Source organism: Microvirga aerophila (genome assembly GCF_003332305.1).
GTDB classification, from domain to species: domain Bacteria; phylum Pseudomonadota; class Alphaproteobacteria; order Rhizobiales; family Beijerinckiaceae; genus Microvirga; species Microvirga aerophila.
The window spans coordinates 54,738-146,051 of the sequence record NZ_QOIO01000009.1 but is presented as its reverse complement, the minus strand read 5'-3'; the positions used below and the strand labels follow the sequence as shown (position 1 = coordinate 146,051).

At 63.4% G+C, this 91,314-nt stretch carries 88 protein-coding genes, 1 pseudogene and 1 riboswitch; of the genes and pseudogenes, 46 read left to right on the top strand and 43 right to left on the bottom strand.

Going from position 1 to position 91,314, the window contains the following annotated elements; translation table 11 throughout:
* Positions 1 to 95: 95 nt before the first annotated feature.
* Positions 96 to 599 (top strand): 6-pyruvoyl trahydropterin synthase family protein, encoded by a 504-nt coding sequence (locus DRB19_RS07190; RefSeq protein WP_245439308.1) that lies wholly within the window; start codon positions 96 to 98, stop codon positions 597 to 599.
* A 331-nt stretch (positions 600 to 930) separates the two neighbouring features.
* Here the strand turns inward: DRB19_RS07190 and DRB19_RS07180 are convergent.
* Positions 931 to 1,649 (bottom strand): annotated as a pseudogene (locus DRB19_RS07180) (Crp/Fnr family transcriptional regulator).
* A 159-nt stretch (positions 1,650 to 1,808) separates the two neighbouring features.
* Here DRB19_RS07180 and DRB19_RS31840 point away from each other — a divergent pair.
* On the top strand, positions 1,809 to 2,402 hold the full coding sequence (locus DRB19_RS31840; protein ID WP_114185345.1) for a response regulator: 594 nt from the start codon (positions 1,809 to 1,811) through the stop codon (positions 2,400 to 2,402).
* On the opposite strand, the gene DRB19_RS07170 is transcribed toward DRB19_RS31840, so the two are convergent.
* Genes DRB19_RS07170 through DRB19_RS07160 form a run of 3 tightly spaced genes read right to left on the bottom strand, consistent with a single transcriptional unit; the run spans position 2,320 to position 3,406 of the window.
* Positions 2,320 to 2,649, bottom strand: a complete 330-nt coding sequence (locus tag DRB19_RS07170) for a hypothetical protein (protein WP_114185344.1) — start codon at positions 2,647 to 2,649, stop codon at positions 2,320 to 2,322. The two genes, DRB19_RS31840 and DRB19_RS07170, sit on opposite strands and share 83 nt — an antisense overlap.
* 11 nt (positions 2,650 to 2,660) lie before the next feature.
* Complete coding sequence (locus DRB19_RS07165; RefSeq protein WP_114185343.1) at positions 2,661 to 3,203, bottom strand: sigma-70 family RNA polymerase sigma factor; 543 nt, start codon at positions 3,201 to 3,203, stop codon at positions 2,661 to 2,663.
* Positions 3,200 to 3,406: a NepR family anti-sigma factor gene (locus tag DRB19_RS07160; protein WP_114185342.1), complete on the bottom strand. Its 207-nt coding sequence runs from the start codon at positions 3,404 to 3,406 to the stop codon at positions 3,200 to 3,202. The genes DRB19_RS07165 and DRB19_RS07160 overlap by 4 nt, the downstream gene beginning before the upstream one ends.
* Before the next feature lie 502 nt (positions 3,407 to 3,908).
* On the opposite strand from DRB19_RS07160, the gene DRB19_RS07155 reads away from it, so the two are divergent.
* From DRB19_RS07155 to DRB19_RS07150, 3 genes are all read left to right on the top strand, one after another.
* Complete coding sequence (locus tag DRB19_RS07155; protein WP_245439311.1) at positions 3,909 to 5,084, top strand: PAS domain-containing protein; 1,176 nt, start codon at positions 3,909 to 3,911, stop codon at positions 5,082 to 5,084.
* 210 nt (positions 5,085 to 5,294) lie between these two features.
* Positions 5,295 to 5,720: a hypothetical protein gene (locus tag DRB19_RS31665; protein ID WP_308494264.1), complete on the top strand. Its 426-nt coding sequence runs from the start codon at positions 5,295 to 5,297 to the stop codon at positions 5,718 to 5,720.
* Positions 5,641 to 6,990: a methyl-accepting chemotaxis protein gene (locus tag DRB19_RS07150; protein WP_308494265.1), complete on the top strand. Its 1,350-nt coding sequence runs from the start codon at positions 5,641 to 5,643 to the stop codon at positions 6,988 to 6,990. Before DRB19_RS31665 ends, DRB19_RS07150 begins: the two co-directional genes overlap by 80 nt.
* Before the next feature lie 59 nt (positions 6,991 to 7,049).
* On the opposite strand, the gene DRB19_RS07145 is transcribed toward DRB19_RS07150, so the two are convergent.
* A complete protein-coding gene (locus DRB19_RS07145) occupies positions 7,050 to 7,571 on the bottom strand; it encodes a flavin reductase family protein (RefSeq protein WP_114185340.1) in 522 nt (173 codons plus the stop codon).
* Positions 7,572 to 7,581: 10 nt separating this feature from the next.
* Positions 7,582 to 8,787 (bottom strand): acyl-CoA dehydrogenase family protein, encoded by a 1,206-nt coding sequence (locus DRB19_RS07140; protein WP_245439307.1) that lies wholly within the window; start codon positions 8,785 to 8,787, stop codon positions 7,582 to 7,584.
* Between the two features lie 237 nt (positions 8,788 to 9,024).
* On the opposite strand from DRB19_RS07140, the gene DRB19_RS07135 reads away from it, so the two are divergent.
* From DRB19_RS07135 to DRB19_RS07120, 4 genes are all read left to right on the top strand, one after another.
* The gene (locus DRB19_RS07135) at positions 9,025 to 9,237 is read left to right on the top strand and encodes an alkylphosphonate utilization protein (protein WP_114185339.1); all 213 of its coding nucleotides are present in this window, start codon (positions 9,025 to 9,027) and stop codon (positions 9,235 to 9,237) included.
* Between the two features lie 158 nt (positions 9,238 to 9,395).
* Positions 9,396 to 10,100: a ComEA family DNA-binding protein gene (locus DRB19_RS07130; protein WP_114185338.1), complete on the top strand. Its 705-nt coding sequence runs from the start codon at positions 9,396 to 9,398 to the stop codon at positions 10,098 to 10,100.
* Between the two features lie 122 nt (positions 10,101 to 10,222).
* Complete coding sequence (locus DRB19_RS07125) at positions 10,223 to 10,507, top strand: hypothetical protein (RefSeq protein ID WP_114185337.1); 285 nt, start codon at positions 10,223 to 10,225, stop codon at positions 10,505 to 10,507.
* A gap of 235 nt (positions 10,508 to 10,742) precedes the next feature.
* Positions 10,743 to 11,672, top strand: a complete 930-nt coding sequence (locus tag DRB19_RS07120) for a DMT family transporter (RefSeq protein WP_308494266.1) — start codon at positions 10,743 to 10,745, stop codon at positions 11,670 to 11,672.
* Positions 11,673 to 11,682: 10 nt separating this feature from the next.
* Here the strand turns inward: DRB19_RS07120 and DRB19_RS07115 are convergent, their stop codons facing one another.
* Positions 11,683 to 12,573 (bottom strand): LysR substrate-binding domain-containing protein, encoded by an 891-nt coding sequence (locus tag DRB19_RS07115; protein WP_114185335.1) that lies wholly within the window; start codon positions 12,571 to 12,573, stop codon positions 11,683 to 11,685.
* A 232-nt stretch (positions 12,574 to 12,805) separates the two neighbouring features.
* Here DRB19_RS07115 and DRB19_RS07110 point away from each other — a divergent pair, with 232 nt between their 5' ends.
* Entirely contained in the window at positions 12,806 to 13,132 is a 327-nt protein-coding gene (locus DRB19_RS07110) for a DUF1127 domain-containing protein (protein WP_210207447.1), read from the top strand.
* A 42-nt stretch (positions 13,133 to 13,174) separates the two neighbouring features.
* Here DRB19_RS07110 and DRB19_RS07105 read toward each other — a convergent pair whose 3' ends face one another.
* Genes DRB19_RS07105 through DRB19_RS07095 form a run of 3 tightly spaced genes read right to left on the bottom strand, consistent with a single transcriptional unit; the run spans position 13,175 to position 17,186 of the window.
* Positions 13,175 to 13,918, bottom strand: coding sequence for a DUF937 domain-containing protein (locus DRB19_RS07105; RefSeq protein WP_114185334.1), 744 nt, complete (start codon positions 13,916 to 13,918; stop codon positions 13,175 to 13,177).
* A gap of 37 nt (positions 13,919 to 13,955) precedes the next feature.
* The gene (locus DRB19_RS07100; RefSeq protein WP_245439306.1) at positions 13,956 to 15,308 is read right to left on the bottom strand and encodes an MATE family efflux transporter; all 1,353 of its coding nucleotides are present in this window, start codon (positions 15,306 to 15,308) and stop codon (positions 13,956 to 13,958) included.
* Positions 15,309 to 15,332: 24 nt separating this feature from the next.
* The gene (locus DRB19_RS07095) at positions 15,333 to 17,186 is read right to left on the bottom strand and encodes a monovalent cation:proton antiporter-2 (CPA2) family protein (RefSeq protein ID WP_114185333.1); all 1,854 of its coding nucleotides are present in this window, start codon (positions 17,184 to 17,186) and stop codon (positions 15,333 to 15,335) included.
* Between the two features lie 144 nt (positions 17,187 to 17,330).
* Between DRB19_RS07095 and ispH the strand changes: the two genes are divergently transcribed.
* From ispH to rnhA, 3 genes are read left to right on the top strand one after another with little or no spacing between them, the layout of a single operon-like run.
* Positions 17,331 to 18,290, top strand: coding sequence for a 4-hydroxy-3-methylbut-2-enyl diphosphate reductase (gene ispH / locus DRB19_RS07090; protein ID WP_114185332.1), 960 nt, complete (start codon positions 17,331 to 17,333; stop codon positions 18,288 to 18,290).
* 3 nt (positions 18,291 to 18,293) lie between these two features.
* Positions 18,294 to 19,259, top strand: coding sequence for a homoserine kinase (locus DRB19_RS07085; protein ID WP_114185331.1), 966 nt, complete (start codon positions 18,294 to 18,296; stop codon positions 19,257 to 19,259).
* Positions 19,256 to 19,744, top strand: coding sequence for a ribonuclease HI (gene rnhA / locus DRB19_RS07080; protein ID WP_114185330.1), 489 nt, complete (start codon positions 19,256 to 19,258; stop codon positions 19,742 to 19,744). The genes DRB19_RS07085 and rnhA overlap by 4 nt, the downstream gene beginning before the upstream one ends.
* A gap of 27 nt (positions 19,745 to 19,771) precedes the next feature.
* Here rnhA and DRB19_RS07075 read toward each other — a convergent pair whose 3' ends face one another.
* Both DRB19_RS07075 and DRB19_RS07070 read right to left on the bottom strand, forming a co-directional pair.
* Entirely contained in the window at positions 19,772 to 20,254 is a 483-nt protein-coding gene (locus DRB19_RS07075) for a peroxiredoxin (protein ID WP_114185329.1), read from the bottom strand.
* 42 nt (positions 20,255 to 20,296) lie between these two features.
* The gene (locus tag DRB19_RS07070; RefSeq protein WP_162815613.1) at positions 20,297 to 21,124 is read right to left on the bottom strand and encodes a protein-disulfide reductase DsbD domain-containing protein; all 828 of its coding nucleotides are present in this window, start codon (positions 21,122 to 21,124) and stop codon (positions 20,297 to 20,299) included.
* 106 nt (positions 21,125 to 21,230) lie between these two features.
* On the opposite strand from DRB19_RS07070, the gene DRB19_RS07065 reads away from it, so the two are divergent.
* The gene (locus DRB19_RS07065) at positions 21,231 to 21,842 is read left to right on the top strand and encodes a YqgE/AlgH family protein (protein WP_114185327.1); all 612 of its coding nucleotides are present in this window, start codon (positions 21,231 to 21,233) and stop codon (positions 21,840 to 21,842) included.
* A 3-nt stretch (positions 21,843 to 21,845) separates the two neighbouring features.
* Here the strand turns inward: DRB19_RS07065 and DRB19_RS07060 are convergent, their stop codons facing one another.
* The 3 genes from DRB19_RS07060 to thrC all read right to left on the bottom strand — a co-directional run bounded on the left by DRB19_RS07060 (position 21,846) and on the right by thrC (position 27,626).
* A complete protein-coding gene (locus DRB19_RS07060) occupies positions 21,846 to 24,680 on the bottom strand; it encodes an EAL domain-containing protein (RefSeq protein ID WP_114185360.1) in 2,835 nt (944 codons plus the stop codon).
* Between the two features lie 250 nt (positions 24,681 to 24,930).
* A complete protein-coding gene (locus DRB19_RS07055) occupies positions 24,931 to 26,214 on the bottom strand; it encodes a M16 family metallopeptidase (RefSeq protein ID WP_114185326.1) in 1,284 nt (427 codons plus the stop codon).
* Positions 26,211 to 27,626, bottom strand: a complete 1,416-nt coding sequence (thrC, locus tag DRB19_RS07050; protein WP_114185325.1) for a threonine synthase — start codon at positions 27,624 to 27,626, stop codon at positions 26,211 to 26,213. Before thrC ends, DRB19_RS07055 begins: the two co-directional genes overlap by 4 nt.
* An 88-nt stretch (positions 27,627 to 27,714) precedes the next feature.
* Here thrC and DRB19_RS07045 point away from each other — a divergent pair, with 88 nt between their 5' ends.
* Positions 27,715 to 28,071 carry a hypothetical protein gene (locus tag DRB19_RS07045; protein ID WP_114185324.1) on the top strand — a complete coding sequence of 119 codons (357 nt, stop codon included), beginning with the start codon at positions 27,715 to 27,717 and terminating at the stop codon, positions 28,069 to 28,071.
* Here the strand turns inward: DRB19_RS07045 and DRB19_RS07040 are convergent.
* From DRB19_RS07040 to coxB, 8 genes are all read right to left on the bottom strand, one after another.
* A complete protein-coding gene (locus DRB19_RS07040; RefSeq protein ID WP_114185323.1) occupies positions 28,059 to 28,820 on the bottom strand; it encodes an SURF1 family protein in 762 nt (253 codons plus the stop codon). The genes DRB19_RS07045 and DRB19_RS07040 overlap by 13 nt on opposite strands.
* A complete protein-coding gene (locus DRB19_RS07035; protein WP_114185322.1) occupies positions 28,820 to 29,188 on the bottom strand; it encodes a DUF983 domain-containing protein in 369 nt (122 codons plus the stop codon). The genes DRB19_RS07040 and DRB19_RS07035 overlap by 1 nt, the downstream gene beginning before the upstream one ends.
* 120 nt (positions 29,189 to 29,308) lie before the next feature.
* Positions 29,309 to 30,169, bottom strand: coding sequence for a cytochrome c oxidase subunit 3 (locus tag DRB19_RS07030; RefSeq protein ID WP_114185321.1), 861 nt, complete (start codon positions 30,167 to 30,169; stop codon positions 29,309 to 29,311).
* 67 nt (positions 30,170 to 30,236) lie between these two features.
* The gene (locus DRB19_RS07025) at positions 30,237 to 30,830 is read right to left on the bottom strand and encodes a cytochrome c oxidase assembly protein (RefSeq protein WP_114185320.1); all 594 of its coding nucleotides are present in this window, start codon (positions 30,828 to 30,830) and stop codon (positions 30,237 to 30,239) included.
* A gap of 9 nt (positions 30,831 to 30,839) precedes the next feature.
* Positions 30,840 to 30,995, bottom strand: coding sequence for a hypothetical protein (locus tag DRB19_RS30580; RefSeq protein ID WP_170148910.1), 156 nt, complete (start codon positions 30,993 to 30,995; stop codon positions 30,840 to 30,842).
* 8 nt (positions 30,996 to 31,003) lie between these two features.
* Complete coding sequence (locus DRB19_RS07020; RefSeq protein WP_114185319.1) at positions 31,004 to 31,960, bottom strand: heme o synthase; 957 nt, start codon at positions 31,958 to 31,960, stop codon at positions 31,004 to 31,006.
* Positions 31,961 to 32,087: 127 nt separating this feature from the next.
* Positions 32,088 to 33,707 carry a cytochrome c oxidase subunit I gene (gene ctaD, locus DRB19_RS07015; RefSeq protein WP_114185318.1) on the bottom strand — a complete coding sequence of 540 codons (1,620 nt, stop codon included), beginning with the start codon at positions 33,705 to 33,707 and terminating at the stop codon, positions 32,088 to 32,090.
* 30 nt (positions 33,708 to 33,737) lie between these two features.
* Entirely contained in the window at positions 33,738 to 34,595 is an 858-nt protein-coding gene (gene coxB / locus DRB19_RS07010; RefSeq protein WP_114185317.1) for a cytochrome c oxidase subunit II, read from the bottom strand.
* Between the two features lie 317 nt (positions 34,596 to 34,912).
* Between coxB and DRB19_RS07005 the strand changes: the two genes are divergently transcribed.
* A complete protein-coding gene (locus tag DRB19_RS07005) occupies positions 34,913 to 35,425 on the top strand; it encodes an invasion associated locus B family protein (protein WP_114185316.1) in 513 nt (170 codons plus the stop codon).
* Positions 35,426 to 35,454: 29 nt separating this feature from the next.
* Positions 35,455 to 36,036: a hypothetical protein gene (locus DRB19_RS07000; protein ID WP_147021684.1), complete on the top strand. Its 582-nt coding sequence runs from the start codon at positions 35,455 to 35,457 to the stop codon at positions 36,034 to 36,036.
* Positions 36,037 to 36,102: 66 nt separating this feature from the next.
* Here DRB19_RS07000 and DRB19_RS06995 read toward each other — a convergent pair whose 3' ends face one another.
* Positions 36,103 to 37,410, bottom strand: coding sequence for a hemolysin family protein (locus DRB19_RS06995; protein ID WP_114185314.1), 1,308 nt, complete (start codon positions 37,408 to 37,410; stop codon positions 36,103 to 36,105).
* Between the two features lie 169 nt (positions 37,411 to 37,579).
* Positions 37,580 to 37,670: riboswitch (glycine riboswitch) on the top strand.
* 167 nt (positions 37,671 to 37,837) lie between these two features.
* Here DRB19_RS06995 and gcvT point away from each other — a divergent pair.
* The 6 genes from gcvT to DRB19_RS06965 all read left to right on the top strand — a co-directional run bounded on the left by gcvT (position 37,838) and on the right by DRB19_RS06965 (position 45,320).
* Entirely contained in the window at positions 37,838 to 38,986 is a 1,149-nt protein-coding gene (gcvT, locus tag DRB19_RS06990) for a glycine cleavage system aminomethyltransferase GcvT (protein WP_114185313.1), read from the top strand.
* A gap of 17 nt (positions 38,987 to 39,003) precedes the next feature.
* Complete coding sequence (gene gcvH, locus DRB19_RS06985) at positions 39,004 to 39,375, top strand: glycine cleavage system protein GcvH (RefSeq protein ID WP_114185312.1); 372 nt, start codon at positions 39,004 to 39,006, stop codon at positions 39,373 to 39,375.
* 13 nt (positions 39,376 to 39,388) lie between these two features.
* Positions 39,389 to 39,862 (top strand): OsmC family protein, encoded by a 474-nt coding sequence (locus DRB19_RS06980; RefSeq protein ID WP_114185311.1) that lies wholly within the window; start codon positions 39,389 to 39,391, stop codon positions 39,860 to 39,862.
* A gap of 19 nt (positions 39,863 to 39,881) precedes the next feature.
* The gene (gcvPA, locus tag DRB19_RS06975; protein WP_114185310.1) at positions 39,882 to 41,222 is read left to right on the top strand and encodes an aminomethyl-transferring glycine dehydrogenase subunit GcvPA; all 1,341 of its coding nucleotides are present in this window, start codon (positions 39,882 to 39,884) and stop codon (positions 41,220 to 41,222) included.
* Positions 41,222 to 42,868 carry an aminomethyl-transferring glycine dehydrogenase subunit GcvPB gene (gene gcvPB / locus DRB19_RS06970; RefSeq protein ID WP_373867342.1) on the top strand — a complete coding sequence of 549 codons (1,647 nt, stop codon included), beginning with the start codon at positions 41,222 to 41,224 and terminating at the stop codon, positions 42,866 to 42,868. Before gcvPA ends, gcvPB begins: the two co-directional genes overlap by 1 nt.
* 388 nt (positions 42,869 to 43,256) lie before the next feature.
* On the top strand, positions 43,257 to 45,320 hold the full coding sequence (locus DRB19_RS06965; protein ID WP_114185309.1) for an acyltransferase family protein: 2,064 nt from the start codon (positions 43,257 to 43,259) through the stop codon (positions 45,318 to 45,320).
* Positions 45,321 to 45,332: 12 nt separating this feature from the next.
* On the opposite strand, the gene DRB19_RS06960 is transcribed toward DRB19_RS06965, so the two are convergent.
* The 9 genes from DRB19_RS06960 to DRB19_RS06915 form a co-directional block, all read right to left on the bottom strand.
* Complete coding sequence (locus DRB19_RS06960; RefSeq protein WP_114185308.1) at positions 45,333 to 45,983, bottom strand: HAD family hydrolase; 651 nt, start codon at positions 45,981 to 45,983, stop codon at positions 45,333 to 45,335.
* A gap of 63 nt (positions 45,984 to 46,046) precedes the next feature.
* Positions 46,047 to 46,532: a F0F1 ATP synthase subunit B family protein gene (locus DRB19_RS06955; RefSeq protein ID WP_114185307.1), complete on the bottom strand. Its 486-nt coding sequence runs from the start codon at positions 46,530 to 46,532 to the stop codon at positions 46,047 to 46,049.
* Between the two features lie 13 nt (positions 46,533 to 46,545).
* Complete coding sequence (locus DRB19_RS06950) at positions 46,546 to 47,094, bottom strand: F0F1 ATP synthase subunit B family protein (RefSeq protein ID WP_114185306.1); 549 nt, start codon at positions 47,092 to 47,094, stop codon at positions 46,546 to 46,548.
* 213 nt (positions 47,095 to 47,307) lie between these two features.
* Positions 47,308 to 47,532, bottom strand: a complete 225-nt coding sequence (locus tag DRB19_RS06940; protein ID WP_009764739.1) for a F0F1 ATP synthase subunit C — start codon at positions 47,530 to 47,532, stop codon at positions 47,308 to 47,310.
* Positions 47,533 to 47,588: 56 nt separating this feature from the next.
* Positions 47,589 to 48,317 carry a F0F1 ATP synthase subunit A gene (locus tag DRB19_RS06935; RefSeq protein ID WP_114185304.1) on the bottom strand — a complete coding sequence of 243 codons (729 nt, stop codon included), beginning with the start codon at positions 48,315 to 48,317 and terminating at the stop codon, positions 47,589 to 47,591.
* A 56-nt stretch (positions 48,318 to 48,373) separates the two neighbouring features.
* Positions 48,374 to 48,745 carry an AtpZ/AtpI family protein gene (locus DRB19_RS06930; protein WP_114185303.1) on the bottom strand — a complete coding sequence of 124 codons (372 nt, stop codon included), beginning with the start codon at positions 48,743 to 48,745 and terminating at the stop codon, positions 48,374 to 48,376.
* A gap of 209 nt (positions 48,746 to 48,954) precedes the next feature.
* On the bottom strand, positions 48,955 to 52,413 hold the full coding sequence (locus DRB19_RS06925; protein ID WP_114185302.1) for a chromosome segregation SMC family protein: 3,459 nt from the start codon (positions 52,411 to 52,413) through the stop codon (positions 48,955 to 48,957).
* 45 nt (positions 52,414 to 52,458) lie between these two features.
* Positions 52,459 to 53,097: a DsbA family protein gene (locus DRB19_RS06920; protein WP_114185301.1), complete on the bottom strand. Its 639-nt coding sequence runs from the start codon at positions 53,095 to 53,097 to the stop codon at positions 52,459 to 52,461.
* A gap of 73 nt (positions 53,098 to 53,170) precedes the next feature.
* The gene (locus DRB19_RS06915) at positions 53,171 to 53,674 is read right to left on the bottom strand and encodes a DUF721 domain-containing protein (protein ID WP_114185300.1); all 504 of its coding nucleotides are present in this window, start codon (positions 53,672 to 53,674) and stop codon (positions 53,171 to 53,173) included.
* A 57-nt stretch (positions 53,675 to 53,731) separates the two neighbouring features.
* On the opposite strand from DRB19_RS06915, the gene mutY reads away from it, so the two are divergent.
* Positions 53,732 to 54,838: an A/G-specific adenine glycosylase gene (gene mutY, locus DRB19_RS06910; protein ID WP_114185358.1), complete on the top strand. Its 1,107-nt coding sequence runs from the start codon at positions 53,732 to 53,734 to the stop codon at positions 54,836 to 54,838.
* Positions 54,839 to 54,845: 7 nt separating this feature from the next.
* Here mutY and DRB19_RS06905 read toward each other — a convergent pair whose 3' ends face one another.
* The 4 genes from DRB19_RS06905 to DRB19_RS06890 form a co-directional block, all read right to left on the bottom strand.
* Positions 54,846 to 55,742 carry a LysR family transcriptional regulator gene (locus DRB19_RS06905; RefSeq protein WP_114185299.1) on the bottom strand — a complete coding sequence of 299 codons (897 nt, stop codon included), beginning with the start codon at positions 55,740 to 55,742 and terminating at the stop codon, positions 54,846 to 54,848.
* Between the two features lie 375 nt (positions 55,743 to 56,117).
* A complete protein-coding gene (locus DRB19_RS06900; protein ID WP_114185298.1) occupies positions 56,118 to 57,308 on the bottom strand; it encodes a site-specific DNA-methyltransferase in 1,191 nt (396 codons plus the stop codon).
* A gap of 159 nt (positions 57,309 to 57,467) precedes the next feature.
* Positions 57,468 to 58,109, bottom strand: a complete 642-nt coding sequence (locus DRB19_RS06895; protein ID WP_114185297.1) for a ribonuclease HII — start codon at positions 58,107 to 58,109, stop codon at positions 57,468 to 57,470.
* Positions 58,110 to 58,238: 129 nt separating this feature from the next.
* On the bottom strand, positions 58,239 to 59,324 hold the full coding sequence (locus tag DRB19_RS06890) for a PA0069 family radical SAM protein (protein WP_245439310.1): 1,086 nt from the start codon (positions 59,322 to 59,324) through the stop codon (positions 58,239 to 58,241).
* A gap of 231 nt (positions 59,325 to 59,555) precedes the next feature.
* On the opposite strand from DRB19_RS06890, the gene DRB19_RS06885 reads away from it, so the two are divergent.
* Together DRB19_RS06885 and DRB19_RS06880 are read left to right on the top strand one after the other, a co-directional pair.
* Positions 59,556 to 60,059, top strand: coding sequence for a hypothetical protein (locus DRB19_RS06885; RefSeq protein ID WP_114185295.1), 504 nt, complete (start codon positions 59,556 to 59,558; stop codon positions 60,057 to 60,059).
* A gap of 9 nt (positions 60,060 to 60,068) precedes the next feature.
* The gene (locus DRB19_RS06880) at positions 60,069 to 60,830 is read left to right on the top strand and encodes a hypothetical protein (RefSeq protein WP_114185294.1); all 762 of its coding nucleotides are present in this window, start codon (positions 60,069 to 60,071) and stop codon (positions 60,828 to 60,830) included.
* Between the two features lie 9 nt (positions 60,831 to 60,839).
* Here DRB19_RS06880 and moaB read toward each other — a convergent pair whose 3' ends face one another.
* Positions 60,840 to 61,406 carry a molybdenum cofactor biosynthesis protein B gene (moaB, locus tag DRB19_RS06875; protein WP_114185293.1) on the bottom strand — a complete coding sequence of 189 codons (567 nt, stop codon included), beginning with the start codon at positions 61,404 to 61,406 and terminating at the stop codon, positions 60,840 to 60,842.
* A 74-nt stretch (positions 61,407 to 61,480) separates the two neighbouring features.
* Here moaB and DRB19_RS06870 point away from each other — a divergent pair, with 74 nt between their 5' ends.
* Positions 61,481 to 61,849: a hypothetical protein gene (locus DRB19_RS06870; protein WP_147021685.1), complete on the top strand. Its 369-nt coding sequence runs from the start codon at positions 61,481 to 61,483 to the stop codon at positions 61,847 to 61,849.
* A gap of 10 nt (positions 61,850 to 61,859) precedes the next feature.
* Here DRB19_RS06870 and ypfJ read toward each other — a convergent pair whose 3' ends face one another.
* Both ypfJ and DRB19_RS06860 read right to left on the bottom strand, forming a co-directional pair.
* The gene (gene ypfJ / locus DRB19_RS06865) at positions 61,860 to 62,726 is read right to left on the bottom strand and encodes a KPN_02809 family neutral zinc metallopeptidase (RefSeq protein WP_114185291.1); all 867 of its coding nucleotides are present in this window, start codon (positions 62,724 to 62,726) and stop codon (positions 61,860 to 61,862) included.
* 81 nt (positions 62,727 to 62,807) lie between these two features.
* Positions 62,808 to 63,629, bottom strand: coding sequence for a uracil-DNA glycosylase (locus DRB19_RS06860; protein ID WP_114185290.1), 822 nt, complete (start codon positions 63,627 to 63,629; stop codon positions 62,808 to 62,810).
* A gap of 190 nt (positions 63,630 to 63,819) precedes the next feature.
* Between DRB19_RS06860 and DRB19_RS06855 the strand changes: the two genes are divergently transcribed.
* The 4 genes from DRB19_RS06855 to DRB19_RS06835 all read left to right on the top strand — a co-directional run bounded on the left by DRB19_RS06855 (position 63,820) and on the right by DRB19_RS06835 (position 70,672).
* Entirely contained in the window at positions 63,820 to 65,484 is a 1,665-nt protein-coding gene (locus tag DRB19_RS06855) for an electron transfer flavoprotein-ubiquinone oxidoreductase (RefSeq protein WP_114185357.1), read from the top strand.
* 279 nt (positions 65,485 to 65,763) lie between these two features.
* Entirely contained in the window at positions 65,764 to 67,491 is a 1,728-nt protein-coding gene (locus tag DRB19_RS06850) for a tetratricopeptide repeat protein (protein ID WP_114185356.1), read from the top strand.
* A 162-nt stretch (positions 67,492 to 67,653) separates the two neighbouring features.
* Positions 67,654 to 68,523, top strand: a complete 870-nt coding sequence (locus DRB19_RS06840) for a 4-(cytidine 5'-diphospho)-2-C-methyl-D-erythritol kinase (protein ID WP_114185288.1) — start codon at positions 67,654 to 67,656, stop codon at positions 68,521 to 68,523.
* 196 nt (positions 68,524 to 68,719) lie between these two features.
* Entirely contained in the window at positions 68,720 to 70,672 is a 1,953-nt protein-coding gene (locus DRB19_RS06835) for a glycoside hydrolase family 113 (protein ID WP_114185287.1), read from the top strand.
* Between the two features lie 16 nt (positions 70,673 to 70,688).
* On the opposite strand, the gene DRB19_RS06830 is transcribed toward DRB19_RS06835, so the two are convergent.
* Positions 70,689 to 71,708 (bottom strand): polyprenyl synthetase family protein, encoded by a 1,020-nt coding sequence (locus DRB19_RS06830; RefSeq protein WP_114185286.1) that lies wholly within the window; start codon positions 71,706 to 71,708, stop codon positions 70,689 to 70,691.
* Between the two features lie 114 nt (positions 71,709 to 71,822).
* On the opposite strand from DRB19_RS06830, the gene DRB19_RS06825 reads away from it, so the two are divergent.
* Both DRB19_RS06825 and DRB19_RS06820 read left to right on the top strand, forming a co-directional pair.
* A complete protein-coding gene (locus DRB19_RS06825) occupies positions 71,823 to 72,047 on the top strand; it encodes a putative signal transducing protein (RefSeq protein ID WP_114185355.1) in 225 nt (74 codons plus the stop codon).
* A complete protein-coding gene (locus DRB19_RS06820; protein ID WP_114185285.1) occupies positions 72,040 to 72,780 on the top strand; it encodes a tRNA1(Val) (adenine(37)-N6)-methyltransferase in 741 nt (246 codons plus the stop codon). The genes DRB19_RS06825 and DRB19_RS06820 overlap by 8 nt, the downstream gene beginning before the upstream one ends.
* A gap of 65 nt (positions 72,781 to 72,845) precedes the next feature.
* On the opposite strand, the gene DRB19_RS06815 is transcribed toward DRB19_RS06820, so the two are convergent.
* Positions 72,846 to 73,190: a hypothetical protein gene (locus DRB19_RS06815; RefSeq protein WP_114185284.1), complete on the bottom strand. Its 345-nt coding sequence runs from the start codon at positions 73,188 to 73,190 to the stop codon at positions 72,846 to 72,848.
* Between the two features lie 161 nt (positions 73,191 to 73,351).
* On the opposite strand from DRB19_RS06815, the gene DRB19_RS06810 reads away from it, so the two are divergent.
* From DRB19_RS06810 to DRB19_RS06780, 7 genes are all read left to right on the top strand, one after another.
* Entirely contained in the window at positions 73,352 to 74,233 is an 882-nt protein-coding gene (locus DRB19_RS06810) for a S49 family peptidase (protein ID WP_114185283.1), read from the top strand.
* A gap of 126 nt (positions 74,234 to 74,359) precedes the next feature.
* Positions 74,360 to 75,301, top strand: a complete 942-nt coding sequence (locus DRB19_RS06805) for a glycine--tRNA ligase subunit alpha (protein WP_114185282.1) — start codon at positions 74,360 to 74,362, stop codon at positions 75,299 to 75,301.
* Between the two features lie 45 nt (positions 75,302 to 75,346).
* Complete coding sequence (glyS, locus tag DRB19_RS06800) at positions 75,347 to 77,602, top strand: glycine--tRNA ligase subunit beta (protein ID WP_114185281.1); 2,256 nt, start codon at positions 75,347 to 75,349, stop codon at positions 77,600 to 77,602.
* Positions 77,603 to 77,696: 94 nt separating this feature from the next.
* Positions 77,697 to 78,344, top strand: coding sequence for a L,D-transpeptidase (locus DRB19_RS06795; RefSeq protein ID WP_114185280.1), 648 nt, complete (start codon positions 77,697 to 77,699; stop codon positions 78,342 to 78,344).
* Positions 78,345 to 78,632: 288 nt separating this feature from the next.
* Positions 78,633 to 81,311 carry a pyruvate, phosphate dikinase gene (gene ppdK, locus DRB19_RS06790; protein WP_114185279.1) on the top strand — a complete coding sequence of 893 codons (2,679 nt, stop codon included), beginning with the start codon at positions 78,633 to 78,635 and terminating at the stop codon, positions 81,309 to 81,311.
* 7 nt (positions 81,312 to 81,318) lie between these two features.
* Positions 81,319 to 81,588, top strand: a complete 270-nt coding sequence (locus tag DRB19_RS06785; RefSeq protein WP_114185278.1) for a hypothetical protein — start codon at positions 81,319 to 81,321, stop codon at positions 81,586 to 81,588.
* 19 nt (positions 81,589 to 81,607) lie between these two features.
* A complete protein-coding gene (locus DRB19_RS06780; RefSeq protein WP_114185277.1) occupies positions 81,608 to 81,955 on the top strand; it encodes a GFA family protein in 348 nt (115 codons plus the stop codon).
* A gap of 213 nt (positions 81,956 to 82,168) precedes the next feature.
* Here the strand turns inward: DRB19_RS06780 and DRB19_RS06775 are convergent, their stop codons facing one another.
* Entirely contained in the window at positions 82,169 to 82,570 is a 402-nt protein-coding gene (locus tag DRB19_RS06775; protein WP_114185276.1) for a hypothetical protein, read from the bottom strand.
* Positions 82,571 to 82,718: 148 nt separating this feature from the next.
* On the opposite strand from DRB19_RS06775, the gene DRB19_RS06770 reads away from it, so the two are divergent.
* The 6 genes from DRB19_RS06770 to DRB19_RS06745 all read left to right on the top strand — a co-directional run bounded on the left by DRB19_RS06770 (position 82,719) and on the right by DRB19_RS06745 (position 90,804).
* Positions 82,719 to 83,522 carry a helix-turn-helix domain-containing protein gene (locus tag DRB19_RS06770; protein ID WP_114185354.1) on the top strand — a complete coding sequence of 268 codons (804 nt, stop codon included), beginning with the start codon at positions 82,719 to 82,721 and terminating at the stop codon, positions 83,520 to 83,522.
* 150 nt (positions 83,523 to 83,672) lie between these two features.
* Positions 83,673 to 84,515: a universal stress protein gene (locus tag DRB19_RS06765; RefSeq protein WP_114185275.1), complete on the top strand. Its 843-nt coding sequence runs from the start codon at positions 83,673 to 83,675 to the stop codon at positions 84,513 to 84,515.
* 135 nt (positions 84,516 to 84,650) lie between these two features.
* The gene (locus DRB19_RS06760) at positions 84,651 to 85,880 is read left to right on the top strand and encodes a cell wall hydrolase (protein ID WP_245439305.1); all 1,230 of its coding nucleotides are present in this window, start codon (positions 84,651 to 84,653) and stop codon (positions 85,878 to 85,880) included.
* A 92-nt stretch (positions 85,881 to 85,972) separates the two neighbouring features.
* Positions 85,973 to 87,382: a M10 family metallopeptidase gene (locus DRB19_RS06755; RefSeq protein WP_114185273.1), complete on the top strand. Its 1,410-nt coding sequence runs from the start codon at positions 85,973 to 85,975 to the stop codon at positions 87,380 to 87,382.
* A 132-nt stretch (positions 87,383 to 87,514) separates the two neighbouring features.
* Positions 87,515 to 89,686, top strand: coding sequence for a calcium-binding protein (locus DRB19_RS31050; protein ID WP_114185272.1), 2,172 nt, complete (start codon positions 87,515 to 87,517; stop codon positions 89,684 to 89,686).
* 95 nt (positions 89,687 to 89,781) lie between these two features.
* The gene (locus DRB19_RS06745; protein ID WP_114185271.1) at positions 89,782 to 90,804 is read left to right on the top strand and encodes a cadherin domain-containing protein; all 1,023 of its coding nucleotides are present in this window, start codon (positions 89,782 to 89,784) and stop codon (positions 90,802 to 90,804) included.
* Positions 90,805 to 91,314: the final 510 nt, after the last annotated feature.

The following is a 91,314-nucleotide window of genomic DNA, read 5'->3' as shown; positions in this document are numbered from 1 at the left end:
GCGCCGCCTACAAGAGCGAGTTCCTCCAGGAATGCCTCGCCCTCGACCGCGCCAACAACGAATAATCAATACCGGACCTACGGTGGAGAATATCAATGAACCTGCCCGTCGCCATGCCCGGCATCTCGCCTGACACCATTCCCCAGGCCCGCGAGATCTTCCGGTCGACGAAGTATTACGATCACAACGAGGGCTTGTCCTGCTGCTTCAGGCAATGGCGGGCAACGCATTCGCATTGCCGGCTGATCCATGGTTATGCCCTTGCGTTCAAGTTCGTGTTCGCCACTTTCGAACTTGACGAACGCAACTGGTGCTTCGATTTTGGAGGCCTCAAGCCGGTGAAGGCCTGGCTCAAGGACCTCTTCGATCACACCATGCTGGTGGCGCAGGATGATCCGGAGCTAGCGCGTTTCGAAGCTCTTCATCGCGATGGACTGGTCAATCTTCGCGTGCTTCCGGCGGTTGGATGCGAGGCGACGGCCAAACACGTTTTCGGTCATGTGGCAGCCTTCGTTCATGAGGAAACGAAAGGACGGGTCTGGCTCGAGAGCGTCGAGGTGAAGGAGCACGGAGGAAACTCCGCTATCTATTCCCGCTGACGCGAAGCGTAACATCAGCCCGCTCGCCCGAGGGTCAGGAGCGGGCTGTCTTCTCCTGCGTGACCCTTTCGTACACCCAGCTTTGCGCCTCCTCGATGCGGGCGAAGATCGGCGGCGTGGTTGTCAGGATGGCGCTGCAGGGGCCAAAGCCCGCTTCGAGAAACCAGCCCCCCTTCGGTGCCTTCTTCGCCGACCTCTGCGGCCGAAACGACTGTGAACACAGCGACCAAGTGATCATCGGCCATGACAAGCTGCCCCACACGGCTGCCTCCATCCGTCATGACGGAAATGGGCTGAAACGTAATTGTCGGACCCAATCCCATGCCATTCTCTAACGTGATTCCCGGTTGAGGTAGAGGTAGGTCGGATCGAAGTCAGCCTCCTTGCGAAGTTCGGCCCAGTCCAGGATCGTCACCACATCTCCCGTCCAGGTAATCATTCCCTTGCTGCGCAGTTCCTGCACCACGCGATTGACGTGGACGGACGAAAGACCAAGCGTATCACCCAATTCGACCTGCGTAATTGGCAGCCGAAACCGTTGCCCGTCCGTCTGCCCCACGGACTCCAGGCGCAGGAACAGCTCGCACAGGAGGTGCGCGAAGTGCCCCAGGGCCGACCGGCGCCCCATGGCCACGAGCCATTCCCGTTGGATGGCGCCGTCGATGAGGGTGCTGAGCCACAGCATCCGGGTGAGGTGAGGCTGTCCCTCGCTGATCCGCTGAAGGGCCTCGTGCGGGACGACGGCGATCCGGCAGGGGGTAAGGGCCGCTACCCCATGATCCATCTGCTTCAGGAGAAAGCTGTTCAGGTCGACGAATCGCCAGTCACGTGAATGGCTGTGATCTGCCTTCGGCCGTTGGACAGGATTTTGTAGCGGGCCGCAAAGCCCTCGAGGAGCAGATTGCTCTCGGCCGGGCGCGTTCCTTCCCGGACGATGTCCTCGTCGGCGTCCACATGACGAACCCTCGCAATCGCCGTTTCGAGCGCCTGCTTCTCTTCCACTGTGAGCTGGTCGCGATGCGCGAGCTTCAGGATGAGTGGGTTGGTCATGTCTTGGATTCCGAAATGGCGCATTCTGCCATCCAGGATGGATGCTTGGCCGGATCGAGGCTTCTGGCCGCGCTCCGTCGGGTCGGCAATAAACTGTGTTAATTCTGTCAGGGCATTTGGAGCGGAGCTGCCGGCAGCCTCTATCCCGACGCCAAGGGAATGCAGCATCAAAAAATGGAAGCCTTCGGGGGAATCCCTAACATATGTAAATTCACCCATCGGAAAAACGTGGAACGTTTGTTCTCGTCAGCTGTGTTGAGTCTGAGGGCCGGCATCATCCTGCAGAGTGGTCGGTTCGCCCGAGCACCTCCTGTTCCGAGTGAACCCATGTCCGATCCGTCACGCCCATACGACTTGCGAACGGTGCTTGTCGCGGAAGACGATGCGATCATCGGCTTCGATATCACGGACGCTCTCGAGGCCGCTGGTTATGCGATTTTAGGGCCTGCGGGCAGCTGTTCCGACGCCTTTGCCTGGCTGGAAAACAGCCCCCCCGACATTGCGATCCTCGATGCGATGCTGCAGGATGGCCCCTGCACGGAACTTGCCCGGGAATTACAGAATAGAGCGATTCCGTTCATCATTTATTCCGGGCGGAGCCATAAGGAATTCGCGGCGGAGTTCGAGTGCACAAAGTGGCTCGAAAAGCCAAGCGCTCATGAGGATTTGATCACGGCTCTCGATCAGCTTTTGGCCCGTCACCGCGATGCTGCTCCGGCGTTTCCTCTCTCGACAGTCGCCGCCATTCGCTGAGGGCCAGTTCACAGAGCCGGTCGGCGTCCCTCTCGCCAGTTTTCGCCGCGGCGATGATCTGCCGTGCGACCTCGCGACGAAGCACATGGGCCGGAGCATTGATGCTGTCCGGCATCTCCCCTAGCCGGTCCAGGGCGCGGTCGTAGGCTGCGCTCAGGATGAGCACCGTATCCGGCTCGAAATATGACTGGAAGGCGATCTCGTTATCGGCCATCGGCTTGGTCAGGACGTTGCTCGCGGAATACATGGCAGGCTGCTTCATTCAGTGCCGAGAGCCGCTCTGGTGACCCGGTCGGAGCCGATGTCCTCGGCCTTCTCGATGCCGAGGATCTCCGCCAGGCGGCTGCGGGCTCTGTTGATCCGGCTCTTGATGGTGCCGAGTTGAGCTCCGCAGATATGCGCGGCTTCCTCGTAGCTAAAGCCTTCCGCCGCAACGAGAAGAAGCGCTTCACGCTGCTCGAAGGGAAGTTTCGCGAGGGCAACCTGCAGGTCCTGGATGTCGAGATGGCCGTGCTGTTCCGGAAGGCTGCTCAATCGGCTTGCCATTGCGCCATCCGGGTCTTCGACTTCGCGACGGCTCTTGCGGTAATGGGTGTGAAACTGATTGCGCAGGATGGTGAAAAGCCAGGCCTGGATGCTCGTGCCCGGTTGAAAGCGATGAAGATTGCTCAGACCGCGCGTCAGGGCTTCCTGCACGAGGTCGTCGGCTTGATCGATATTGCCCGTCAACGAGATCGCGAAGGCGCGCAGGTGCGGCACCGACCGAAGCATCTCGTCCTTCAACTCAGGGGTCAGGGTCATGAAGCCTTATCCTGATCCTGGGTGTCGAGCTGCTTGAGCAATTGCACGAGGCGATCCGGCAAAGGCTCCGCCTTTAGGCTTTCATACATGGCGCGCAGGCCCTGACCAATCGCATCCTTGATTTCGGGAGCGACCTTCGGGTCAGAAGCCTGAGGGCTGGTCTGGATGTCTTGCGGCAGACCATGCCGATCATCGTTCATCATCTGGTCCGGCACTGGCGACGCAACCTTCGACTGAATGAGGTGGGATGGTGGGGTGGCATCCTCCGACCCGAGTGGGGCGGCCTACCCATGGCCAGACCATAGCCTTGGGCGCAAGGAGCACATTCACCTATGTTATTGTCAAGTGGGCTGGCCCGCCGCCCGGCTTTTCGGGAGATGCCCCCGCTAGACGCTCCAGCGCTTGGGCAAGTTCATGTAAAGTAATGCGGACATACTATGTCGACATCGACGTCAGGTTGGGGCCTCAAATGTGTCGAACCCTCACGAGGGCGATTTTGTGTAGTGAAGTGATAATCGACAAGCTTAGCCTTTATGAGGATGTGCCCTAGAGCTTGTTTGCATCCCAGGTTTACGTTGTCTGCAACGGTCTCAACACATTGCAACTTGACCGGCTTGATCGAGACTATATGGAGGTGACGTTAGGGAAGTGGCCCGGCTCATTCCCAAAATGAATTTTTGCTTGGTCATTGGCGGCATTGAAGTGATGGAGACGCATGCGATTGCCCCCGAAGAGGTGAGGGCGACACTGCACAGGATCCTGCTGGAGGCTCCATTCCAGCGATCTCCGCAATTGAGGGCGTTCCTCGGCTATATCGTCGAAACAAGCCTGGCGGGCCGGGGCAGCCTGCTGAAGTCCTACTCGATCGCCACGGAAGCGCTTGGCCGGCCAGAGGATTTCGACCCGGCCACGGATGCGATCGTCCGCGTGAAAGCCAAGCGCCTTCGTGAGGCATTGACCAGGATCTACGCCCAGCCGAATTGCAACCTGCCTGTCCGGATCGACATCCCGGTCGGACGATATGAACCAACTTTCAGGCGCTTCCAGGCCGACGCCGGCAACTCCTGCGGGCCCGATAGGGCGTTCGGAACCATCCCAAGTCTCGAAAGGCTTCAGATTGGATCGCGGCAGGCCAAGGAACTCATTCGAAGCGAGGAACGCTACCGCGCTTTGGTGCAGGCAAGCGCCGCGGTGGAGTGGCGGGCGGATGCTGATGGTCGCGTGACGAACAGCACCGGATGGACCGAGCGGACGGGCCAGGATGCTGCGGAGCTGAGAAGCAATGGATGGCTTCAGGTTGTCCATCCCGATGACCGGGAGAGGGCAGGGCAGCTCTGGGAGGAGGGGTGCAATAGCGGCGACAAGGTGGAAGCTGCCTTCCGGGTCCTGCATCGGGATGGAAACTATCGCTGGATGCTGGCGAGAGGCATCCCCATCGAGCAAGATGATGGCTCGGTCAGGGAATGGATCGGCACCGTCACGGATGTCGACGATCACATGCGGGCCATGGAGGCGCTGCGGGCAAGCGAGGAGCAGTTGCGGCGGGTGATGGAGGCGGCTCGCCTCGTCGCCTGGGAACTCGATCCGGCAACAATGCTCGTGACGCAGTCGGGCGCTTTCCAGTCGCTGTTCGAAACCGGTTCGGGAGGTTTGGCTCACTTCGTGTCCCTGATCCATGAGGACGACCAGGCGCGGGTCGTCGCGGCGCTCGACGCTGCGCTCGAACGCGACGAACCATTCGAGGAGGTCTTCCGAGTCGTGCGGCCCGATGGCAGCCTGATCTGCGTGTCCGCCCGTGGAGGGATGATGCGTGCGAAGTCGCCGCAGGAAGACCGCTTCATCGGCGTTGCGTACGAACTCTCTGCACGGAACGCGGCGTAGTCGCCATCAGGCGGGATCGAGGGTTCGATCATGCGGCGACAGGCGCCGGATGACTGCCGACCGGCGCTTTTAACAGTTAGATATGAGGGGTAGGGCGTCGCGCGTTAAGCTTGCCTTCACCCTGACCTCGCAGGGTCGGTAAGCCTGAAGTTACGTCGCGTCAGGGGGCGCGCGCTTCCCGCGGCGATGCGGGCAGGCCACTGAAAGACAATGCGCGTTCTCAATAATCTCAAGCTCTCGATGAAGCTGGCGATCCCGGTCACGGTTTTCCTCGCCATTACAGCCGGCCTGATCGTTCTGGCAAAGACGGGTCTCGACAGGATGGCGGTCGATACACAGGAACTCGTCGACGTCGATGCCGCCCGCCTGACCGCCATCCTGCAGATCAATGCCGAGGTGAACGAGGCCAGCATCCAGGAGAAGAACCTCATCCTTTTCAGTGCTAGCGAGCCGGAGCGGCTCAAGAGCGCCGAGGCCGTGTATCAGCAATACAAGAAGCTCGCGATGCAGCATATCGATGAGCTTATTGCCCTGTCGGATACGCCCGCGCCGTGCCATGAACGAAGAGATCAAGTCGAACGTCGGCAGCTATTTCACCCTCATGGACAAGAGCGTCGCCTTCAGCATGAAGGATGACGACTTCAACGCCCTCAACATCTCCAACGGAGAAGGGCGAGACGTCCGCAGAAAGACGCGCGACATTCTCGCGGAGCGGATCGAGGCCAATCGCAACGCGCTCGAGGCTGCCAAGGCAGACGCCGCGGCGCTGGCATCATCCACTTCCATGACGCTGATCCTTTCCTCGGTTGTCGCATTGGCAATGGCCGTTGCTTTGATCGGCGCCATCGCGATCTATGGCATCACGCGTCCTCTCGGCGCCATGACGGGCGCCATGGGGCGGCTCGCAAGCGGAGACCTTGCCGTGAGCGTCACGGGCGCCGACCGCAAGGATGAAATTGGCCAGCTGGCTCGCGCTCTCCAGGTCTTCAAGGACAATGCCATCGAGGCGCGCCGCCTTGCGGCCGAGCAGGAAGCCGAGAATGACGCAAAGATGCGCCGCGCGCAGATGCTCGATCAGCTCACGAGGCAGTTCGAGTCCAATGTGTCGATCCTGACGCAGGGTCTGTCCTCCTCGGCCACTGAGATGGAGGCCACCGCGCAGTCCATGACGAGCATTGCCGATCAGACGACCGGCCAGTCGGTCAACGTCGCATCGGCCGCGGAGCAGACCTCCGCCAACGTGCAGACCGTGGCGGCCGCCACCGAGGAGCTCTCTATCTCCATCCGCGAGATCGCGTCTCAGGTGCAGCAATCGTCACAGATCGCCGAGCGCGCCGTAGACGACGCCCGGCGCACCAACATGATCGTTCAGCAACTCAGCACCACGGCGGAGCGGATCGGCAACGTCATTGCACTGATCAACAACATCGCGTCCCAGACCAACCTGTTGGCGCTCAACGCCACCATCGAGGCGGCGCGGGCGGGCGAGGCCGGCAAGGGCTTTGCGGTCGTGGCCACCGAGGTCAAGGAACTGGCCAACCAAACCTCCAAGGCCACCGATGAGATTGGTTCGCAGATCGGCGAAGTGCAGCAGGCCACCCGCCAGGCTGTCGACGCGATCCAGGAGATCACCAGGACCATCGGCGAGATGTCTCATATCTCGGTCGGCATCGCGGCCGCCATGGAGGAGCAGGGCGCGGCGACTGCCGAGATCGCCCGCAACGTCCAGGAAGCTGCCCGCGGCACCGAGCAGGTGACCGGCAATATCGGAGACGTGAAGCGCGGGGCTGGCGAGACGGGCGCGGCTGCGTCCCAGGTGCTCAGCGCGGCGCGCGAACTAGCCCGGCATTCCAACAGCCTGGGCCACGAGGTCGACAGCTTCCTGTCCGGCGTCAAGGCCGCCTGACCTCAGGGCCATTCATGATGACGGGAGAGCGCGGTCCGCCGCGCTCTCCCGAATTTGTTTCAGATCTCGGCCCGCTCCTGGATATCCACGTAGCGCCCGCGTGCGAAGACCAGTGGCGGCCGGTCCGTGTGCTCATAGGCCAGGACTGCTCCAAGAAAGATCACGTGGTCGCCGCCATAGTAGCGAAATTCGTTGCGGCACGTGAAGCTCGCGGCCGCGCCCTCGATCAGCGGCACGCCGCCAATGCCGTCTCGAACGGCCACGCCCTCGAACTTGTCTGGCGCCGAACGGGAGAATTTCTGGGACAGATGCGTCTGGTCCGCCGCCAGGATGTTGATGGAGAAATGCGGCGATTCCTGAAAGGCCGGGAGGCTTGGGGCAAAAAGCGAAAGGCTCCACAGCACGAGCGGCGGCGACAGGGAGACGGAGCTGAACGAATTGGCCGTCAGGCCGGCCAGTTCACCATTGGGTCGTCGCGTGGTGATGACCGTCACGCCGGTCACGAAGGTGCCAAGCGCGCGGCGGAAATCCTTCGGGTCGATGTCCGGGTGATGATGGCCCGTGGTTTCTGGGTGGCTCATGTCCGGAATCCTAGAGAGTGGGATTGTCGGCCGGCTGGCCGAGGGCGACCCGCCCGTAAGCCGTCGCCGCCACATCCGTATTGAAGGTGATGTGTGCCCGTGCCGCGTGCATGTCCCGGAAGGCGCGCTGCAACGGATGGTGCAGGTAGACGGCGCCGCCCCCGCCCGCTTCGTACAGAAGATCGACAGCGCGCGAGCACAGTTCGGCCGAGAAGGCGCCATCCCGGCGGTACCGCACCTTTGACAGCATGTCCGGCACCCGATGCGCTTCCGCCAGACGCTGGACCTCGGCGCAATTGGCGCTCATCACCAGCCGGGCCGCATCCGCCAGCGCCGAGGCTTCGGCGATGCGTCTCTGCACAGCAGGGAAATCGCTGAGCGGCACCGCCGTATAGGTGGCGATCCGCCGGCCTGCATTGGCCATGAATGTCTCCACCGTGGCCTGCGCCAGCCCGAGGACCGTGCCGCTGAGCACATATGGAAAGGTCGCGAAAACCGGGATCCGATAAAGCGCTCCGGGATTGACCCGGCTGCCGGGTGTCGCACCGCCCTTGATGTCGTCGACGGCGATCGACCGGTGCTCGGGCACGAAGGCATTCTCTACCTGGACGTCATGGCTCCCGGTTGCCTCGAGACCGCCGGCCTGCCAGGTGTCGATGATCCGGTAATCGTCCCTGGGCAGCAGGAAGATGCGGTACTCGGCCGGGTCCTCCTCGATCTCGCCACCCACGATCGCACCCAGCATCGTCCAGCCGCAAAGCTCGATCCCACTGCAGAACGGCCACCGGCCGGACAGCACATAGCCGCCCTCGACCGCGTGAGCGCGCCCCGCCGGAAAGATGAACGACGCGCTGACCAGGGCATCCGGGCTCTCACCCCAGATGTCGTCCTGCGCCTCGGGCGGGAACATGGCAAGCATCCAGTGATGGCTCGCCAGATTGGTGAGGGTCCAGGCGCTTGAGGCGCATCCGTGGGCCAGCACGGCTCCAAGCTCTACGAGTAGCCCATAATCACCTTCACCGCCGCCCACGCGAGCGGGTTGGAGCGCCCGGAAAAGCCCCGCCTCGTGAAACTCCCGGATGGTTTCGTCCGGTACGCGCCGCAGGCTGGCTGCCTCGTCGACCCGCTCCTTCAGGCGCGGCACGAGCTCTTGCGCGCGACGCAACAAGGCTTCCCTCGTTTCCGACGCGCGTTTGGTTTCCGTGACCTCAAGCAAGCCAAACTCCTGTCCGTTCCCTCGGGAAGACGCCAGCCTGCCAGGGTGCGCCCCGGCGGTCCCGGCTACTGAAACGACCCTAGCAACGGCGCTTAACCTGGGGAAATGATGTAATCTACTTGCAGCTATTAGGATCCATATTCCTGATGACAGGGCCTCGATGGTCCTGACCTGGCGTTGACGCAGACCTGAAAGTCTCTAGGCCTAGCCCATTCCAACTGACATGAAGGTATTCCCATGGACGTCAGAGACAGCAATGGATCCCTCCTTGTGGAAGGCGACGCCGTCACCCTCATCAAGGACCTGAAGGTTAAAGGGACGTCCGTTGTGTTGAAACGGGGGACCCTGATCAAGAACATCCACCTCACGGACAACGAAGACGAAGTTGAGTGCCGGGTCGAGAAGGTGAAGGGGCTGGTGCTCAGGACGGAGTTCCTGAAGAAAGCCTGAGCACAGGGTGTCGGCGAGGCTGCCGCTGATGCAGGTCGCTAGCGACATGGGAGGAGAATAGCCGCTTGGGAAGCGCATGGCCGCGGCTTTGCCATGTCTGCGCCACATCCCGGTTCTAACCAGAACCCTTGATTTCTCGATCTTTCGGCGAGTTTTCGATGCGAATTGGCGATCTCTCCCGGGCTCGCGCTCCCGTCGAGCCACGTGGCAGGGCCTCCTTCCTGGCCCTTTCCCTCACTCTGGCGACAAGTGTGCTTCTTGTCGGTTGGCTGGCCTTGCCCTCTTCCAATCAGCCCGCCGCGGAAACGAATATCGCGGCTGCTTCCGGTCAGGATTCAACGGCCAGCCGCGTGCAGCCAGACGACACCCCTCGGCCTGCCCCTGCGCCAAGTCCGGCTGTTCCTCCCCTGCGGGTGGCCGATGCGGGCTCCGACGTATCCTATGGCGGACCACCCGCATCCGGCACGCCGGCCAAGACCGACGCTGCGAGCATCGCCGTTCAGAGCGCTTCGATCGGCAATCCCATCACACCCCAACTTCAGGTGGTCGAAGTGCCTGCGCCCGCACAGGAGCAGGTGGAAGCCAGCCCATCGGCTCCCGAGGTTGAAGAGCCCACGGAGGTGGCGTCCGTGACCGGAGCGACCACCGGGACGAACCCTACGGCTGATACTCGGAAGGCAGTTGGTCTCGTCGATCTCAATACGGCTTCCGTTGACGCTCTCAACACCTTGCGTGGCGGCGGCCGCATTGGCCGGTCCATCGTGCGCGGACGTCCCTATGCGTCGGTCGAGGACCTTGTGAAGAAACGGATTTTGAGCCGGTCCGTCTACGCGCGGGTGAAGGATCAGGTCGCAGCCCGCTGAGCGTTTTAAGCTGGCGCGAGCGCTTGGCTCTGGTCGCGGAAACGTGAGAGCGGCCGTCACAAATCGGCCAAGTCTCAGAGGTAATATCGTGTCGAATTTCGATGTGTGTCGAGGATGTCGTTATGAATCGACATGTCTTCAGTTCGCCTGTCGTAGTCACAATCGAAGCTTCGCCTGGACGCAAGCGTCAGTACCCTGTCCGAGACCTCTATAAGGCCATGGCGGCGATGCGATGGTTCGGCCTCAAGGCATTCATCGACCTTCGCGCCACCAGACCCGGAATTTGGCTCGTCGCAGCCGCCGCCTTGGCGAGGGCGAATGAGCACCCGGATCCAGAGACCATCGAGCACGCCCGGCACATGTTCGAGGCCCTTGCCCGGGCCGCAGGAATCCTTGCCGGAGCCTAGAGCATCGGACGAGAAGTCGGATCCGATGAGGTCTGCATCTCAGCCATCCTGGAGCCATGCCGAAGCCGCCGGTGGCGCGTCCACTTAACGGTCCGATGCTCTAGGGAGAGCAGCCTTTCAGGTCTTTGCCCGAGAGGTCTCATCAGCAACTCAAGGGTGATTGATGATATTTCATCATTTGTCCTGATGGCTTGTCGGGCTTAAGACATCGACCTTCACGGAAGGTCTCTCAATCATGTCCCAAACCGCCGTCCTGCCTGGCTCCGCTCCGGCCCGGATCGATGGAGCCACCGCTGGCCTCTATGCCGCCACGGTCTTCCTGTGGGGCGTGAGCTGGATCGGCATGAAGGCCCAGATTGGCATCGTGGCGCCGGAAATGTCCGTCCTGTGGCGCTTCGTTCTTGCCTGTGCGGTGATGTGGGGCTGGGTTCTGATGACTGGCAAGCCGGTGCGCTTCCCGCGCGCCGACCACCTTCGCTTCGCGGTGCTGGGCTGCTGCCTGTTCTCGTTCAACTTCCTCTGCTTCTACTACGGCGCGATCCCGATCCCGTCCGGCCTGCTCTCCGTGGTGTTCTCCCTCGCGTCCATCTTCAACTTGGTGCTCGGCTTCGTGCTGTTCCGGCAGACGGTGGAGCCGCGGGTCGCGCTCGGTGGCGCGATCGGGTTCGCGGGCATCGGCCTCTTGTTCTGGCCGGAAATCGCCGGTGCGGGCTTCAATGCGGCAGCCTTGTGGGGCTTGGGATTGTGCGTGGTCGGCACCCTGTTCTTCTGCTCGGGCAACATGATGTCGACCGTGGTGCAGCGTCGGGGCGTGCCGCTGCTCTCCGCCAATGCTTGGGGCATGACCTACGGCACGCTGGTGCTTTTGGCGCTCAACGTCGTGCGCGGCAACGCGTTCATCATCGAGCCCACATTCAAGTATGTCGGCGCGCTGTTCTATCTCGCGATCGGCGCGTCCGTTCTGGCCTTTGCGTCCTACCTGACCTTGCTGCGGCGGCTCGGCGCGGCGAGGGCCGGCTATGCGACGGTGCTGTTTCCCATCGTGGCGCTCGCGGTCTCCACCCTGCTCGAAGGCTATGCGTGGACACCGCTTGCCGTCATGGGCGTGGTGCTGGCGCTGACGGGCAACGTGCTGGTGCTGCGTCGCCCGGCGGCAAAGCCGTAAGGCATCAGAGCTATTCCGCTGCGACCGGCATCACGGTGCGGGTCGCGCCCAAATTGTCCAGCGACTGCTTGATGTGGAAGCCCAGCGCATCGGCCAGCGGGTTCTCTTCGCCCCGGGCGCGGATCAGGCCGATCTTGCAGGAGGGCAGGGCCGGAAAGCCGTCGGAGGGACCGAGGATGCGCATGCCCGGACGCACCGCGCTCTCCGGCAGCACCGAGACTGCAAGTCCCGCCAGGACAGCCGCGCCGACAGCGGTGGAATGCCAGCTTACATAAGCGATGCGAAAACCGCGATTGGCGCTCTCCAGCGCCTCTGTGGCCGAGTGGCGCCAGACGCAGTTGGGTCGTCCCATGGCGAGCGGAATAGGGGCTTCCTCATGGACGCCGTGGCGCGCGGACGTGACCCACAACAACTGCTCGATGCGCACGATCTCGGATGGGCCGCGCCGGTCCACATGGGTGATGATCGCGAGGTCGAGATCGCCATGCTGCACCCGCTCGATCAGGTTGTGCGTGGGCTCGCACATCACCGTCACTTCGGCCTTAGGGTTGGAGCGCGAGAAGCGGGCGAGGATCTCCGGTAGGTACCGGTCGGCGTAATCGTCAGGCAATCCTAAGCGCACGCGGCCGATGAGCTCGTTGTCGTTGAAGGAGGCCATGCACTCGGTGTTCAACCGCACGATCCGGCGGGCGTAATCGAGAAGACGCTCGCCTTCGTCTGTCAGTTTAGAGAGCCGCCCGTCGCGCTCGAAGATAGGCCGTCCAACCCGGTCCTCCAGCCGCTTCATCTGCATGGACACGGCGCTCTGGGTCTTGTGAACGATTTCCGCCGCGCGGGTGAACGATCCCGTATCGGCAATCGCCACGAAGGTCCTGAGCTGATCGATATCGAGAAGATGCATGGCGTCTCGTCTCCCATTATCAATTCCACTGATGTTATATATCTCAAACTATCGTTTCAAGTGATGAATTGTATAAGCTAAGGTCTAAATATCAGAACGGAGATTATCCCTACTGATGTCAACGACTTAGCTTTCCGGAGTCCCTTGGGCCTCTGGAATCCCTGGAGCGCCTTTGAGCGGCGGCTGCCGTTCCGGTGCATGGAGTATGACTTTCTAGCGCGAGGAGACTGCAATGACCCTGTCCTTCACTTCCATCATGACCCTTCCTGAGACAGTCTCCGTCAAGGGAGTGGCGCGCGCTCTGATCAATCTGCTCCGGGCCCTGAAACACCGTCGCGAGATCATTCAACTTGCCGATTTCGACGATCATATGCTCAAGGACATCGGCCTGACGCGGAGCGACGTGGAGGGGGCCCTCGCAGAGCCGCTCGTCCATAATCCGTCTCTGGTGTTGGTTCGATGCGCGGAGCGACATAGCCGAGCCGAGAAGCTCGTCCCTCCGGTTCTCAAGGCACGACCCGTGGTTCCCCTGGTGACACGGGAACGATCCTGGGCGTAAGGCGAGGATCTGGCTTTCAGAAGCGGCGCGTCGATCGGCGCGCTAGCGCTTCGTTTCGTCGTCTTTCGTGCCGCCTTCCAAGATGGACTGGAGGGACGCGAGGTATTGCATCTGCATGTCGTGTCCTTTCTCCATCATCTCCGCCCATGGCGGCGGCGAGGGAGGCGGCTGCTGGGGCGGTGCGGCCGGCGGCGGAGAAAATTGCAGGAAGCTTGCCATAACGTCCTCGAAGGGATGGCCCGCCGGCTTCTTCTCCGGCGCTGCGGCTTGCGTCCAGATCGCCCATAGTTCCCCCCACGGGTCGCCGCTGCGCTCGCTGGCCTGCGGTGGTGCGGCGGGCGCTGGAGTGGCCTGGAAGCTGCGGCCCTGCGCGGCCATCCATTGGTACATGCCACCCGCGAGAATGCCCGTGAGCACCGGCAGGACCTGCCGCATGGTTTCCACGCTCACTCCTGCATAATCGGCCGCCTGGTGAGCGACCCGACGGGTCACCTCATCCGACCCGAAGAGCTGATCGAGCAGCTGTCGGCCCTGTTGTTGAGCCTGCGACGAAAAACTCTGCCCGGCCGCCTGCCAGAAGCTCTGGTAGGCCTGATTCATCATGGATTGGACGAAACGGTTGGGGTCGCCAGGATCGGCCGCGCGCTGGAGGCCCATGGCGAAGGCAGGCAAAAAGGCCGCCATGGCCTTTTGCGCCTGATCGGGCGACATCCCGTATTGCCGCGACACGGCATCGAAGCCGCCGCTCGTCTGGGCCTGCCGCATCAGATCGAACCAGTTGAACATGACGGCCTCCTCAACGCGGCAACTCGTTTCGCGTTGCTTACAAATGAGCCGTAGCTTGCCTCTCCAACCGCCTGATTGTCCAGAACGCAGTGATGACGGCCGCAATTCCGAACGCAACGGATCCCGCGCCAATTCCGATCAAAGCTCCCTTGGGGCCGCCGATCTCGGCGCCGTAATAGGCGAATGGGATCATGCCGAGCGTCGCCCGTCCCCAGTTGAAGAACGTGGACAGGAGAGGAAAGCCGAGATTGTTGAAGGAGGCGTTCGACACGAAGACGAGGCCGATGAAGAACCAGATGAAGCCGCTGAGCTGGCAAAAGAACTGGACAAGCTCGGCCGTGAGATCCTGTGCGTGAAAAACCTGGGTCAGCGGAACGCGCACGAGGTACAGGATCAGCCAGACGCAGCCCACGTAAACGATCGTGAAGGTGAGGGAGTCCTTGAGGGTCTGCCTCATGCGATCATAGCGCTGCGCACCCCAGTTCTGCCCCAGCACCGGGCCGATGGCTCCCGCCAGGGCGAAGAGACCTCCGAAGGCCACAGGCGTCACCCGGTCGATGATGGCCGATGCGGCGATCGCCTGATCCCCGAAGCGCGCCATGATGCTCGTGAAGAAAGCGTTGGAGATGGGCGCGGCGATATTGGTCAGAATAGCCGGCACGGCAATGGCGAAGAACGGCATCGCGTCGGCCGCGATGCCTTTCAGACTGGGCCAGGCGAGAAGCCCATGGAAACGGGCCACATAGCGGTAGCTGACGAAGAGATAGACAACTCGAGCCAGATTGATCGCCAGGGCCGCGCCGTTGACCTTCAGGTCGAGGCCGAAGATCAGCAGCGGGTCGAGAACGACCGTCACCGCGGCAACCGAGAGGGTTGCATACATACTGCGCTTGGCGTCGCCTGCCGCCCGCAGCACGGTTGAGAATGCCATGCCGAACGCCATCAGCACGTTTGTCGGCAGGGCGATCCAGAGGAAGCTTGATGCGACGGCGTATGTCTGGTCGGTGGCGCCGAGCATGCGCAGGATTGCTGGAAGCAGCGGAAGGAGCGCAATACTCACGAGCGTCGCGATGAGCGCCATCAGGATGCTGCCCGATGTGGCGAGCCGGCGCGCGTCCTCTCGCTGGCGTGCGCCCAACGATCGGGAGACGAGCGCCCCGATGGGGATCATCAAGCCTACATTGATCGACACCGTGAAGAACATCACGACCGTCGCCAACCCGACGCCTGCGGTAAGGCTCGGGTCGCCCAGCCAGGAGATGTAGAGCAGTGACACCAGGTCGACGATGAAGATTGCAATAAGACCGGCGGTTCCCGTTCCGGTCATCACCAGAACGTGGCGCATGGTGGAGCCGGCGACGAAGCGCGGGGTCGCCTGTTCATCAGGCACTGGCTCCGAAGGCCGCGCGTCCACCTAGAAAACGCCTTCGCCGAGGATGTCTCTCGTCTCGGCGCTAAGGCCCCGGGCTCGTCCGGCAGGCGTCTCAAGAGGCTGCGGCGTGATCTTGGCTCCGACCATGAGTTCTGCCCCGCCCATCGAGCCCTCGGCTTTCTGGAGGATGAGGCGGGCAATATCGCGCTTGCGCACATCGTTGGCGATGGCGACGGCCGTTTCCGGATCCGTCCCAAGTTCTTCCAGCGCCGCGCGGCTGAACGTGATGGCGGATTCGAAGACCTCCCGCTGATGAAAATCCACTTCCATGTTCATCAGTTCGACCGCATGAACACGGTCGTAGGCGCGAACGAAGCTGCGGGCATTCCTGAAGTTTTCATGGATGATCTCGACGATCTTCAAGGTGGTCGCAGGATCGTCCGTGCAGACGCAAATCATTTCGGCTTTCTCGGCCCCCGCCGCACGAAGCACGTCAAGGCGGGCGCCATCTCCATAATAAATCTTGAGGCCGAAACGGCCCGCGTCCCGGATGCGTTCCACATCCCTGTCGATCACGGTGGGCTCGATGCCCTGTGCGAGCAGGACCTGATTGACGATTTGGCCGAAGCGCCCGAAGCCGATGACGAGAACGCGGCTCGAGAGCTCGCCTTCATGTCCCGCAAACCCCTCGGCTCCAGGATGGTTCTCGACGTCCTGGCGCTTTTCCAAGGTCCTTTCGAGGAGGGTCGCCATGATAGGGCCAAGCAGCATGGTGACGGCCGCCAAGGCGGTGACGAGCTGCGCCTCCCCTGAGGACATCAGGCCCAGCCCCAGGGCGACCGGAACCAGCACGAACGCGAACTCGCCCGCCGGGCACAGAAGCACCCCCGACCGTAGGCCATCGCGCCAGGTTGCGCCGAAAACCCGTGACAGAAGCGTGATGATCACGGTCTTGGCCAGGATCACGCCAGGGGCCGCGACCGCCAGCAGCATCCACTGCTGGCGCACGAGGGCAAGGTCGATGGACATCCCCACGCTCATGAAAAACAGACCGAGCAGCATGCCGCGGAAGGGTTCGATATCCGCCTCCAGCTGGTGGCGGAAATTCGATTCGGCGAGCAGCAGCCCGGCCAGGAAGGCTCCCATGGCCATGGACAGGCCGACCTCTTCCATGAGAAGGGCCGCACCGAGAACGACAAGGAGCGCCGAGGCGGTCATGACCTCGCGCGCGCCGCTGCGGGCCAGGACCCTGAAGAACGGGTTGAGGCCGTAGCGGCCGACAAGCACGACGGCTGCCACCGCTGCGACGGTTTCGGCGAGATTGATCAGGCGGTCGCCGAGGGAGTCCTGCTCCACCGCGGTGAGACCCGAGGCCAGAAGCGGCAGGAGGGCCAGGACCGGAACGACCGAGATATCCTGGAACAGCAGGATCGCGAAGGATCGCTGGCCATAGGGCGTCTGAAGGTCGTTGCGCTCCCCCAGCATCTGGAGCGCGATGGCGGTTGCCGAAAGCGCCACGGCAATGCCGGTGACGACGGCGGCCTGTGGCGCGAACCCGACATAAACCGACACGCTTCCCAAACAGACCGCCGTGATGGCCATCTGGACGAAGCCAAGGCCGAAAATGTCTCTCTTCATCGACCAAAGGTGAGATATCTTCAGCTCCAGCCCGACGATGAACAGCAGGAGCACGACGCCAAGTTCGGCCACGGTTCCGATCGTCTCAGGATCGCCGACGAGCCCAAGCGCCGACGGGCCGATGACGACGCCCGCAGCCAGATAGCCGAGAACGGCGCTGAGACCCATGAACCTGAAGAGCGGAACGGCGACGGCCGCGGCTCCGCAAAAGGTCAGGATGGGCGGGAGGAAGCTGACGTGGGAAGCCGCGTTTGCCATCGATCATCAGGGGAAATGGATTGTCGTGCACCTTTCTAGGGAGTCTTTTCCGGAAGCGCGAGCGTTTCTTGGGATAGGCGCGGCCGCGAATAAGCGTCGCTCCCGCTTGACAGGAGGGGCCCCGTCTCGCCACATCGCCGCATCATGACGAAGCCATCCCTCGATATTCTGCTCTGCGCCCCTCGCGGTTTCTGCGCGGGCGTGGTCCGTGCCATCGACGCGGTCGAGAAGGCCTTGGCCATCCATGGGGCGCCGGTCTACGTCCGCCACGAGATCGTTCATAACAAATACGTGGTGGAAAACCTGCGGCAGAAGGGGGCGGTGTTCGTCCGCGAGCTCGACGAAATCCCTGACGGGGACGCGCCGGTGATCTTCTCCGCGCATGGGGTTCCGAAATCCGTTCCCGAGGCGGCTCTCGCCCGCAGGCTCTTCGCCATCGACGCGACCTGTCCGCTGGTCACCAAGGTTCACCGCGAGGCCCAGGTTCACCACAAGCGGGGCCGGCACATCATCCTGATCGGCCATACGGGCCACCCAGAGGTCATCGGCACCATGGGCCAGCTGCCCGAGGGGGCCACGACCCTGGTCGAGACCGTGGACGACATCGCGCGGCTTCAGCCTGCTGACGAGGATAATCTCGCCTTCGTCACGCAAACCACCCTGTCGGTCGACGACACCCAGGACATGGTGGACGCTCTCAAGGCACGGTTTCCCACGATCGTGGGGCCGCACAAGGAAGACATCTGCTACGCGACCACGAACCGGCAGGGCGCAGTCAAGCGTGTGGCTCCCCTGGTCGACGCGATGATCGTGGTCGGCTCGCCCAACTCCTCGAACTCGCAGCGCCTGCGCGAGGTGGCCGAGCGCGAGGGGTGCGGGCTGGTCCGCCTCATCCTGAGGGCCGAGGATATCGACTGGACGTTGTTCGGGGACATTCGCCGCCTGGGCATCACGGCCGGCGCGTCGGCCCCCGAAGTTCTGGTGGAGGAGATCATCGACGCCTTCGCCGAGCGGTATGCGGTTTCGGTCGAGAGCGTTTCGACGGCGGACGAGAGCGTGTTCTTTCCCCTGCCTCGGGAATTGCGCGAGCAGGCAGCGGAGTAGAGAGTGGCAGTCTATACGGAAGTCACGGACGAGGAGCTGTCGGCTTTTCTCGACACCTACGATATCGGCACGGTGCTGTCCTACAAGGGCATCGCCGAGGGCGTGGAGAACACGAATTACTTTCTCCACACCACCCAGGGCTCATACATCCTGACGCTCTACGAGAAGCGGGTGCGGGAAGCTGATCTGCCCTTCTTTCTGGGGCTGATGCAGCATTTGGCCAACAAGGGCCTGAACTGTCCTCTTCCGGTCAGCAACCGCAAGGGCGAACCCCTCGGCCGGGTCGCGGGCCGGCCTGCGGCGATCATCACATTCCTGGACGGCATCGCGATCCGTCGTCCCACCGCGCAGCACTGCGCGGCTTTGGGCGGTGCGCTGGCGAACCTTCATCTGGCCGGCCAGGATTTTGGGATGACGCGACCCAACGCCCTGTCGTTCGACAGCTGGCCGCCGCTTTTCGCGCAGGCCGGGGCCCAGGCGGACACAGTTTCGGCGCGCCTGGCCGAGAGAACCGGGCGCGAGCTCGAGGCGTTGAAATCGGTTTGGCCGAGCGGGCTGCCGTCCGGCGTCATCCATGCCGATCTCTTCACCGACAACGTGTTCTTCATCGGCCCGAAGGTGTCGGGCCTGATCGACTTCTACTTCGCCTGCACGGACGCCTTTGCGTACGACCTGGCGATCTGCCTCAATGCTTGGTGCTTCGAAGCAGACGGATCGTTCAATCTCACCAAGGGCCAGGCGATGATCGCCGGGTATCAGGCCGTACGGCGCTTGAAGTCCGAAGAGGTGGAGGCCCTGCCGATCCTCTGCCGCGGTTCGGCCATGCGTTTCATGCTGACCCGGCTGGTGGACTGGCTCAACGTGCCGCCCGGCGCCCTAGTGAAGCCCAAGGACCCCCTCGAATATGACCGCAAGCTCAACTTCCACCGCCATGTCAGGCATGCCCGCGAATATGGACTCGACGCATGAGCGAGCCTGAACGCGTCACGATCTATACGGACGGCGCCTGCTCGGGGAATCCCGGTCCGGGCGGCTGGGGGGCAATCCTGTCCTTCAAGGGAACCGAGAAGGAAGTCTCGGGCGGGGAGGCGCATACGACCAACAATCGCATGGAGATCCGGGCCGCCATCGAGGGGCTGAACGCGCTCAAGCGTCCGTGCATCGTGGATCTCTATACGGATTCCCAATATGTGCGCCAGGGCATCACGTCCTGGATGAGCAATTGGAAACGGCGCGGCTGGCGCACCGCCGACAACAAGCCGGTAAAGAACGAGGACCTGTGGCGGGAGCTCGACGAGGCGGCCTCCCGACACAAGGTCTCATGGCATTGGGTGAAGGGCCACGCGGACGATCCCATCAACATCCGGGTCGATGAGCTGGCTGTCGCCGCCATGCGGCCCTTCAAGGGCAATGGCAATGGCCTGAATGGCAAGTCCTCGCTCGCCGGCAGGTGAGCGAAGGCTTTCAACTCTGTCGCGGGTTCAGAGATCCTTGAGCAGGTTCTCAGCCCCTGAAACCTGAGCCTTCGACGGCGTATCCTCGACATTGAGCGATTTCACCACCCCGTCGTCGACCACCATGGCGTAGCGCTGCGAGCGGGTGCCCAGGCCGAAGCCCGTGCCGTCCATGGAGAGGCCGAGAGCCTTGGCGAAGTCGCCGTTGCCGTCCGAAATGAAGTCGATTCCCTCGGCTCCGGCCGTCTTGGACCAGGCGTCGAGAACGAAAACGTCATTCACGGACGTGACCAGAATGGCCTCCACGCCCTTCGCCCTGATCTCGTCCTTCTTCTCCACATAGCCCGGCAGATGGTTGCGGTGGCAGGTGGGCGTGAAGGCGCCCGGCACGGCCACGAGAACGACCTTGCGGCCCTTGAAGAGGTCATCCGTCGTCTTTGCCACAGGCCCCTCCGACGTCATGATGCGGAAGGTGGTCTGAGGCAGGCGTTCTCCAACCTGGATCGTCATGGGTTCTTCTCCGGGGCTATGCTGACGCACGATGCCCCTTCACTAGCGTGGCGTCCGTTCGCCGTCGAGACTGACTTCCGTCTCGACGGCCTGTTCACCGGAAACGAGGGTCAAGCGAACGGGGACGGAGCCCGCCGCATCCTTCGGCTTCTCCTCGACCGTTACGGTAAACCGGTTGGCGTCATCCGGCAGGGATGTTGAGAGATACCAGTTTTCAGGCCCTTCGGCGAAAAGGGTGGGGCGTGTCCCGTCCGGCGCCCGCACGGTAACCAAAATTCCAGGCTTGCCCTGCGGATTCGCCGGCTCCAGGGTCGCAATGGAGAGGGGAGCCTTCGCTCCCAAGGGTTGCGGGCGTGGAACCTGCGCCAGCGCCTTGTCGAGTGCTGCCCGATGCGGGCCATCCGCCGATAATGTTGCGGTCAAATCCGCATGGGCCGGAATACAGATGTCCTTGCAGACCCCATAATCGACGGAAAGAGCCAGCCTGACGGGCTTTCCCGGATCCGCCGGGGTCACGCGCACCGGAAGGACGATCTGGCGGCCGTACACATAGGCGATGCCCCCGGCATCCTCTTGACGGGTCGGGGCCGGCCATAGGATTTCTGCCGACGAGACATTTTCCGATCCCGACCAGTCGAAACGAGGAGGGAGGCCAGATTCTCCCGGCGTTCGCCAGTAGGTCTTAAAGCCCGAGTCGAGAACGATTTCGATCCCGGCAAGCTGCCGGTCTCCGTCCGGACCCCCCGAGATCAGGCGCGCGCGCGAGTGCAGGCCCTGGACCCATGGCGATTCCTGGGGTTGTGCAAAGGCTGGCAAAAGACACAATATTGGAAAAAAGACGGCCGGAGCGATACGGAACATAGTTGTCATGGAACTGACGCCTCCCTGACGCGCTTCCCTTATGCGGTTTATCTTCGGGCTTGCCATCCACGATCCTGTGATCGGGCTGCCGGCCCGGCAACGCAGAAGTCGAGACATGAGCCTTTATTCGAGCCCGTACGATGCCGGCACCAACTACCTCGATGGCCAGTTCCTCGTGGCCATGCCCGGGATGACGGACGAACGCTTCTCGCGCGCCGTCATCTATGTCTGCGCCCACTCGTCCGAGGGCGCGATGGGCATCGTCCTCAACCGCCCGGCCGCCAACCTGAGCCTCCCCGATCTGCTGGTCCAGCTCGAGATCATCCCTGAACTCGAGCGCATCCGCCTGCCGCAGCGGGTGGGACAGATGCAGGTTCTCATGGGCGGTCCTGTCGAAACGAGCCGCGGCTTCGTGCTGCATTCGCCGGACTTCCATATCGCCCAATCGACTCTTCCCATCGATGACAGCGTCTGCCTGACCGCCACGGTGGATATCCTGCGGGCAATCGCCCGTGGCGACGGCCCCGAGAATGCCGTGCTGGCGCTGGGCTACGCCGGGTGGGGGGCAGGCCAGCTCGAACTCGAAATCCAGTCCAATGGCTGGCTGAACTGCCCGGCCGACTCCGAGCTGATCTTCAAGGCGTCCGTCGATGCCCGCTATGACCTCGCCCTGCGCCGCCTCGGCATCGAGCCGGCCATGCTGTCGATGCAGGCCGGCCACGCCTGATCGTCAGGCAGCCTCGGGAGCGGCGCCCACCAGCTGACGGGCCTGCAGGATCGACATAGGCTCGCCGAAGACTGGCCCTTGCGCATACTCGCACCCTAGCTGGTAGAGCTCGATGGCCTCCGACTCGGTTTCTGCCCCTTCCGCCACGATCTCCATGCCGAGCTCATGGGCCATCTTGATGATGGAGCGCAGGATCACGGGCTTTCCGCCTGCCATCTGTCGCACGAAGGATTCGTCGACCTTGATCGTGTCGAACGGGAACCGCAGCAGATAGGAGAGGGCGGAGTAGCCCGTTCCGAAATCGTCCAGGGACAGGCCTGCTCCAAGGTCCTTGAGCCTCGCCAGCATCTGGGCCGAATATTCCGGGTTCTCCATGACCAAGCCCTCGGTCATCTCGATCTTGAGGGAGCCGGGGAGGACCCCCGTCCGGGTGAGCACCGCCTTCACGTCCTGCAGAAGGTCGTGCCGCAGCAGGTGGTGGCTCGACATGTTCACGCTGGCGAAGATCGGCGGATCGACCTCGAGGGCGTTCTGCCAGACGGCGAGTTCCCGAGCCGTCTGCTCCAGCAGGAAGAAGCTCAAGGAGACGATGAGGCCCGTCTCCTCGGCGATCGACAGGAAGTCCTTCGGAATCATGCGGCCGAGGCGGGGATGATCCCAGCGCAGCATCGATTCGAAGCCTGCGATGGTTCGGTCCTCCAGCCGGACGATCGGCTTGAAGAGCACCTTCATCTCGTTGCGTTCGAGCGCGCGGCGCAGATCAGCCTCTAGGGTGAAATGGTCGCTGCGGTCCGAACGCATGGTGGGCCGGAAAACCTCGATCCGGTCGCCCCCATGGCGCTTGGCATGAGCCATGGCGATCTCGGCGTTCCTGAGCACTTCCTCCCGGCGCGCGGCAATCTGCGGATCGTGCAGGGCGATGCCCAGGGAAGCGGTCAGAAAGATCTCGCGCTCCGCATAAGTGATGGGCGTCGTCACGGCGCGCCTGACCATGTCCGCGAAGGCAATGATGCGGTCGGGCTCCCGCTCCGAGAGCAGGATCATGGCGAACTCGTCCCCGGCGATGCGCGCCAGGGTGTCCTGCGGCTTGAGCAGGCGGCCGAGCCGACGCGAAAGGGTCAGCAGGATCGAATCGCCCGCCGCATAGCCGACGGAATCGTTGGCGCTCTTGAGGCTGTCGATGTCGATGACGAGAACCGTCGGGCGAAGGCCGTCATCCTGGCTGGCAAAGGTCAGGGCCGCCTCGAGCCGATCGAAGAACAGCTGACGATTGGGCAGGCTCGTGAGATTGTCGTGCACCGCGTCGTAAAGCAGGCGCTCCTCGGCGGTCTTCGAGTCCGTTACGTCGGACAGGGTGCCGACGATCCGGAGCACTTCACCGTCCGTGCCGATGAGGGGACGGGCCTTGAGGCGGAACCAGTGATGGACGCCCGAGGCCGAGCGCAGGCGGAAATCCTGCCGCAGGCGGCCGCGCCGCTGCTCGATCACCGCGTCGAGGGAGGCGCGGTACCGGTCCTTGTCGAAGGGGTGGATCAGGTCGAGCCAAGCGGAGGCGGGACCCTCAAGGGTGCCGCGCTTGAGGGCGAGCTGATGCTCCACCTCAGGACTGACGAAGATCTTGTCCGAGGCCACGTCCCAGTCGAACACGATATCGCCCGCGCCCGCCAGGGCCAGGGCCCGCCGCTCCGTGTCGCTGAAGAAGCCCTGCGTGAAGCCGCCTCCCGCGAAAGCATGCTGCATGACCGTGAAGCCGATGAGCATGACGATCAGCACGAGGCCACCCACCAGAGCGGGTGGAACGAGATCGGATTGGAGCTGCCCCATGACGGTGAAGCTCGCCGCTGTCACCCAGGCGATGAGGAGCAGCCATGTGGGCACGAGCATCACGGCGCGGTCATAGCCGTGGGTGGCGAGGTGGAGCACCAGCACGAAGCCGATGCCCGCCACCGCCGCGACGGAAATCCGCGCGACTCCGGACGCCACGGGAGGGTCGACAATGGCCAGCGCGACCAGCGCCCCAAGAAAGACGAGCCAGAACGCCGTTACGTGGCTGTAGCGCACGTGCCAGCGGTTGAGGTTGAGATAAGCGAACAGGAACACCAGAAGGGTCGCGGCGAGCACCGCCTCCGCGCCTGCGCGATAGATCTGCTCCACCGTCTCGGTGATTGGGAAGATGCGCTGGAAGAACCCGAAATCGATGCACGCATAGGCGAGAACCGCCCAGGCCAGCGCCGCCGCTGCCGGGAAAATCAGTGCTCCCTTCACGACGAAGACAATCGTGAGGAACAGGGCAAGCAGCCCCGCGATGCCGATGATGATGCCCTTATAGAGGGTCAGCCCGTTGACCCGCTCCTTGTAGGCGTCCGAGTCCCACAGGTGGAGCTGGGGGAGGCTCGACGAGCGCAGCTCGGCCACGAAGGTGACCGTGGTGCCCGGATCGAGGGTGATCAGGAACACGTCCGCGTCGGGGCTGTCGTCCCGGTCGGGCCGGATGCCCTGGCTGGCGGTAATAGCCGCGATGCGGGAAGAGCCGAGATCGGGCCAGATGACGCCCGAGGCCGTCAGGCGGAAATGCGGCGCAACCAGAAGACGGTCGACCTGCTCGTCCGTATCGTTCGTGAGCGCGAACACGATCCAGTCGGGGCGGGTGCCCGACTCGCGCGCCTTGACGGCGATCCGGCGCACGATGCCGTCGCGTCCGGGAGCGGTCGAAATACGGATTTCATCCCCGTCCGAGCGATAGTGCTCGATCATCGGGGCGAGATCAATGGCCTTGGTCTTGGGATCCACGCGCACGGCCTCGACAGCCCAGCCGTGGGACGGCAGGGCGAGGCACATGAAGGCCGCCAAGAGAAAGGTTATGGCGAAAGAAACGATCCGCAACGCTTCGGTCTTTCGTCCGGTACTAAACAATGGAACAGGATTGGTACCGGTCAGGAGGCTTGAGGGCAAGGCGAAGTCGATGATCGGTTCGACTTGTCCGCAAGACTCAGGGGTGAGGTTTAAGCAAGCGCCCATGAGGCCCCTTTGCGGCGGGATTGAGGTCGCACGGACATGACCAAAGGGCAGGCCGCGGGACCCGAACGCGTCAGCCGCGAAGGCCGGATGCTATTTTTTCCAAGGAAGGCAAGCCTTTGATAGGACCAATGGCCGCCAGCGTCGGGTCGCCGCAAAGCAGGCGCTTGCCGGCTTCCTGAACCTGGTCGACCGTGAGAGCGTCGACCTTCAGGACGATCTCATCGCTTGGAACGATCCGGCCCCAGGACAGGAGCTGGCGAGCGATACGCTCGATCCGCCCGCCCGGTGTTTCGAGGGCTGTGAGAAGTGCCACTTTCATCTGCGCCTTGGCGCGCACCATTTCGATCTCGCTGATGTCGGCGGTCGCTTGGCGCGTGCACTCCCGCGTGACATCCATCAGTTCACGCACGTCCGAGCCTGCCGTGCCGGCTCCGATGCCGAACAGGCCCGTATCGGAAAACGGCCAGTGAAACGCGTCGATGGAATAAGCCAGTCCCCGGTTCTCCCGCACCTCGTGCCACAGGCGGGAGGTCAGCCCGCCGCCGAGAATATGGGTGAACAGATGGGTGGCGTAATAGTCCGGATCCTTGAAGGACAGTCCCGGCAGTCCGAGAACCAGGGTGGCCTGTTCGAGCTTGCGAGAGATGCGCCTCTCGCCGCCCGAATAAAGGCCGGACTCGGGCTCGCGGGCGTCCACACTGGGCATCCCCCCGAACAGGCGCTCCGCCGTATCGACGATTCGCGCATGGTCCACGTCGCCAGCTGCCGCCAGCACCATCTTGCCCGGCGCATATTCGCGCGCCATGAAGGCGCGGATGGTCGCCTCGTCGAAGCTCTTGATGGTGTCCGGCGTACCCAGGATCGGCCGGCCGATGGGCTGTCCGCCATAGGCCACTTCCATGAAGGCGTCGTATATGAGATCGTCCGGCGTGTCCTCGACGGCGGCGTATTCCTGCAGGATCACGCTCTTCTCGCGGGCGAGCTCGGCGGCGTCGAAGGCCGAGTTGATGAGGATGTCTCCAAGGACGTCGAGAGCCACGTCGATGTTCTCGCCGAGAACCCGGGCCGTGTAGCTCGTGTGTTCCACGCTGGTCGCCGCGTTGATGTCGCCGCCGACATTCTCGATGTCCTCGGCGATCTGACGCGCGGAGCGGCGAGCGGTGCCCTTGAAGGCCATATGCTCAATCAGGTGCGAGAGGCCGTGCTCGTGCGCCATTTCGTGGCGGGAGCCCGTGCCAACCCAGACCCCCAGCGTCGCGGTGGCGATTTCGGGCATCTGCTCGGTCGCGACCGTCAACCCGTTGGGCAGGCGCGTGATGTCGATCCGCTTTTCGCGGACGAAGTGATGGTTCATGCGGCGACGCCTCTGACCGCGCGGGCCCGTTCGCGGATGAACCGCTCCACCGCGCTCTGGTCGTTGGGGAGCACGGTGAAGCCCTCCTGGCGTCCCATGATGTCCGCCATGTGGGGCGGAAGCGTTGGCCTCACTCCTGTCGCCCGCTCGACCGCGTCGGGGAACTTGGCCGGATGAGCGGTCGAGAGAGCAACTACAGGCGTCTCCGGCCTCGCCTTCAAGAGCGCCCGGGCGGCCCGGGTGCCGACGGCGGTGTGCGGATCGAGCACGTAGCCGGTGGCCTGATAGGTCTCGGCCATCTCGGCCGCTACATTGGCCTCGTCCACGGCCGTTGCCGAAAACTCTTCCCGGATGCGGCCGAGGGGTTCCGCATCGACCAGGAAGGCCTGGGCCTGGGTGAGGCTCGCCATGAGACGGCGGATCGCTCCGGCGTCGCGGCCATAGGCCTCGAAGAGCAGCCGCTCGAAGTTGGACGAGATCTGGATATCCATGGACGGCGAGGCGGTCGGCTGCACGCCTTTGATCTCATAGGCGCCGGAGCTGAGCGTGCGCGCCAGGATATCGTTGGCGTTCGTGCCGATCATCAGCTGCTCGATGGGAAGGCCAATCCGCTTGGCGACCCAGCCAGCCAGGATGTCGCCAAAATTGCCCGTCGGCACCGCAAACGACACCGGACGATGGGGCGAGCCGAGGCTCGCGGCCGCCGTGAAGTAATAGACCGCCTGCGCGGCCACCCGGGCCCAGTTGATGGAGTTGACGCCGGAGAGCTGGAGCTCGTCGCGGAAGCGGGCATGATTGAACATCCCCTTCACCATGGACTGGCAGTCGTCGAACGTGCCTTCCACCGCAAGGGCGTGGACGTTGGGCGAGGCGACCGTGGTCATCTGCCGGCGCTGCACGTCCGAGACGCGGCCATGCGGGTAGAGGATGAAAATGTCGACCTGATCGAGGCCCTTGAAGGCCTCGACGGCGGCGCTTCCCGTATCGCCGGAGGTGGCGCCCACGATGGTGGCGCGGGCGCCGCGGGCTTTGAGCACGTGATCCATCAGCCGCCCGAGCAGCTGCATCGCCACATCCTTGAAGGCCAGCGTCGGGCCATGGAAGAGCTCGAGAACGAAGAGATTGTCGCCAAGCTGGTTCAGGGGGCAGACGGCCGGGTGTCGGAAGGTGGCATAAGCGCCGTCGATCATACGGCTGAGATCGGCCTCGGGAATATCGCCGTCCACCAGAGGCCCCAGCACGGCCTTTGCGACCTCGGCGTAGGATTTCCCGGAAAAGCCCTGGATGGTGTCAGGCGTCAGCGCTGGCCAGGCCTTCGGCATGTAGAGGCCGCCGTCCCGCGCGAGACCGGCCAGAAGGGCATCGGAAAAGCCAAGCTCGGGGGCTTCCCCCCGGGTCGAGACATGCAGCACTTTCAATCTCCTGGATTTGGGCGGACATTAGGAGCCACAGCCCAATACGGCAAGCCGCATTCGGGCCGCAGGCAAAGGGAACGCCCCAATGCGCATGACCCGAGTCGATTGGTTTCTGCTGCCGATCCTGGTAGCCGCGCTGGCCGGGATCGCTTTCGGGGCTTTTCTCCTAGCCGGATTCCTCGGGCTCGGCGTGGTGGGCCTGATCATCGGAGTCATGGCCCTGCGCATCGAGCTGGAGAAGGATGGCGCAGTCAGCAACGTCATGACCACGTCGCTCTATGCCGATCAAATGAAGGCGCGGGAGAACATGACCCGGGCCGAGCGTGCGGAGCGCCACGCCGAATCCGTCACGCTCCTGAAGTGGCTGTTCGTGGCGAAGGTTGTCAGCGCGGGGCTGATCATCCTGGGCTTCGGCTTCTTCGTGCTGTTTCAGCTCGGCTGAGCCACGGGCTTGATCCGACGCCAGGCGAAGGCCGCGAAGACACCCACCAGCGTGAGGGCGATACCATACCAAGTGACGGCATACTGGAGATGGTTGTTGGGCAGGTCGAGCCTTGTCTGGCCACCCTTCGGCCAGCCGCCGGGATTGGGGGTTGCGTCCGCCTCGACGTAGAAGGGCGCTACACGGTCCAGGTTGCGCGCATTGGCGATGGCCTGCGGATCGCGGGCGAACCAGGTGTTGCGGGCCGGATCGTCGGCGGGCGTGAAGGCGTTGCGCTCTTCCGGGGCGCGGACGAGGCCCGTGACGGTCACCTCTCCGGCGGGCTGGCTTTCCGGACGGGCCGCCGGATCGCGCAGCTCCATCGGCACGAAGCCGCGATTGACCATAACGGTCGCGCCGTCGGCAAGCCGCAGGGGCGTCATCAGGTAATAGCCCTGAGCGGGAGCTCCGCGCTGGCCAGGGGCGAGGCCGTAAACGGGGGTCTCGAACGGGTGCAGGAACGCACCGGTCACCTGGACGCGGCGGAACTCGTCCTCGCTGGCGCGCCAGGCGGTCCAGCCGGATGGAGGTACGATGTCTCCCGGCTCCCCATGAGCGCGGGCCTGGATCTGGGCGAGCAGGCCGTCCTTCCAGGCCTTGCGCTGGAGCTGCCAAGTGCCCAGCCCGATCAGGATTGCGAACGCCACAAGCGCCGCCAGACTGGGAAAAACAAGCGAGCGCCCGGTTTGCAGGCTGGCAGAGCGGGTCACTACTGGAAGCGTCCTTCCTCGGCCTTGTGGTGATATTGCAGCGCCACCAGGATGCCCTTCGAGGGTCGAACCAGGACAAGGCTCAAAATGACGCTCAAGGCAGACCACATCACAAGATGAAGCCAGATTGGCGGCGCATAAGCGAACTCAGCCCACAAGGCGAGAGCCACCACCACGATGCCCACGATGGACATCACGAAGAAGGCCGGGCCGTCCCCGGAATCCGCGAAGGCGAGATCAAGGCCGCAGACCTCGCATTTCGGGCGTATCGCCAGGAAGCCTTGGAACATGTGCCCTTTGCCGCAGCGCGGACAGCAGCCCTTGAGGCCAGCGATGATCGGAGGGGGAGCCTGCAGATCTTGGGCCAAGATGGATTCTCCTGAATGTCCGCTGGAAGTGGCTCTGCCGACGAGATGGGGATTGTAGTGCCAAAAACGAAGGGCGGCCTGAAGCCGCCCCCGTTGCGTTTTGCTTGGTTGAGCGTGGCGTTAATGGCCGCCCGCACCGCCGCCGCCAAAGCCCCACACGTAGATCGACGCGAAGAGGAAGAGCCAGACCACGTCGACGAAGTGCCAGTACCAGGCGGCGAACTCGAAGCCGAGGTGCTGCTTGGGCGTGAAGTCGCCGCGGTAGACGCGCAGAAGGCAGACGGCCAGGAAGATCGTGCCGATGATCACGTGGGCGCCGTGGAAGCCCGTCGCCATGAAGAACGTGGCGCCGTAGATGTTGCCCTTGAAGCCGAAAGCGGCGTGGCTGTACTCGTAGGCCTGAACGAACGAGAAAACGACACCGAGCGCGATCGTCAGCCACAGGCCCATCTTGAGGCCCTTGCGGTCGTTCTCCAGGAGCGCATGGTGCGCCCAGGTCACCGTGGTGCCGGAGGTGAGCAGGATCAGGGTGTTGAGCAGGGGCAGGTGCCAGGGGTCGAAGGTCTCGATGCCCTTGGGCGGCCACACGCCGCCGAGGGTCTCGACGCGGGCGTACTGCATCGGGTCGTTCGGGTAGAGCGCGGCGTCGAAATAGGCCCAGAACCACGCCACGAAGAACATCACCTCGGAGGCGATGAACATGATCATGCCATAGCGGTGGTGCAACTGGACCACCCGGGTGTGGGAGCCCGTATTGGCCTCGCGGACCACATCGGTCCACCAGCTGATCATGGTGTAGATCACGCCGATGATGCCCGCGCCGAAGATGAAGGCGCCGATATGCATGCCGGCGAGGGGGATGTCCTTCCACCAGGTGACGAAGCCTGACGCCATCATGAAGGCGCTGATCGACCCGATGAGCGGCCACGGGCTTGGGTCGATGATGTGGTAGTCGTGGTTCTTGGCGTGGGCCTCGGCCATTAGTGTCGTCTCCGTGCCTCGAAGGTGTGGTCGCTTTAAGACGTTTCTGTTGAGCTTGTCACGTCTATTATTGAACAATGGGTTTGGTTGCCGGCGCCGCAGCCTCCGCAACCGGTTGCCCGCCCTTGGACGGGAAGTAGGTGTAGGAGAGCGTGATGGAGCTGAGGTCCTTCACGTCGCCGTCCTTCACCAGGCGCGGATCGATGTAGAAGACCACGGCCGATTCCACCGTTTCACCCGGCTGAAGCGTCTGTTCCGTGAAGCAGAAGCATTCCAGCTTGGAGAAATAGGTTCCGGCGAGATCCGGCTGGACGTTGTAGGTGGCGATGGCCGTGCTGGGCTTGGTGTCGGTATTGGTGACCTTGTACAGGACTGTCGTGGTCTCGCCGAGCTTGACCTTGACCTCCGGCGTCTCGGGCTGGAAAGTCCATCTCAGTCCAGGCGACACGTTGGCGTCGAAGCGGACCGAGATCGTCCGATCCATCACGTTCGCCGCATTGCCTTCGCGCACGATCGGGGTGCCGGCGAAGCCCGTCACCTTGCAGAAGAGGTCATAGAGCGGCACGGACGCATAGGCGAGGCCGCCCATGCCGGCGACGATGCCGACGCAGGCGAGGACGGTCCGTTGCATCTTGCGCTGAAGATCGCGTGGTTCAGCCATACCGGAGCCTCACATCGGTCTTTGCAGGATTTGCGGTCCGATCTTGGCGATCGTCACCAGGTAGAACAGCACAACCAGCGCCCCGAGCGTCAACGCCAAAGCCAGCGAACGTTTCCGGCGGCGCTTCTGCTCTTCGGGGGTCAGGCGGGACGGGGGAAACGCCATGGATCAGATCACCCGAAGACCGGCCGGAAGAAGCCGAAGCCATGCTCGGCCAGGAGGGTGGCGAAGAGCAGGAAGAGATACAGGATCGAGAAGCCGAAAAGCTGTTGGGCGACCCGCATGGCGGGCTCGCCCTCCCGCAGGCGGTAAACCTGGACCGCAAGCGCCAGCATGCCAAGACCGCCGATCGTGCCGATGATCGCATAGGCCAGGCCGCCGAAGCCGTAAGCCACGGGCGCAAGGCCGAGAGGCGCGAGGAGGATCGTATAGGCCAGGATCTGGAAGCGGGTGGAGTCGGGGCCGGCCACGTTCGGCATCATGGGAATGCCGGCGCGCTCGTAGTCGCCCGACTTCACGAGAGCCAGCGCCCAGAAATGAGGCGGCGTCCAGATGAAGATGATGGCGAAGAGGATGACGCTTTCCCAGCCCACATGGCCGGCAACCGCCGCTTGGGCCACGATAGGCGGAAGAGCGCCCGCCGCGCCGCCGATGACGATGTTCTGTGGCGTCGAGCGCTTCAGCCACATGGAATAGACGACGACGTAGAAGAAGATCGTGAAGGCGAGGAGGCTGGCCGCGAGCCAGTTGCTCACCAGGCCCAGCACGATGACCGAGCCGGCCGACAGGGTAAGGCCAAAGGCCAGCGCCTCGCCGGGCTGGATCTTCCCGGCCGGGATCGGCCGCTTGCGGGTGCGGGTCATAATCGCGTCGATATCCGCGTCCCACCACATGTTCAGGCAGCCGGACGCGCCGCCGCCGACGGCGATCATGAGAAGCGACGCGAACGCCACCACGGGATGAACGTCGGGATGAACCACGACCATGCCCACAAGGGCCGTAAAGACCACGAGGAACATCACCCGCGGCTTCAGGAGCGCAAAGTAATCCGCAACGTCGCCCTGCGAGAGGCCGGCCGTGACGAAGCCGTCTGTGGAATTGTCGGTCAAGGTTTTCGATGCACTGGTCATAAGGATCAACTTTGCGAAATGCCCGAGCCAGGCCCGGGAGCCTCCGACAACCTACTCCTCGCCAGAGGGCTAGACAGCAAGCCCTCGGGGGAGGAGCGGGCGGCATGACGCCGCCCGGCTCTGAAATTTAGTGGCCCGTATCCACGATGCGGGGCAGGGTCTCGAACTGGTGGAAAGGAGGCGGCGAGGACAGCGTCCATTCCAGGGTCGTGGCGCCTTCGCCCCACGGGTTGCCGGCGGCCTTCTCCTTGCGGACGAACGCATAGACGACGCCGAAGATGAAGACGAACAGGCCCAGGAAGAAGATATAGGCGCCGATGGAGGACACCAGGTTCCAGCCCGCAAAGGCGTCCGGATAATCCGCGTAGCGGCGCGGCATGCCGGACAGGCCCAGGAAGTGCATCGGGAAGAACAGCACGTTGGCGCCGATGAAGGAGATCCAGAAGTGCAGCCGGCCGATCCAGTCGGGCAGGATGTAGCCGGTGATCTTCGGGAACCAGTAGTAGACGCCGGCGAAGATCACGAACACGGCGCCGAGCGACAGCACGTAGTGGAAGTGCGCCACCACGTAGTAGGTGTCGTGCATGTAGCGGTCGACGGGAGCGTTCGCCAGCACCACGCCGGTGACGCCGCCCACCGTGAACAGGAACACGAAGCCCACCGCCCACTGCATGGCCGCGTTGAAGCGGATGGAGCCGCCCCACATGGTGGCGATCCACGAGAAGATCTTCACGCCCGTGGGAACCGCGATCACCATGGTGGCGAACACGAAGTAGGCCTGGGTCTGGAGCGAGAGGCCCACCGTGAACATGTGGTGCGCCCACACGACGAAGCCGACCACGCCGATCGCCACCATGGCGTAGGCCATGCCGAGATAACCGAAGATCGGCTTCTTGGAGAAGGTGGAGATGATGTGGGACACGATGCCGAAGGCCGGCAGGATCATGATGTAAACTTCGGGGTGGCCGAAGAACCAGAACAGGTGCTGGTACAGGATCGGATCGCCGCCGCCCGAGGGGTCGAAGAAGGTGGTGCCGAAGTTGCGGTCCGTGAGCAGCATCGTGATCGCGCCGGCGAGAACCGGGAGCGACAGGAGCAGCAGGAAGGCGGTGACCAGCATGGACCAAGCAAACAGCGGCATCTTGTGCAGCGTCATGCCCGGAGCGCGCATGTTCAGGATGGTGGTGATGAAGTTGATTGCGCCCAGGATCGAGGCCGCGCCGGCGAGGTGGAGCGACAGGATGCCGAAGTCGAGCGCCGGGCCCGGATGGCCTGCCGTCGAGAGAGGCGGATAAACGGTCCAACCGCCGCCGAAGCCGAGCGAGCCTGGAGCGCCTTCGACGAAGAGGCTGCAGAGCAGAAGGCAGAAGGCCGCGACCGTGAGCCAGTACGAGATGTTGTTCATCCGCGGGAACGCCATGTCCGGCGCGCCGATCATCAGCGGCACGAACCAGTTGCCGAACCCGCCGATGAGGGTGGGCATCACCAGGAAGAACACCATGATGAGGCCGTGACCCGTCACGAAGACGTTGTAGGCCTGCGGATTCGAGAAGTACTGCAGGCCGGGCTCCTGGAGCTCCAGGCGCATGCCGATCGACAGCAATCCGCCGATGATGCCTGCCGTGAACCCGAAGAGAAGATAGAGGGTGCCGATATCCTTGTGGTTGGTGGAATAGAACCACCGACGCCAGAAGCTCGGGAGATGTTCGTGGTGATCCGCGTGAGCGGAATCAACTGCATGTGCCATGGTGAGACCTCTGTGGTCCTTGTTATCGAATTACTGAGCGGTGGCGAGCTTGACCGGGGCCGAGCCGTCGGTCGAAGCGAACTTCTGCTTCGCCTCCGTCAGCCAGGCGGCGTATTGCTGCTCGCTCACGACGCGAACGGTGATCGGCATGTACGGATGGCCGTTGCCGCAGAGCTCTGAACACTGGCCGTAATAGACGCCCTCCTGGTCCGCGTTGAACCAGGTCTCGTTCAGGCGGCCCGGAACGGCGTCCACCTTGATGCCGAAGGACGGCATCGCGAAGGAGTGCAGGACATCCGCGGCGGTGACCTGAACCTTCACGGTCTTGCCAACGGGAACGACCATCTCGTTGTCGACCGTGAGCAACCGCGGCTGGTTGGGCTTGAGGTCCTTCTGCTCGACCATGTTCGAGTCGAACTTGAAGCCGCCGCCCTGGTCGGCCGGGTACTCATAGCCCCAGTACCAGGAATAGCCCGTCACCTTCACGACGATGTCGGCCGGCGGGGTGATGAGCTGCATCCGCAGCAGGCGGAAGGACGGGATCGAGATCGCCACCAGGATCAAAACCGGGACGATCGTCCAGGCGACCTCGAGCAGCGTATGGTGCGTGGTCCGGGAGGGGGTCGGGTTACGGTTCTCGTTGAACCGCACGACGATGATGACGATCAGGGCGAGCACGAAAAGGCAGATCGCCGTGATCAGCCAGACCAGGTAGGTGTGGAAGCTGGACACGCTGCGTCCGACATCCGTCACCATGCCCTGCATGCCAGTTTCCCAAGGGGTAGGTGCACCGGTGCCGGCAAACGCCTCACTTATGCCCAATACAAATGCGACCGCCGCCAGTGACAGGGCAGTCGCCGATCGAAGTCCTGAGGTCTCGATCCGCATCGGTGTTCCAAAGCTCCTAAGATAAGTCGGCCGCAAAGGCCACGGAAAGCGTCCAAAGGAAGGCGCGGGCGCGCGCAATGGGGTGCCCAGCCTGCGCCATCACCTTTTGATCTGCGTCTATGACCACAGGACGCGCCCGAGCGCAACGGTCCTAGCGTCGCAATTTGTGCGTCATAACCGCCAAAGCGTTGTTTCCGCTCCGGCCTGATACCCTCTCGCTTGACATCGCGGCCCCCGGCATGGTCCGAACGGGCCTTGAAATGAGGAATGGCGTGATGGCGTTTCGGCCACGCGCCGGGTCAAGGACGGAGGGCCTTATGAGCGTGTCACGATGGGTTCGCCACGGAGCGGCCGCGTTCCTGGGGCTATTGGCAATGTCGGCCGCCGGCGGCGCCCAAGCCCAGGGCATGGTCAAGAACACCTTCAACGACTGGCAGATGCGCTGCGAGACCCCGGCCGGGGCCACCGCCGAGCAATGCGCGCTCGTCCAGAACGTGGTGGCCGAGGACCGGCCCAACATCACCCTGGTGATTATTGTGTTGAAAACCGCGGACGGCAAAGGCCGCCTGTTGCGCGTGGTCGCTCCCCTGGGGATCCTTCTGCCGTCAGGGCTTGGCCTCAAGATCGACGAGACGGATATCGGCCGCGCCGGCTTCGTCCGCTGCCTCGCCACGGGTTGCGTCGCGGAGGTTGTCATGGATGATAATCTCATCAATCAGATGAAGACCGGAAAGACGTCGACCTTCATCGTCTTCCAGACGCCGGAGGAGGGGATCGGAATACCCGTGTCCCTGAACGGATTTGCACCGGGCTACGATGCCTTGCCCTAATGGCGGGCCCTAAGAATGCGGGGGATGACATGAGCGGTATGTTTAGGGCTAAGGCCCGCTTTGCAGTTGCGGTGCTTGGGCTGACGGCCTTGGCCGGTTGCGGAGCGCCTGGCGAGGGCGGATCGTCCCTGGGCAACATGGTGCTCTTTGCGGGGCCGACCGTGCCGCCCCCCATGCCGCGGCAGACAGAGGACGTCTATTGCCCGACCATCAAGGTGAGCGAAGGCGGCTCGGCCATTCAGGCTTATTCGGGCGGAGCCGTTGGGGACGCCACCCGCCTGCGCAGCCAGATCGCCCTTGGAGAGTTGGCCCGTGAGTGCCTTGGACAGCCTGACGGCACGACCGTCGTCAAGGTCGGCGTCGAAGGACGCGCGCTCCTAGGCGCGGGTGGAGCGGCGGGGCGCTACGATGTGCCGGTCCACATCGTCGTGAAGCGCGGATCGACGGTCATCGCCAACCGCTCGCGCCGCGTTTCCGTGGCGATTCCGGCTGGTCAGACGCAAGCGAGCTTTTCAGTCATCGAGGAAGGGATCGTAGTGTCTCCCAACGATGCCACGAGCTTCGAGATCGAAGTCGGCCTTGGCGGCAAGGCTGCCAGCCGCAGGGGCTAGAATTTCGTCGCGTCATGCGGCGCGAGGAAACTGGCCCATTTTTGCCGCATGATGAGCTCGCGCCGTTCAGGTCGGAGCGACGGTCGCGCCTGCTCTCTGATTGAGCGGGATGGCCAGCACCTTGTCGATGCGCCGCCCGTCCAGATCCACCACCTCGAAGCGCCAGCCGAGCGCGTTTACATGCTCGCCGGTGTTCGGCAGATGCTGAATCTCGCTGATCACGAGGCCGCCAACCGTATGATAGGAACGGTTCTCCGGCAGGGTAACGGAAAGGATTTCCGCCATCTCGTCCACCGGCATGGAGCCGGCAAGCAGCCACGAGCCGTCGTCGCGACGGGTGGCGTCGGGCTCGGGCGCCTCGCTGTCCGACCGGAAGGCGCCGACGATGGCTTCCAGCGCATCCGCCGGGGTCACGATTCCCTCGAAATGGCCGTACTCGTCATGGACCAGCGCCACCGGCACGGCGGAGTCGCGCAGAACCGCGAGCGCATCCAGGGCGTAGAGGGTATCCGGAATGACGGGCGCCTGCTGAAGATGGGCGCGGACATCCAGCGGCTGCCCTGTCAGGAGCGATGCCAGAAGCTCCCGTGACTGAACGACGCCGATCACGTTGTCGGAGGTGCCTTCGGTCACCGGGAGCCGTGAATGGGGTGTCTCGATCAGGAGCGTGCGGATCGTCTCTTCGCCGTCGGCGAGGTCGATCCAGTCCACGTCCGTCCGAGGGGTCATGAGACCGCGCACAGGCCGATCACCCAGGCGAAGCACGCCCGAGATCATGCGGCGCTCCTCCTCCTCGATCACGCCTGCGCTTTCCGCCTCGACGACGAGCATCTTGATCTCCTCTTCGGTCACCGTCGTGTCGCTGTCGGAAGCGGGGCCGAACAGGCCGAAGATCAGTCGCGTGGAGGCGTTGAGGAGCCAGACCGCAGGGGCAGCCACCTTCGACAGCACGCGCATCAGGGGAGCCACCGCGCAGGCGATTCCTTCCGGATTGCGCAGGGCAAGCTGCTTGGGCACCAGCTCGCCGATCACGATCGACAGATAGGTGATGATGCCGATGACCAAGCCGTAGCCGAGCGGCTCGGCGGCCCCTTCGGGCATGCCCCGATCGAGGAAAATCTGGGTGAGCCGGTCGCCCAGGGCTGCGCCCGAGAAAGCGCCGGCCAGGATGCCCACCAGAGTGATGCCGATCTGGACCGTGGACAGGAAGCGCCCCGAATCTTCCATGAGGGCGAGGGCGGTGTTGGCGCCGGAGCGGCCCTGCTCTGCCATGGCCTTGAGGCGGGGGCGGCGGGCTGACACGATGGCGAGCTCGGAAAGCGCGAAGACGCCGTTCAGGGCGACGAGAAAAAGAGCGATGACCAGTTCGAGCAACGATGTCAGGAGCTGCTGACCGGATCGGGCCGCGCTTCTCCCCTTCTGTGAAAGCAGCGCCTAAGATGGGGCCTATCGGGGCCTGCGTCAATTAAAGCCTGGACGACCCGGTTGCGTCAGCCTGCTTTGTTGACTTTTGCCGGCAGGACCCTCAGAGGTGAGGAAGCCGCTGATCCCCGCGGAAGAGACCGGGCTACGAGCCCGGCGCCGAAGGCGCAACCGCCCCGGAAACGCTCAGGCCAAAGGACCGCGTGGGAGCTGGCACTCTGGAAAGCGGCGATGTCCGACAGGACACCGCCCACCGACGGGCGTAACCTTTGCGGCGCTTATGCAGCGCAGGGGGAAATCTCTCAGGTCTCGGGACAGAGGGGGCGCAAACCAGCGGGCCGCACGGCCCGTTGAAACGCGCGTCTTTTGAGGGAATCCCATGGCCGAGCCAGCCCGCGCCGACGAGCCGCTTCTGAAAACCCCGCTCCATGGCGAGCATGTGGCGCTCGGCGCCCGCATGGTGCCCTTCGCGGGCTACGACATGCCCGTGCAGTACCCCACCGGCATCCTGACGGAACACAACTGGACCCGCGAGCACGCGGGCCTGTTCGACGTGTCCCATATGGGCCAGGCCTTCCTGGTCGCCGAGGACAAGAGCCACGAGACCGTGGCCAAGGCCTTCGAGGCGCTAATCCCGGCGGACGTGCTCAACCTCAAGCCCAACCAGCAGCGCTATTCCCAACTCCTGGCCGACGATGGCGGCATCCTCGACGACCTCATGGTCACCCGCGTGGGCGCGCCCGGTCACGAGGGCTGGCTGTACCTGGTGGTGAACGCCTCCATGAAGGATGCCGACTACGCCCACATCCAGGCCCGCCTGCCTGCCGGCGTCACGCTCAACCGCAAGGACAACTTGGCGCTCATGGCGCTTCAGGGGCCTTCCGCCGCAGCCGTCATGGCCGAGAAGGCCCCGGAAGCCGCGGAGCTTGCCTTCATGATGTCCGCCGACGTGCAGATCGACGGTATCTGGTGCCACATCTCCCGGTCCGGCTATACGGGCGAGGACGGCTACGAGATCTCCTGCCACGACAAGGATTCGGCTGCGCTGTGGCGCTCCTTACTGGCGCATCCGGAAGTGAAGCCCATCGGCCTCGGCGCCCGCGATTCCTTACGCCTGGAGGCGGGCCTCTGCCTCTACGGTCACGACATCGACACCACCACATCGCCCATCGAGGCAGGCCTGATTTGGTCGATCCAGAAGCGCCGCCGCGAGGAGGGAGGCTTCCCGGGTGCGGAGCGCGTCCAGCGCGAGATCAAGGATGGCGCGGGCCGCGTGCGCGTTGGCCTCAAGCCCGAGGGCAGGGCGCCTGCTCGCGAGGGCTCGGTCATCGTGACGCCCGACGGCCGGGAGGTCGGCGTCGTGACCTCCGGCGGCTTCGGCCCCACCGTCAACGGCCCGGTGGCCATGGGCTATGTGGCGCGCGACGTGTCCGCCATCGGCACCGATGTTCATCTCATGGTGCGCGGCAAGCCGATCCCCGCCAAGATCGCCGCCATGCCGTTCGCACCACACCGTTACAAGCGCTAAAAACAGAGGGACTGCACATGACCACCCGTTACACCAAGGATCACGAATACATCCGCATCGAGGGCGACGCCGGCATCGTGGGCATCACCGACTACGCTCAAGCTCAGCTCGGCGACGTGGTGTTCGTGGAACTGCCCAGCATCGGCAAGACCGTCAACAAGGGCGACGAGGCTGCTGTTGTCGAGAGCGTGAAGGCCGCAAGCGAGATCTATGCCCCGGTCTCTGGCGAGGTGGTCGAGGTCAACAGCGACCTCGAAGCCTCTCCAGGCGCCGTGAACGAGGATCCGGCCGGTCGCGGTTGGTTCCTGAAGATTCGCGTGACGAACCCCAGCGAGATCGAAGGCCTGCTGACGGAAGAGCAGTACCAGGAATTCGTGAAGTCCCTCTAAGGGAGCCGTGGCCATGGAGCACGAATACAGAGCGACGATCCGCTGGGAGCGCGACGGAGACACCTTCTCCGACAACCGCTACAGCCGCTTCCATCTCTGGACGTTCGACGGCGGCGTCACCGTGCCGGCGTCGGCTTCGCCCTCCGTGGTGCCCTTGCCCTTGTCGCGTGAAGATGCGGTGGACCCTGAAGAAGCCTTCGTGGCGGCGGTTTCGAGCTGTCACATGCTGACCTTCCTGGCTATCGCGGCAAAGAAGAGGTTCGTGGTCAACCGCTACGAGGATCAGGCGGTCGGCGTCATGACGAAGAACCAGAACGGCAAGCTCTTCGTGTCAAAAATCACCCTCGATCCGGCAATCGATTTCACCGGCGAGAAGGTTCCCACACCGGACCAAATCGCCAGCATGCACCACCTGGCTCATCAAGAGTGTTTCATCGCGAATTCCATCCTGACGGAAATCGTGGTTGCGGGCATTTCCCCGCACTAACCCCCAAGGTTTTTTACCGATGCGTTATCTTCCCCTCTCGGATACCGATCGCGGCGAAATGCTCGCGCGCATCGGCGTCCAATCCGTCGACGAACTCTTTGCCGACATTCCAAAGACCATGCTGCTCAAGGAGCCGATCGATCTTCCCCGCCGCAAGGGCGAGCTGGAGGTCGAGCGCATCCTGTCCCGCATGTCCTCGAAGAACGTCTCGGCCTCCTCGGTGCCGTTCTTCGTGGGCGCAGGCGCGTACAAGCACCACGTGCCGGCCACTGTCGATCACCTGATCCAGCGCTCTGAGTTCCTGACGAGCTACACGCCGTACCAGCCGGAAATCGCTCAAGGCACCCTGCAATACCTGTTCGAGTTCCAGACGCAAGTTGCGGCGCTGACCGGCATGGATGTGGCCAACGCCTCCATGTATGACGGCTCCACCGGCACGGGCGAGGCGGTGCTCATGGCGCACCGGGTCACCAAGCGCCGCAAGGCCGTTCTCTCCGGCAGCCTGCATCCGCACTACGTAGACGTGGTGAAGACGCTCTCTGAGATGGCGAGCGACGACGTCGTGACCATGGGTCCCGACGTCTCCGGCACGGAAGATATCCTGTCCCAGATCGACGACAGCGTGTCCTGCGTCGTCGTGCAGACGCCGGATGTGTTCGGCAACGTGCGCGACCTCGAGGCCATCGCCGCCAAGGCGCAGCAGCACGGCGCGCTGCTCATCGCCGTGTTCACCGAAGCCGTGTCGCTGGGCCTGTTGCAGTCCCCAGGCAGCATGGGCGCGGACATCGTGGTGGGCGAGGGCCAGTCCATCGGCAATGCGCTCAATTTCGGCGGCCCCTATGTGGGTCTGTTCGCGGCCAAGTCGAAATATATCCGCCAGATGCCGGGCCGTCTCTGCGGTGAGACAGTGGACGCGGACGGCAATCGCGGCTTCGTGCTCACCCTCTCGACCCGCGAGCAACATATCCGCCGCGACAAGGCCACCTCGAACATCTGCACCAATTCGGGCCTCTGCTGCCTCGCCTTCACGATCCACATGACGCTGCTGGGTCAGGCGGGCCTCACCCGGCTTGCCCGTGTCAACCACGCCAACGCCGTGAAGCTGGCGGACCTGCTCGATGACGTGAGCGGCGCAGAGGTTCTCAACAAGGCCTTCTTCAACGAGTTCACCGTGAAGCTCTCGAAGCCCGCGGCTGAAGTTGTCGAGCGCTTGGCCGAGAAGGGCGTGCTCGCGGGCGTGCCCGTGTCGCGGCTTCTGCCCGAGGCTGGCCTCGACAACCTGCTCCTCGTGGCCTCCACCGAAGTGAACACCGATGATGACCGCGCGGCCCTTGTGGCTGCCTTGAAGGAGGTTCTGTGATGTTGAACCGCCAGGGACGACCCTCCGCTCCGCAAGCCCACGGTGTGTCCGATCCGGCCGCCGGCATGGGCGATCAGGCCGCCCGCATGCAGGGTGACGCCAACACTCTCAGCACCGGTTCCGCCGGAAGCCATCCGACCTTCACCGGCAACAAGGCGCTGGCGCAGATCGAGCCGCTGCTCTTCGAGATCGGCCACACCGATGTGACGGGCGTCGATTTCGATGAGCCGGAGAACTTCAAGCCCCGCCTCGGCGGCTTGGAGCGTAAGGACGAAATCGGTCTTCCGGGCCTCTCCGAGCCGGAAGCGATGCGCCACTACGTGCGCCTGTCTCAGATGAACTACGGCATCGACACGGGCCTGTTCCCGCTCGGCTCCTGCACCATGAAGCACAATGCGCGCCTCAACGAGCGCATGGCCCGCCTGCCGGGCTTCTCGGACGTGCATCCCCTGCAGCCGGTCTCCACCGTGCAGGGCGCGCTGGAGCTCATGAACGAGCTCGGCCGTTACCTCGTGACGCTTACCAACATGACCACCGTGGCGCTCTCGCCGAAGGCTGGCGCGCATGGTGAGCTCTGCGGCATGATGGCCATCAAGGCGGCCATCGAAGCCAAGGGCGAGGGCAAGACCCGCAATGTGGTGCTGGTGCCCGATTCGGCTCATGGCACCAACCCGGCGACGGCGGCCCTCATCGGCTTCGTGGTGAAGCCGGTTCCGGCCCGCGACGACGGCTGGGTGCACGTGGAGGACGTGAAGAAGCTCCTCGGTCCGGACGTGGCGGCGATCATGCTGACCAATCCCAACACCTGCGGCCTCTTTGAGAACCAGGTGGCGGAGATCGCCAAGGCAATCCACGATGCGGGCGCGTATTTCTACTGCGACGGCGCGAATTTCAACGCCATCGTGGGCAAGGCGAAGCCCGGCGATCTCGGCGTCGACGCCATGCACATCAACCTGCACAAGACCTTCTCGACCCCCCATGGCGGCGGCGGTCCGGGCGCGGGTCCGGTGGTGCTCTCCGCTCGGCTCGCGCCCTTCGCGCCTGTGCCGTTCGTGACCCTGAAGGACGGCGAGTTCACCCTCTTGGAGCATGAGGACGAAACGGCCGAAAAGCCGTTCGGCCGCATGACCGCCTTCCACGGCCAGATGGGCATGTATGTGCGCGCGCTCGCCTACATGCTCTCGCACGGGTCGGATGGCATGAAGCAGGCGTCCGAGGACGCGGTGCTGAACGCCAACTACATCCGCGCCTCCCTGGCGGACCTGTTCTCGCAGCCCTTCGGTGACAAGCCGTGCATGCACGAGGTGCTGTTCGACGACACATGGCTCAAGGATACGGGCGTCACCACGCTCGATTTCGCCAAGGCCATGATCGACGAGGGCTACCACCCGATGACCATGTACTTCCCGCTGGTGGTGCATGGCGCGATGCTGATCGAGCCGACGGAGTCCGAATCGAAAGCCTCCCTCGACCTCTTCATCGCGACCCTGCGCGACCTTGCCATGGCGGCTAAGAAGGGTGACAAGGACCGCTTCACCGGCGCCCCGTACCACGCTCCCCGCCGCCGTCTCGACGAGACCCGCGCCGCGCGCAGCCCAGTGCTGAAATGGACGCCGCCTGCGCCCATCGCGGAAGCGGCGGAGTAACAAGAACGTCCACACCCATGAAGTTATGCAAAATGCCGCCCCTCGGGGCGGCATTTTCATTTGGAAGACGCTTGTGACCGGCCTGGCCAATAGGCCGTCAATTTTGAGCGCAGCGATGTCTCGTCCGTTGCGCCGCCGTCCGATGAGAGCCAATCGCAAGACTGAGCCGACCCAGTCATGCCGATGACCACCTCCCTCTTTGGGGAAGAGGCAGGCGAATGATCCTGAAATACACAGGGCTGACGGTACGTAAATTATATATCGTACCATAAAACGAGTAATAGCCCCTTCGCTCCGTAGTGAAGCCGAGAGGATCGCCCATGCGAAGCGCGGGTGCCCCCTACTGCGCAGCAAGTTCCTCCAAGATCCAGACTGAGGCGACGGAATCATGAGTGCCTGGCTCCCTGAACAATCCTCTTATCGTCCCGAGATACAGGGCATCCGGACTATTGGCGCATTACTAGTGGCCGTCTTTCATATCTGGGGAGGCCGAGTTTCCGGCGGCGTAGACGTTTTCTTTGTCATTTCGGGCTTCCTGATTACTGGCTCCCTGTACAGGGAACTCCAACGACGCCAAAGCATCGACGTCATCGCCTTCTGGGGCCGAATCGCCAAACGCATCGCCCCGCTGGCTTACTCGGTTCTAGGCCTCACCCTCTTGGTCGCCCTGCTGTTGATGCCTCTCGTGCGACGCGAGAGTTTTCTATCCGAAGTCTTTTACAGCGCCTTCCACCTCGAGAACATCAAGCTGATGATGAACTCGGTTGACTATCTGGCTCGGGACGAGCCGCCTAGCCCGGTTCAGCAGTTCTGGGCGCTGTCGGTTCAAGTGCAGTTCTACGCCATTTGGCCATTCCTGCTGATGGCTGCGGCCCTTCTGGCAAGAAAGCTTTGCTCCGTCACATTTGCGTTCGTGGCCGTTCTGGCCGCTGTTTTCCTCGCCTCCCTCGCTTATTCCATTATCCAGACGGGCCATAGCCCAGCACCAACCTACTTCGATACATGGGCTCGGGTCTGGGAATTCGCTCTTGGCGGTCTTGTCGCTGTGGTTCTGCCGCATCTGACGATCGCGCCTGTGGTTCGTTTCCTCGCTGGCTGGACGGGCCTCCTCGCCGTGGTCAGTTGCGGCTTCATGTTTTCGGCTAAGGTGACGTTTCCTGGTTATGTCGCGCTTTGGCCCACGATCGGCGCAGCTCTGGTCCTTGTTTCCGGCGGGGGCAGCATGAGTTTGGGCGCGGATAGGGTCCTTGCGTGGAAGCCGCTTGTGGCTTTGGGCGAAATTTCCTTTTCGTTCTACCTTTGGCATTGGCCGGTTTTGATCTTCTACATGATCGCTGTCGACCGGACAAAACTTGGCATTATCGATGGATTGCTGGTCATCGCCCTCGCCCTATACGGCGCCTATCTTTTGAACCGCTGGGTAGAGCAGCCGATCCAACGCTCAGCTATCGGCAAGTACAATGCTTGGCATCTCCATGCCATGGGCACAGGTTGGGTCATGCCGATCCTAGTGACCACAACTCTGTGGACGCTCATGCTGGAGCGTGCTGACAGCAGCCGCGGCCTTGCGAAGGTTGATTATCCCGGGGGCTCGATTCCGGCCTCCATGGAGACGGCGGTCACGCCTGGCATCCCGCTTCGACCTGGCCCTGCTAGTGCAAAGGGCGATTTGCCTAGGCCCACCATCGAGAAATGCCAGCAAAGACCTGGTGTGGCGGAACTGATCGTGTGCACGTATGGGAACGAAACCGCGCCCACGAAAACGATCGTATTGGCTGGCGGATCGCATTCCGCGCAGTGGTTCCCCGCACTGGAGGTACTAGCGCATCAGAACGGATGGCGGATCATCAACATCCCGAAGGCCGCTTGCACACTATCTTACACCGGTCGGCCGACGACATCCTCGGACTGCGAGACGTGGAGAGAAAGCGCCCTCGAATACCTCACGAACTTGAAGCCGGACGTCGTTTTCACAACATCCACGCGTCCGTATCGCGGCGCTCAGGTCGAGGGGCAGAAGCCCAGGAGAGAGCACGTCCCAAGCGCCTATGTGATGTTCTGGTCGCGGCTTGAAGAGCTCAGAATCACCGTCATTGCGGTGCGGGACAATCCTTGGCCGGGGCACGTCGTTCCCGAATGCGTTGAGAAGAATCTGTCCAATGTGGTTGCATGTGCACGTCCGCGCGACCGACACATGAACGATGTCGACCCCAGTACATCGCTGGAGCCCAAACCCAAAAACGTCGAATTCATTGATCTGACGGATCGATTTTGCGACCAAACTCTGTGCCATGCCGTGGGCGGGAATATCCTCATCTATCGGGACCGGCACCACATGACTGCGACATTCGCCAGGAGCCTTGCGCCTGTGCTTGGTGAAAGAATGAAGGAAGTTCGCCCAGATCTCTTTGCGAACGCGTCGAGTTCCTTTCCTCTTGCTCCCACACAGTAAGCTGGGGTTTGTTCAGGCTTGGATCTGAACGGCACTAGGCAGGTCAGACATTTGCTCGACAACCAGCGAAGCGCCGGCCTCGCGCAGCCTCTCCCCATGCTGTGGTCCGCAATGGCCGCCACCCGTGAAACCGATGACTTTCATTCCGGCGGCGCGTGCGGCCTGAACGCCCGCGATGGAATCCTCGATCACGAGGCAATCCGCGGGTGCAAAACCCATCTGCTTGGCAGCATGCAGGAACAGGTCCGGAGCAGGCTTGCCGCGCGGCACTTGCACGGAACTGAAGAGATGGTCGAAGAGGTCGCTCAAGCCTGTGACGCGAAGCGAGAGGGCGATCCGGTCCGGGGTGGATGAGGATGCGACGCAGCGGCGGTGGGGGAGGGCGAGGATCGCGTCCCGCACACCGGGGATCGGGCGCAGATCGGTCTCAAACCGGGCGAACAGGGTGCGGTTGATCCGCTCGCCAAAATCCGCAGGGAGGGGTCGGCCGTGCTCTGCTGCGATGCGTGCGATCATGTCCTTGAGACTGACGCCGACGAACTGCCGAGCAATTTCATCCGCCGTGTAAGGCATCCCGAGGCTGGTGAGGAGATCCGCGTCGACCTGGCAGCTCAAGACCTCGGAATCCACCAGGACGCCGTCGCAGTCGAAGATCAGCAGCATGAGGGGCTCCAACGAAAAAGGCCGCCCTGGAGGCGGCCCTTGATTCCCGACCTGATCAAATCCTTACTGCAGCTTCGCGCGAACGTCGTTGAGGCCTTGGGTCACGAGGCCGGCGCCGGCTTGGCCCGAAACCTCCTGGCGCAGGACGCGCTCGGAAGCCTTGATGGCGGCCTCGATGGCGGCGGCCCGCACTTCCTGGGACGCCTGGGCTTCGGCCTGAGCGATCCGGGCCTCGGCAGAAGCGGTGCGGCGTCTCACGAACTCGGCCATCTTCTCCTGTGCGTCCTGGGCGAGGCGCTGGGCCTCATCGCGGGCGGAGGACACGATCTCGGCGGCCTCGCGCTCGGCGGCGGCGCGCTTGGCTTCGAACTCCTTCAGAAGGTTCTCCGCGTCCTGGCGCAGGCGCTTGGCCTCGGCGAGCTCGTCGGCGATCCGCTTGGAGCGGCCGTCCAGGGAGGACAGAACCTTCCCGGGCACGCCGAAATAGAACATGACGCCCCAGAAGATGACGAAGGCGACGCCGACCCAGAATTCAGCGCTGGCGAACATGCGTATCTCCTGTTCAAACTTTGGACTGGTCGAGGGCGGCTTCCACCGCCTGCGGATTCGGCGCCCTGCCGGACAGACGCTCGACGATAGCAACCGTCGTGTCACGCGCGATGCTGCGCACGTGGCTCATAGCCTCGGTCTTCTTGGCGGCGATCGTCGCTTCAGACGCTGCCAGACGCTCGGCGAGGTCTGCCTCGATGGCCTTGCGCTTGGCGTCGCTCTCGGAGGAAAGCTGGGCCCGGGTTTGCTGAGCAAGGCTCTGAGCTTGGCTCTTTGCCTCGGACAGCGCCTTTTCATAGGCGGAGCCCGCTTCCTCGGCCCGGGTCTTCATCGTGGCTGCATCGTCGAGATCCCGCGCGATCGTCTCGCGGCGGTGCTCGATGATTCCCGACAGGCGGGGCAGAACCAGCTTCGAGAGCAGGATGTAGAGCGCCGCGAAGGTGATCGTCAGCCAGACCAGCTGGCCGGCGAAGGTTTCCGTCATGAAAGGCGGAAAGCCGACTTCTTCGTGAGCGCCGCCAGGCGCTTCCGTTGCAGCATGGGTCGTCTGAGCCTGAGCCATGGAGCTGATCCTAAAGGGACGGATGACTTACTGCGCTTTCCGGATTACGGGCATCGGCCCGTCCGAAAATGCGGATAAAAACGAAACGTTTCGAGCAGCGGGTTCGAGCTTTCGGAACCGATCTCGAAACATGAATGACGGCGGGTTGTCCGCCGTCACCATTACCAGGGCGAAGCGCCCAAGGCACTCCGCCGTCCCGATCCACGTTTTAGATTAGGTGAACAGCAGGACGAGGGCGACGACGAGACAGAAGATGCCGAGACCTTCCGCAAGCGCCGCGCCGATGAACGCGCGGGCAAACTGACCGTCGGCAGCCGACGGGTTGCGCAGAGCGCCCGAGAGGAAGTTGCCGAAAATGTTGCCGACGCCCATGGCGGCGAGGCCCATGCCAATGCAGGCAAGGCCCGCGCCGAGGAACTTGAAAGCAACCGGATCCATCGTGATCTCCTTAGGAATCTGTGATCGGGAGGGGGAGTGTTTAACTCAGCGCAGACCTAGTGGCCCGGGTGCAGCGCGTCGTTCAGGTAGATGCAGGTCAACACCGTGAAGACGTAGGCCTGCAGAGCGGCGACGAGGAACTCGAGCGCCATGAGAGCAACCGCCATGAGAAGCGGCAGCGGAGCGAGGATCGTCAGGGCGCCGCCGGCAGCCAAGAGGCTAACGACGAACCCGGCGAAAACCTTGAGCGCGATGTGACCCGCGAGCATGTTCGCGAAAAGACGCAAAGACAGCGAAATCGGGCGCGACAGGAAGGAGATGAGCTCGATCACCACGATGAAGGGCAGGAGCCAGGCCGGCACGCCCGATGGCACGAAGAGCCCGAGGAAGTGGGTTCCGTGCTTGGCGAAGCCGTAGATCACGACGGTGCCGATCACCAGCATGGCGAGCGCGAAGGTGACGATGATATGGCTCGTGACCGTGAAGAAACCCGGGATCATGCCCAGCAGGTTCGCCGTCAGAACGAACATGAACAGGGAGAACACGAGGGGGAAGAACTTCATTCCTTCCCGGCCCGTGGCATCCGTCAGGGTGTTGGCCACGAAGTCATGGAGCATCTCGGCCACGGACTGCGCGCGGCCGGGGACGACGGCGCGATTGCGGGTAGCCAGAAGCAGGCCGCCGACGATGACGGCGGTGGCGCCGATCATGAACAACGACGAATTCGTGAAGTTGATGACAGGGATGATGGGCTTGATCTGGAATTGCTCAATCGGGCTTGCCATGATCCGCTCTTAATTTGCTGTTGCCTGTCGCCGGGTGGCTGTCGGGATGAAAGGCATCATCTTTTCTCATCGTGCCGGGCGCTTTTCAGCATTCCAGCCGCTCGCATCAGGTTGAGCATCCCGGCGCAGAAACCGAGAATGAGACAGATAATGAGCCCCCAAGGAGAGGTTCCGAACAGCCTGTCGACGAGCCACCCCACGATCCCGCCCGCAGCCACTCCGGAAACGAACTCTGCCGAAAGCCGGAAGGCTTGACCGAGAGCGCTCGAATCAGATGTCGGGCGGGCAGACGATTCCTTGACCTCATGGTGTGCGGATGCCCTGTCGATCCGCGCATCGAGAGATCTCAGTCTCGCTGAAAGGTTGGCGTCGTCGGAACTGCTCGGTTCCCGACCGTTCTCGTCGCTCCGCTTCGTGGGATCCGCCATGGCGTTTTCCTTTCAAAGCAGTGCGGGAAAAGGTCTTGGAAGCCCGGCCCCGAAAGCCGCGCGCAACATATGAGGCAGGGTCCCCCCTGTCAAGGACCGGCAGGAAAGAGTTAAGTTTTTGAAATCACTGAACAAAGTTCGTTTCCGCCGGGTCCGCCCTCAAAGCGTCCACGATTTTGACGCCGAACCGGCATAGGGGCGGCAAAACCTTAGACAGGCTCAAGAATGCGCTCGGCGCTCTGAAGATCCACAGAGACGAGCTGCGAGACGCCTCTCTCGGCCATGGTGACGCCGAACAGCCGGTCCATGCGCGCCATGGTGATGGGGTTGTGGGTGATGACCACGAACCGGGTCTCGGTCTGCCTCGACATGTCGTCCAGGAGGTCGCAGTAGCGCTCCACGTTGGCGTCGTCGAGAGGTGCGTCGACCTCGTCCAGCACGCAGATCGGCGACGGGTTCGTGAGGAACACCGCGAAGATCAGCGCGGTCGCCGTCAGGGCCTGCTCGCCACCCGACAGGAGGGTCATGCTCTGCGGCTTCTTGCCCGGCGGTCGGGCGAGGATTTCGAGCCCAGCTTCCAAGGGATCGTCCGAATCGACCAGCGTCAGCTCGGCGGTCCCGCCTCCGAACAGGGTGGTGAACAGGCGCTGGAAATGAGCATTGACCACGTCGAAGGCGGCAAGCAGGCGCTCGCGGCCTTCGCGGTTGAGGCTGCCGATGGCCTGGCGCAGGCGCTTGATGGCCTCGACGAGATCGTCCCGTTCCGTGGCGATTCCTGTGAATTTCGCCTCGAGTTCGGTGAGCTCCTCATCGGCCCGCAGGTTGACCGCGCCCAGGCGCTCCCGATCCCCCTTGAGGGAATGGAGCTTGGTCTCAATTTCGCTTTGGGAGGGAAGCTCGACGCCCTCCTTGAGGCCCGCAAGTTCGATCAGGCCCGCCGGAGTGGTCTCCAGGTTCTCGGCAATGGCATGGGTAATCTCAGCGAGGCGCTGGGTCGCCGCCTCATGACGGGCCTGCGATCCCGCACGGGCCTCGCGGGCGGCCGCGAGAGCCTCGAGGGCGGCGCGGGCGGTGCGATCCGTCTCCGCCAGATGCGTCTCTGCATCGGCGAGCCGGTCGGCGGCCTCTTTGCGCCTTTCCTCGGCCTGCTCGACCTCCGCCATAAGCGAGCGGCGACGCAGGAGATAGGTGTCCGGAGCTTCCAGCAGCCGCTGGTGCTCGTCTTGGGCGCGCTCCAGGCGATCGCCCAGATCCTCATGCGCCCTGGCCGCTCTTTGGACACGCTCGGTCCACAGGCGGATGTCGGCCGCAAGGGATTCCTGCCGGCGGCGGCGCAGCTCCGCCTCGTGCATCAGGGCTTGGAGCGCGGCCCGCGCCTCGGACGCCGCCGCGCGGAATTCCGCCACGCGGGTGCGTTCCTCCAAAAGTCTGCTTTCGAGATCGGGAGCCGGCGCAAGGTCTTCGAGGTTAGACCGGGCGGCTTCCGCGCGCTCCTGCGCCTCGCTTTCGCTTTCCGAGATTCGCGTCAGGGCTTCCTGCAGGGCGGAGCGGCGTTGCCCGATCTCGGCTTCCTTGCGCTCCGCGACGGCGAGCCGCGTGCGGGTGCCGTCGAGGGCCTGGCGGGCTTGGCGCGCCGCTTCGATGGCCTGCATCTCGTGCGATGCGGCGATGCGAACGGCGTTCAGGGCCTCTTCGGCCTCGTGCCGCAAATGCTCGGTCCGTTCGCGGGCCTCTGCGGCCTCGCGCTCCAGATCCCCGAGGCGGTTCTTCTCCGCAAGACGCCGCGCCGCCGGGGAGGGAGCCTCCGCCGCCGTGGTGAAGCCGTCCCAGCGCCACAGATCGCCTTCCTGCGAAACAAGGCGTTGGCCGGGCTTGAGGAGGCCGCGCAGGCGAAGCCCGTCGGCCTTGCCGACAACGCCGATCTGTCTGAGACGGCGCTGCATCTCTGTTGGCGCGGTCGACAGGTCCGCCAGGGAGCGGATGCCCTCGGGCAGCGCCGGGTCGCCGTCGCCGCTTCCGGTCGCGGCCCAATGGGCGGGGGCCGACGGGTTGGTGGAGGCTTCGAGATCATCTCCAAGCGCTGCGCCCAGGGCCGTCTCGTAACCCTTCTGGACGGTGATCTGGTCAAGGGCCGGAGGCCAGAGATCGCCGGTCGCGGACATAACCAGCTTCGCAAGCGTTCGGGCTTCCGTCTCAAGCCTCTGCGCGTGCCGCTCAGCCTCGTTCAGGGGCGGGCGCAGGTGATTTTCGGCATCCCGCGCCGCCGCCAGGGCTTCTCGGGCCACGATCACGGCCTCTTCGGCTGCTTGCGCGGCCTCTTCGGACATCGCGGCTTCCTCGCGGAGCATGTCGATGGGCGGGGAATCGTCCGTTGATGCGGACAGAGCCTCGATATCGCGCTCGATCCGTTCACGCTCGGATGCGAAGCGGGCGGCGCGTTCCATCTCCTCCCGAACAGCACGCTCAAGGGCAGCGCGGCGGGCGTTGAGGTCGGAGGTCTGAGCCTGAAGGGCGCTCAAGGCAGCCTCTGCCTCGGCAAGTTCCGCCTCCACGTTGCTCAGGCGCTCCTGGGCCTCGGCGCGGGCGCCGTCAGCCCCCTCCGTCGTCTGGGCGATCTCGGCCTGTTCGGCCTGGAGGCGCTCGATGGTGGCTTCGGCATCCGTGCGCTGCACCGCCTCGCGGGCGATGTCGCGGTTGAGGTCGCCGATATGACGCTCCAGTTCGGTCACCCGGTCCTTGGAGCGCCGCTCCTCCGATTCGAGCTCGTTGCGGGCATGGGTCAGACGCTGCAGGGCCGCGGCGGCCTCGGCTTCGGCCTGCCGGAGGGCCGGGAGCGCATGGGCCGCGACGGCCTGGGCGGTGGCGGCCTTGGTCTGCTCCTCGGTGAGACTGGCGACCGCCTTCAAGTTGTCGGAGGCCTGCTGCTCGGAGGTTGCAGCCTGCTCGCGGGCATCCGCAAAGCTGATGGCATAGACCAGGGCTTCGAGCCGGCGAATCTCGGCCGAGAGGTTCTTGTAGCGCGAGGCCTGGCGACCCTGGCGCTTGAGGCTTTCGATCTGAGCTTCCAGCTCCCGCAGCACGTCCTCGACGCGCACCAGGTTGTCCTCGGCGGCTTTGAGCCTTAGCTCCGCCTCGTGGCGGCGGGCATGGAGGCCCGCGATGCCGGCGGCGTCCTCCAGGATTCGGCGGCGGGACTGGGGCTTGGCCGAGATGATCTCGCTGATCTGGCCCTGGCGCACCAGGGCGGGCGAGCGGGCGCCGGTGGCGGCGTCCGCGAACAGGATCTGCACGTCGCGGGCACGGACTTCCTTGCCGTTGACCCGGTAGGTGGAGCCTTCCTCGCGCTCGATCTTGCGCGAGATTTCCAAAAGGTCGGCGTCGTTGAAGGCCGCGGGGGCAGTGCGCTCCGCATTGTCGATGGTGAGCATCACCTCGGCGGAGTTCCGGGCCGGGCGGTTGCCCGAGCCGGAGAAGATGACGTCGTCCATCCCCGTGGCGCGCATGTTCTTGTGCGAGTTCTCGCCCATGACCCAGCGCAGAGCCTCCACAAGGTTCGACTTGCCGCAGCCGTTGGGCCCGACCACGCCGGTCAGGCCCGGCTCGATCAGGAACTCCATCGGCTCGACGAAAGTTTTGAACCCTGCGATGCGGAGGCGCGTCAGCTTCATGGACGCGCCTTTCCGTCCCGCCCGGTGGGGGCGGGATGAAGGGGATTACTCACCCAGCAAAGGCTTGATGATCTTTTCAAGCTCATCGATCGACAGGTTTCCAGGGTGGCGCTGACCATTGATGAAGAAGGTCGGGGTCGAGTCGACCTTGAACTGGTCCATACCCCGGTTCTTCACCGCGTTCACCGCGTCATAAAGTTTCTGATCCTTCAAGCAAGCATCAAATTTCTCTTGTGAAAAACCCGCTTGCCGCATCATCGACCGAAGAGCGTCGAGGGGCTTCTCGGTGAAGGCCCAGTTCCGCTGCTGGTCGAACAGCAGGTCGGTGATGGGATAGTATTTGCCCTCGCCGTCGCAGCGCGCCAGCATGAAACCGGCCGTGGCCAAGGGATCAAGCGGGAATTCGCGCAGGATGAAGCGCACCTTGCCGGTGTCGACGTAGCGCTTCTTAAGCTCGGGCCAGCTTTCCTTGTGGAAAGCCGCGCAGTGGGAGCAGGTCAGCGAGGCATACTCGATGATCGTCACCTTGGCGTCGGCAGGCCCGAGGGCCACGTCTCCGAGCGGGCCGGGAACCGCGAGGTCCTGAGGCGCGACGTTCTGGGCAAGGGCCGGAAAGCTTGTCATGATCAAGGCTGTGGCGGCGGCGGTGCCGAGAAGCTGAAGCGTTTGACGGCGGGTGATCATCTCAAAGGTGCTCCCTGGGGAAATATCGTTCTGCGGTAGAATGAGACGAGTTATGTGGCAAGCGCCGCACTTGTCACGCTTTCGTGCGTGAGCCGACCACGGCCTGCCCCAGCCGGTCGAGGGCGGCCTTGAGGGGCTCCTCCTCGATGGGCGCCAGTGCGGCATCGACCCTGCGACGGTCGGCGTCGCCCAGCACCCGCGGGGCGGGGCGTTTCTTCTCCGGCCGGCGCACCGAGCCCTGCTTGAGAAGCAGCTTTCCGATGCAGCGCCAGCCGTAATACACGTTCACCCGCTCGATCACGATCGGCGCGAGGTGCTGCATCTCAAGGGCGAAAGCGCCTTCAACGCGGATCACCAGGGTGGCAGGCTCCGGCCGCGCGTCCGGGTCCGCATGGGGACCTTTCCGCTTCCACTCGATCTTGAGCGGTTGGGTGAAAGCCGCCAGACGCTCGCCGACGATATCAGGCCACGCCACGATGATGTCGGACGTGGCAAAGCCTTGCGCCGCCAGGCTTGGGCTCAGGCAGATGTCGAGAAAGTCCGCAAGGGGTCGGGGCCGAGGCCTCGGCTGTCGCATGTTGAAGGTCCAAAAGCCACGTTGGAATATTCGATGTGGATCGTTATTCCACGTCATATGTTAACGCCCGCCTTGCCGGTCACCAAGCCCACCGCAGAAGACCTGCTCATCTGGTACGACCGTCACCGGCGCGATCTGCCGTGGCGCGCGAAGCCCGGTGAAACGGCAAACCCTTACCGCGTCTGGATTTCGGAGATTATGCTCCAGCAGACGACGGTGACGGCGGTCAAGCCTTTCTACCTCCGCTTTCTGGATCGTTTCCCCACCGTCGAAGCCCTGGCGCAGGCGCAGGAGGATTCGGTCATGCAGGCTTGGGCCGGGCTCGGCTACTACTCGCGCGCCCGCAACCTCCATGCCTGCGCCAAGGCGGTGGTGGACCGCCATGGCGGGCATTTCCCCCCAACCGAAGCTGAGCTCCTGAAGCTTCCCGGCATCGGCGCCTATACGGCGGCGGCGGTCGCGGCCATCGCGTTCAACGAGAAGGCGGCTGCGGTCGACGGCAACGTCGAGCGGGTGATGTCTCGGGTGTTCATGATCGAGGATCCGCTGCCCAAGGCCAAGCCTCTCATCCGGAGCCTGACCGAAGACATCGTCCCGGCCGACAGACCGGGGGACTTCGCGCAGGCGGTCATGGATCTCGGCGCGACCATCTGCACCCCGAAGCGCCCGGCCTGCGCGCTCTGCCCCTGGATGATCCCCTGCCAGGCGCGGGCAACGGGACTCCAGGAGGCATTTCCGAAAAAGCTCAAGAAGGAGACGGGTCAGCTTCGCAAGGGCGCGGCCTTCGTGGTGCTTCGCGCCGACGACAGCATCCTCCTGAGAACCCGGCCGCCGAAGGGACTTCTCGGCGGCATGGCTGAACCGCCGACGAGCGCCTGGGAGCCAGACTACCAGCCCTCACAGGCCGTGCTCGATGCCCCCATCGACGCCCGCTGGCAGCGCCTGCCCGGCGTCGTCCGTCACGTGTTCACGCACTTTCCCCTGGAACTGACGGTCCTGTTCGCCAAGGTGCCGAAAGGTACGCCTGCCCCGGACGACATGCGCTGGACGCCCAGAATGCAGCTGCACGAGGAGGCGTTGCCGGGAGCCATGAAGAAGGTGCTGGTTCATGCCCTCGGGGAGATACCAGTGCCGAAAACCGACAAGTCGGCCTCGGAGCCTTGAAGGCCTGTTAGAGACCCACCAGCGCGTTCTGATGACGCTTGAAGAGATCCGCCACGGCGTTCGCCACTCGCACCACATGGGGGCGTTCGCGGCTGCGGCGGTGCATGACGAGGAAGACGTCTTCGATCAAATCGCCCTGGGATTTGGTGATCTGGATCAGGTCCGGGTCCGAATCGCCGAGCCAGCATGGAAGGAAAGCCGCTCCAAGGCCGGATCGGGCCGCCTGGTAGCGTATCGGCGTGTCGCCGATCCTGGCCGAAACGGTGCGGCCCTTGGCGAATTCCGCAACGTAGGCAGCCTGGCGTGACAAGGTGGGGTCCTCCGGCGGCGCAATGACGGCGGTGGGATCGGGGCTTCGGTCATACATGGCAAAGGCAATCTGGCCGATCTTGCGGACGACCAGATCCTCGCCCTCGTCCGGCAGCTTGCGCATGCGCAGCGCGATATCGGCCTCTCCGGCGGCGAGATCGAGTTTCCGCCGCGTCGGCATGTAGGCGATCTCCACCGGCTGCGCGGCCTGGTGCAGATGCGCTGCATGGAGAGACAGGAACATCGTCACCGATGACGTCGCCGTGACGCGAACGGGGGCCGACGGGTCGGGCCTGTAGGCCGCGGCGATCCGGGGAACAGCGTCGGCAGCCTCTGCCATGGGCGACGCCGTCTCGAGCACCGCTCGGCCGGCCTCCGTCAGTTCGAGATTATTGGGGCCGCGCTCGAACAGATCGACGCCGAGCGCCTCCTCCAGAGCCCTGATCCGCCGCGCGACGGTGGGCTGGCTTTGCCCGAGCGCGCGACCGGCGCCGTTCATCGATCCGTGAGCCACCACAGCCAGGAAGATCTTGAGATCGTCCCAGGACGGCTCAGTGACGGCGGGCCAGGAGGGGTCGAGAGAAGAAGTAGCCATGAGACGATGCTAAAACCATTCGGACGGCTCGGCATAGGGGCGCTCGCGGGAAGAGATCGGACGAGCGGCACCATTCCCCAGATTGTGCTTGCCTGCAGCCCGACAGGCTTATGGGGGTGGCTTCGTTTTTGAGGGAGCGTTGCAACTTGCCGCTCCGTCATTCCGGGGCGGCACACAGTGACGAGCCCGAAACCCATAGCCGCTGACGGATCGGAAATGATGTGAGAGGCGTGCCGCCTGCTTCTGGGATGTTCGCGTTTATGGGTTCTGGGTTCCGCTTGCGCGGTCCCGGAATGACGAGGGTCGGACCCTTTGACGCGAAATGGCCGGGACAAGCCCGGCCATGACAAGGTAGAGAACGTCCGAAGTCTGCTGCTACGCGCTCAGCGCCCGCACCTTCGCTCGGAATTCGTCGATGCAGACGAGCTTTCCTTGCCGCTCCACGTGCCAGAAGGTCCAGCCGTTGCAGGCAGGCAGGCCCTGCGTGAGTGCGCCGATCTTGTGGATCGACCCGATGATGGCGCCCAGGGCAAGGGTTCCGTCGGCTCGCACCGTCGCCTTGAAGCGGCGGCGCTCGTCGACGAGGGTTTCGCCCGCCGCCACGTGGCCGCCTTCGACCAGGGACAGGAACGGCACCCGCGCCTCGGCGCGCTTTTCCGGCGGAGCCGCGATGGACACGTCCGACAGGGGCTCCGCCGCATCGATGCGAGCCCGTGCAGCCTTGGCGTAGACAGGATCGCGCTCGAGCCCGATGAAGTTGCGACCGAGCTTCTTGGCGACCGCGCCCGTCGTGCCGGAACCGAAGAAGGGATCGAGCACCACGTCGCCCGGATTGGACGACGATAGCAGCACGCGGGCCAGCAGGGCTTCGGGCTTCTGGGTCGGATGGACCTTGCGTCCCGCCTCGTCCTTCAGGCGTTCTTCCCCGGTGCAGATGGGGATGAACCAGTCCGAGCGCATCTGAACGTCTTCGTTCGCGGCTTTGAGCGCTTCGTAATGGAAGGTGTAGTTCTTCGCCTCTGCGCTCTTCGAGGCCCAGATCATGGTCTCGTGCGCATTGGTGAAGCGGCGTCCCCGGAAATTCGGCATCGGGTTGGCCTTGCGCCAGACGATGTCGTTGAGAACCCAGAAATCCAGGTCCTGCAAGGCGGCGCCGACGCGGAAGATGTTGTGGTAGGAGCCGATGACCCAGAGCGTCGCGTTCTTCTTCATCACGCGGCGCACGGCAGAAAGCCACGCACGGGTAAAGGCGTCGTAATCGGAAAAGCTCGCAAACTTGTCCCAGTCGTCGTCGACGGCGTCGACGAGGCTGTGATCCGGGCGCGTGAGCGCCTGTTCGAGCTGGAGATTGTAGGGCGGATCCGCAAAGACCACGTCCACGCTCTCGGCGGGAAGCTTCTCGAGATTGGCGATGCAGTCGCCGAGAAGGATCTCGTTGAGAGGAAGAAAAGGCAGAACGGACGAGGGGGCTTTGAGCCCCGTCCGAGGCGCCGACGCAGACCGCCCGGTACGCGAGACACTGATCCGGGAGGCGGCGCCGGCGGCCCCGGTACGCAAGGTACCCATGGGTGATCACCGGTTACGCAACTGACACTCAGGATCATCGTCCGTTAGGGTAAAGATCAGGTTTCCAAGCCAGAAAAAATACGTGTTATTTTGGATCGGCAAATGTTGCCTACCCGTTGATATCGTTTACATTTTCCAGTTAACGAGCGTTAAGCTAGGTTACAGGTCCAGTAACCCTTGCTTTAGGGGCGCAAAACTTAAGCGATGGAATGGGCAGGGGCCATCGCTGGCCAGCACGGACAGGTGAACCTTCGTGCTGTAGCCCGCGTTGGTGGCGAATCCATAGGCGGGGTAAGCGTTTCCAAGTCGCGCCATCAGGCGGTCTCGCACCACTTTGGCCACGATGGACGCCGCAGCGATCGACGCGATGCTCGAATCACCCTTCACGATCGCCTCCACAGAGCAGGGCAGGGCGGGCGGATCGTTGCCGTCCACCAGCGCCATGTCGGGTTTGCACGGCAGGGCGGTGAGCGCCCGGCACATGGCAAGCAGAGAGGCTTGGCGGATATTGATGCTGTCGATTTCCGTATGCGAGATCGAGGCGATTCCCACCTGCGAGGTCGCCAGGATTTCGGCGAACAAAGCCTCGCGCTTCTGGGCCGTGAGCGCCTTCGAATCAGCCAGGCCCTGCGGCACGGCATCGAGGTCGAGCACCACGGCCGCCGACACCACCGGACCGGCAAGCGGCCCGCGTCCGACCTCGTCGAGGCCTGCGATGCATTGGTAGCCGGCCGCCCGCGCGGCGCGTTCCCGCTCGAGGCCGAGGCGTGGATTCTTCGGTGTACGAATCGGTGCCGTCATGGATGGGATGAAAGCGGGGATGTGGTCTGATTTCCACCCCTCAAGGGATACGTCAGTGACGCAGATGCCCCTGCGGTCGTTCCGGGCTCTCGCTTCGCTCGACCCGGAACGACGACACGTCGCTATTCCTCAAAACAGCGAGAGCTGCCCAGTTTCCTTCACGGGTGGCCTGAAGAGGTCCGTGCGCAGCTTCAGGGAGCGCTTGTTCATGCCAAGTCTTTCGGCCGCCGTCTCGAACCGGCGGCCGATCATCCACGCATAGGGGCCGACTCCGGTCTGCCGCACGCCCCACTCGGCATCGTAATCCTTGCCGCCGCGCGCTTCCTGGAGAAGCGAGAACACGTGGTTGAGCTTGTCCGGGTAATGCTCCGTCAGCCAGTCCCGCATCAGCTCCTTGAGATCGTGCGGCAGCCGAAGCAGCACGTAGCCGGCCTCGGTCGCGCCCGCGGCGGACGCAGCTTTGAGGATCGCCTCGATCTCATGGTCATTGATGGCCGGAATGACCGGAGCCACGAGCACGCAGACCGGGATGCCGGCTTCGGTGAGCTTGCGCACGGTCTTCAGGCGCTTGGCCGGGGAGGCGGCCCGAGGCTCCATGCGTCGGGCGAGCTTTGGGTCGAGGGTGGTGATCGAGATCGCCACCTTGGCGAGCTGCCGGTCGGCCATCTGGCTCAGGATGTCGATGTCGCGGGTGACGAGCGCCGACTTCGTCACGATTCCCACCGGATGATTCGCCCGGTTCAGCACCTCCAGGATGCTGCGCATGATGCGAAAGCGCCGCTCCACCGGCTGGTACGGATCCGTGTTGGACCCGATGGCGATGGTCGCAGGCTGGTAGTTCGGGTTGCGCAGCTCCTTCTCCAGGAGGTCCGGCGCGCTGGGCTTGGCGAAGATCTTGGTCTCGAAATCGAGACCGGACGACAGGCCCTGATAGGCATGGGTCGGGCGGGCGAAGCAATAGGAGCAGCCGTGCTCGCAGCCCCGATAGGGGTTGATCGACCGGTCGTAGCCGATATCCGGCGAATCGTTCTTGGTGATGATCGTGCGGGGCTTCTCGATGATCACCTCGGTCGGAAGCGCTGGCAGCTCTTCCTCCAAGTTCCAGCCGTCATCAAAACCCTCGCGCTGCGCGGCCTCGTAGCGGCCCGTGGGATTGGACACTGCCCCGCGGCCCCGGCGGCGGTCGGTCTCGACCCGATAGGCCGGGTCGTCCATCCGCCGCCGCGCAGCCTCGGCCGCCTCGGCAGGGTTGCGGTTCACGGGCCGGGAGCGGGCGGGATCGCGGGCCGTATCCTTGGCGCGAACGGTCATTTGAGCCTCGAACGGGAGCTATTTATCAATTTTGCTAAGAACGGATAGTGAACATAGAACAGAAATGGAACGAAATCGAGTCTTGCGGAACAGCTTGAAGGCGACGCCGCTTCTGGAAGGCGCTATGCTGCCCGGATGATCACCGTTCTCATTCGCGTAAAACATGGGCCTGAAGCCCTAGCCGTTACCTTGAGCGCCCTCGTACCGGCGGTGGCCGCTGGGCTCATAGGAGATGCCGTAATTCTGACGGGTAAACCGGATGAGACGATTGGCAAGGTTGCCGATGCGGCAGGCGCGACCCTCATCGTGACCTCGGACGGCTCCTGGAAGCGAGGCGCGCAGGCAGCCCGCCGCGACTGGCTCCTGTGCCTAGACGATGGCGACATTCCCCAGGAGGGTTGGATCCGGGTGCTCGACCGGTTCGTCAGCCTTGGAAAGCCCGAGAAGGGCATGGCCCGCCTGCGGCGTCGGCCGGCGGGCTTCCTGCGCACCGGGATCGACGCCCTGCTCGGCCGCCTCGGGATCGCTTCGGTCCGCGCCGGAGACCTTGTCCACCGCAGATACCTCATGGAGGGCGTGAAGGCCCGCGCCCCGGTGCGCCTCGCGGCCACCATCGAACGCGACCCGGTCTTTCGCTGAGACATCTCCATGGCGGATTTTCCTTCGACAGCTGTGTTCTGCCCGGATTCCGAGCTTGGCTATGAGCGCAGCCGAACCCGCTTCACGCCTGGCGATGGCCTCGCGTTCGACGAGGCCTACCGGCTTGCGCACCTGCCGCTCGTCGCCCCTCATCATCCGAAGGTGATCAAGGCGCGGGAGGGCGCGCCCTATGCCGTGGGCCGGCGTCCCCCCGTGTTCTCGCTAGTGCTGCCGGTGCCGGGGACGGCTCTCATCGGGTCGGAAGCTTACCAGGAGTTGAATGCGGAGCTGAGATCCACCCCCTTCGGCCGCAAGATCGCCTGGGACCTCCTCGACCGGCGACGGGAAAAGGTGCACGCCACGATCTGCGGCTCACTCTCCACAGGAGAGCCGCCCGTGTTGGACGAGAGTCAACGCCGTGAACTCGCAGCCTTGGGGCCAATCTCGATCGAGCTGCGAGGGCTGTTTTCCGGCAACGTCAATGTGGGACGTCTTTACCTGCGGGCTTACCCTGAGAGCCGGGACGGACAAAACATCTTCCGGCAGATCCAGCGCATCATGGGAAGGCGGGAGACCGACCTCTACGTGGTGGGAATCTACAACCTGACCGACGATCTCGATGCGGCCGAAGCCACGGCTCTGGGTGATTTGATCGAGCGATGGTGGAGCAGGCCCATCCTGCGGTTCGAGGCCGACCACCTCTGGCTGCTTCGGGCAACCGACGATCTTGTTCTCGACTCGGCTGTCTCTGAGGCGGTGCCGCTGGTTTGAAGGCGCCGCTCAGGCGGGCTTACCATCCTGCAGCTTGCCCCGTTTCAGGTGCTCGTCGAGGCGCGGCATGATCTCGACGAAGTTGCAAGGTTGGTGCCGGTAGTCGAGCTGCGCCTCCAGAATCCCGTCCCACGCATCCTTGCAGGCGCCAGGCGAGCCCGGCAGCACGAAGATGAAGGTGGCGCCCGCAACGCCTGCGGTCGCCCGCGACTGGATCGTGGACGTGCCGATCTTCTCGAACGAGATCCGGTGGAAGATGGCCGAGAAGCCGTCCATGCGCTTCTCGAACAGGGGCTCGATCGCCTCCGGCGTCACGTCGCGTCCCGTGAAACCGGTGCCGCCCGTGGTGATGATCACGTCAATGGCCGGATCCGCGATCCAACCCTGCACTTTGTGGCGAATGGCCTCCACGTCGTCGGGCACGATGGCCCGGTCGCCGAGCCTATGGCCTGCCTTGGTCAAGCGATCGGCAAGAGTGCTTCCCGACTTGTCCTCGTCCAGCGAGCGCGTGTCGGAGACGGTCAGGACCGCGATAGTGAGCGGGACGAACGAAAGGGTCTGGTCGATGCCGGGCATGGGGAACTTCGATATGCCTTTGAGACAGAGTTGCAACTCTTGTCGTTTCGATATGTAGCCAGATCATGCGGTTCTTGAAGATCGTGGCCGTACTCACCGGCGTTGTCATTGCGTGTGGAGCAGGGATTGATCTGTTTTTCCGATTCCACAGTCCTTTTCCACCTCTTGCGTCCGGGTTGCCACATAGGGCCGATGAGGCGGAGCGTGAGTTCAATCGCCGGCTCAACGAGCGATTTCCCGCAAACTCCAGCGAAGCAATACTAAAGACCGTGCTTAAGCAGGAAGGATGGGGTGAACAAAGAACCCTTCAGGATACGCACTATGTGAGCCTGATGAGCTACGCCTCGCTTATCATCAAGGCGAAAGCAACCATTGCATGGCGAGCAAACAACGAAGGACGGCTGATTGAGATACGCGGAAGGTACGGGCTGATAGGTCCGTAAGGATGGGGCCTTACAGCCTTGCCGCTCTGAACGTATCGCAGGCCTGGATCTGTCCGCTCTTCAGTCCTGTGGTCAGCCAGCGCGCCCGCTGCTCCGAGGAGCCGTGGGTGAAGGAATCCGGCACCACGGTTCCCTGCGACTTGCGTTGCAGGCGGTCGTCGCCGATGGCCTCGGCGGCCCCGATGGCCTCCTCGATGTCGCCCTGCTCGAGCGATTGCCAGCGCTGTTGGGAATGATGGGCCCACACCCCCGCAAGGCAGTCGGCCATCAGCTCGACGCGCACGGAAAGCTGGTTCCTCTCGGCTCCGCCGACCTGCTGCTGGCGCTCCTGCACGCGGGGCAGGATGCCGAGCTGGTTCTCCACATGGTGGCCGACCTCATGTGCAAGCACGTAAGCATAGGCAAAATCGCCACCGGCCCGGAAGCGGCGCTGCATCTCCTCGAAGAACGAGAGATCGATATAAACCGTCTGGTCGAGCGGGCAGTAGAACGGCCCCATGGCCGATTGCGCGGCGCCGCAGCCCGAACGCGTCGCGCCCGAGAAGAGCACCAGCTTGGGCGGCTGATATTGACGGTTGGCCTGCTGGGGAAGAACGGTCTTCCACACATCCTCGGTGTTGCCGAGAATGGCGGACGCGAAGCGACCCATCTCGTCCTGCGGCGCGCCTTGCCGACCCTGCTGTTGCTGCTGATAGCCGGAGCCGCCGCCCGTCATCATCTCGGCTCCGCCGATCAGGATGCGCGGATCAATCCCGAGGGCCCAGCCGACCAGGCCGAGGATCACCATGGTGCCGATGCCCAGGCCGCCTGCGCCGCCCATTCCCATGCCGCGCCGGTCTTCGACGTTCGACGAGCTTCGAAAATCTTCCCAGCGCATGATCCACCCTCATCGAAAAAGTCTGCACGGACTTAAAGCTGAACCTTATAGGCGGGTTCCGCCGCCCGTCGGAAGCGAGGTCTATTCTTTTCCGTCGAGAGCCCGGCGAAGAGCTGTGAAATCCCGCCATCCGAGACGCTTCTGCAGCGGCTGGCGCAGCAGATAGGCCGGGTGCAGCGTCGGCAGGGCGCGAATCTCCCGCTCATCCTCGGTCTTGTAGGTGAACCAGCGCCCGCGAGTGCGCAGGATCCCGTCCTTGATGCTGAGCAGGTTCTGGGCAGCGGGGCCGCCGAGGCAGAGCAGGAATTCCGGTCCCGCAAGCTCGATCTGCCGGGCGATGAACGGCTTGCAGATCGCGATTTCCTGCGGGGTGGGGGTGCGATTCCCCGGCGGCCGCCAGGGGACGATGTTGGCAACATAAACCTGGCTGCGGTCGAGCCCGACGGCAGACAGCATCCGGTCGAGGAGCTGGCCCGAGCGTCCCATGAAGGGCTTGCCGATCCGGTCCTCGTCCGCGCCCGGGGCCTCGCCCACGAGCATCACTCGGCCCTGCGGATTGCCGTCCGCAAAAGCCAGGTTCTTGGCACTGAACTTGAGGGCGCAACCGTCGAATCCGGCCAGGATCGCCTCAAGTTCCTCAAGGGATTGGGCGTCCCGCGCCAGTTCCCGGGCCATGGTGGCCACGTCCTCAGGAGACGCAGCAGCCATCTTGGGAAGAGTGCGCGTCGGAGCGGGCGCGCGGGGTGGCTCAGGCTTGGGCTCTGAAGCTCGGGCGGGGGACGTGGCCTTCGGCTCAGCAAAACGGTTGTGCGGGGTCTCGTCCAGCGCAAGATCAACCCCCGCCTCGACGTGAAAGTCGAGGAGAGCCTGAAGAGCATCGCGATCGGAGGGGAAATCCTGCATGGATCGTATGTAAGCATCCCAAGAGGCGTGGACAACTCGATAACGCAGGTATCTCATTGCCCTCGGCGGCTTTTCCCGATTGGATATCGTCTCGCCATTCACTAGGAAGCTTGTGGACGCACTGGCAGTTGTTCATATGTGAACTATCTGCCCTGCAAGGCGTTCGCGTTGGACACACATGGAGTATGAGATGTCGGACCTGGGTGCGCGGGAGGCGATGGAGTTTGACGTGGTGATCGTGGGCGGCGGTCCGGCCGGACTGGCCACGGCCATCCGCCTCCGGCAGCAGGCGGCCCAGGCCGGCCAGGACCTCTCCGTCGTGGTGGTGGAAAAAGGCTCCGAGATCGGCGCCCATATCCTGTCCGGCGCGGTGATTGATCCGCTCGGCCTCGACAGCCTCCTGCCCGAATGGCGCTCCGACTCGGACCGGCCGCTCAAGACCGAGGTGACCGCCGACGAGTTCATGTATCTCGGCCACGCGGGCGGCATCCGCCTGCCCAACGTCTTTATGCCCAAGCTCATGAGCAACCACGGCAACTTCGTCGGCTCGCTCGGCAACGTCGCCCGCTATCTCGGCCGCAAGGCGGAGGAACTCGGGGTCGAGATCTATCCGGGCTTTCCGGCGTCGGAGGTGCTGGTCGAGGACGGCAAGGTGGTGGGCGTGGCCACCGGCGACATGGGCATCGGCCGCAACGGCGAGCCCAACGCCAACTTCACCCGCGGCATGGAGCTTCGCGCCCGCTACACGATTTTCGCCGAGGGCGCGCGCGGTTCGCTGACCAAGCAGATGGTCGAGCGCTTCGGGCTCAATGCCGGGCGCGATCATCAGAAATACGGCATCGGCATCAAGGAACTCTGGCAGGTCAAGCCGGAGCACTTCCGCCCAGGGCTCGTGCGCCATTCCATGGGTTGGCCGTTGCCCAACAACGCCGGCGGTGGCTCGTGGCTGTACCATTTCGACGACCACCTGGTGTCGGTCGGCTTCGTGGTGCACCTCAACTACAAGAACCCGACGCTATCGCCCTTCGACGAGTTCCAGCGCTTCAAGACCCATCCCATGGTGCGCGACGTGTTCGAGGGCGCCAAGCGCATCGGCTACGGGGCGCGGGCCATCATGGAGGGCGGCTGGCAGTCGGTGCCGCGCTTGAGCTTCCCGGGCGGCTGCCTAGTGGGCGACTCGGCCGGCTTCGTGAACGTGCCGCGCATCAAGGGCAGTCACAACGCAATCCTGTCCGGGATGCTGTGCGCAGACCACCTGTTTCCGGCCCTGCAGGCGGGGCGCTCCCATGACGAGATCGCATCCTACGAGGAAGCGTGGCGCTCCTCGCCCATCGGGTACGACCTCAAACGGGTGCGCAACGTCAAGCCGCTGTGGTCGCGCTACGGCACCACCGCCGGGGTGGCGCTGGGCGGGCTCGACATGTGGCTGACAGAGATCTTCGGCTGGTCGCCGTTTGGCACGATGAGCCACGGGAAGCCGGACCATGAGTGCCTGCTGCCGCTGGAGAAGGTGAAGCCGATCAAGTACGACCGCCCGGATGGAATCCTGACCTTCGACAAGCTCTCCTCGGTGTTCCTGTCGAACACCAACCATGAGGAGGACCAGCCGCCGCACCTGCAGGTGCGGGACATGGGGCTGCAGAAGGCGTCTGAGCACGACGTCTATGGCGGGCCGTCGCAGCGCTACTGCCCGGCCGGGGTATACGAGTGGGTGGAGGGCGAGGGGGGCGTGCGCTACCAGATCAACGCGCAGAACTGCGTGCACTGCAAGACGTGCGACATCAAGGATCCCAACCAGAACATCACCTGGGTCACCCCCGAGGGTCCAGGCGGACCCAACTACGTCAACATGTGAGACAAACCGAAGCCTGGGGCGGATGGGTCGCGCCGACCGCCGCCTTCCGCTATCCAGGTCGCTCGGGCGATCCGCTTCTTGGCCTGATCGTCTTTTCTTCACGAGACCTCGACCAGCGGCAATGTTCCCCTTGCCGCCGCGAGAGGGAAACGCCATTCTCCGGCCTGATTTGACGCCCATCTCCCTTGACGAGAGATGTTGCGATGATTGGAGCCGCACTTCGTGCCGACATTCAGATTGCCTTTGGTCCGTAAGGGTCTGCCTGCGCTTGTGTTTTCGATGGCCGGACTCCTGGCCGCGCCCGCCTTGGCGGTCAACACGGATCCGAACGAGACCCTGAGGCCCGCCATGAGCCTCGAGGGCAACTACCTCGCGGCCTATGTGGCCGGCTCAGCCCGCGACACCGCCGCAGCCACCACCTTCTTCCGCGAAGCGATCCAGATCGATCCGCGCAACCAGGAGCTCCTGGAGCGGGCCTTCGTGGCCTTCCTGGCCAACGGATCCATGCCGGAGGCGTTTCGGGCGGCGGAGCGCCTGTCGGCCCGCGACGCCAGCAACAACCTGGCTCAGTTCGCCCTGAGCGTCCGCGCCCTCAAGGCGCAGCGCTACGGCGACGTGCGGGATCGCCTGGCCAAGGCCACCAGCAACCGGCAGGCGGACCTGACCGGGACATTGCTCACCGCCTGGGCCTATGCCGGCTCCAAGGACGGCAAGCGGGCCCTGGCCACCGTGGACCGGCTCAAGAACGAGCGCGCCTTCAATCAGTTTCGCGAGTATCACGCAGCCCTGATCGCCGACGTGACCGGCAATGCGGCCGAGGCCGACAAGCGCTTCAAGGCGGCCTACGAGGGCGAGCGCAACACCCTTCAGGTGGTCGACGCCTATGGCCGCTTCCTGACCAAGCGCGGGCGCAAGGAGGAGGCGCTGGCGCTCTACAAGGGCTTCGACGAGGTGGTGCCGCGCCATCCGGTCGTGCGCGCCGCCATGGATGCGATCAACAACAACAAGCCTCTCCTGCCCACGGTCCAGAATGCTCAGGACGGGGCGGCCGAGCTGCTCTACGGCTTGGGCGTCGTAGGCAACAGCCAGGGCGACGAGCTGACGGCGATCATCTATCTGCGTCTCGGCCTGGATCTCAAGCCCGATCATCCGCTCGCCCTTGTCACGCTGGGCGATGTTTACGAGCGTCTCAAGCAATATGACCGGGCAAACGAGGTCTTCGCCCGCGTGCCGAAGGATGCGCCCGTGCGGGCGAGCGCCGACATCGCAATCGGGCAGAACTACGAGCTTCTCGGCCAAGGCGACCAGGCGATCGCCCATCTCCAGAACCTCATGAAGGAGCGTCCGGACGACGTGGAGGTCGTGATGGCGCTGGGCAACGTGCAGCGCTCCCGCAAGCAGTTCGCGGAGGCCGCCGAGACCTACAGCAAGGCCATCCAGCTGATCGGGACGCCCGATCGCGGCCACTGGATCCTCTATTTCTACCGTGGAACCTCCTACGAGCGTTCGAAACAGTGGGACAAGGGCGAGGCTGATTTGAAGAAGGCCATGGAGCTCGTTCCCGACACTTTACCGGCCGGCAAAGCTCAGGTCCTGAACTACCTCGCTTATTCCTGGGTCGACCAGAACATGAATATCGACGAGGCCTTCAAGATGCTCACCCGCGCGGTGGAGCTTGCGCCCCGCGACGGCATGATCATCGACTCCCTAGGCTGGGCCTATTACCGCATGGGCCGCTACGACGACGCGGTTCGCGAGCTGGAAAAAGCCGTCGAGCTCAAGGCTGGCGACCCTGTGATCAACGATCATCTAGGCGACGCCTATTGGAAGGTCGGCCGCAAAATCGAGGCCAAGTTCCAGTGGACGCACGCGAAGGATTCGAATCCTGAGCACGAGGACCTGATCAAGATCCTCAAGAAGATCGACAACGGCATGGACGAGGCGACCCCGGCCGCCGAAACCACTCCTCCGCCGGCCATCGAGGCGCCAAAGCAGAGCGGCGGTTAGTCGACCCTCCGCCGTCATCCCCGGGCTTGTCCCGGGGATCCACGCCTTGTTCGCTCCGACATTCGAAGACGTGGATGGCCGGCACCAGCCCGGCCATGACGAGGACTACCCGATGGTTCGCGCCATCTTCCCAACTGTCCCGCTCTGAGGCATGGGTGTCCCATGTCTCTGCCGCTTGCCACCCGCGCGCCTGCCAAGATCAACCTGACGCTCCACGTGGTGGGGCGGCGGGCGGATGGCTATCATGATCTGGAAAGTCTCGTAGCGTTTGCCCGCACGGGTGACAACATCCGGCTCGAACCGGGTCCGGCGCTTGCCCTTGAGGTGAGCGGTCCGACGGCTTCTCTCGCGGGGAACGATGCGGACAACCTCGTTCTGAAAGCCGCGCGGCTCCTCGGCGAACGTGTCGACGGCCTGCGCGTGGGCGTCTTTCACCTGACCAAGCGTCTGCCGGTCGCTGCCGGCATCGGCGGCGGCTCGTCCGATGCCGCCGCGGCCCTACGGCTCCTTGCGCGCCTGAATGGTCTAGCCCTGTCCCATCCGGCGGTTCGGGAAGCTGCGCGCCTGACGGGCGCCGATGTGCCAGTCTGCCTGGAGCCGCGCGCCCGAATGATGCGCGGGGCCGGCGAGGTTCTGGGGCCTGCGCTCCGCCTGCCGCAACTCTTCGCGGTACTGGTCAATCCCCGGGTTCCCGTCGAGACCCCGGCAGTCTTCAAGGCGCTGGGATTGCGGGCGGGCGAGTCTTTTTCCGGGGCAGCACATCCGGACTTGGAGGCAGAGTCCCGTTCGACCATCAGCCTGCTCAAGGACGCACGCAACGACCTGGAACTGCCAGCCACAAGGCTTCAGCCGCTGATCGCAGAGGCGCTGGAATTGGTGTCAGGCACGGCGCAATGCCGCCTCGCACGCATGTCCGGATCGGGCGCGACCGTGTTCGGCCTCTATGACGATTGCCGGACTGCCGCCGAGGCGGCGAAGCGGATCAGGCGCGACAGGCCCGACTGGTGGGTGAAGGCCACGAGCCTTCGATAGTCACCGGCCACAAAGCACTCTCAGGCGCGTTCAAGGCTTCTCCCCTTGGGACACCATTCCTGCCGCTGCGTCATGAGGACGCCTAGGCCATCTGGTCTAACGACGGACCGGAGAAGCAATGTTATAAAATATTTAACAAAGTAGGCTTAGCGCTTTGAACGAGCCGATCAGCCATGAAGAATAAGGGGCTTAATGCATGAATATTCCCGGTCAGATCTTCGAATGGGAAGGCCTCACCCAACCGTCCTACTACGGCGGACAAATCCTCGCCCAAACCGGTCTCGCGGCCATGGACCAGATCGTGGCAACCGGCGCCAGCACCGTGACGATCGTACCTAACTTCTTCCAAGAGAATAAATTCAGCAGCTCGGTGCACTTGAGGCTCGGCGATCCGAACAATCCCTGGGACAACGAGAGCGACACCTTCCAGCAGGTCAAGCAATCCATCCTTGAGGCCAAGGCGCGCGGGCTCAATGTCGTACTCAAGCCCCATGTGGAAACGGAGAACCGCGTCTGGCGCGCCCAGATTGAACCCACCGATCCCAAGGCTTGGTTCGACAGCTACAAGGCCATGATGGTCGAATACGCTAAGGCCGGGCAGGAGGCAGGCGCGGCGATGCTTTGCGTCGGCACCGAGATGGTGAGCATGACGGACCCGACCAAGGTCTGCAGCGACGGCAAGACCTATACCCAGAAATGGGCCGAGATTATCGATGCCGTGCGCGCCGTTTATTCAGGCAAGATCACCTATGCGGCCACGTACGAGGAAACGACGAAAGTCGCTTTCTGGGACAAGGTCGATTACATCGGGGTCGATGCTTATATCCCATCCTCGACAATCGATAATCCGACTGTCGATCAGATCGTAGACGCGTGGGTCAAGCCGCATTTCAACCCGTGGATTCGCGATACTCTGCACGGGGGCAAATCCGTCGTCGATTACTACAAGGCGCTTTCCGAGCAATACGGCAAGCAGGTGATCTTCACCGAGGTCGGCTATCGCAGCAAGGATGGCGCGAACAAAGACCCAGGACTTTTCGGCGGCGACGGCGCAGTCGATTTCCAGGAACAGGTGGATTGCTACACCGCCTTGTTCAAGGTGATGGAGAACTATGGCGGGCAATGGCTCGCGGGCTCCTTCATGTGGAGCTATTACTCCTTCGCGAACCCGATGGAAGAACGAGGCGTGTCGTGGGCGGACTACACCACGCAGCACAAGCCCGCCAACCAGGCGATCACCGAGCATTATTCGACCCCGACCCACACCGCGGGCCTTGTCTGGAACGGCACGGCGGCCGTCAACAAAATCGACGCCGGTTATCACAATGATCGTCTCTGGGGCGGCAACGGACATGACCAGATCAACGGCGGCGCGGACAACGATGTCTTAACCGGCGGGTTTGGCAACGACGCTCTTGATGGCGGAGCGGGCGATCAGGACAAGGCCGTCTTCAGCGGCAGGCGTGCGGACTATACCATCACCAAGAAACAAGACGGCTCGTTCACGGTTGAGGACAATCGGACCGACGGCGATGGGCGCGATACGGTCTCAGGGGTCGAAGCGTTCCAGTTCTCGGACATGACCGTACCGCCTCCGAGTGATCCAGGGACGCCAAGCGATCCTGGTACCCCAAGCACCCCAAGCACTCCAACTCCCCCAAGCAACCCAAGTACTCCGGTCCCTAACCCAGGCACCGGCACCGGATCTCAGGATCAGGTTCTGATCGGCACCAGCAAGGCCAACGCACTGGTCGGCGGCGCAGGCAACGACCGGCTCTACGGCAAGGGCGGCAAGGACGTACTCACCGGCAATGCGGGTCAGGACATCTTCGTGTTCGACACCAAGGCGAACAGCAAAACCAACCGCGACACCATCACCGACTACTCGGTGGCCGATGACACGATCTGGCTGTCGGACAGCGTGTTCAAGAAGCTCGGCAAGGGCACGGAGGCGGCTCCGACCAAGCTCAAGAAGGCGTTCTTCAAGGTGGGCACGAAAGCAGCCGATAAGAACGACTACCTGGTCTACAACAAGAAGACCGGCGTGCTGTCCTACGATGCCGACGGCTCGGGCGCAGGAAAAGCCGTCGAGATCGCTAAGCTGACGAAGAACCTCAAGCTCACCCAAGACGACTTCTTCATCGTCTGACGAAAGACGCAGGCTCTCAATAGGCGCGGGCGATGCAGAAATCGACCGCGTCGAGGAGGGCCTGCTTCATCGGGCTTTTCGGGAACAGCGCGAGGGCATCCCGGGCCATGGCGCCGTAGTGGCGCGCCCGCTCGACTGTGTCCTCGAGCGCCCGGTGCCGGCGCATGATGGCGATGGCCTGCTCGAGATCGGCGTCCGTGATGTCGCCCTGTTCGAGGACGCGCTTCCAGAAGGCCCGCTCCTCGTCCGTCCCGCGACGGAACGAGAGGACCACCGGCAGGGTGATCTTTCCCTCGCGGAAATCGTCGCCTACGTTCTTGCCCAGCGTCGCGGCCTTGCCGCCGTAATCGAGAGCGTCGTCCACGAGCTGGAACGCGATGCCGAGATTCATCCCATAGGAGCGGCAGGCAGCCTGCTCGGCCTTGGGACGATTGGCGATGACCGGACCCACCTCGCAGGCGGCGGCGAAGAGCTCCGCGGTCTTGCCGCGAATGACCGCCAGGTACTCGTCCTCAGTAGTCTCGGTATTCTTTGCGGCGGCGAGCTGCATGACCTCACCCTCGGCGATCACGGTCGCGGCCGCCGACAGGATATCGAGGGCGCGCAGCGACCCTACTTCGACCATCATGCGGAAGGCTTGGCCGAGCAGGAAGTCGCCGACCAGCACGCTCGCCTCGTTGCCCCATTTGATGCGGGCGGCGATCTTGCCCCGGCGCATGTCGCTCTCGTCCACCACGTCGTCGTGGAGGAGGGTGGCCGTGTGCATGAACTCGACGCTCGCCGCGAGTTTGACGTGCCCGTCGCCCTCGTAACCCGACAGGCCTGCGGTCGCGAGCGTCAGCATGGGCCGCAGGCGCTTGCCGCCCGACGAGATGAGGTGGTTCGCCACCTCCGGGATCATGGTGACCTCCGACCCCGTGCGGGACAGGATCATCGCATTGACCCGTTCCATATCCGAGGCCACAAGGGAGACGAGCCTCTTGATGCTCGCATGCTTGTCAGGATGCTTGTCTTCGAACGGAACGACGACGCCCACGTCTCAAACCCGGGTTGCCGGCCGGCACGGCCGGTAGGAATATGAAGCCACCGTGGCATGGCACTTTTCATGCTGCAATGCAAACGCCTGCCGCAGGGGGAGGAACCAGCGCCGATGGTCGAAATCGTCCGCACCAACGATCTCGTTCTGATCGGCTTCCTACAGTCCTTATTGGAAAACGCCAATATCCCGGTCTTTGTGGCGGATATGCATATCAGCGCCCTCGAGGGCATGATCGGCGCGTTCCCTCGCCGCATCCTCGTCCCGGAGGATCATGCGGCCCAAGCCCGCCGCCTCATCGGGGAGGCCGGGCTCGAAGCCGAGCTGCGGCATGTTTGACACCACGGACGACAGGCTTCTGGGCGGACGGGTCCACCTGACCCAGCCGGCCAAGGGCCATCGGTCTGGGACGGACGCCGTGCTGTTGGCCGCTGCCGCGCCCGTGCGGCCCGGCGACGTGGTGATCGACGTGGGAGCCGCAACCGGGGCCGTCGGCCTGATGGCCGCGACCCGGGTGCCGGACGCTAGGCTCATCTTCGTGGAGCGAGACCCGGAGCTGGCCGAGCTTTGCCGCGCCAACTGCAACGAAAACCGGGTCGACGCGCAGGTCCTGGCGGCCGATATTCTGGACAAGGGCTCGCGGCTTGCCGCCGGGCTCAGCCCTGAAAGCGCCGACGTGGTTCTGACCAACCCTCCTTTCCTGGAAGAGGGCCAGGCGCGGATCTCGCCTGACTCGAGACGGGCGGCTGCTCATGCCCTCCCGTCCGGCGGGCTGGAGGGCTGGCTTCGCGCCTGTAAGGGTCTGCTCAGGCCCAAGGGCTGGCTGGTCCTTATCCATCGGGCGGACCGCCTCGCCGAATGCCTGAATATTCTCGGAAGTGGCATGGGAGACATCCAGCTCCGGATCGTCCATCCGGCGGCGGATCAGCCCGCGATCCGGTTCCTGTTGTCGGCACGGAAGGGGAGCCGCGCCCCTTTGCGTATTCTCCCGCCGGTCATCCTGAACGGCCCCGATGGACGGTTCACGCCGGAGGCCGAGGCCCTGCACAGGGGAGAAGCGGTTCTCACATGAAAGCGGGCGCCCGAAGGCGCCCGCATCCAAAGCTTCGATAGGGTGTTAGCGGCAGATCCGCGTTCTTAGCGGCAAATCCGCACTGGACGCCGGACCCAGCGGTAGCCGTTCCAGACGGTCCGGGGACGCACGAAGCAGCGCGGCGCCACATAAGCGGGCGCGAAGCCATAGCGGGGGTAGGGACGATAGCCGCGGTACGGACGATACCCACGGTCACGCCGCCACTCGCCATCGCGCCGCCAGTCACGACGAGGCCCGTACTGCACCGTGACGACCGGAGCGCCGCCCCCGTAGTAGCCGTAGCCGCCGCGCCCATAATAGGGCTGGGCTTCGGCCGGTGCCGCACTCAAGGCGCCGAACCCGAGCGCAAGAAATCCGAAAAGGCCGAACATCAGTTTACGCATCTTCATTGTCTCCTCAACTCTGGGCCTTGTACCGGCCTGCAACAGAGTATCGACAGGGCCGTTATCCAGGATGAAAGTTTAGGACGGCTTAACTGAACGACAACCGACCAGTTCCCTAAAAGTCTGTTCATCTTGGGAAGCTGCGCCGCGCGCCCTACATGTAGCCCATGTCCAATACGTCCCTTTCCAAACTGCTCCCGGAGCGCCTGCTATTCCTCCTGCCCAAACGGTTTAGGGCTCAGCATCCGGTCGTTCCCGTCGTGCGTTTCTCGGGCCCCATCGGGGCCGTCATGCCCCTGCGCTCAGGCTTGGCCATGTCCAACATGGCCGCCGTGCTGGAACGGGCGTTTTCGGTGCAGGGCGCAAAGGCCGTGGCCCTCGTCATCAATTCCCCGGGCGGTTCGGCGGCCCAGTCCCATCTCATGTTCCGGCGCATCCGCGCGTTGGCCGAGGAGAAGAACCTGCCGGTCCTCGCCTTCGTGGAGGATGCGGCGGCCTCCGGCGGCTACATGATCGCCTGCGCGGCCGACGAGATCTTCGCCGATCCGGCCTCCATCGTGGGCTCCATCGGGGTGGTGTCGGCAAGTTTCGGCTTCGATCGCCTCATCGAGCGGTTCGGCATCGAGCGGCGGGTCTATACGGCAGGCACCAACAAGGCGATGCTCGATCCGTTTCAGCCGGAGAAGCCCGAAGATGTGGAGCGCCTGAAAAGCCTCCAGCGCAACATTCATGACGTTTTCGTCAGCCTCGTGAAGTCCCGTCGCGGCGAAAAGCTCGACCAGGCCAACGGCGATCTCTTCACCGGCGCGTTCTGGGTTGGCCAGGAGGCCAAGGCCCTTGGATTGATCGATGGCTTGGGCGACATCCGGACAATCATGCGCGCCCGCTTCGGCGAGAAGGTGCAACTGCGCATAATCGAGCCGGCCCGCCCGCCGCTCCTGGGTCGCCTTCTCGGTCGCCGCTCCCCGGTTCCCAGCAGCGTGCTGGATCCCGCCGAAATGCTTGGAGCGCTGGAGGAACGCGCTTCCTGGTCACGGCTGGGGCTGTAGGCGCTGCATTGTCATTCAGAGCTCCGCTGCGCGGCCCCGGAATGACAAGAGATATTCCCTCCGCTTGACTTGCGCCGCCCCAACTCCCAAGGGTTCGGCTGAAATCTTCAACCATCGGACGCCGATATGACGAGCGAACCCGCGCATATGAATCCCGCGCGCTCCTTCCAAGGGCTGATCCTGACGCTGCAGCGCTATTGGGCCGAGCAGGGCTGCGTGATCCTACAGCCCTATGACATGGAAATGGGCGCGGGTACCTTCCACCCGGCGACCACCATGCGGGCGCTGGGCCCCAAGCCCTGGCGCGCGGCCTACGTGCAGCCTTCCCGCCGCCCCAAGGACGGCCGCTACGGCGAGAACCCGAACCGGCTCCAGCACTACTACCAGTTCCAGGTGATCCTGAAGCCGAACCCGCCGAACCTTCAGGAACTCTATGTGAAGTCCCTGGAAGCCATCGGCATCGACACCGCCGTCCACGACATCCGCTTCGTCGAGGACGATTGGGAGAGCCCAACGCTGGGCGCCTGGGGTCTCGGCTGGGAGTGCTGGTGCGACGGCATGGAGGTCTCGCAGTTCACCTACTTCCAGCAGGTTGCGGGCGTGGAATGCTCGCCTGTCGCCGGTGAGCTGACCTACGGGCTCGAGCGTCTGGCCATGTACCTCCAGGGCGTGGACTCGATCTTCGATCTCAACTTCAATGGACTCGAAGGGGACCAGAAGGTTACCTACGGGCAGGTGTTCCAGCAGGCCGAGCAGGAATATTCCCGGCACAACTTCGAATACGCCGACACCGAGATGCTGTTTCGCCATTTCCGCGACGCGGAGGCCGCTTGCCGCAAATATCTGGCCGAGGGCGAGCCTAAGCCAGACTCCAACGACAGCCGCCACCTCATGGCGCTGCCCGCATACGACCAGGCCATCAAGGCGAGCCATGTGTTCAACCTGCTCGACGCTCGCGGCGTGATCTCCGTCACCGAGCGCCAGAGCTACATCCTGCGCGTGCGCGAACTGGCCAAGGCCTGCGGCGCCGCGTGGCTTAAGACCGAGGGCGGGAGCGTGGCTGTCTAAGCCGACGTCCCTGAATCCTCCATTTCTCGATTTCAAAGTTCTGTCATGCCCGATCTTCTGCTTGAGCTCTTTTCCGAAGAAATCCCCGCCCGGATGCAGCGGCGTGCAGCCGAGGACTTGAAGAAGCTTTTGACCGATGCGCTCGTGGAGCGCGGCTTCCTATATGAGGGCGCGAAGGCCTTCGCGACGCCCCGGCGGCTCGCGCTTCACATCGCGGGCCTCCCGGTGAAGGGGAAGGATGTTCGTGAGGAGCGCAAAGGTCCGCGTGTCGGCGCGCCGGATGCGGCGGTGCAGGGCTTCCTGAAAGGAGCGGGACTCGCCTCGCTCGATCAGGCAAAGATCGAGACAGACCCGAAGAAGGGCGAGTTCTACGTGGCCGTGATCGAAAAACCCGGCCGCACCACGCAGGACGTGCTGGCGGAGATCATCCCGCAGATCGTCAAGACCTTCCCGTGGCCGAAATCCATGCGGTGGGGCGCGGCTTCATCGGAGGCCGGCAGCTTGCGGTGGGTGCGTCCGTTGCAATCCGTCGTCTGTACCTTCGGACCCGAGACCGAGGATCCGGAGGTAGTGCGCTTCGACATCGACGGCATCCCGTCCGGCGACGTCACGCACGGCCACCGCTTTATGGCTCCGGGTTCGTTCCGCGTGAAGCGCTTCGACGATTACGCGCCGGCCCTGGAGCGCGCCAAGGTCGTCCTCGATGCAGACCGCCGCAAGGACATCATTCTCCACGATGCGCGGGACCTCGCCTTTGCGCAAGGGCTCGAACTCGTCGAGGACGAGGGCTTGCTGGAGGAAGTCGCGGGCCTTGTGGAATGGCCGGTGGTGCTCATGGGCTCGTTCGACGAGTCCTTCCTGGCCATTCCGCCCGAGGTGATCCGCACCACGATCCGCGCCAACCAGAAATGCTTCGTGCTGCGCGATCCGCGCACCGACAAGCTCGCCAACAAGTTCCTGCTCACCTCGAACCTCATCGCGAAGGATGGCGGCAAGACCATCGTGGGCGGCAACGAGCGCGTGGTACGTGCTCGTCTCTCCGACGCGAAATTCTTCTGGGAGACGGACCAGAAGGTGAAGCTGGAAGATCGACTGGAAAAGCTGAAGACCATCGTGTTCCACGAGAAGCTCGGCACCCAGTACGAGCGCGTGGAGCGCATCGCGGCGCTCGCCAAGGAACTAGCTCCCATCGTTGGTGCCGATCCCGCGCTGGCGGAGCGCGCCGCGCGCCTCGCCAAGGCCGACCTCGTGACCGAAATGGTCGGCGAGTTTCCCGAATTGCAGGGCCTCATGGGGCGCTATTACGCGGCGTTGCAGGGCGAGAACGCGAGCGTCGCGGCGGCAATCGAAGAGCACTACAAGCCCCTCGGCCCCTCCGACCGCGTGCCGACCGATCCGGTTTCGGTGGCCGTGGCGCTGGCCGACAAGATCGACACGCTGGTGGGCTTCTGGGCCATCGATGAAAAGCCCACGGGATCGAAGGATCCTTATGCGCTCCGTCGTGCGGCTTTGGGCGTGATTAGGCTGGTTCTGGAAAACAATCTCAAGCTTTCGCTTACTAGTCTTTTGGCAAAGCCCTTTGCCAGGACCGCAAATGCTGCGCTCTTCGCAGAATTTCTGAAAGCGAAGGAGTTGGTGGAAGCCATTGAGCGAAGCCCATTCGCTCCCGTGGTCGAGCATCCCTCCGTGTCCGAATTGGCGGGGATCTTCCAGCAGCGGCAGATTGCCGAGGCGGAAAAACTCGCACGCATCATGCATGCTCGCGCGTTGGATCTCCTGTCCTTCTTCGCCGACCGCCTCAAAGTTTACCTCCGCGATCAAGGTGCACGGCACGATCTCATCGATGCGGTGTTCGCGCTCGAAGGCCAGGACGACCTGCTCATGATTGTTCGCCGGGTCGAGGCGCTCGGCCGGTTCCTCGATACCGAGGACGGCGCGAATCTGCTGGCTGGCTGCCGCCGCGCTGCGAATATTTTGCGCATCGAGGAAAAGAAGGACGGGCGCTCCTACAGCGAGGCTCCTGACCTTCACATCGTGAACGACCAGGGCCAGATCGAGGAAAAGGCGCTGGCGGTGGTTCTCGATGGGGCAAGCCGCGAGGCGGCCGAAGCAGTGCAGAATGAGGATTTTGAGGGGGCCATGCGCGCTTTGTCGCGGTTGCGCCAACCGGTGGACGCCTTTTTCGACAAGGTGACCGTCAATGCCGAGGACCCGGCACTGCGCGAGAACCGCCTGAGGCTCCTGAATGCTTTCCGCGAGGCGACGAGATCGGTGGCTGATTTCTCGCGGATTGAGGGGTAAAAGGTTAATTCGCTTCTCGCTGTTGCGTTAACATCACAGCCATGCCGCCTGCTTCGCGTTAGGCAGGCGGCAACTCCGTAACCGTGGAAGACCGATGATCACTCGACGCCTCCTCATCGGCGCTCTTGCCATTGCGCCCCTCGCTGCCTGCCAGACCGCCCAGCAGCCCCAGTCTGTTGCTGCGGCCGACCCTTATGAGGGCTGGTATGTCGGCTTCATGCCCGACCAGCCGCACAATGTGCCGCTGGTGGATCGCCGCAAGATGGACGCGAAGTATGCGCGCCAGACGGTGGCCTATAATGGCCCCGAGAAGCCCGGCTCCATCGTGGTCGATATCGACGAGCGGCACCTATACTTCGTCCAGGCCGACAACACGGCGATTCGCTACGGCGTCGGCGTGGGCAAGCAGGGCTTCTCATGGAGAGGGACTGCGACGGTCGGCCGCAAGGGTGTTTGGCCTGCTTGGTCGCCCACCAAGACCATGGTCGGCATCAAGCCCGACCTGCCGCGCCACATGGAAGCCGGCATCGACAATCCGCTCGGCGCCCGCGCCCTCTACCTGCATCAGAACGGCGCCGACACGCTCTTCCGTATCCACGGCACCAACGAGCCCTGGAGCATCGGCGAGCAGGTCTCGTCCGGCTGCGTGCGCATGCTGAACGAGGACGTGGTCGACCTGTACGAGCGCGTTCCGGTGGGCACCATGGTCTATGTGAAGCGCAACGGCCGCTACCGGGTCTGATCAGACTTTACCCAATGAATAAGATGGCCGGGTTCTCCCGGCCATTTTCTTTTCTGCCCGAGGCGTGAATGGGCCAGCCCCGTTCCTGCCAGGCCTGTCCCGGCCATCCACGTCCAAGCGCCCTCTGGCTCGGATCCCCGGCACGGGGCCCGGCACGACGGGTTGCAACGCAACGCCGTAGCGTCCTTAGACTAAGGAACCTTGGCCGTTCAGGTTGCGTTTTGGTTCGGCATGCTTCAAGCCATCACCTGCGCTTCAGCAGGACGTTAAGCCAAAAAGGGTCGAGCGATGACGCAGTGGGTCTATACCTTCGGTGACGGGAAGGCCGAGGGCGAGGCGGGGATGAAGAACCTGCTGGGCGGCAAGGGAGCCAACCTTGCCGAAATGTCCAACCTCGGATTGCCGGTTCCGCCCGGCTTCACCATCACGACCGAGGTCTGCACCTATTACTACGATCATGGCCAGTCCTATCCGCAGGAGCTCAAAAGCCAGGTCGAGAAGGCTTTGAGCTATGTGGGCGGCCTTACGGGCCGCACCTTCGGCGATGCCGCGAACCCGCTTCTCGTCTCCGTTCGGTCCGGCGCCAGGGCTTCCATGCCCGGCATGATGGACACGGTCCTCAATCTTGGCCTCAACGATACCACCGTCGAGGCAGTGGCCAAGGATGCGGGCGACGAGCGTTTTGCCTACGATTCCTACCGCCGCTTCATCACCATGTATTCCAACGTGGTGCTCGGCATCGAGCACCACCACTTCGAGGAAGTGCTCGACGAGTACAAGGACCGCCGCGGCTATACCCTCGACACGGACGTGACCGCCTCCGACTGGAAGGCCCTGATCCCGCGCTACAAGAGCATCGTCGAGAAGGAGCTGGGCCAGCCTTTCCCGCAGGACCCGCACGAGCAGCTCTGGGGCGCCATCGGAGCCGTGTTCGGCTCCTGGATGAACAACCGCGCCATCAAGTACCGCGAGCTTCACGCCATTCCGGCGAGCTGGGGCACGGCCGTAAACGTGCAGGCCATGGTGTTCGGCAACATGGGCGAAACGTCCGCCACGGGCGTCGCCTTCACCCGCAATCCCTCGACCGGCGAGAAGGAGCTCTATGGCGAGTTCCTCATCAACGCCCAGGGCGAGGACGTGGTGGCGGGCATTCGCACCCCGCAGGACATCACCGAGAAGGCCCGCATCGCCTCCGGCTCGGACAGGCCCTCCATGGAACAGGCCATGCCGGAGGCCTACAACGAGCTGGTGCGCATCTACGGCATTCTCGAAAAGCACTACCGTGACATGCAGGACATGGAATTCACGGTCGAGAAGGGCAAGCTCTGGATGCTCCAGACCCGCAACGGCAAGCGCACGGCGAAAGCCGCGCTGCGCATCGCGGTCGAGCTGGCGTCCGAGGGGCTGATTTCGCAGGACGAGGCTGTCAACCGGGTCGATCCGGCGGCCCTCGATCAGCTTCTCCATCCCACCATCGACCCCAAGGCCGAGCGCAACATTTTGGCCACCGGCCTGCCGGCTTCCCCCGGCGCGGCCTCGGGCGAGATCGTGTTCAACTCCGACGACGCGGAAGCCGCCAAGAAGGCCGGCCGCAAGGTCATCCTGGTGCGCATCGAGACGAGCCCTGAGGACATTCACGGCATGCATGCGGCCGAGGGCATCCTCACCACCCGCGGCGGCATGACGTCCCACGCGGCGGTGGTCGCGCGCGGCATGGGCAAGCCCTGCGTGTCCGGTGCGGGCTCGATCCGCGTCGATTACGCGGCCCAGACCCTCACCGTGGCGGGCCAGTCGCTCAAAAAGGGCGACATCATCACCATCGACGGCTCCAACGGCCAAGTGCTGCTCGGCGAGGTGAAGATGCTGGAGCCGGAGCTTTCCGGCGAGTTCGCCACGCTCATGGGATGGGCCGACAAGGTGCGCCGCATGAAGGTGCGCGCCAACGCCGAAACACCACTGGATGCCAAGACCGCCCGCACTTTCGGCGCTGAAGGTATCGGCCTGTGCCGCACCGAGCACATGTTCTTCGAAGGTGACCGCATCATCGCGGTGCGCGAGATGATCCTCTCCGACGACGAGGCCGGCCGCCGCGCCGCACTCGCCAAGCTTCTTCCGATGCAGCGAGCCGATTTCGTCGAGCTGTTCACCATCATGAGCGGTCTGCCGGTGACAATCCGCCTGCTCGACCCGCCGCTGCACGAGTTCCTGCCGCACTCGGAAGCCGAGATGCAGGAAGTGGCGAAGGCGATGAATACCTCTGTCGACAAGCTCAAGCGCCGCGCCGTCGACCTGCACGAGTTCAACCCGATGCTCGGCTTCCGGGGCGTGCGCCTCGCGGTGGCTTATCCGGAAATCGCCGAGATGCAGGCGCGGGCCATCTTCGAGGCAGCGGTGGAAGCCGCTCGCGCCACAGGCAAGCCGGTGGTGCCGGAGGTGATGGTGCCGCTCGTCATGACGAAGGCGGAGCTCGATCTCGTGAAAGCGCGCATCGTCGCCATGGCGGAGGCGGTCTCCAACGAAACCGGCGTCACGGTGGAGTATCAGGTCGGCACGATGATCGAGTTGCCACGCGCCGCGTTGCGCGCAGGCGAGATCGCGGAATCGGCGGAGTTCTTCTCCTTCGGCACCAACGATCTGACACAGACGGCGCTGGGCATCTCCCGCGACGACGCAGCATCCTTCTTAGGCTCCTACACCAGCAAGGGCATTCTCCCGGCCGATCCGTTCGTGACCATTGATCAGGAGGGCGTGGGCGAGCTAATCAAGATTGCGGCGGAGCGCGGCAAGCGCACCCGCAACGGCATCAAGCTCGGGATTTGCGGCGAGCATGGCGGCGATCCGGCCTCGATCCATTTCTGCCAACAAACGGGTCTCGACTACGTGTCGTGCTCGCCGTACCGCGTGCCGATCGCCCGTCTGGCGGCCGCCCAGGCCGCGCTCGGCAGCAAGGCCGCGAGCCAGGCTTAAAGCGATTATGGCCATATCCCGCAGCAGGGCGATCTACTTCGCCATCATGCTCGTCGCCGGCATCGTGATCGGGCTTGCGGCGGCGCAGCAGCCGGCGTGGCGGGAGGCTGTGATTACTCCTGCCGCCTGGCCGTTCCTGGTTTCACTGGTGGTCGACATTGCGATCGGACAGGCTGCGGCGCAGGGCAAAGCCGAGCCCCTCACCATGGGCGATCGCTTCGTGGGAGTTATCGGCGCAGGCCTCATCGTCACGGCGATCCTTGCCTTCAGCACCTGATATCGCTGGCGGAGATACAATGAACATGCACAAGGGGTCCTGCCATTGCGGCAAGGTGGCGTTCGAGGTCGAGACGAAGCTTGAACAGGTCATCGAATGCAACTGCTCCCATTGCCGGCGCAAAGGCTACCTTTTGACCTTCGTGCCGCGGGGAGCGCTCACCATCCTTCACGGTGAGGACGACCTCTCCACCTATACGTTCAACACGCACACGATCCAGCATCGCTTCTGCGCCACCTGCGGCAGCGCCCCGTTCGGCGAAGGCAAGAACCCGAACGGCGAGGCCATGGCGGCCATCAATGTGCGGTGCCTGGACGTCGAGCTGTCGGAGTTGAACCCCGTTCCGGTGAACGGTCGGAACTTCTGACGGAGCCTCGCCCTACTGTCGTTCCGGGGCCGCGTGGCGGAGCCCGGAATCTATAAACACCAAGGCCTCAGGAGGAGGCGGTACGCGTCCGCTTCCTTCGTCATCGTCGTGATTATGGGTTCCGGGTTCGTCTCTGCGAGCCGCCCGGAATGATGGTGGGCTGCAAGACGCCGATGGCCGGGACGAGCCCGGCTATGACAAATGCTCGTTCTTTCAAGCAGTCGCGCCTTCGGATCGTCGCAGCCCCATGTACTGCAGCTCCGCATACATGAGCACGACGAGCGCCTGCCCAATGACGAAGGCATAGCCCGCGCGGGTTGGCTCGACCCAGCCGCTAATGAGCAGCAGGAGGCTATCCGCCGTCCAGATCACGTTGCCGATCACCACAGCCCACACGATGGGCCGCTGCAATTGCTCCCGCAGGCCCAGATAGGCGATGAACGCCGCATAAGGCAGCAGGATCGCGCCCGCGAGGCGAAGCAGCATCTCGGGCAGGCCGAGCAGGCCCGAGAGAGGGCCGGCGCCGAGCAGCATCAGCAGGCCGCAGGCGGCGCTGGTGACCGCATCGGACAGCAGGGTTTGGCGCAGAAGAGGGGAGGGATGAAGCATCGGCATGGCAGGCTCCTTTCGCTTGGGTCCTCGGCTCTCCGGTGCGGATAACCTTCATCGACCGTGGCTCAAGGATCGCGCCGGCTCGTAGTCCCGTCGATTACCTCGGAGGTCATTGGAAGAAGACGCGGCCTCACGCTATCGTCCGTCCATGATGACCACGAACTCCACCAAGACTGTCGGTGACCACATCCGCGAATGGCGTACGCGCCGCCGCATGAGCCAGCTCGACCTGGCGCTCGAGGCCGACATTTCCACTCGCCATCTCAGCTTCCTCGAGACGGGCCGTTCCCAGCCCAGCCGCGAGATGGTGCAGCTCCTCGCCGAGAAGCTCGAACTCCCCTTGCGGGAGCGCAACGTCATGCTGGTCTCGGCCGGCTATGCGCCGGTCTATTCGGAAAAGTCCTTGGACGATCCGGCGTTGCAGGCCGCGCGCCAGGCGGTCGATCTCGTGCTCAAAGGGCATGATCCCTATCCGGCCCTTGCGATCGATCGGCGCTGGTCGTTGATCGCCGCCAACGACGCGCTGTTCCGTCTCGTCGGCGACGTGGATCCCGCCCTGTTGAAGCCCCCCGTCAATGTGCTGCGCCTGAGCGTGCATCCGGCAGGTCTCGCCCGGCGCATCGTGAACTTCACGGAATGGCGCAATCATTTGATCGCCCGCTTGCGCCATCAGGTCGATGTCACCGGCGACGAATACCTGTCGAATCTGATCGACGAGCTACGTGCTTATCCAACACCGGACAAGGCGGCCCGTAGACCTGCGAACCCGCAGGATTATGCAGGCGTGCTCGTGCCCCTGCGGCTCATGACCGGAGACGAAACCCTGACCCTGTTCAGCACCACCACGGTATTCGGAACTCCGGTCGACGTGACCTTGTCCGAACTTGCCATCGAAGCCTTCTTCCCGGCAGACTCGGAAACAGCAGCAGCCCTGAGGCGACTGGGCGAATGCTGATCGATAGACGCGGAGCGCCCTCTACGCTCGATCGTCGTAGCCCGGAAGGCCCGTCCTGGCGGAGGGTAGGTCCTGTCTATTGCGGGAGGCGGCTACTGGATCTGGAGATCCTGCAAGTATAGGCTGCCCTTAGGGAAACGAGGAGGACATATGCTCCGGGATATCCGCAACATCCTAATCGCCCAGACCGAGGAAGGCGATGTGGAAGAGGTTTCGTCCGCCGTCGCCTACGGCCTGTCCCTGGCAACGCAGGCCGACGCTCATGTGACCGTCCAGGCCGCCTCGTTGAGGCTCCTCATGCCACACGCTTTCGTCAGCGGCGTAGCGGCCGGACTGGCATCGGCTGAGAACCAGCGGCTGGGCGCTCTCGCAAACGCCGTTGCGGAGGCGGCCCGGCAGGCGGCTGCGACGTCGGGGCTCTCCTGCACGACGGAGTCACCGCAGCTTGGTTATCGGGATTTGGTTCGAAACCTCGCGGGTCTCGCCCGGACCCATGATCTGACAGTGCTGGATGCGGAACCTGCTGCGCTTGCGACGGACCGCGGGCTCATTGAGGCCGTCCTGACCGACAGTGGCAGGCCCCTCGTCATCGTGCCTCCGGGACGGGTGACATTCGCCTGCGCCCGCATCGTGGTGGCATGGGATGGCAGCGCCAAAGCGGCCCGCGCGCTCAACGATGCCCTGCCTTTCCTGCACGCGGCCGAGTCGGTGGAACTCGTGAGCGTTACGGGCGAGAAGGATCTGGACGATACCGTTCCGGGCGCGGACGCCGCCGTGCATCTCGCGCGGCATGGGATCGAGGCCCGGGTATCGAGTCTTCCGGCCCTGGAAGGCGATGTGGCCGAGACCTTGCGCCAACATGCAAGCGTGGCCGGGGCCGACCTGATTGTCATGGGGGCTTTCGCGCATTCCAGGCTGCGCCAGATGGTGCTTGGGGGCACGACGCAGTCTCTTCTCAAGAACTGCCCAGCGCCCCTGTTCCTTTCCTTCTGACCTGAGCGCATTCGCGCCACTCGAGGAGCAGCAGGGCGGCCTTAACCGACCATCAACCTTAATCCCTGATAAAAATACCGGACCGAGCATTCCTGTCGGATGCTCATTGGCGGGTCCTGGTAGGGGTGTAAGCGCGTGCGTGTTCGGAATCGTCGCTCTCAGGTGAAATGGATCTGCGCCACCACGGCGCCCTGGGCGCTGGCGGCCGGATTGCTGGTCTCCTTTACGGCTTCGGCCAGCAACGATCCGCAATCGGGGGTCAGTTTCGCCACCCGCAGTGCGGTGGCGTATCTCACTCAGGGCGGCCTCATTCCTCCCATGGCCTCATCGGCCGACAGCAAACTCGACCTCGGTCGCGACATTCTGCGGACACTGCCCCGCTACGATCTTCCCGGCGAGGCAGCAAATGCCTCACCCTTGAAGGATGAGAGGAAATCCGACGCCGGCAACGCGTATCCGGTGGTCGACCGCACTCTCAAAGGCTCGCCAGCCGTCGAGCAGCGTTCCACCCTGTCGCGGCGCGCGGGCGAGATGCGCTCGACCCTCGGAGAGGCTGCAGGAGCCCGCCTGGTTTTCGGCCGCGACGAGCGCCTCCTGCCGCCGACCGTTCTCATGGAAGGCAAGCTGGAAGCGCCGGAACCCGAGCAGAATTTCGAGCCGTGGGACGCGCCGGAATACACCACCACTCGCCAGGCAACCTCCGTGCAATCGCCGACCGCCGCGGCCGCGGGCTCGACCGGCGCCGCCGCCAGCCCGACCACGCCATCAGTCCGCCGCGCCGTTGCCCTGTCGTCGACCACGCCGGCCCCGGTGGAGGCAACCCCGCTCGAGATTGCGGCTGCTCCCGTATCGCCCCTGCAATCGCCCCGGCTCGACCGGAACGGCGGTTTCGACGCGACTGTCGTGCACAAGGACGAGAACCGGCCGCGCTATGTCGACCTGATCGACCCCGACAACCTGAGCAAGGAGCAGCGCTGCCTAGCCGAGGCGGTCTATTTCGAGGCGCGCAGCGAGCCCGAAGAGGGGCAGGCGGCCGTGGCGCAGGTGGTGCTCAACCGGGTGAAGAGCGGGCTTTATCCGGCCTCCATCTGCGGCGTCGTCTATCAGAACCGTCACCGTCATCTCGCGTGCCAGTTCACCTTCGCGTGCGAGGGCAAGGCCCTGCGGATCGGCGAATCGGAATCCTGGGACCGGGCCAAGCGGGTCGCGGGCGCGGTGCTGGAAGGCAGGACCTATCTGGCCGACGTGGGCGGCGCGACCCACTACCATGCCAATTACGTGAGGCCGTATTGGGCGCGACGCCTCAAGAAAATGGATGTGATCGGCCGCCACATCTTCTACAAGCTGCGTCCAGGGCAGACCTGAGGCAATTGATCCTGTCATGTGTGGGTTCGCACGGGAAAATATGGCTGCTAGGCTATATCCATTCCTGAGCATGGCTCGACAGGGTGATTGTAATGGCTGCGATCAAGACCGGCGTTCCAGGATCGGGATACGGAAACGCCTACGTTGATGCGCTGATCTGGGGCGGCAAGGCCTGGGATGAGGCGAGCGGACCTATCAAGGTCTATTTCGGCCGCAGCGGCGATTTCAACGCGGCCGCTCAGGTTCATGACACGACCTTCTTCCAGGCCTTGTGGAGCGCAGGTGATGCGAAAGCCTGGACGTCCGCGGAGATCAAGGTTTTCAACAAGGCCATGTCGGCGTTCGCGAAGGTCTGCGGCCTGACTTTTGCCCAGGCGGAGACCGTGGAGGATGCGGATATCGTCTGGTGGAAGACCGATTTGGGGCTTGGCGTTCTCGGACAGCACGAGCCTCCGGCGGAAAATCAGCCCTGGGGCTATTTCAACCCGCTCGAGGAGAGCTGGAAGCAACTCCAGCCTGGTGGCGAAGGCCTCAACACCATCATGCACGAGCTTGGGCATGGGTTGGGCTTGGCCCACCCCCACGACGGCGGCGGGGACGCCGACGCGTCGAAATTTCCTGGCGTCCGCAGCTCCGGCGATAAGGGCAAATACGGCCTCAACCAGGGCATCTGGACCGTGATGTCCTATAATTCAGGCTGGGGCAATGCCGAAGACGACACGAGATATGGGGCTCAGACCGGACTTGGAGCATTCGACATCGCGGCCCTGCAGGCGCTCTACGGAGCGAACATCACCACGGCGGGCGGCGCAAACACCTACAGCCTGCCGACCCGGAACGCCCCGGGGACCGGCTGGTCGTGCATCTGGGACACGGGCGGGACGGACACGATCAGCGCCACCCGCGCAACCGACGACGTGACCATCGATTTGCGCGCCGCGACCCTTGGGTCGGGCAAGAACGCTGGCGGCTACGTCTCCCGCCAGGCCGACATCAGCGGCGGCTTCACCGTCGCCAAAGGCGTGGTCATCGAGAACGCCTATGGGGGCAAGGGCGACGACCGCCTCGTGGGCAACGCAGCTGCGAATTATCTGAAGGGCAATGACGGAGCTGATATTCTGGTCGGCAACAGCGGCGACGACATCCTCAACGGCCGCACTGGCAACGACAAGCTGAGGGGCGGGGCGGGAGCGGACACCTTCGTGTTCGACACCAGGCCTAATGGGGCCACCAACCGGGACACTATCGTCGATTTCAACGTGTCGGACGACACGATCAGGCTGAAGCGCTCGATCTTCAACAAGCTCGCGGTGGGCGAGTTGTCGGACGAAGCATTCTGGATGGGCGCCAAGGCGCACGACCGGGACGACAGGATCGTCTACAGCAAGTCGTCAGGGGGGCTTTACTACGACGCCGATGGTTCGGGTAGTGGCGCAGCGGTGAAGATCGCGGTGCTGGCGAAGCATCTCAAGATGAGCGCGGACGATTTCCTCGTGGGTTGAGTTGTTCCACAAGGACGTCATCTGGTCTTTTAGACGAGAGCAGAGCAAAGCATTGGGCTAAACCATCGCGATTGAAGACTGCTTGTATATTGAAACGTTATTATGTAAAAATTAATTCAAAGGAGCAATCTTATGGGCACAGATGTCGTTAGAAACAGGTTTGAAGGCACGAAGGAGCTGGATGGCGGCGACACACTTGATGTGACATCAACTGGTTTGATTGTTGGCGGTGAACAGTATAACACAGTTTATGTTACCGGAGATCAAAATAATATCATTTTGACCGGAAAAATCGAGACAGAAAAGAGCGGTATATCTCTCTCTTCAGGATCTAACAATACAATTACAGTGAACGGATTGCAAAATGGATTTGCACAAGACGGCGCACTAAAAAGTAATTATTCGTCTATTACATCATCTGCAAGTATATCTATTTATAATTACGGAAACATCATTAGTACAGGTTCGCAATGGGCGGCAATTTCATTTCACAGTGCATGTCTGATCGAAAACAAAGGTCTGATCGAAGGTGGGGTTGCAGGCATCTGGTTTACCTCCGGCGGTGAAGCTCCATCTTTAAATCTTACCAATTCCGGACATATACGCGCTTCGGGCGGAACTGGAGTTTTCGGGTCTTATCAGTCGGATTTTGTCGTCAATACAGGAACTATTGAAGGGATTGACGGTGCCGTCTCCCTTGGTTCCGGCGCCGATACTTATGATGGTCGCAACGGCATCGCTCTGGGATCTATCAATCTCGGGCATGATAACGACATAGCTTATGGTGGAAGTGGAGTTGAAACGATCCTAGGTGGATTTGGCGAGGACGACATATCGGCCGGAGGTGGCGGCGATTCGCTCAGCGGTGGGGCTGACAACGATGTCCTGCGTGGAGACGGCGGCGCGGATACTCTCGAGGGTGGCGAGCATAACGATGTCCTCGAAGGAGGGGCGGGAGCAGACAGGTTAGACGGCGGCAGCGAGATCGATACCGCTTGGTACAACAGCAGCTCAACTGTTGGGGTGAAGATCAACCTGGCAGAGGGAACCGCCAGCGGTGGCGAAGCTGAGGGCGATACACTCTTCAACATCGAAAACGTCACGGGCTCGCTCGGCGACGATGAGCTGCGGGGGGATAGCAAAGTCAACGTGCTCAAAGGAGGCGATGGCGGCAAGGATACCCTCTCCGGCGGCGGTGGATCCGATATCCTCTATGGTCAAAACGGGAGCGACATTCTCGACGGCGAAGCTGGCGAGGACCATCTCGAAGGCGGCGACGGCGACGACATTCTCAGGGGAGGAAGCGACAAAGACGTCCTCAATGGTGGTAGCGACAACGACACTCTCGAAGGCGGGGCTGGTGCTGACGTTCTCGATGGTGGCGACGGCGCCCGCGATTTTGCTTGGTACAACAGTAGCTCGACTATCGGCGTGAACATCGATCTAGCCGACGGAGCTGTCAGTGGCGGCGAAGCCGCTGGCGATAGACTCATCGGAATTGAGTGCATCATCGGCTCACGCGGCGGGGATGTGCTGCGCGGGGACGACAACGTCAATGTACTGAACGGCGGTGGAGGCTCAGGAGCAACCGACGGAGGGGACGATGTGCTGTCCGGTCGCGGCGGCAGCGATGCTCTCAACGGCGAAGGCGGCAACGACACGCTCGAAGGTGGAGCTGACGCGGATACCCTCGTTGGCGGTGCCGGTATGGACTTTGCTTGGTACAACAGCGACTCGCCTGCAAGCGTCTTGGTTAACTTAGCAGAAGGCTTCGGCTATACCGGCGAGGCCCTGGGAGACTCTCTGAGCGGGATCGAAGGAATTGTTGGCTCGAAGGGGAATGATGGCCTGATTGGTGACGATAACGTCAATATTCTGAACGGCGGTGGCACGTCCGGGGGTACCGATGGTGGGGATGACACGCTGAAAGGCGCGGGCGGCAACGATGCGCTCAATGGCGAAGGGGGCGACGATCGTCTCGATGGTGGAGCCCACAATGACACGCTGATCGGCGGCAAAGGGAACGACGTACTTGATGGCGGCGCTGGCGCGGATGAGCTGAATGGTGGTGCCGGCGACGACACCTACATCATCGATGCCAACGATGTTCCTAGCGCAGAAGCGGCCGGAGGCGGGCATGATACCGTCGAGACCCGCCACAGCATGACCCTACAGGACAACTTCGAAGATCTTACCGGCATTGGTGCGGTCGGACTCACTCTAACCGGCAATGGCGTTGCCAACACCGTCGTCGGCACGAGCGGAGGCGATGTGATCGACGGCGGCGCGGGGGCGATCTCCTGACGGGCAATGAAGGCGACGACGTACTCAAAGGCGGCATCGGCGATGATCGCCTCGATGGCGGCGCGGGTATCCAAGACAAGGCTCGGTTCAGCGGCGTGCGCTCGGACTATACGGTTACGCAGGGGGAGAACGGCACTTACGTGATCACGGACACCAACGTCAGCGATGGCAACGATGGTAGGGACACGGTCTCTAGCATCGAGTTGTTCGAGTTCGGCGACGGCACAATTTTCACGTTGGCGCAATTGCTTGATCCCGGTAATCCTGGCGACCCCGGTGATCCTGGTGACCCCAGTGATCGTGGTGATCCTGGTGATCCTGGTGATCCTAGCGACCCCAGCAATCCTGGTGATCCCAACAACACTGCGCCGGTCAATGTGCGACTCAACGGCCAGACGAGTGTTTCAGCACCTGAGAATAGTGTTTTTGCTGCAGCGCTCAGCGCCACCGATGCAGACGGCGATGCGCTCACCTTCTCGTTTGCGTCAGGTGGCAATGCGGGTGGCATGTTCGTGATCGACAACACCACCAAGCAACTCAGGCTCGCGCCGGGCAAGACCCTCGACTTCGAGACAGCCCAGAGCTTAACGGTCTATGTCAAAGCCTCCGACGGGCACGGTGGCGTCAGTGCCACGCAGGCCCTGACCGTCACCGTCACGGATGTAGCCGAAATCCCTCCAGGCCAGATTCTGATTGGCACCAGCAAGGCCAACACGCTGGTAGGGGCAGGGGGCAATGACCGGCTCTACGGCAAGGGCGGCAAGGATATGCTGATCGGCGGAGCTGGTCAGGACACCTTCGTGTTCGACACCAAGCCGAACAAGAAAACGAACCTGGACAGGATCAGCGACTACTCGGTGGCTGACGACACGATCTGGCTGGAGAACCGGGTGTTCAAGAAGCTGGGCAAGAGCGGCAGCGAAGTCTCACCGGCGGCGCTCAAGAAGGCGTTCTTCAAGATGGGCAAGGCCAAGGATAAGAACGACTACGTGGTCTACAACAAGAAGACCGGCGTGCTGTCCTACGATGCCGATGGCTCAAACGCAGGAAAAGCCGTCGAGATCGCCAAGCTCGCCAGGAACCTCAAGCTCACCCAAGACGATTTCTTCATCATATAGAGCTTCAATGATCTTGCCGAGCGGTGGGCCGTCGCATCCGCCGCTCGACTGCACCTCGTTCAGAACGATGCGAACACAGCGCTTCTCAAGGGCGGTAAGCCGGCGGACCGGCTCATGCTACAAACTTTCAATATGGCGTTGTCCGCAGCGGCCTTCCTGGTCACTTGATCCTTGGTGGTCTGGGCTTGTAGTGGATCTGTCAGAGGAGGCTTGCCAGCTGATCATCGCAACAGAGGCGCTTCGTCGCCTAACAGATTTGTTCGACAAGGGCGGGCCGCGCAGGGTGTGTGGCCGCACACTTATTGATATGAAATAACATTTAAAATATAAGCATCAATAATCGAAACGCTAAGGGCATACTATGGCTGGCTTTAGAGATGTTCCAGGATCGGGCTATGGAAACCCATATATCGACTCGCTTATCTGGGGTGGCAAAGTCTGGGATGTATCGCGAGAGCCTATCTACGTCGCTTTAGCAGACGACTTCGATTATGATGAGGCCCTGCAGGT

Excerpts from the sequence above, each read along its gene's own strand:
- DRB19_RS07190 (WP_245439308.1), top strand. The coding sequence starts at position 96 with ATGAACCTGCCCGTCGCCATGCCCGGCATCTCGCCTGACACCATTCCC.
- DRB19_RS31840 (WP_114185345.1), top strand. The coding sequence starts at position 1,809 with ATGCAGCATCAAAAAATGGAAGCCTTCGGGGGAATCCCTAACATATGT.
- DRB19_RS07170 (WP_114185344.1), bottom strand. The coding sequence starts at position 2,649 with ATGTATTCCGCGAGCAACGTCCTGACCAAGCCGATGGCCGATAACGAG.
- DRB19_RS07165 (WP_114185343.1), bottom strand. The coding sequence starts at position 3,203 with ATGACCCTGACCCCTGAGTTGAAGGACGAGATGCTTCGGTCGGTGCCG.
- DRB19_RS07160 (WP_114185342.1), bottom strand. The coding sequence starts at position 3,406 with ATGATGAACGATGATCGGCATGGTCTGCCGCAAGACATCCAGACCAGC.
- DRB19_RS07155 (WP_245439311.1), top strand. The coding sequence starts at position 3,909 with ATGGAGACGCATGCGATTGCCCCCGAAGAGGTGAGGGCGACACTGCAC.
- DRB19_RS31665 (WP_308494264.1), top strand. The coding sequence starts at position 5,295 with ATGCGCGTTCTCAATAATCTCAAGCTCTCGATGAAGCTGGCGATCCCG.
- DRB19_RS07150 (WP_308494265.1), top strand. The coding sequence starts at position 5,641 with ATGAACGAAGAGATCAAGTCGAACGTCGGCAGCTATTTCACCCTCATG.
- DRB19_RS07145 (WP_114185340.1), bottom strand. The coding sequence starts at position 7,571 with ATGAGCCACCCAGAAACCACGGGCCATCATCACCCGGACATCGACCCG.
- DRB19_RS07135 (WP_114185339.1), top strand. The coding sequence starts at position 9,025 with ATGGACGTCAGAGACAGCAATGGATCCCTCCTTGTGGAAGGCGACGCC.
- DRB19_RS07130 (WP_114185338.1), top strand. The coding sequence starts at position 9,396 with ATGCGAATTGGCGATCTCTCCCGGGCTCGCGCTCCCGTCGAGCCACGT.
- DRB19_RS07125 (WP_114185337.1), top strand. The coding sequence starts at position 10,223 with ATGAATCGACATGTCTTCAGTTCGCCTGTCGTAGTCACAATCGAAGCT.
- DRB19_RS07120 (WP_308494266.1), top strand. The coding sequence starts at position 10,743 with ATGTCCCAAACCGCCGTCCTGCCTGGCTCCGCTCCGGCCCGGATCGAT.
- DRB19_RS07115 (WP_114185335.1), bottom strand. The coding sequence starts at position 12,573 with ATGCATCTTCTCGATATCGATCAGCTCAGGACCTTCGTGGCGATTGCC.
- DRB19_RS07110 (WP_210207447.1), top strand. The coding sequence starts at position 12,806 with ATGACCCTGTCCTTCACTTCCATCATGACCCTTCCTGAGACAGTCTCC.
- DRB19_RS07105 (WP_114185334.1), bottom strand. The coding sequence starts at position 13,918 with ATGTTCAACTGGTTCGATCTGATGCGGCAGGCCCAGACGAGCGGCGGC.
- DRB19_RS07095 (WP_114185333.1), bottom strand. The coding sequence starts at position 17,186 with ATGGCAAACGCGGCTTCCCACGTCAGCTTCCTCCCGCCCATCCTGACC.
- ispH (WP_114185332.1), top strand. The coding sequence starts at position 17,331 with ATGACGAAGCCATCCCTCGATATTCTGCTCTGCGCCCCTCGCGGTTTC.
- rnhA (WP_114185330.1), top strand. The coding sequence starts at position 19,256 with ATGAGCGAGCCTGAACGCGTCACGATCTATACGGACGGCGCCTGCTCG.
- DRB19_RS07075 (WP_114185329.1), bottom strand. The coding sequence starts at position 20,254 with ATGACGATCCAGGTTGGAGAACGCCTGCCTCAGACCACCTTCCGCATC.
- DRB19_RS07070 (WP_162815613.1), bottom strand. The coding sequence starts at position 21,124 with ATGACAACTATGTTCCGTATCGCTCCGGCCGTCTTTTTTCCAATATTG.
- DRB19_RS07065 (WP_114185327.1), top strand. The coding sequence starts at position 21,231 with ATGAGCCTTTATTCGAGCCCGTACGATGCCGGCACCAACTACCTCGAT.
- DRB19_RS07060 (WP_114185360.1), bottom strand. The coding sequence starts at position 24,680 with ATGTGCCTCGCCCTGCCGTCCCACGGCTGGGCTGTCGAGGCCGTGCGC.
- DRB19_RS07055 (WP_114185326.1), bottom strand. The coding sequence starts at position 26,214 with ATGAACCATCACTTCGTCCGCGAAAAGCGGATCGACATCACGCGCCTG.
- DRB19_RS07045 (WP_114185324.1), top strand. The coding sequence starts at position 27,715 with ATGCGCATGACCCGAGTCGATTGGTTTCTGCTGCCGATCCTGGTAGCC.
- DRB19_RS07030 (WP_114185321.1), bottom strand. The coding sequence starts at position 30,169 with ATGGCCGAGGCCCACGCCAAGAACCACGACTACCACATCATCGACCCA.
- DRB19_RS07025 (WP_114185320.1), bottom strand. The coding sequence starts at position 30,830 with ATGGCTGAACCACGCGATCTTCAGCGCAAGATGCAACGGACCGTCCTC.
- DRB19_RS30580 (WP_170148910.1), bottom strand. The coding sequence starts at position 30,995 with ATGGCGTTTCCCCCGTCCCGCCTGACCCCCGAAGAGCAGAAGCGCCGC.
- DRB19_RS07020 (WP_114185319.1), bottom strand. The coding sequence starts at position 31,960 with ATGACCAGTGCATCGAAAACCTTGACCGACAATTCCACAGACGGCTTC.
- ctaD (WP_114185318.1), bottom strand. The coding sequence starts at position 33,707 with ATGGCACATGCAGTTGATTCCGCTCACGCGGATCACCACGAACATCTC.
- coxB (WP_114185317.1), bottom strand. The coding sequence starts at position 34,595 with ATGCGGATCGAGACCTCAGGACTTCGATCGGCGACTGCCCTGTCACTG.
- DRB19_RS07005 (WP_114185316.1), top strand. The coding sequence starts at position 34,913 with ATGAGCGTGTCACGATGGGTTCGCCACGGAGCGGCCGCGTTCCTGGGG.
- DRB19_RS07000 (WP_147021684.1), top strand. The coding sequence starts at position 35,455 with ATGAGCGGTATGTTTAGGGCTAAGGCCCGCTTTGCAGTTGCGGTGCTT.
- gcvT (WP_114185313.1), top strand. The coding sequence starts at position 37,838 with ATGGCCGAGCCAGCCCGCGCCGACGAGCCGCTTCTGAAAACCCCGCTC.
- gcvH (WP_114185312.1), top strand. The coding sequence starts at position 39,004 with ATGACCACCCGTTACACCAAGGATCACGAATACATCCGCATCGAGGGC.
- DRB19_RS06980 (WP_114185311.1), top strand. The coding sequence starts at position 39,389 with ATGGAGCACGAATACAGAGCGACGATCCGCTGGGAGCGCGACGGAGAC.
- gcvPA (WP_114185310.1), top strand. The coding sequence starts at position 39,882 with ATGCGTTATCTTCCCCTCTCGGATACCGATCGCGGCGAAATGCTCGCG.
- gcvPB (WP_373867342.1), top strand. The coding sequence starts at position 41,222 with ATGTTGAACCGCCAGGGACGACCCTCCGCTCCGCAAGCCCACGGTGTG.
- DRB19_RS06965 (WP_114185309.1), top strand. The coding sequence starts at position 43,257 with ATGAGTGCCTGGCTCCCTGAACAATCCTCTTATCGTCCCGAGATACAG.
- DRB19_RS06960 (WP_114185308.1), bottom strand. The coding sequence starts at position 45,983 with ATGCTGCTGATCTTCGACTGCGACGGCGTCCTGGTGGATTCCGAGGTC.
- DRB19_RS06955 (WP_114185307.1), bottom strand. The coding sequence starts at position 46,532 with ATGTTCGCCAGCGCTGAATTCTGGGTCGGCGTCGCCTTCGTCATCTTC.
- DRB19_RS06950 (WP_114185306.1), bottom strand. The coding sequence starts at position 47,094 with ATGGCTCAGGCTCAGACGACCCATGCTGCAACGGAAGCGCCTGGCGGC.
- DRB19_RS06940 (WP_009764739.1), bottom strand. The coding sequence starts at position 47,532 with ATGGATCCGGTTGCTTTCAAGTTCCTCGGCGCGGGCCTTGCCTGCATT.
- DRB19_RS06935 (WP_114185304.1), bottom strand. The coding sequence starts at position 48,317 with ATGGCAAGCCCGATTGAGCAATTCCAGATCAAGCCCATCATCCCTGTC.
- DRB19_RS06930 (WP_114185303.1), bottom strand. The coding sequence starts at position 48,745 with ATGGCGGATCCCACGAAGCGGAGCGACGAGAACGGTCGGGAACCGAGC.
- DRB19_RS06925 (WP_114185302.1), bottom strand. The coding sequence starts at position 52,413 with ATGAAGCTGACGCGCCTCCGCATCGCAGGGTTCAAAACTTTCGTCGAG.
- DRB19_RS06920 (WP_114185301.1), bottom strand. The coding sequence starts at position 53,097 with ATGATCACCCGCCGTCAAACGCTTCAGCTTCTCGGCACCGCCGCCGCC.
- DRB19_RS06915 (WP_114185300.1), bottom strand. The coding sequence starts at position 53,674 with ATGCGACAGCCGAGGCCTCGGCCCCGACCCCTTGCGGACTTTCTCGAC.
- mutY (WP_114185358.1), top strand. The coding sequence starts at position 53,732 with ATGTTAACGCCCGCCTTGCCGGTCACCAAGCCCACCGCAGAAGACCTG.
- DRB19_RS06905 (WP_114185299.1), bottom strand. The coding sequence starts at position 55,742 with ATGGCTACTTCTTCTCTCGACCCCTCCTGGCCCGCCGTCACTGAGCCG.
- DRB19_RS06900 (WP_114185298.1), bottom strand. The coding sequence starts at position 57,308 with ATGGGTACCTTGCGTACCGGGGCCGCCGGCGCCGCCTCCCGGATCAGT.
- DRB19_RS06895 (WP_114185297.1), bottom strand. The coding sequence starts at position 58,109 with ATGACGGCACCGATTCGTACACCGAAGAATCCACGCCTCGGCCTCGAG.
- DRB19_RS06890 (WP_245439310.1), bottom strand. The coding sequence starts at position 59,324 with ATGGACGACCCGGCCTATCGGGTCGAGACCGACCGCCGCCGGGGCCGC.
- DRB19_RS06885 (WP_114185295.1), top strand. The coding sequence starts at position 59,556 with ATGATCACCGTTCTCATTCGCGTAAAACATGGGCCTGAAGCCCTAGCC.
- DRB19_RS06880 (WP_114185294.1), top strand. The coding sequence starts at position 60,069 with ATGGCGGATTTTCCTTCGACAGCTGTGTTCTGCCCGGATTCCGAGCTT.
- moaB (WP_114185293.1), bottom strand. The coding sequence starts at position 61,406 with ATGCCCGGCATCGACCAGACCCTTTCGTTCGTCCCGCTCACTATCGCG.
- ypfJ (WP_114185291.1), bottom strand. The coding sequence starts at position 62,726 with ATGCGCTGGGAAGATTTTCGAAGCTCGTCGAACGTCGAAGACCGGCGC.
- DRB19_RS06860 (WP_114185290.1), bottom strand. The coding sequence starts at position 63,629 with ATGCAGGATTTCCCCTCCGATCGCGATGCTCTTCAGGCTCTCCTCGAC.
- DRB19_RS06855 (WP_114185357.1), top strand. The coding sequence starts at position 63,820 with ATGTCGGACCTGGGTGCGCGGGAGGCGATGGAGTTTGACGTGGTGATC.
- DRB19_RS06850 (WP_114185356.1), top strand. The coding sequence starts at position 65,764 with ATGGCCGGACTCCTGGCCGCGCCCGCCTTGGCGGTCAACACGGATCCG.
- DRB19_RS06840 (WP_114185288.1), top strand. The coding sequence starts at position 67,654 with ATGTCTCTGCCGCTTGCCACCCGCGCGCCTGCCAAGATCAACCTGACG.
- DRB19_RS06835 (WP_114185287.1), top strand. The coding sequence starts at position 68,720 with ATGAATATTCCCGGTCAGATCTTCGAATGGGAAGGCCTCACCCAACCG.
- DRB19_RS06825 (WP_114185355.1), top strand. The coding sequence starts at position 71,823 with ATGGTCGAAATCGTCCGCACCAACGATCTCGTTCTGATCGGCTTCCTA.
- DRB19_RS06820 (WP_114185285.1), top strand. The coding sequence starts at position 72,040 with ATGTTTGACACCACGGACGACAGGCTTCTGGGCGGACGGGTCCACCTG.
- DRB19_RS06815 (WP_114185284.1), bottom strand. The coding sequence starts at position 73,190 with ATGAAGATGCGTAAACTGATGTTCGGCCTTTTCGGATTTCTTGCGCTC.
- DRB19_RS06810 (WP_114185283.1), top strand. The coding sequence starts at position 73,352 with ATGTCCAATACGTCCCTTTCCAAACTGCTCCCGGAGCGCCTGCTATTC.
- DRB19_RS06805 (WP_114185282.1), top strand. The coding sequence starts at position 74,360 with ATGACGAGCGAACCCGCGCATATGAATCCCGCGCGCTCCTTCCAAGGG.
- glyS (WP_114185281.1), top strand. The coding sequence starts at position 75,347 with ATGCCCGATCTTCTGCTTGAGCTCTTTTCCGAAGAAATCCCCGCCCGG.
- DRB19_RS06795 (WP_114185280.1), top strand. The coding sequence starts at position 77,697 with ATGATCACTCGACGCCTCCTCATCGGCGCTCTTGCCATTGCGCCCCTC.
- ppdK (WP_114185279.1), top strand. The coding sequence starts at position 78,633 with ATGACGCAGTGGGTCTATACCTTCGGTGACGGGAAGGCCGAGGGCGAG.
- DRB19_RS06785 (WP_114185278.1), top strand. The coding sequence starts at position 81,319 with ATGGCCATATCCCGCAGCAGGGCGATCTACTTCGCCATCATGCTCGTC.
- DRB19_RS06780 (WP_114185277.1), top strand. The coding sequence starts at position 81,608 with ATGAACATGCACAAGGGGTCCTGCCATTGCGGCAAGGTGGCGTTCGAG.
- DRB19_RS06775 (WP_114185276.1), bottom strand. The coding sequence starts at position 82,570 with ATGCCGATGCTTCATCCCTCCCCTCTTCTGCGCCAAACCCTGCTGTCC.
- DRB19_RS06770 (WP_114185354.1), top strand. The coding sequence starts at position 82,719 with ATGACCACGAACTCCACCAAGACTGTCGGTGACCACATCCGCGAATGG.
- DRB19_RS06765 (WP_114185275.1), top strand. The coding sequence starts at position 83,673 with ATGCTCCGGGATATCCGCAACATCCTAATCGCCCAGACCGAGGAAGGC.
- DRB19_RS06755 (WP_114185273.1), top strand. The coding sequence starts at position 85,973 with ATGGCTGCGATCAAGACCGGCGTTCCAGGATCGGGATACGGAAACGCC.
- DRB19_RS31050 (WP_114185272.1), top strand. The coding sequence starts at position 87,515 with ATGGGCACAGATGTCGTTAGAAACAGGTTTGAAGGCACGAAGGAGCTG.